Below are 102,870 nucleotides of genomic sequence, written 5' to 3'. Positions count from 1 at the left end.
GGCGTGAAGGTGGTGCGGGGGGAGATCCTGAAGGCCTACCGGGCTGCCGGGGGTCCCGGGTCGCTGGGCTATCCGACGGTGGACGAGGGGCCGACGGCCGACGGCCGGGGAGTGGTCACCAGCTTCCAGGTCGGGGACATCTTCTGGACCCCGCGGACCGGGGCGCACGTGGTGCGCGGAGAGATCCGGGCCGCCTACCGGCGGGCGGGTGCCTCGGGTGGCTACCTGGGCTTCCCGATCACCAGTGACCAGGTGACGCCTGACGGCCAGGGGCGCACGACCTCCTTCGCGGGGGGCACGATCTACTGGTCGGCCGCGACCGGTGCCCACGTGCTGAGGACGGAGCTGAACACCGCCTACCTGGCCACCGGCGGGACGACCGGGACGCTGGGCTACCCCGTGTCCGACACCTCCGTCGTCGCGGGCCAGCAGCGGGCCGACTTCCAGCACGGGACGCTCAGCGCGCCCTGACGAGGGGCTCGCGGGACCGACGGGACGGGCGTGGCCAGCGATCCCCGTCGGTCCCGCGAGCCGTGTCGGGTCTCCGGCGCACGCAGGTAGCGTGGCTCGCCGTGGCACGTGCCCGGCCGGCCGGACCGAGCACGTGCGCGGCCCCGGCGGCCCTGTCCCGTGGGTGGGAGCACGCGGACCCCGCCCACGAGCGGGAGGGCACCCGACCTGGTTCCGCGAGGCGGCCCCTCGAGGGACCTCCCCTCCAGCTCGAACACACGGACGGTAGACACCTGTGATCAGGACCAAGACGGCTGAACCGGACGGGTCCTCCCCGACCACAGCGGTGGAGGCGGCGGGGCCGCGGACGCTCGACGTCCGGACCCACGCGCTCGTGACCGTCGCGCTCGTGTACCTCGGCCTGCCCGTCCTCCTCCTCGCGGTGTACCTGCACACCCCGGTGGTGTGGGCCGCCGCGGTGCTCCTCGTGGTCGCACTGGTCTTCGCCGCCTCGAGCCGGCACTCCCCGGACCGCTCCGAGACGCCTCGCGGTTCGATCAGCCTCCGCTGGAGCCAGGTGGCCGCCATCGTCGTGCTGGCCCTCGCCCTGGCGACCGTCGGAGGAGCTGCGGGGATCGTCGACCCGCCCTGGGACTGGAACAAGCACAACGCCCTGCTCCACGACCTGACGACGATGCCGTGGCCGGTCGCCTACGAGGGCCTGGCGAACGCGTCCCTGGTCTACAGCTTCGGCCTCCACCTGCCCGCTGCGGCGGTGGGCAAGGTGGCCGGCGGGTCCGTCGTCGTCGCCCATGCCGCCCTCCTCCTGTGGATCGCCCTCGGTTTCGCGGTGCTGCTGACGCTCCTCAGCGGCTTCTTCGACAGGGGACGACGAGCGCTGTGGGCGGCCGTCGTGCTGGTGGCGTTCGGTGGGGCCGACCTGCTGGGTGCCGTGGCCGTCTCCGGCGATGCCGTCCCCAGCGAGTGGTGGATGATGTCGGACGACGTCGTCCTGCAGTACAGCGGCAACGTCACGGCGCTGTGCTGGGTGCCCCAGCACGCCATCCCGTCGTGGCTCATCGGCGTGCTGTTCGTCCGCGCCTGGCCCCAGGGGCAGTGGCGGGAGGGCCGCGCCCTGCTGTTCGCCGTCGGCCTGTCGGCGCTGTGGTCGCCGTTCGCCGCGATGGGGGGCGCGGTGCTCCTGGGGGCGTTGCTCCTCAGGTTCGCCGTACAGCGCGTGCCGCTGCGCTGGCGGTCCCTCTGGGTGGAGGTGTGTCTCGGGTCCGCCGTGCTCCCGGTCGCGCTCTTCCTGAGCCTCACCGGCGGTGGGCAGGAGCTGTCGACGACGGGGATCGGCGTGCAGGGATACGTCCTCTTCCTCGCCGTGGAGATCGGTCTCTGGGTGGTCATGGCCCTCTTCGCGGGCCGCTACAGGGCGGCGCTCGTGCCCGTGCTCCTCGTCCTGCTCGTGCTGCCGTTCCTCAGGCTCGGCGAGTACAACGACCTCGCGATGCGGGCGTCGTTGCCTGCCCTCATGGCGCTCAACGTGCTGGCCTGGGTCGGTGCGGTCCGAGGGACGGCACCGCCGAACAGGCCGGTCGGCCGGATCGCGCTGACCGTGGTCAGCATCGCGGCCGTGGCCCTGTCGGTGCCGACCTGGTCCTCGGAGTTCGACCGTGTGGTGGGGCAGCCGCCTGCCTACGAGCAGCCCTGGGACGAGACGGTCCCCGCGTTCCTCGAACGCCTGAACAGCAGCCCGTCCATCTGGGCCCAGTACCTGGTGTGCCCCCAGGGTCCCGCTGCGCGGCTGCTGGCCCTGGAGGCGTGCCGGGGAACCGTGGACGCCCCTGCCCCGGGTGAGCCGCAGCCGTGACCGCTGTCGATGCTGCACGCGGCGACGTGCCCGCTCGGGTGGGCGAGCGGCCGGGGCCGGACTCCGGGCGCGGGACGCTCACCGTTCCCTGACCGCGGTGCCGGCGAGGTCGACGGGACCCGTGTGACGAATCGGTCCCGTCGGCCTCGCGAGCCGGAACCAGGGCCCCCTGGCGCGCAGGTAGCGTGACTCCACGTGGCAGTGGCACATCCGGTAGGGCGGACGTTCACCGCGGCCCTCGCCGACCTCAGGCGCGGCTGGGAGCAGCGCCAGCTGTGGGGGCACCTCGGCTGGCAGGACATCCGGCAGCGCTACCGCCGCTCGGTCCTCGGGCCGGTGTGGATCTCGATCAGCATGGCGGTGACCGCCGTCGCGCTCGGTGTCCTCTACTCGGGCCTGTTCGACGTCGAGCTGTCCCGCCTGCTGCCGCACGTCCTCGTGGGCTTCATCGTCTGGAACTTCGTCAGCGGCTGCATCAACGAGGGCTCCGAGGTCTTCATCGCCAACGAGGGCCTCATCAAGCACCTGCCCTCGCCGCTGTCGGTGCACGTCTACCGCCTGGTGTGGCGGCAGGTGCTGTTCTTCGTGCACAACCTGCTCGTCTACGTGGTCATGCTGCTGGTCTTCCCGCAGCCGCTGACGTGGACGGTCGTCTACGCGGTCCCGGCCTTCGCCCTGCTGGCGCTCAACGGCGCGTGGGTGGCGCTGGCGGTCGGCACCATCACGGCGCGGTTCCGCGACATCCTGCCGATCACGCAGAGCGTCGTGCAGCTCGCCTTCTTCCTGACGCCGATCGTCTGGATCTACGACGAGCTCGTGAACAGCCCCAACCCCGCCATCGCCGAGCGGGCGCGGCTGGCCGAGTTCAACCCCTTCCTGCACTTCATCGAGATCATCCGCAGGCCGCTCCTGGGCCAGGACCAGGTGTGGCGGCACTGGGTGGTCGTCCTCGCCATCACGGTGGTCGGCTGGGCGCTCACGATGGTCGTGCTGCGCCGCTACCGGTCCCGCGTCTCCTACTGGGTGTGAGCGTGAGCAACGACAGCACGGCGAGCCCGAGCAGCCCCATCGGCATCGTCACCAAGGACGCGTGCGTCGACTTCCCGATCTTCGACGCCAAGAGCCGGTCGCTGAAGAAGACCGTCGTCAACCTGGTGGGCGGCAACGTCGACAGCAGCCGCAAGGTCCCGGTCATCGAGGCGCTGCGGGACATCACCGTGTCCCTCGAGCACGGCGCCCGGGTCGGCCTGGTCGGCCACAACGGCGCCGGCAAGTCCACCCTCCTGCGCCTGCTGTCGGGCATCTACGAGCCCACCCGCGGCATCGCCGAGGTGCGCGGCCGGGTGGCCCCGGTGTTCGACCTCGGCGTCGGCATGGACCCCGAGATCTCCGGGCTCGAGAACATCATGATCCGCGGCCTGTTCCTCGGGATGACCCGGAAGCAGATGCAGGAGCGGGTCGACGACATCGCCGACTTCACCGAGCTCGGCGACTTCCTGCACATGCCGCTGCGCACCTACTCCACCGGCATGCGGGTGCGCCTGGCCCTGGGCGTCGTGACCAGCATCGACCCGGAGATCCTGCTGCTCGACGAGGGCATCGGCGCCGTCGACGCCGCCTTCCTCGAGAAGTCCAAGCAGCGGCTGGTGGCGCTGGTCGAGCGCTCGGGGCTGCTGGTGTTCGCCTCGCACTCCGACGAGTTCCTCCGCGAGCTGTGCGACACCGCCATCTGGATGGAGCACGGCCGGATCAAGCAGCAGGGCGTGCTCGACGACGTGCTGCGGGCCTACAAGGGCCTCCCGGCGTGACGGCGACCGCTCCCGCGGCCGGGGAGCGCATCGTCGCCGTCGTCGTCACCCGGCACCGGCAGGAGCTGCTGGCGCACAGCCTGGCCGCGCTCGCCGCGCAGACCCGACCGGTCGACCACGTCGTCGTCGTCGACAACGGCCCGGACCGGTCGGCCGCCGACGTCGTCACGGCCAGCGGGCTGCCGGCCACCCACCTGCCCAGCGCGCGCAACCTCGGCGGGGCCGGCGGCTTCGCCTACGGCATGCTGCACGCCCTGGCGATCGGCGCGGACTGGGTCTGGTGCGCCGACGACGACGGCCGCCCGGCCGACGAGACCGTGCTCGCCACCCTCCTCGACGCCGCGCAGCGGCACGGGCTGGCCGAGGTCAGCCCCCTCGTCACCGACATGGCCGACCCCGACCGGCTGGCCTTCCCGCTGCGGCGGGGCCTGCGCTGGCGGCGCCGGCGCAGCGACTTCGCCGGCCTGGACCTGCTGCCGCGCTACGCCTCGCTGTTCAACGGCGCGCTCTTCCGGGCCGAGGCGCTCGACGTCGTCGGCGTCCCGGACTACCGGCTGTTCTTCCGCGGCGACGAGACCGAGGTGCACCGCCGGCTGCTGCGCGCCGGGCTGCCCTTCGGGACCTGCCCGCAGGCGGCCTACCTGCACCCGGAGGGGACGACGGAGTTCGCGCCCATCCTCGGCGGGCGGCTCTCCGCGCAGTACCCGGCCGACGAGGTCAAGCGGTACTTCACCTACCGCAACCGCGGCTACCTGATGGCCCAGCCGGGCATGCGCTGGCTGCGGCCGCTGGAGACGGTCCGCTTCGGCTGGTTCTTCCTCGTCTCCCGCCGCGACCCCGCCGGCTGGCGGCAGTGGCGGCAGCTGACCCGCGCCGGCCGCCGGGAGCGCCTGGCCCGTCCCTGAGCGACGACCCCGTCCTCCCCACCCCTCGCACCCTCGGGACGGGGTCGACCGGACGACGGGAGGGCCCCGACCGGAGATCCGGCCGGGGCCCTCGTCGTACCGGGCGTCCTCAGACGCGCTGGTAGCCCCACTCCTCGAAGGCCTCGCCCCAGCGGTCCATCGACGTCAGCTCGCCGGCCGCGGCCTGGTAGCGCCGCTGCAGGTCCGGGAACTCCTGCGACATCCGGCGCAGCAGCTGCGCCGACGTCGTCACCAGCCGGCGGAAGGTCGCCGGGTCACGGCGCCGGAAGGTGACCCCGCGGCCGTCGGCGGTGCCCACGGTGGCGCTGTCGAGCCGGGAGAGCAGGAACCAGCGCGCGTCCTGGAAGGCCAGGTTCAGCTGCGGGGTGTCCAGGTTCTCCGGCGCGACCGGGCGGGCGTTGTGCACCAGCGCGCTGACCAGCGTCTTGCCGATCGACAGCGGGTTGACCGGGATGCGGCGGAAGCGCACCGCCTTGGCCGTCGGCATCGAGGGCAGCGGCAGGTCGGACGAGGAGGGCAGCACCTGGCCGTCGGCGTGCGTGGCGCGCACCTCGCGGGCGCGCACCACCGACTGCGGCATGTCGCGGAACAGCGACTCCGGGCCGGCGAGGAAGTCGCGGTAGGCCAGGTGGTGCAGCTCGACGGTCGAGTACTGCAGGTTGATGAGGAACCGCAGGTCGGCCTTGAGCATCTCGCGGAACAGCTTGCCGCCGTGCCGGTGCGGCGAGTGCAGCGCCGCGGCGACCAGCCGGTTGCGGATGTGGTAGTAGGCCTGCCAGTCGCTGGCGTCGTCCTTGTCGCCCCAGGAGAGGTGCCAGATGGCGGTGCCCGGCAGCGACGCGGTCGGGAAGCCGGCGGCGAAGGCGCGCAGGCCGTACTCGGCGTCGTCCCACTTGATGAACACCGGCAGCGGCATGCCGATCGCGTCGACGACGGTGCGGGGGATCAGGCACATCCACCAGCCGTTGTAGTCGACGTCGATGCGGCGGTGCAGGTCCGGCGACTCGCGCAGCGACTCCTTGCCGAAGTCGTGGTGGTACTCGGTGTTGGGCGCGTTGGTCCAGAAGAACGTCTCGCGGTCGACGATCTCGCCCATGCTGTGCAGCACCGAGCGGTTCTGCAGCGCCAGCATCTGCCCGCCCACCAGGATCGGGTTCTTGGCGTACGCGGCGAAGGCGCGCGCCCGCAGCAGGCTGTCGGGCTCGATCATGATGTCGTCGTCGAGCAGCACCACGTGGGTGGCGTCGCTGCGGGTGAACGCCTCGTGGATGGTGCGCGCGAAGCCGCCGCTGCCGCCGAGGTTGGGCTGCTCGACCACCCGCAGCCGGTCGCCCAGCGCGGCCTTGACCTCGGTGTAGCCGGCGGCGTCGCGGACGTGGTTGTTGCCCTGGTCGGCGATGGTGACCAGCGCCAGCCGCTCGAGCACCGCGGGGTCGTCGGCCAGCGCGCGGGCGGCGGCCAGCGCGTCGACGGGACGGTTGTACGTGCAGATGCCGACGGCCAGCCGGGGCTCCTCGGCGGGCGCCTGGGGGGCGTACCAGCCGGCCTCGCGGACCACCGTGTCGCTCTCGGCGGTGACGTCGAACCAGTACCAGCCGCCGTCGATGAACGGCGCCAGGTCCAGCTCGAGCTCGATGGTCTGCTCGTCGCCCTGGTGCGAGACGCCGGTGACGTGCATCGACTCGCCGTCGGCCTTGGAGCGGTGGACGTCGACCCGGCAGGTCCCGGAGACGGTCACCCGCAGGACGACCGAGCCCAGCACGCTCCACCGGCGCCAGTAGCTGGCGGGGAAGGCGTTGAAGTACGTGGCGAAGGAGACCTCGGACCCGGCCGCGATGAGGCCGGAGTGCCGCCCGTCCTGCCGGACGCGGATCGGGGCGTTCTCCTCGTCGAGGTAGAGGCTGCGGACCTTGAGGGGGTCGGCGGGCCGCGGCATGAGGACCCGCTGGACGAGCGTGACGGCCTTGTCGGGGACCAGGTCGGTCTCGGCCGGTTCGCTGACGGTGTCCGGGTTGACCGGTGCGTCGGCCACCTGCTGTGTGGTCATGGGAGGTCAGTCCTCGCTGTCAATCCTCGAGGCGGCCGTCGAGCGAGCCACCCTCGTCGAAGAACGGCCGGATGCGGTTGTCGAACATGGAGAGCGCGGAACCGATGGCCATGTGCATGTCCAGGTACTTGTAGGTACCCAGCCGGCCGCCGAACAGCACCCGCTTCTCCGCGGCCTCCTGCTTGGCCAGCTCGCGGTAGCGCTCGAGCTTCGCCCGGTCCTCGGGCGTGTTGATCGGGTAGTACGGCTCGTCGCCGGTCTCGGCGAAGCGCGAGTACTCCCGGACGACGACGGTCCTGTCGGCCGGGTAGTCCCGCTCCGGGTGGAAGTGCCGGAACTCGTGGATCCGGGTGAAGGGCACGTCCTCGTCGGCGTAGTTCATCACCGAGGTGCCCTGGAAGTCGCCGATCGGCAGCACCTCGGTCTCGAAGTCCAGGGTGCGCCAGCCCAGCGCGCCGGCCTCGTAGCCGAAGTACTTGTCGATCGGGCCGGTGAACACCGTCGGCACGTCGGCGGGCAGCTGGTCGCGGACGTCGAACCAGTCGGTCGACAGCCGCACCTCGATGTTCGGGTGGTCGGCCATCTCCTGCAGCCACGCGGTGTACCCGCCGACCGGCAGGCCCTCGTAGGTGTCGTTGAAGTACCGGTTGTCGAAGGTGTAGCGCACCGGCAGGCGGGCGATGACCGCGGCGGGCAGCTCGGTGGGGTCGGTCTGCCACTGCTTCTTGGTGTAGCCGCGGATGAACGCCTCGTAGAGGGGGCGGCCGATCAGCGAGATCGCCTTCTCCTCGAGGTTCTGCGCCTCGGCGGTGTCGATCTCGCCGGCCTGCTCGGCCACCAGGGCCCGGGCCTCGGAGGGGGAGAAGCTCTTGTCGAAGTACTGGCAGATGGTGGCCAGGTTGATCGGCAGCGAGTACGTCTTGCCCGCGTAGATCGAGTAGACCTTGTGCTGGTACTTCGTGAACTCGGTGAACTGGTTGACGTACTGCCAGACCCGCTCGTTGGACGTGTGGAACAGGTGGGCGCCGTACCGGTGGATCTCGATCCCGGTCTCGGGCTCCGGCTCGGAGTAGGCGTTGCCCCCGATGTGGTCGCGGCGGTCGAGGACGAGCACGCGCTTGTCCAGCTGGCTGGCCACCCGTTCGGCGACGGTCAGGCCGAAGAAGCCGGAGCCGACGACGACGAGGTCAGGACGGGCTGAGGTCACGCCTGGCGACTGTACCGGCGCGGCTGGTGCGGCTCGGGCTCCCGCGGGACTCCTGGGGCGCATCGTGACGGGACCGTCCCCCTCGTCCCAGCGGCCCCACCCGCCCCGCCCTCCCGCCGTCCGCGCCCGCCTCCCGGGCCTGCCTCCTAGAGTCGGCCCGTGCCCTGCCCCCCTCCCGACCGGCCGTTGCGCGTGGTGGCGGTGACCTACTCGCCCGGCGAGGCCCTCGAGGGGTTCGTGACCTCCCTCGCCGAGGCCACCACCCGCCCGGTCGAGGTCGTGCTCGCCGACAACGGCTCCACCGACGGCGTCCCCGAGGACGTCGCCGCCCGCCACGGCCACGTGCGGCTGCTGCGCACCGGCGGCAACGTCGGCTACGGCGCGGCGGTCAACGCCGGCCTGGCCGGGGTGACGGAGGGGTACGCCCTCGTGGCCAACCCCGACGTCCGCTTCGAGCCCGGCTCGCTCGACGAGCTGCTCGCCGTCGCCGGCCGCTGGCCGCGCGCGGCCACCGTCGGGCCGGCCATCCGCACGCCGGAGGGCGAGCTCTACCCGTCGGCGCGCGACCTGCCGCGGCTGTCGACCGGCGCCGGGCACGCGCTGCTGGGCTGGGCGTGGCCGGCCAACCCCTGGACGGCGCGCTACCGCCGCGAGCGCGAGGCGCCGCGCGAGCGCACCGCCGGCTGGCTGTCGGGCTCCTGCTTCCTCGTCGACCTCGAGGCGTTCTGGTCGGTCGGCGGCTTCGACCCGGGCTACTTCATGTACTTCGAGGACGTCGACCTCGCCGAGCGGCTCGGCCGGGCCGGCTGGCTGCACGTGTACGCACCCACGGCGGTCGTGGTGCACGAGGGCGGGCACGCCACCCGGCGCGAGCCGCACCGCATGGCGCGGGTGCACCACACCAGCGCGCTGCGCTACCTGTCCGGCCAGCACCCCGGCCGGCGCAACGCCCCGCTGCGGGGTGCCCTGCGGGCCGGTCTCGGCGCCCGGATGCTGGTCTCCTACGTCAGCGGCCGGGTGGCCGCCGGTGCCCGGTTCCAGCGCCGCGCCGACGACGTCGGCCGGTCGGCCCGCGGCCGGGCCCGGACCCGACAGGAGGCGTCGGCATGAGGCACGCGGTCGTCATGGCCGGCGGCTCGGGCACGCGGCTGTGGCCGCTGTCGCGCGCCGCCCGGCCCAAGCAGCTGCTCGACGTGGTCAGCAGCGGGGACGGCGGCGCGCACAGCCTGCTCGCCGAGGCGTTCGCGCGGCTGGAGGCCGTGCTGCCCGCCGAGCGGATCTGGGTGTGCACCGCCGCGCGCTACGGCGACCAGGTGCAGGCGGCCCTGCCGCGGCTGCGGCCCGACCGGCTGGTGCTCGAGCCGGTCGCCCGCGACACCGCCAACGCCGTCGGGCTGGCCGCCGCGCTGGTGGCCGAGGCCGACCCCGACGCCGAGCTGGCCGTCGTCAGCGCCGACCACGTGATCCGGCCGGTGGAGCGGTTCGCGGCGGCACTGGGCACCGCCTACGACGCGCTGGCCACCCGCCCGCGGGCGCTGGTCACCCTCGGCATCCGGCCCACCGCGCCGGCCACCGGCTTCGGCTACGTGCGCCGCGGCGCGCCCACGGGGGTGCCCGGGGTGGCCGAGGCGGCGGCGTTCAAGGAGAAGCCCGACCGCGCCACCGCCGAGGGCTACCTGGCCTCCGGCGAGTACCTGTGGAACTCCGGGATGTTCGTCTGGCGGGCGCGCACCGTGCTCGACGCGCTGGCCGAGCACCTGCCGGCCAGCGCCGAGGGGCTCGACCGGGTGGTCGCCGCACCGGCCGGGCCGCAGCGCGACGCCGTCCTCGCCGAGGTCTTCCCGACCCTGCCGAAGACCAGCGTCGACTACGCCGTGCTGGAGCCCGCCGCCACCGAGCCGGGTCGGGTGCTGGTCGCCGACCTCGACGTCGACTGGCTCGACGTGGGCTCGTGGCCGGCCCTCGCGCAGACCCTCGCCACCGAGGGCGGCAACGCCGTCGCCGGCCTCGCGGTGACCCTCGACAGCGCGGGCAACATCGTCTTCAGCGACGACCCGGAGCACGTGGTGGCCCTCGTCGGCGTCCGCGACAGCGTCGTCGTCGCCACCGCCGACGTCACGATGGTGTGCCCGGTGGCCGACGCCGAGCGGGTCAAGGCCCTGCTCGCGGCCGTCGAGGAGAGGTTCGGTGGCCGGTACAGCTAGGGGAGGACCTCCCTGCCCCCCGCCACTCGCAGGCTCGCGGCGGGACCCTGCAGGGAGGCCGCACCCCCGGGATACCTTGCCGGGCATGCAGAGCTTCGACGTCGCAGCTGTCGTGTCCGGCGGGGCCTCCGGCCTCGGGGAGGCCACCACCCGCGCGCTGGCCGCGCGCGGGGCGGCGGTCACGATCGTGGACCTCAACGAGGAGCGCGGGAACGCGCTGGCCGCCGAGCTGGGCGGGCACGCGACCTTCGTGCGGACCGACGTGACCGACGAGTCGCAGGTGGCCGCCGCGGTCGCCGACGCCACCGGCAAGGACCGGCCGCTGCGCATCGCGGTCAACTGCGCGGGCATCGGCTGGGCGCAGCGCACCGTGGGCAAGGGCAACACCGCGCACGACCTCGACCCGTTCCTGCGCACCGTCATGGTCAACCTGGTCGGCACCTTCAACGTGCTGCGCCTGGCCGCCGCCGCGATGGCCGCCACGGAGCCCGAGGAGGACGGCGAGCGCGGCGTCGTCGTCAACACCGCCTCGATCGCGGCGTTCGACGGGCAGATCGGTCAGGTGGCCTACGCCGCCTCCAAGGGCGGCATCGTCGGCCTGACGCTGCCCGCCGCCCGCGACCTGTCCAGCGTCGGCGTGCGGGTGTGCACGATCGCCCCCGGCCTGGTCGACACCCCGCTGCTGGGCAGCCTGCCGGAGGAGGCCCGCGCCGCGCTGGCGGGCGGCATCCCGTTCCCCAAGCGGCTGGGCCGCCCCGACGACTTCGCCCGGCTGGCGCTGGCCATCGTCGAGCACGGCTACCTCAACGGCGAGACCATCCGCATGGACGGCGCCCTGCGCATGGCCCCGCGCTGACGCGCGGGCTGCTCCTCTCTCTCCCTCTTCCCCGGAGACCCGCGTGACCACCTCCCTGCCGGCCCGGACCCCGCCGGCACCCGCACCGCCACCCGCACCCCCGCCCGTCCTCGACGGGGCCGACTTCACCGACTGCTGGCGGCCGGGCTGGCGCGTCGACCTGCCGGCGGTGCTGCGTCCGCACCAGCGCAGCGCCGGCGACCCGGCGATGCAGTGGGACGGCGACGCCGTGTGGCGCACCACCACCACGCCGTGCGGGCCGGCGACGGTGCGCATCGCCTGCCGCGGCGGCGAGGTGCACGTGCAGGCGTGGGGGCCGGGCGCGGAGTGGGCCGGGACGGCCGTGCCCGGCTGGCTCGGCGCCGACGACTGCCCGGACGGGTTCGACCCGGACTGCCACCGGCTGGTCGGCGCGATCGCCCGGCGCACCCTCGACCTGCGGCTGGGCCGCACCGGCCGCACCTGGGACGCCCTGGTGCCGGCGGTGCTCGAGCAGAAGGTGACCGTCGTCGAGGCGCACCGGGTGTGGCGGGCGCTGCTGCGGCTGGCCGGCGACCCCGCGCCCGGACCGGCACCCGCGGGCATGCGGGTGCTGCCCTCGCCGCGCCGGCTGCGCGAGATCACCGACTGGGAGTGGCACCGCTGCGGCCTCGACGGCGCGCGGCGGCGGGCGCTGCTGCACGTCGCGTCGGTGGCGCACGCACTGGAGCCCGACGAGGGCTGCGACTCGCCGACGCTGCAGCGCAGGCTGCGCACGGTGCCCGGCATCGGTGTGTGGACGGCGGCAGAGGTCGTCCAGCGCACCCACGGCTGCCCGGACACCGTCAGCTACGGCGACTACCACCTGAAGAACCTCGTCGGCTGGTCGCTGGCCGGCCGCAGGACCGACGACGACGGGATGATGGAGCTGCTCGAGCCCTGGCGGGGGCACCGGCAGCGGGTGGTGCGGCTGCTGCGCGTCGGCGGGAGCATGCCGCCGCGCCGCGGTCCGCGGACCGCGCCGACGGACCACCGCCGCATCTGAGCACTCACCCGAGCCGCAGGTCGATCGCCTGCACGACGAGGGGGTGCTGGTCGGGGCAGTAGACGGTGGTCGCCAGGTCGAGGAACTCCCAGGAGGGCGCCTCGTCGAGCGCGAACTCGCCCTCCTGCAGCGACGTCGCCGCCGCCTCGAGCGTCGCGTCGGTCGGATCGGCACGGACGGTGGCGCACACCTGCTCGGCGGCCGCCGGGAGCGCGTCGACCGGCACCACCCGGTCGTGCCCGCGGTCGCGGGCGGCCAGCGCCAGGAACGCGGCGCGCAGGTCGGCGTCGGACATCGCCGGCGGGGTCGGTGGCGACGTGGTCGGTGCGGGTGGCGGGGGCGTCGTGCCGGCTGCCGGCGACGGGGTGGTGGTCGCTGCGGGCTCGCCACCGGCGCCGTCGGGGCGCAGCAGCTCGACCACCGCCCAGGCCAGGAGGCCGAGGACCAGCAGGAGTGCGACCGCCACGGCGCGGCGGCCCGCCGTCCAGGCGGCGCGGGGCACCTCGTGGGCTCCGGGCATCGTGCTCCGCCCCCCTCGGGACCTCGGGTCGGGTGCGGGGCAGCGTAGGGGCGGTGGGCGCTCCCGGCGAGGGGGCCGCTCGACGGCGTCCTCCCCGGGAGCGCGTCCTACCGACGGTGGGCGGTGGGGGAGGACGCGCGACGATCAGGTCACCTGATCCCCGCGGGCCCCTCAGCGGCCGTCGAGGAGGCCGAGCAGGTAGTCGCCGTAGCCGCTCCTGCCCAGGGGCTCGGCGGCCCGGCGCAGCCCGTCGTCGTCGAGCCAGCCCTGCCGCCAGGCGACCTCCTCGATGCAGCCGATCTTGAGCCCCTGCCGCTCCTCGACCACCGAGACGAACTCCGTGGCCTGGCGCAGCGAGGAGAACGTCCCGGTGTCCAGCCACGCCGTGCCCCGGTCCAGGACGGTCACGGTCAGCCGGCCCTGCCGCAGGTAGTGCTCGTTGACGGCGGTGATCTCCAGCTCGCCCCGGGCGCTGGGCCCGATCCCGCGGGCCACCTCGACCACCGACGACTCGTAGAAGTACAGCCCGGGCACGGCGTAGGAGCTCTTCGGTACCGCCGGCTTCTCCTCGATCGACAGGACCCGCCCCGCGCCGTCGAACTCCACGACGCCGTAGTCCTGCGGGTTGGCGACGTGGTAGGCGAACACGTGCCCGCCGTCGGGGTCGGGCAGCCGGCCCAGGGCGGTCCCGAGGCCGGCGCCGTAGAAGATGTTGTCGCCCAGCACCAGGGCCACCGACTCGTCGCCGACGAAACCCGCCCCGATGAGGAAGGCCTGCGCCAGGCCCTCGGGCCGCTCCTGGACGGCGTACTCGATGCGCATCCCGAGCCGCTCACCGTCGCCGAGCAGCGCGCGGAAGGCCGCCTGGTCGCCGGGGGTGGTGATCACCAGCACCTCGCGGACGCCGGCCATCATCAGGGTCGAGAGCGGGTAGTAGACCATCGGCTTGTCGTAGACGGGCATCAGCTGCTTGCTGACCGCCTGCGTGATGGGGAACAGGCGGCTGCCCGTGCCCCCGGCCAGGATGATCCCCCGCATGTCCGGCGACGCTAGCGACTGCGCGGCCGTCAGACCCGCGGCGAGCCCAGCCACAGCCTCCCGACGAGTGACGACCCGCCCGGCGTGCCGACCGGCTCCCAGCGGGTGGCCCAGCCCTCCGCGTGCAGCTGCACCAGCACCGCGCCGACCAGCGCGCCGAGGTTGAGCGCCGTCGTCGTGGTGACCCGCTCGTACAGGTGGACGTCGACGACGCCGTCGCCCTCCCCGCCGTGCCGCAGCACCACCGGGAACTCCGGCAGCGCCGCGCTGGCCACGCGGAAGGCCTCGGCCACCGCCTCGCGGTCGCCCGGCCGCGGCACCAGGTCGGCCACCGGCACCCGGCTGGCCACCAGGTCGCGGCTGCCGTAGGGGAACAGGTCGCCGGGGCCCAGCCGCACCAGCGGCCGCGTGCCGTCGTCGGCCCTCGGCGCGGTGAAGGACAGCCCCCGGACGACGGCGACCGGCACGCCGTCGAGCTTGCCCTTGACCAGGTCGGCGGCCGAGGCGAGCTCGTCGACGACGGCGACCTGGGTGGTCTCCAGCCGGTTGCCGTGGGCGTCGACGGCGCCGCGGTGGTCGGTCAGCGCGGCGATGCCCGCGGAGCCGACCGCGACGTCGGTGAGCCCCTCGCGCCAGGTGCGGCCGAAGGTGTCGCTGACGACCACCGCCACCTCGACGCCGAGCAGCTCGTGCAGCCGGGCGCGCAGCCCCCGCGCCGAGGCGTCGGCGTCCTCGGGCAGCAGCACGAGGGAGTCGCCGGGCACGTTGGAGGCGTCGATGCCGGCGGCGGCCACCACCCAGCCCTGGCGGGTCTCCACGATCCTCAGCGGGCCGCGGCGGGCCACGACCCGCACGGTCTCCGCGTCGATGGCCCGCTGGCGCACGGCCTCGTGGTCGGCGCCGGGCGGCACGGGGACCACCCGGCCCTCCACCTTCGAGACCACCTTGGAGGTGACGACGACGACGTCGCCGTCGGCCAGCCAGGGCGCGGCCCCGGCGACCGCGCCGGCCAGGTCGTCGCCGGGGGCGAACTCCGGCAGTCCCGCGACCGGGAGGACCCGGATGCCCGCCGGCTCAGACACCGGCGGCGTCCAGTGCGGCGCGGGCCATCGCGGCGGTGGCCCCGGGCGAGCTCATCAGCAGCGGCACGGCGCGGACGTCGACTCCGGGGACCTGCGCGGGGTCGTCCTCGTGCACCAGCCACGCGTCGAGCAGGCCGCCGGCGGAGCGGGCGCCGTAGTGCCGGCCGACGCCCTCGGCGCTGACCTCGACGCCGAGCACCGGCAGGCAGCGGTCGGCCATGCCGCGCACCACCGCGCCACCGATGATCGGGGAGATCCCCACCACGCGGCCCGGGGTTGCGCGCAGCGCGTCGCGCAGACCCGGCACGCCGAGGATCGTGCCGATCGACACGACCGGGTTCGACGGCGCCAGGACGACGGCGTCGGCGCGGGCCAGCGCCTCGGCCACGCCGGGCGCCGGGCGGGCGCGCTCGGCGCCGACCTGCACGAAGGCGTGCGGCGCGGGCTCGGCGCGGTGGCGCACCCACCACTCCTGGAAGTGGATCGCCCCGCGGCGGCCGGTGTCGGGGTCGTCGACGACGACGTGGGTCTCCACCCGCTGGTCGCTCATCGGCAGCACGGTCACGCCCGGCTGCCAGCGGTCGGCCAGCGCGGCGGTGACGTCGGAGAGGGGGTAGCCGGCGTCGAGCATGCGGGTGCGCACCAGGTGGGTGGCGAGGTCGCGGTCGCCGAGGCCGAACCAGGTGGGCTCCGCGCCGTAGGCGGCCAGCTCCTCCTTGACCGTCCACGTCTCGCCGGCCCGGCCCCAGCCGCGCCCGGGGTCGATGGCGCCGCCGAGGGTGTAGACGACGGTGTCGAGGTCGGGGCAGACGCGCAGCCCGTGCAGGGTCACGTCGTCGCCGGTGTTCACCACCGCGGTGACCGACGACGGCGGCGCGACGTCCCGGAGACCGGTGAGGAACCGGGCCCCTCCGACACCTCCGGCGAGGACGACGATCTCCACGAAACTCATCGTGCCCGATGGGCAGTTGTCCACTGTTCGCCGGGCGTGTCGAGTACCTGCACGAGATGTGACGAACGAGGTGGGACGCCTGGGGCGCGTGTGGTCAACCGCTTACACCGGGCGAAGTTGACGCTCAGGCAACGACACGCGTGTAATTCCGACCGGTGCGAGGCGCGGGGGGACGCCCGGGGGAGACCCGGGGACCTGGCCTCCGACGACGACAGCGAAGGGGACGCATCGTCATGGCAGAGGTCTCGTGGCTGAGTGACTACATCGGCTCGACGGAGCGGGGCGGACGCAGCGCCGACCGGCCCGACCAGGGTCTGATGGGGGTGCTCGGCATGGCCCTGCAGGACGAGGCCCAGTCGTGGCAGGAGCGCGCGCTGTGCGCCGAGACCGACCCCGAGGCGTTCTTCCCCGAGAAGGGCGGCTCCACCCGCGAGGCGAAGAAGATCTGCACCGGCTGCGAGGTCAAGGCCGAGTGCCTGGAGTACGCCCTCGCCAACGACGAGCGCTTCGGCATCTGGGGCGGGCTCTCCGAGCGGGAGCGCCGCCGCCTGCGCCGCCGCGCGATGTGAGCCAGGCTCCCTCCTCCGGCCCCTCTCGGGGAGCCCGGGAGGGAGCCGGATCGGGCACCGGCACACCGACGTGCGACGTCCCCCCGTCCACTCCCCGCAGCCCCCGACGGCACCGCCGTCGGGGGCTGCGGCGTCCCCAGGGCCGGTTCCCCGGCGCTGTGGTCGGATGGCGTGGTGGCGGGCGGGGACAGGCACACGCGCACGGCACGGGGCCGGGCCGACGTCGCCCGTGAGGTCCGCGCCGCCGTGCCGCTGGCCCGGGCGCTCGCCGCACCGGTCACCGCCGAGGCGCCGTGGCTGACGACCGTGCTGTCCGTGCAGTCGGTGCACCGGCGACCGCGGCTGGTGCCCGTGGCCGTCGTCGTCGGGCCCCGCGGGTCGGGCCGCCCCGACGCGCTGGCGCTGCTGGCGCTGGCGACGACCGGCCCGGTCGTGACCGCCACCGTGCTCGGCGACGGCCTGCCCGCGCCCGGCGGCCGCCCGCCCGCACGGCTGCCGGCCCGGGACGAGGACGCCGCGGACCGGCTCGCGGCCGGCGTCCTCGACCTGCTCGCCTCGCTGCGGCGGCCCTGGCGGCTGCGGCTGGCCGGGCTGCCGCTGGGCGACCCCACCGTGCGGGCGCTGGCCCGGCTGCGGCCCGACGCCCGGGTGGCGAGCGCGCGCACCACCCGCCTGGTCGACGACCTCGACGCCGTGGCCCCCGGCCGGGTCGTGCGCAGCCGGGACGCCCGCGACCTCGACCGCGCGCTACCCGCGCTGCTGGCCGGGGAGCGCGACCGGCGCGCCCGCGACCTGGTGCGCGCCGCCGCCCGGCTGCACGCCGCGCTGGGCCGCGTCGAGGTGGCCACGGTGACCGACGGCGGCCGGCTGCGCGCCGGCCTGCTGACGCTCGTGGACGGTGCGGACCGGCTGCCCTGGTGGGGGCGCTCGGAGCTGGGCGGGCTGACCACCGCCCGTGGCGCACCCGCCGTCGGCGTGACCCTCTCCGGCCGCGGCCGGGCGCTGCGGGCGGTCCTCGACCGGGGCGCGGCCCACCTGCCGGTGGCGCCGCTCAGCCGGCGACGCGGATCCGGCTGAGCGCCGGGTCGGGCAGCGACTCCGCGCGGTCGGTGCCCAGGAACAGTGCCCCCTCGGCGCGCGCCTGCCCGTCGCGCAGCGGCCCGGCCGGCACCACCGTGACGCTCAGCGGGTAGACCCGGCCGGTGTAGGTCGGCGGCGTCCCCGACGGGCGGGTGTAGGTGGGGAAGCGCCCGGTCAGCCGCAGCGCGTCGCCGTCGCGGGTGACCTCCAGCGCCGGCGTCGGGAGGTCGGCGTACTCGACGCCGGCGGGCGTGCAGCCGGCCGCGGCCGGGTCGGCCGGCGCCGTGCCGCCCAGGCAGTTCCAGGTGGGCAGCAGCACGTGCGCCAGCGCCTCGCCCTCACCCACGGTCACGCTCACCGACGGGTAGGCGACGGTCACGCCGACCGCCCGCCGCTCCAGCACCAGCCCGCCGAGCGCCAGCCGCGCGGTCACGCCGTCGTCGCCGAGGGGCACCGACCGCGTGGCCAGCGCGCCCGCGCCCCGCTCGCCGGGCAGCGGGTCGGCGGGGACGGGCGGCAGCTCCGTCGGGGCGGTGGTCGGCGGGGTCGCCGTGGGGGCCGGCGCCCGCGGCTCGGGCGCCGTCGCGTGCGCGCCGGGGAGGGCGTCCCCGCCCCGCGCGACGCCCGCGACCGCGGCGAGCACGGCGACCAGCGCCAGCGCCGCGACGGCCAGCCCGGCCACCGTCCGGCCCGCCGGGTCGGGCCCGGCCGGGCCGGGAGCCGGCACCGGCGGCGGGGGAGGCCCCGGGCCGACGGTCGCCGGCGTGCCGGGGGGCGACTCGAGGAACCCGGGCAGGTCGTCCTGCGCCCAGCGCCGGCCGGCCGGACGGGCCGGGGTCTCGGGCCCGGCGGGCTCGGCCTCGGGCTGGGCCTCGGGCTGGGCCTCGGGCTCGGCGGCGGCCCGCCCGCGCCGGCCCAGCAGCAGGCCGGCGGCCACCGCGCCCAGCGCCAGCAGCGCCACGGCCAGCACGACCCAGGCGGCGACCGGAGCGGGGGAGTCCATCCCCGAGAGCATCGCAGTCCCGCCCGTGCCGGCCCTCCGTGCGACCCGCCGGGGTCCCTGTCACGATCCCCGGGTGGCGGGGAGCGCGTCGGGTGCGGCGGGGACGGCGGTGCGGGAGCGGGTCGCCGCACTGCTCGCCGAGCTCGGGGCCGGCGGCCCGCTGCTCGCGGTCACCGACCTCAGCACCCGCCTCGGCGTCGTCCAGGGGGTGCTCGCCGACGCCGTGCTCGACCTCGCCGTCACCGAGAGCGGGCTGCGCCGGCTGCGCGCCGAGCTGCGGGGCCGGCGCTGGGCCGCCGACCGGCAGGTCGGCGTCCCGGAGGTCCTCGCCACGGCCGAGGACGGCCGCTGGCTGCTGTCCCGGCGGGTGCACCCCGGCCCCTCCGGCGGGCCGCGGTGGACGGCGGTGGCGGTCGAGTCCGCCCTGCGCATCGCGCCCCTGCCGGTCCCCGCGGGGGAGCCGTGGTCCCCGCCCGTCGCACCGGTGCTGCGCCGGGCGCGCGGCACCGTGGGCGACGCGGCCCGCCTGCTGCGCGGCGGGTTGCGGGTCGGCGAGCTGCGGGCGGTGCGGGCGGCCGCGGCACAGCTGCCGCTGTCGGAGGCCGGCCACGGCGACCTGCGCGCCGCCAACGCCGTCGTCGACACCACCGCGGAGGCCACCGGGCCCGACGCGGAGGGGCGGCTGGTGGTCCTCGAGTGGTCGGGCGTGCGGCCCGTGCCCCGTCACCGCGACCTGCTGACGCTGTGGGCCACCACGCCCGACGCCGACGACCGCGGGCGCGTCGCCGACGTCGTCCGGACGCGCACCGCCGGGTGGGAGGAGCCCGACGTCGGCCTGCTGTGGCACGCCGTCGCGCTGGAGCAGCTCGTCGCCCGGCTGACCCGGGCCGACCGCGGCGACGGCCTCGACGCCGCCTTCGCCCGCGCCCGCCTGGAGGAGGCCCGCCGCCTCGCCGCCGCCCTCGGCAGCCCGGTCCGGACAGGCACCTGAACGGCCCCCTCGCAGGGGCCCGCCGCGAGCGTGCGAGCGGTGGGGGCGAGGGGGTCCTTCGACTAACCCGTCGGGTCGATCTCCTCCGGGTCGCGGCCCAGCAGCACGGCCACCTGGTCGACGACGACGTCGCGGACGAGGTCGGCGAGGTCGTCGCGGTCGTGCGCCCGGATCTCCAGCGGCCGCCGGTAGACGACGATCCGCGCCGGCACCTCGCGACCGTCCTCGCGGTGGGCGGGCAGCACCCGCGCCAGCGGCACCGTGCCGTCGTCGAGGACGTCGGGGTCGAGCACCACCTCGTCGGGGTCGGTGTGGTCGACCCACGGCACGTCCTCGACGGCGAACTCGACCCCGGCCAGCTCCCGCTCCCAGCGGCGCTCGAGGTCCTCCACCGCGTCGAGGACCAGGTCGTCGAACTGCTCGGCGCGGCTGCGCGCGAGCGGCACGTCGCCGGGCACCAGGCGGCCCCGCAGACCCCGGCCGTGCCGGTCGCGGCGGGTGCGGGGAGAGCGGCGGTCGGGTCGGCTCATGGCGGGGCGAGCGTACGGCGCACCGGGGGCGCGGGCAGCGCACCGGCCGCCCGGCCGCACCGGCCACCCGGTGCGCGAGTGCCCGGAGGCGTCGGGTTGGATGCGTGGGGACGGTGGGGGAACAGAGGTGCGCGCACCGGTGTGCCTGTCGCCGACACCCCGCGGACGCGGCTACTGTGCCTCGCGTGAGGAACCGGTGGTGAGGCAGTCACGTCGCTGCTCGCGCAGCGGCTGCGCACAACCGGCGGCGGCGACCCTGACCTACGTGTACGCCGAGTCGACCGCTGTCGTCGGGCCGTTGGCCACGTTCTCGGAGCCGCACAGCTACGACCTCTGCGAGTTCCACGCCGAGCGGCTCACCGTGCCGCGCGGCTGGGAGGTCGTCCGGCACGAGATCGACGTCGAGGACTCCGGTCCGACCGGGGACGACCTGCTCGCGCTGGCCGACGCCGTCCGCGAGGCCGCCCGCCCCGAGCCGCCGCGGCCGCCGGCCGACGACGGCCGCGGCACCCGCCGCGGGCACCTGCGGGTCCTCCCCGACATCCCGTGAAGGACCTCGCTGCCCCCCACCGCTCGCAGGCTCGCGGCGGGACCCTGCAGCGAGGCCGACCGCAGCCCGCGCGCGCCCGCCGTTAGGGTCGACGGGCACCGGACGCAGCCGAGCGGCCGGGCAGTCCAGGCGAGGGTGGCAGTGACGGACCTGTCGGCGATCATCAAGGCATACGACGTCCGGGGCGTCGTCCCCGACCAGTGGGACGAGGACGTCGCGCGGCGCATCGGCGCCGCCTTCGCCGAGCTCGTGACCACCGAGAGCGGCGCCACCGCGGTCGTCACCGCCCACGACATGCGCCCCTCGTCGGTGCCGCTCTCCCGCGCCTTCGCCGAGGGCGTGCTCTCCCGCGGCGTCGACGTCGTCGAGGCGGGCCTGGGCTCCACCGACCTGCTCTACTTCGCCGCCGGCTCGCTCGACGTCCCCGGCGCGATGTTCACCGCCAGCCACAACCCCGCGCAGTACAACGGCATCAAGCTCTGCCGGGCCGGCGCCGCGCCCGTCGGGCAGGAGTCCGGCCTGGCGACCGTCCGCCAGTGGGCCGAGCGCGACAGCTACGACCGGCAGCCCGCGCGCACCGCCGAGGTCGCCCAGCGCGACCTGCTCGGCGACTACGCCGAGCACCTGCGCCGGCTGGTCGACCTGTCGGGCATCCGGCCGCTGCGCGTGGTCGTCGACGCCGGCAACGGCATGGGCGGGCACACCGTCCCCGTCGTGCTGGCCGGCCTCCCGCTCGACGTCGTCCCGCTGTACTTCGAGCTCGACGGCACCTTCCCCAACCACGAGGCCAACCCGCTGGACCCGGCCAACCTGGTCGACCTGCAGGAGGCCGTCCGCCGGGAGGGTGCCGACATCGGCCTGGCCTTCGACGGGGACGCCGACCGGGTGTTCGTCGTCGACGAGCGCGGCGAGCCGGTGAGCCCCTCGGCGATCACCGCGCTGGTCGCCGTCCGGGAGCTGGCCAAGGGCCGGGGGACGACGGTGATCCACAACCTGATCACCTCGCGGGCGGTGCCCGAGATCGTCCGCGAGCACGGTGGCCAGCCCGTGCGCACGCGGGTCGGGCACTCGTTCATCAAGGCCGAGATGGCGCGCACCGACGCCGTCTTCGGCGGCGAGCACTCGGCGCACTACTACTTCCGCGACTTCTGGCGGGCCGACACCGGGATGCTCGCGGCGATGCACGTGCTCGCCGCGCTGGGGGAGCAGAGCCGGCCGCTGTCGGAGCTGACCGCCGCCTACAGCCGCTACGCCGCCTCCGGGGAGATCAACTCCACCGTCGCCGACGCCGCCGGGCGGGCCGCGGCGGTCCGCGAGGCGTTCGAGGCCGAGGGCGCGACGTTCGACGAGCTCGACGGGCTGACCGTCGACCTGCCCGACGGGTCGTGGTTCAACCTCCGGGCCAGCAACACCGAGCCGCTGCTGCGGCTCAACGTCGAGGCGCCCGACGAGCCGCGCATGGCGCAGCTGCGCGACCGCGTGCTGGGGATGGTGCGCGCGTGAGCGGGACCGGACCCCTGGGGCTCGACCCGGTGCTGCTGCAGGTCCTGGCCTGTCCCGACACCCACCACAGCCCGCTGACGGTGGACGAGGCGGCGGGCGAGCTGGTGTGCCCGACCTGCGACCGGGGCTTCCCGGTGCGCGACGGCATCCCGGTGCTGCTGCTGGACGAGGCACGGACCCGGTCGGCATGACCTCGCCCGAGCTGGCCGAGGAGGTCCTCGACGACCTCGACGTGCTGCGGGCCCGTGACCCCCGCGGGCTGCTGCCGGCCGTCGCCGGTGCCGGCGCCCAGGTCCGCGAGACCGCCCGGCTGACCGACGAGGCCGGCCTGGACCGGATCACCACCGGCGGGCGCCCGCGCGGGATGGTCATCGTCGCCCGGCGCGAGGGGGCGGTGGCCGCCTCGGTGCTGCGGGCGCTGCTGGGCCCCGCCAGCCCGGTCACCGTCGACGTCGTCCCGGGCCCGGACCTCCCGGTGTGGACCGGCCCGACCGACGTCGCCGTCGTCGCCACCCGGACCGGCGCCGGCGCCTACGCGGTGGCGCCGGCCTACGAGGCCGCCCGCCGCGGCGTCTCGCTGCTGGGCATCGGCGCCGAGGACGCGCCGCTGCGCGCGGCCTGCTCCACCGCGCGGATGCCGTACGTGCCGCTGCCGCGCTCGCGCGTCCGGCACACCACGCTGTGGTCGCTGCTGACCCCGCTGCTGCGCCTGGCCACCGGGCTGGGCCTGGTCGGGCAGGGCGCCGCCGACTGCGAGGCCGTCGCCGCGACCCTCGACGAGGTCGCCGCCGAGTGCGGCCCGGCCCGCGAGTCGTTCGTCAACCCGGCCAAGACCCTGGCCCTGGAGCTGCTGGACGCGCTGCCGGTGATCGTCGCCGAGGGCTCGCTGGCCGGCACCGCGGCCACCCGCTTCGCCGACCAGCTGGCCACCCTGGCGGGCCTGCCCGCCAGCGGCTACCGGCTGCCCGACCAGCGCGTGGCCGCCCGCGCCGTCCTCGGCGGCCCCCTGGCCCCGCGGGACGCCGACGACTTCTTCCGCGACCGCACCGACGACGAGGGCCGCCGGCTGCGGCTGCTCACCATCCGCGACACCGACGCCGCCCACCACGACGGCGGTGGCGAGCGGGAGCCTCGGTCGGCCGCGGAGGCGATGGCCGAGGTGCTGCGCACCGCGGCGGCCAACAACGTGCCGGTCAGCGGGCTGGCCGAGCACGGCGAGCCCGACCGCCAGGCCCGGCTGCCGCGCCTGGCCCGGCAGCTGGCGGTGGCCGACTTCACGGCGGTCTACCTGGCGCTGGCCCTCGACCAGGAGCGGTCGCAGGGCCGCTGAGCGCCGGCGACCCACTCCGCGGGCACGCCCGACCGGGGGAAGTCGCCCGTCTCACCCCTCCAGGGGTTCCGCCCGGCGCGCCTGGAGGCGAAGGTGGGGTCGTGGTCCACCCGCCCCTAGCCTCAGCGACGATGTGGCAGCTCACCAGCGCGGTCCGGTTCTACCCGTGGGGCAGCCGGACGGTCATCCCGGAGCTGCTCGGCCAGCCGACCCCCGCCGACCGCCCGCACGCGGAGCTGTGGATGGGTGCGCACCCGGACGAGCCGAGCGTGCTCGCCGACGGCCGGCCCCTGGACGCAGCGATCGCCGTCGACCCGGAGCGGCTGCTCGGCCCGGCCGTCGTCGGGCGCTTCGGCAACCGGCTGCCCTTCCTCATGAAGGTGCTGGCCGCCGACACGCCGCTCTCGCTGCAGGCGCACCCGACGATGGAGCAGGCCCAGGCCGGCTTCCTCGCCGAGGAGCGTGCCGGGGTGCCGCGGGACGACCCGGCGCGCACCTTCAAGGACCCGTGGCACAAGCCCGAGCTGCTGCTGGCGCTGACCACGTTCGAGGCGCTGTGCGGCTTCCGGCCGGTGGAGGAGTCGCTGCACTGCCTGGCCAAGCTGCAGCTGCCCGAGCTCAAGCCGACCATCGCGGCGCTGGCCCGCGGCGGCCTGCAGGCGGCCATCCCGCAGCTGCTCGCGATGTCGGGCAAGCGGCGCACCCACCTGGTCGACGTCGTCGCGCACAAGGCGGCGTCCTTCGTGGCCGCGCACGACCCGGAGTTCATCAACACCTACCGGTGGGCCGCCACGCTGGCCGAGACCTACCCCGGCGACCCCGGCGTGGTCATCTCGCTGATGTGCAACCACCTCAAGCTGGCGCCCGGTGAGGCGGTGTTCCTCCCGGCCGGCAACCTGCACGCCTACCTGTCCGGGGCCGGCGTCGAGGTGATGGCGAGCTCGGACAACGTCCTGCGCGGCGGGCTGACCACCAAGCACGTCGACCTGGCCGCCCTCATCGAGGTGCTGGACTTCTCCGACGGCCGCGTCCCGGTCATCCACCCGGTGCTCGGTCCCGGCGGGCTGCGCTACCCGGTGCCGGTCGAGGACTTCGACCTGACCCGTGCCCAGCTCGACGAGCAGGCCGGCCCGTTCACCACCCGCGGCCCGCAGGTGGTGCTGTGCGCCGAGGGGCGGGCAGTGCTGACCGGTGCCGACGGCGAGCTCGTGCTCGAGCGCGGGCAGTCGGCGTTCGTCCCGGCGGGGGTCCCGGTGACCGCGCGCGGCCCGGCCGTGCTCTACCGGGCCACCACGAACCTGAGGTGACCACGAGGGCGGACCTGAGGTGACCACGAGGGCGGACCTGAGGTGACCACGGGGGCGGACCTGAGGTGACCCGCGGCCGCGTGTCGTGGCCCGGGGGAGCGGACGGCCGGACGTAGCGTCGGCCGTGTCCCTCCGCACGGCCCTCGCGCGCCTCTGCGCGCTCGGCGTGACCGCCGCACTGGCCACCGGCTGCGCCGAGCTCACCGGGTCCTCCGCCGGCGCCGCCGGGGACGCCGTGCCGACCGCCGCGGTCGCCGGCAGCGCACTCGAGGCGCTGGCGTCGGTGCCGGTGCGCGGCCGCGCGCCGCAGACCGGCTACTCCCGCGACGAGTTCGGGGAGGCCTGGGCCGACACCGACCGCAACGGCTGCGACACCCGCAACGACGTCCTCGCCCGCGACCTCACCGGCGAGACCTTCCGGCCGGGCAGCGACTGCGTCGTCCTCACCGGCACCCTCGACGACCCCTACTCCGGGGCCACCATCGAGTTCCGCCGCGGCGAGGGCACGAGCGAGGCGGTGCAGATCGACCACGTCGTGGCGCTGTCGGACGCCTGGCAGAAGGGTGCCCAGCGGTGGGACACCGCCCGGCGGACCGCCTTCGCCAACGACCCGCTCAACCTGCTGGCCGTCGACGGCCCGCTCAACCAGGCGAAGGGCGACGGCGACGCCGCGACCTGGCTGCCGCCGGACCGCTCCTACCGCTGCGCCTACGTCGCGCGGCAGGTCGCGGTGAAGCTGACCTACGGCCTGTGGATGACCGCCGCCGAGCACGACGCGGCGTCCGCCGTGCTCGGCGGGTGCCCGGGCGAGCCGCTGCCCAGCCGCGAGGTCACCGCCGCGCAGCAGGAGCCCCCGTCCGCCCCGGCCGGTCCCTTCGCCGACTGCGCCGCGGCACGCGCGGCCGGCGCCGCACCCGTGCGCGAGGGCGACCCGGGGTGGGATCCGGCGCTCGACGGCGACGGCGACGGCGTCGGCTGCGAGTCCTGAGCACCCGGTACCCTGGACTGCGGCACGAGCCCCGCCGAAGCCTCGGCATGCTCGCTCAGATCAGCGACCCGAGCGCCCGCCCTCGTGGGCGCCTCGACCCTGGAGCGACATGACCGCCTCTACCGGCACCCCTGTCCTGACCACCCCGAGCGGCGAGGCCGACTTCAAGGTGGCCGACCTCTCCCTCGCCGGCTTCGGCCGCAAGGAGATCCGCCTCGCCGAGCACGAGATGCCCGGCCTGATGGCGCTGCGCGAGGAGTACGGCGACGCGCAGCCGCTGGCCGGCGCCCGCATCGCCGGCTCGCTGCACATGACCGTGCAGACCGCTGTCCTCATCGAGACCCTCGTCGCCCTCGGCGCCGACGTCCGCTGGGTCTCCTGCAACATCTTCTCCACCCAGGACCACGCCGCCGCGGCGATCGTCGTGGGGCAGGGCACGCCCGAGGAGCCCGCCGGCGTCCCGGTGTACGCCTGGAAGGGCGAGTCCCTCGAGGACTACTGGTGGTGCACCCAGCGCCTGTTCGAGTTCCGCGACGGGTCCGGCGCGGTCGTCGGCCCGAACATGCTGCTCGACGACGGCGGCGACGCCACCCTGCTGGTGCACCTGGGCACCCGCTTCGAGGCCGACGGCGTCGTCCCCGACACCACCGAGGCCGACGCCGAGGAGTACGGCGTCATCCTCGACGTGCTGCGCGGCACGCTGACCGCCGACGCCGGCTACTGGACGCGCATCGGCCAGGGCATCGCAGGCGTCACCGAGGAGACCACCACCGGCGTCATGCGCCTGTACGAGCTCGCCCGCGAGGGCCGGCTGCTGTTCCCGGCGATCAACGTCAACGACTCGGTCACCAAGAGCAAGTTCGACAACCTCTACGGCTGCCGGCACTCGCTCATCGACGGCATCAACCGCGCCACCGACGTGATGATCGGCGGCAAGGTGGCCGTGGTCTGCGGCTACGGTGACGTCGGCAAGGGCTGCGCCGAGTCGCTGCGCGGCCAGGGCGCCCGGGTGATCGTCACCGAGATCGACCCGATCAACGCCCTGCAGGCGGCGATGCACGGCTACGAGGTGACCACGCTCGAGGAGGTCATCGGCAAGGCCGACATCATCATCACGGCCACCGGCAACCGCGACATCATCACCGCCGAGCAGCTCGGGCAGACCAAGCACCAGGCGATCGTGGGCAACATCGGCCACTTCGACAACGAGATCGACGTCGCCGGCCTCGCCCGCACCCCGGGCATCGAGCGGACCCAGATCAAGCCGCAGGTCGACGAGTGGCGCTTCGCCGACGGCCACACGATCATCCTGCTGTCGGAGGGCCGGCTGCTGAACCTGGGCAACGCCACCGGGCACCCGAGCTTCGTGATGAGCGCGTCGTTCTCCAACCAGGTGCTCGCCCAGATCGAGCTGTGGACCAACCGGGCCGCCTACGAGGGCCAGGAGCCCACGGTGACCGTGCTGCCGAAGAAGCTCGACGAGCACGTGGCGCGGCTGCACCTCGACGCGCTCGGCGTCAAGCTCACCGAGCTGTCCAAGGTGCAGGCCGACTACATCGGTGTGCCGGTCGAGGGTCCGTACAAGAGCGAGCACTACCGCTACTGACGGAGGACCCCGCTGCCCCCCACGCCTCGCTCCGCTCGGCGCGGGGGGCAGCGGGGCCGTTCCCGTCGGTCGCCACGAGGAGAGGCGCTGGATCCGGCACGCCGGGTCCAGCGCCTCCGTGATCTGGTCGTGACGTCGCAGAATGGGTCCGTGCCCCCCACCGCTCAGCACAACGGACCCAGCCGCGGCCGTGTCCTCGTCGTCGACGACGACGCCGCTCTCGCCGAGATGCTCGGCATCGTGCTGCGTCGGGAGGGCTACGACCCGGCCTTCGTCTCCGACGGCAACCGCGCGCTCGGCGTCTTCCAGCAGACCCGGCCCGACATCGTCCTGCTCGACCTGATGCTGCCCGGCCGCAACGGCCTGCAGATCTGCCAGGACATCCGCACCCAGTCGACGGTCCCCATCGTCATGCTCACCGCCAAGGGCGACACGATCGACGTCGTCCAGGGCCTCGAGGCCGGCGCCGACGACTACGTCACCAAGCCGTTCAAGCCCGTCGAGCTCGTCGCCCGGGTGCGCGCCCAGCTGCGCCGCGGGGAGACCGGGCAGGCCGAGACGCTCGCGATCGGCGACGTGCAGATCGACGTCCCCGCCCACCAGGTCACCCGCGACGGCACGCCCATCGCGCTGACCCCGCTGGAGTTCGACCTCCTCGTGGCGCTGGCCCGCAAGCCGCGCCAGGTGTTCACCCGCGAGCTGCTGCTCGAGCAGGTGTGGGGCTACCGGCACGCCGCCGACACCCGGCTGGTCAACGTCCACGTGCAGCGGCTGCGGGCCAAGATCGAGCGCGACCCGGAGAAGCCCGAGATCGTGCTCACCGTGCGCGGGGTGGGCTACAAGGCCGGTCCACCGTGAGCGGGGCGGGCCGCCGGAGCGGACCAGAGTGCTCCGTGAGCCGGTGAGCACCACCCACCCGGCGCCGGCGGCGGCCCCGGCCGACGACGCGGGCAGCACCCGGGCCCCCGCACCGGCGCGCGCCGCCCGTCGCCGCCCGCGCGACGTGCGTGCGCTGCGGCGCGGGCTGCGCCGACGGTCCGTCCGGGCGCGCATCCGGGCCCGGCGGCTGGCCGGCGCCGCCGTCTCGGCGTGGCGCTCGTCGCTGCACGTGCGCATCGGCGCGATCACGATGGTCGTCGCCGGCACGGTCGTGGTCATCGTCAGCCTGGTGCTGTTCAGCCAGATCCGCACGCAGCTGCTGTCGGTCAAGGAGCAGGCCGCGGTCGACCAGGCGCAGGCCGGGGTGGTCTACGCCCAGACCGAGGTGGTCGGCATCGCCGCCGGGGACGGGGCGAGCGTGCGAGCCACCCTGGAGCGCACCGTGCAGCAGCTGCTCACCCGCGGCGGGTCGGCCGGCAGCTTCGACGTCGTCATGGTCTACCGGACCGGTGACACCGAGCGACCGCCCGCGGTCAGCCGGCCGGGCATCTACCCGGCGCTGCCCGAGGGCCTGCGCGCCGGCGTCGCGGGCGGTGCCCAGTACAGCCAGTACGCGATGGTCCCCAACGCCTCCGGGCAGGCGCGGCCGACGCTCCTGGTCGGGTCGCCGGTGCCCGCCGGCGCGTCGTCGGCCGGGCAGATCGAGCTCTACTACGCCTTCCCGCTGGACCAGGAGGAGGAGACGCTCTCCCTCATCCGCACCACGGTCGCGATCAGCGGCATCGCGCTGACCCTGTTCGTCGCGGGCATCGGCGTGCTGGTCACCCGGTTGGTCGTCGACCCGGTGCGGCGGGCGGCCGGCACCGCGCAGCGGCTGGCCGAGGGGCAGCTCGAGGAGCGGATGACCGTCCGCGGGGAGGACGACCTGGCCCGGCTGGCCACCAGCTTCAACGCGATGGCCGACAGCCTGCAGCGGCAGATCACCCAGCTCGAGGGGCTCTCCCAGCTGCAGCAGCGGTTCACCTCCGACGTGTCCCACGAGCTGCGCACCCCGTTGACGACGGTGCAGATGGCCGCCGACGTCCTGCACGAGTCCCGCGGCGACTTCCCGCCGCACGTCGCCCGCTCCGCCGAGCTGCTGCACGAGGAGCTCGACCGCTTCGAGCGGCTGCTGTCGGACCTGCTGGAGATCAGCCGCTACGACGCCGGCGCCGCCGTCCTCGACTGGGAGCCCACCGACCTCGGCGCGCTCGTCGGCCGGGTGGTCGACGGGATGTCCTCGCTGGCCGGCCGGCACGGCTGCGAGCTGCGGGTCAGCTCCCCGGCGGACCCGGTGATCGCCGAGGTCGACGCCCGGCGGGTGGAGCGGATCCTGCGCAACCTGGTCGGCAACGCCGTCGAGCACGGGTCCGGCAAGCCCATCGACATCACCCTCGCGGCCAACCGGACGGCGGCCGCGGTGACCGTCCGCGACCACGGGGTGGGGCTGTCCTCGGCCGAGGCCCAGCACGTGTTCGACCGGTTCTGGCGGGCCGACCCGTCGCGGGTGCGCACCGTCGGCGGCAGCGGCCTGGGGCTGTCGATCAGCCTCGAGGACGCCCGGCTGCACGGCGGCTGGCTGCAGGTCTGGGGCCAGCCCGGGCTCGGCGCGCAGTTCCGGCTCACCCTGCCGCTCACCGCCGGCGCCGACCTCACCAGCTCACCGCTGCCGCTGCGGCCCACGATCGTCCGCCGTCCCGGGGTCCGGCCGTGAGGCGCCTGCTGCCGGTGCTCGCCGCGCTGGCCCTGCTCACCGGCTGCTCCACGGTGCCCACCTCCTCGGCACCCGTGCAGATCACCGACGCCTCCGCCCGGCCGGCCGGCGAGGTCGGCATCGAGCCGGCGGAACCGCCGGCGGGCGGCACGCCCGAGGAGGTCGTGCGCGGCTTCATCGACGCGGCGGCCAGCACCGTCCGCAACCACCCCGTGGCCCGGCAGTACCTCACCGGCGAGGCGGAGGACGCCTGGTCGGACACCAGCGGCATCACCCTCGTCGGGCCGGACTACGCGACCGTGACCACCGACGCCGGCGGTGTGGTGCTGACCGGCGACCTGGTGGGCACCGTGGACACCCGCGGGGTGTTCACCGGCTCGGCCGGGGAGCCCTACACCCGCGAGTTCACCCTCGTCGAGGTCGAGGGGGAGTGGCGGATCACCAACCCGCCCGACGGCCTGCTCATGCTGGTCCCCGACTTCGAGCGGCTCTACGACGAGCGCGCGGCCTACTTCCTCGACCCGACCGAGCAGCGGGTGGTGCCCGACCCGCGCTACCTGCTCGGCGGCGAGGCGCAGCCGACGGTGCTGGTGGACCGCCTGGTCGAGGGGCCCTCGCCGGCGCTCGCGGCCGGTGTCCTCAACGCGCTCGACGGCGTCACCCTCACCCGCGCGGTGACGATCTCCGGGACCACCGTCAGCGTCGACCTCGCCGGCCTCACCGACCTGACCGCGGCCCGGCTCGCCCAGCTGTGCGCCCAGCTGGTGTGGACCCTCGACCAGCTCGACGGCGTCAGCTCGGTGCAGATCAGCGCCAACGGCGAGCCGCTGACCGCCGAGGGGATCCAGGCCGTGCAGCGCACCGACGACTGGGCCGCCTTCGACCCCGAGGCCGCGCCCGCCGACGCCGACGGCCACTACGTCGACGGCGGCCGGCTGATGACCGACGACGGCCAGCCCGCCCCCGGGCCCGCCGGGGAGGGCGCCTACGGGCTGACCGCCGCGGCGGTGGCGGCCGACCCGCGCACCAGCGCCCTGACCTCCATGGTCGGCACCTCCGTGTCCGGGGGGACGGCGACGCTGCTGGCGGGGACCTACGGCGGCGAGCTCGCCTCGCAGCTCACCGGGAGCCGCTTCTCCACGCCGACCGTCGCCGCGACCCGGCCGGAGTTCTGGGTGGTCCGGGACGAGACGACCGTCGTCCGCCTGCCGGCCGGGGGGTCCCCGCAGCCGGTCAACGCCCCGACGCTGCCCGCCCAGGGGCGGGCCACGGCGCTGCAGCTCTCGCCCGACGGGGTGCGCGCCGCCGTCGTCGTCAGCCGCGGGACGGGGAGCTCGTCGCTGCTCATCGGCACCGTCGTCCGCTCCGACGAGGGCCCGGTGGCCCTGCGCGACCTGCGCCCGGTGGCGCCGCGGCTGACGTCGGTGGTCGACGTCGCCTGGCCGACCGCGGACCGCCTGATGGTGCTGGCCGGGGACGGCGAGGAGGGCGCGGCGCCCTACGTGGTCGGCGTCGACGGCTGGGGGCTGACGGAGGTGCCCACCTCGGGGCTGCCCAGCCCGCCGACATCGGTGGCCGCCGCACCCGGTCAGCTGCCGCTGGTCAGCGCCGGCGGGTGGGTGTGGCAGCTGTCGGGCGGCACGTGGGTGACGCTCATCCGCGGTGCCCAGCCGGTGCCCGGCCTCGAGCCGTTCTACCCCGTGTAGGCGCGGGGGCCGCTCTCCACAGATGCGGTCACGGCCGGCCGCCGGGCCGGCGGGGGCCGCAGGCTGGGGCGGTGGGCGGACTGGGAGCGGCGCTGGCCGACCTGGTCCTGCCGCGCACCTGTGCCGGCTGCGGCGTGCCCGGCCCGGAGCTGTGCCGGCGGTGCGCCCGCCTGCTCGCCCGGCCGCACGTGGCCACCCCGCGCCGGGTGCCGGCCGGCCTGCCGCCGGTGGTCGCGGCCGGGGCCTACGCCGGACCGGTGCGCGCCGCGGTCATCGCGTTCAAGGAGCGCGGCCGGGCCGCGCTCGCCGGGCCGCTCGGGACGGCGCTGGCCCTCGCCGTCGCCGCCGGGGCCGCGGTGCTGCCCGGCCGGCCGGTGCTGCTGGTCCCGGTGCCCCCCAGCCGGGCCTCGCTGCGGTCGCGCGGCCGCGACCACGTGCGGGAGCTGGCCGGGGTCGCCGTCGCCGAGCTGTCGGCCGCCGGGGTGGCCGCCGGGGTGGTGCCGCTCCTGGCCCGCGCCGGGCGGGTGCGCGACTCGGCCGGCCTGTCGGTGGCCGACCGGCGGGCCAACCTGGCCGGCACGTTCGTGCCCCGGCGGCGGCCGGCGGTCCCGCCCGGTGCCGTGCTCGTGCTGGTCGACGACGTCCTCACCAGCGGCGCGACGCTCACCGAGGCGGCCGCGACGCTGGCCATGACACGCCGGGGAGGCGACACGCCGGTCCTGGCCGCCGTCGTGGCCGCGACACCCCGCGCGCCGGTACCCGGAGTGCGCCACCCGGTTGCGGACGGTGCACCGCGCGGGGTCCTCCGGGACCCTCTCGATCGACTGTCGACGCCTCCTGACAGCGACTAGCGTGGTCTCGGTCACACCCGTCTACGACCGGGAGGTCTGATGGAGATCGTGGTACGTGGCCGCAACGTCGAGGTGCCGGAGCACTTCCGGCAGCGCGTCGAGGACAAGGTCGGGCAGCTCGAGCGGTTCGACGGCAAGTTGTCCCGCATCGACGTCGAGCTGTTCCACGAGAAGAACCCCCGGCAGTCCCACAACTGCCAGCGCGTCGAGATCACCCTGCGCGGCAAGGGGCCGGTGGTCCGTGCCGAGGCCTGTGCCCCCGACTTCTACTCCGCGCTCGACCTGAGCTGCGGCAAGCTCGACAACCGGCTGCGCCGGGCGAACGACCGCCGGCGCGTCCACCACGGCCGGCGCACCCCGCCCAGCGTGCGGGTGTCCGGCCCCACCGAGGCCGCACCGCTGGAGACACCGGCGCTCGGCCTCGTCGACGGCGTGGCCGCGGACCTCGCCGCCGAGCCACTGGTCACCGACCTCGACGAGCACCTGCCCGGCCAGGTGGTGCGCGAGAAGCACCACCCCGCCGTGCCGATGACCGTCGACCAGGCCCTGCACGAGATGGAGCTCGTGGGGCACGACTTCTTCCTCTTCCAGTGCGCCGACACGGGACGGCCGACCGTCGTCTACCGGCGGCACGCCTTCGACTACGGCCTCATCCGGCTGGTCGAGCAGCCCCTGGGGGAGCAGCACAGCGTCCACCGCGAGGCGGCCGAGCCCGCGGTCGTCCCGCGCTGACACGGGGCAGGGGCCCGGCCCGACCGGCCGGGCCCCTGCCGCGTCAGTCGCCGGGCAGCCGCCCGAACAGGACGGCGTCGGCCCGGCTCCCGTCCCGCCGCGCCAGGCAGCCGCGCACCACGCCCTCGCGGGTGAAGCCGGCCCGCCGCGCCACCGCCTGGGAGACGGCGTTGTCCACGTCGATCACCAGGTGCACCCGGGGCGCCCCGCGCCCGAACGCCCAGCCGGCCAGGCCGTCGGCGGCCTCCGCGGCATAGCCCCGGCCCCTCGCCCAGGGGGCGATGGTGTAGCCGATCTCCGGTCCCAGGCGGCCCGGCCGCAGCTGCAGCGCCGCCGTCCCGACCAGCTCCCCGTCGGCCTCGACCACCACCGGCAGGCCCAGCCCCTCGGCCCGGTGCGCCGTCCCGACGCCCTCGACGAAGGAGCGCGCGTCCTCGAGGGTGTAGGGCACCGGGATCGCGCTGACCCAGCGCTGGGTCTCCGGGTCCTGCGAGGCGCGGTGGACGGCCGGGACGTCGTCGGGACGGAACGGCCGCAGCACCAGGCGCGCGGTGCGCACCACCTCGGTGGTCAGGTCGACACCGGTCAAAGAGAGGGTCGCGGTCTCCACCTGAGAATCGTCACGCACCGTCCAGCGGTTTGTCCGGCCCCGTCCCGAGGCTCGCGCCGAGCTCGCGAGGCGTGAGGAGGACGGGGTCCTCTCTCACGGGTTGCCCAGCACCCGGTCGACCGATATCTCGATGACCACACGCGCCGGGTTCTCGCGGGGCTGCCGGTAGCGCTGCGCGTAGCGCGCCTCGGCGTCGGCGACCGCGGCCCGGTCGTCGCGCACCACCGCCGCCCCCTCCAGGGTCACCCACCGGCGGCCGTCGACCTGGCAGACGGCCACCCGTGACCGCCCCTCGCGCACGTGCCGGGCCTTGGCCGAGCCGCCGGAGGTGATCACGCGCGCGGTGCGCGTGTCCGGGTCGTAGGTGACGCCGACCGGCACGACGTGCGGGCTGCCGTCGGCGCGCAGCGTGGTCAGCGTGGCCAGGTGCCGCTCGGTGAGGAAGTCGAGCAGTTCCGGACCGAGATCGTGCAGGTCGTGGGCCACGTCAGGAGGTTAGGCGGCCCGCGGCACGGGCACCGGCCGGGCGTGGAGCTGGCGGGGGCGCGGGTGCTGGTGGCCGGGGCGACCGGCGTGCTGGGCGGCGACCTGGCGCGGGCGCTGGCCGGTGCCGGCGCGCGGGTGGCGCTCACCGGGCGGGACGACGGCCGGCTGCAGGCGCTGGCCGGCGAGCTCGGCGGTGCCCCGGCTCGCGCCGCCGACGCGGTCGACGTCCACTCCGTCCGCGCCGCGGTCGACGCCGCCGCCCGGGCACTCGGCGGACTGGACGCCGTCGTCGTCGCCTGGGGCGTGGTGGCCTTCGGCCCGGCCGCCGAGGCCGACGACGCCGTCACCGAGGAGCTGTTCGCGGTCAACACGCTCGCCCCGATGAGCCTCGTGCGCGCCGCGCTGCCGCACCTGGCCGACGGCGGTGCGGTGGTGCTGCTGTCGGCGATCGTGGCCGACGCCCCCACGCTGGGCATGGCCGAGTACTCGGCGAGCAAGGCGGCCCTCTCGGCATGGGCCTCGGTGCTGCGGCGCGAGCTGCGCAGCCGGTCGGTCGCCGTGCTCGACGTGCGGCCCCCGCACGTCGACACCGGCCTGGTCGACCGGGCGCTCGCGGGGACCCCGCCGCGGCTGCCCGCCGGGCACGACCGCGACGAGGTCGTCACCGCCGTCCTCGACGGGTTGCGCGAGGGCGCGCGGGAGGTGGTGCTCGACCCGCGGGAGAAGCGGCTGGTGCGCCGCTGACCGCCCGGGGCCGGGTGCTGCCTCCCCGACTCGCCGCGGCAGCCGCCTACGCTGGTGTCCGTGGTGTTCTCGAGGATCCTCCGGGCCGGTGAGGGCAAGCTCGTCCGTCGACTGGAACGGATCGCCGACGCGATCGAGCTGCTCTCCGACGACGTCGCCGACCTGACCGACGCCGAGCTGCGCGCGAAGACCGACGAGTTCAAGGCGCGCCTGGCGGACGGCGAGACGCTCGACCAGCTGCTGCCGGAGTCCTTCGCCGTCGTCCGCGAGGCCGCCAGCCGCACGCTCGGGCAGCGGCACTTCCGCGTGCAGCTCATGGGCGGTGCCGCGCTGCACCTGGGCAACATCGCGGAGATGCGCACCGGTGAGGGCAAGACGCTGACCGGCGTGCTGCCGGCCTACCTCAACGCCCTGACCGGCGAGGGCGTGCACGTGGTCACCGTCAACGACTACCTGGCCAAGCGCGACGCCGAGTGGATGGGCCGGGTGCACCGCTTCCTCGGCCTGTCGGTGGGCACCATCCTGTCCGGGGAGAAGCCGGCGCACCGCCGTGAGCAGTACGCCTGCGACATCACCTACGGCACGAACAACGAGTTCGGCTTCGACTACCTGCGCGACAACATGGCCTGGAGCAAGGCCGACCTGGTCCAGCGCGGGCACCACTACGCGATCGTCGACGAGGTCGACTCGATCCTCATCGACGAGGCGCGCACCCCGCTGATCATCAGCGGTCCCGCCGAGTCGGCCGGCAAGTGGTACGTCGAGTTCGCGCGGATCGTGCCGCTGATGAAGCGCGACGTGCACTACGAGGTGGAGGAGGCCAAGCGCACGGTCGCCGTCACCGAGGAGGGCGTGGAGTTCGTCGAGGACCAGATCGGCATCGACAACCTCTACGAGGCGGTCAACACCCCGCTGATCGGCTACCTCAACAACGCGCTGAAGGCCAAGGAGCTCTTCCACCGCGACCAGCAGTACATCGTCAGCAACGGCGAGGTGCTCATCGTCGACGAGTTCACCGGCCGCGTGCTGGCCGGGCGCCGCTACAACGAGGGCATGCACCAGGCCATCGAGGCCAAGGAGGGGGTGAAGATCAAGGACGAGAACCAGACGCTCGCCACGATCACCCTCCAGAACTACTTCCGGCTCTACGACAAGCTCTCCGGGATGACCGGCACCGCCCAGACCGAGGCCGCCGAGCTCTCCCAGACCTACAAGCTGGGCGTCGTCCCCATCCCGACGAACCGGCCGATGGTCCGCCAGGACCAGTCCGACGTCATCTACAAGACGGAGAAGGCCAAGTTCGACGCGGTCATCGACGACATCGCCGAGCGGCACGAGGCCGGCCAGCCGGTGCTCGTGGGCACCGCCAGCGTCGAGAAGTCCGAGATCCTGTCGAAGTTCCTGCTGCGCAAGGGCATCCCGCACGAGGTGCTCAACGCCAAGAACCACGCGCGGGAGGCCTCGATCGTCGCCCTGGCCGGGCGGCTCGGCGCGGTCACCGTGGCCACCAACATGGCCGGCCGCGGCACCGACATCCAGCTCGGCGGCAACCCCGAGTTCATCGCCGACGAGGCGCTGCGCGCCCGCGGCCTGTCGCCCTCGGAGACCCCGGAGGAGTACGAGGCCGCCTGGGACGAGGCGCTGCAGACGGCCAAGGACCAGGTGCGGGCCGAGCACGAGGAGGTCGCCGACGCCGGCGGGCTCTACGTGCTGGGCACCGAGCGGCACGAGAGCCGCCGCATCGACAACCAGCTGCGCGGCCGCTCCGGCCGGCAGGGCGACCCCGGCGAGTCGCGCTTCTACCTCTCCCTCGGCGACGACCTCATGCGCCGCTTCAACGGCCCGATGCTCGAGTCGATGATGACCACGCTGCGGGTCCCCGACGACCAGCCGATCGAGTCGAAGATGGTCACCCGCGCCATCCGCTCGGCCCAGACGCAGGTCGAGCAGCAGAACTTCGAGGTCCGCAAGGACGTCCTCAAGTACGACGAGGTGCTCAACCGGCAGCGCACCGTCATCTACGACGAGCGCCGCAAGGTGCTCGACGGCGAGGACCTGCACGAGCAGGTGCAGCACATGCTCGACGACGTCGTCGGCGCCTACGTCGACGGCGCCACCGAGACCGGCTACGCCGAGGACTGGGACCTCGAGCAGCTGTGGACCGGCCTCAAGGCGCTCTACCCGGTGGGCCTGACGGTGCCCGACCTGCTCGACCGCACCGCCGACGGTGAGCAGGCCGCGCTGACCGCCGACGTGCTGCGGTCCGAGCTGCTCGACGACGCGCACCGCGCCTACGGGGAGCGGGAGCAGGCCCTGGGTGCGGAGGTCATGCGGGAGCTCGAGCGGCGGGTGCTGCTCTCGGTGCTCGACCGCAAGTGGCGCGAGCACCTCTACGAGATGGACTACCTGCGGGCCGGCATCCACCTGCGCGCGATGGCCAACCGCGACCCGGTCGTGGAGTACCAGCGCGAGGGCTACGACATGTTCAACGCGATGCTCGACGGCATCAAGGAGGAGTCGGTCGGCTTCCTGTTCAACCTGGAGGTCAAGACCAAGGAGCAGCAGGAGGCCGAGGCCAGGGCGCAGCAGGCCGAGGCGGAGGCCAAGGCGCTCGCCGCCGCGCAGGAGGGCACCGCCCGCGTGCTGGCCCGCCAGGCCGCGGCCGCGAAGGCCGCCGCCGAGGCGGCCGCCGTGTCCGCCGCTCCGGCCGCTGCCCCGGCCGTGGCACCCGCCGACGGGGACGGCGCCGCGCCCGTGGCGCCCGCCGCCGCGCCGGTCTCGGTGACCAAGCCGGCGGCCAAGCCCGCCGCCCGGCGCTCGACCGGCGCGCCGGCCAACCGCCCCGGTGGGCGGCACGCCGCCCGCAACGCCGCCCCGGCCGCGCCCGCCGCTCCCGCCGAGGAGGCGCCGAGCCCCTCGGGCACCGGGCCGCAGCTCGCAGTCAAGGGCCTCGACGAGCCGCGGCACGCCGAGGACCTCAGCTACTCGGCGCCCTCCCTGGACGCCTCGCCCAAGGAGAGCGGCCCGGCCAAGGCGGCCAAGACGGCCACGGTCACCGGCACCAAGGAGCCGGCCCGCAACGCGCCGTGCCCGTGCGGCTCGGGCAAGAAGTACAAGGTCTGCCACGGGGCGGCCGGCCGCTGAGGCCGCGCTCCCTCCGGTGACGGCGGGCGGGGACCGTCGCGGTCCCCGCCCGCCGTCGTCCGCGTTCTCCTCACCGCGCGCAACGCGGCCGGTCAGCCGATCGACAGGGCGGTGCACCGCCAGCGCCCGTCGACGCCCTCCAGCCGCGCGGCCACCGCGTGCGCCCGGCCGCCCCGGCGGGCCACGGCGCTGACCTCGGCCACGCCGTCGACCGGCTCGCACACGTGCACCGGACCCAGCAGCAGCGGCGCGGTGCCGCTCGTGCACCAGGCCGGCCGCCGTCCGCGGACCAGTGCCGCGTGCACGCCGGGCGTGGTCAGCCGCTGCACCTGGGACAGCGGCCGCCGGCCGGCGAGCGCCTCGAGCGCGGTGGTGAACAGCGTGCGCCCGGCGGCGCGCGGGTCGGGCAGGTCGGCGCGCACCGACCAGGCCGGGCCGAAGGGGTCGACCGGTACCCGGCGCACCCCTGGTGGGCCGGGGCGCGGGCCGGGCCGGTGCGGCGGCCGCGGCGGCGGGGTGGCGGGGTCGACCAGCGGCACGGCCGGGCCGTCGAGGGCGGGGTGCAGGGCCGGGACGACGGTGAGGTGCAGCCGGCGCAGCGGCTCCGGCGCGGGGACGACGGGTGCGGACACGGGGGCTCCGGGGGGTCGGACGGCGGGGACGGGCCGGGGGAGCGGCCGTCGTCGGGCGGTGGTGGAGGGGGCTCGGGATGTCGGGGCTCAGGACGGGGGGTGCAGCACCTGCCCGGGCAGCAGCAGGTCGGGGTCGTCGCCGATCACGGTCGCGTTGGCCGCCCACCACCGGCCGACGGCGGCGGCGACCTCGGCGTCCCCGGGCTCGGCGCCGGTGCGGGCCCGCAGGTCGGCCTCGGCGATCGACCAGAGGCACTCGCCGCGCAGGACCACGTGGTCGCCGGGCGCGGGGGCCGGCCAGTCGGGGACGGCGGCCGGTGCCGTCTTCGGGATCGCCGCCATCGGGCCGGCCGTCCAGTCGGGCGGGCCGGTCGGGCTCTCCACGCCGGCGGTCACGACCACCACGGGGGCCGGTGCCGCGGAGTGCCCGGGCAGTGCCACCACGGTGGTCAGCCCCACGCCGAGGGCCAGCGCGGTGGCGCGCCGTGCCGACGCGGGCAGCACCCCCCGCAGCAGCGCCCCGGCCACCGCGCCGGCCCACCCGGGCAGTGCGGACAGCGCGGTGAGCACCAGACCGAGGGCGCCCCACGCCCACACGACCCAGGCCAGCGCTGCGACCCCGCTGAGCAGCAGCGCCTCGGGACCGGCGACGTCGACGGTCCGCTGCAGGTCGCCGCCGGGCGGGAACAGCCGGCCCGGGTCGGGGGTGAGCAACCGCAGCACGACCGCGGCGACGGCCATGGCCGCCGTCGTGGCGGCGAGTCGACGGATCGACACGGGACCTCCTCGGGTGCGGACGACGACGTACTGAAGCAACCAAATGCACCCAAACGCAAGAGTGAGTGTGCATCTAGGCTCGGGTGCATGCGCTGGCAACAGCTGTTCGCCGACCTGCAGGCGGAGTTCGAGGCGGCCGAGGCGGCCGAGGAGTGGGCGCAGCTGCCCTCGCGGGCGCGCGCGGAGACCGGTGCGGTCCGGCTGGCCGACCGGCTCGGGGGCGCGGTCGGGCACCGGGTGTCACTGCGCTGCCGTGGCGCCGGGGAGGTGGCCGGGCGGCTGACCGAGCGGGGGCCGGACTGGCTGCTGCTCGAGGACGACGCCGGGCGCGAGGTGCTGGTGTCCCTGCCTGGCGTGCTGGCGGTCGCCGGGCTGGTGCGCGCGACGGCGGCGCCGGAGGCCGGGTCGAGGGTGACGGTGGACCTGCGGCGGGTGCTGCGCGGGCTGGCGCGCGACCGCAGCGCGGTGGCGGTGGTGCTCGACGACGGCGGCGTGCTGACCGGGACGCTCGACCGGGTGGGCGCCGACTTCGTGGAGCTGGCCGAGCACGCCGCCGACGACTTCCGCCGGGCCGGCGCGGTCCGCGGGGTGCGGGCGGTGGCGCTCGGTGCCGTGGTGGCGGTGCGGACGCTGCTTCCCGGCGCCGCCTGAGCTCAGCCGCGGCGGCGGCCGCGTGCGGGTGCCGGCTCGGGAGCCGCGGTGGAGGTCTCGACGGGCGCCTCGGGCTGCTCGTCCGCGGTCGACGCGGCCGTCAGCTCGTCGGCGGCGGGTACCGCGCCGGCCCGGGCCTCGGCGTACTTCTGCTGGATGAAGCGCTCGAGCTCGTCGACCTCGACCCGCCACTGGCCGCGGCCGCCGATCTGGATGGCGATCAGCTCGCGGCGCCGCACGAGCGCGTAGGCCTGCGACCAGGAGACGTTGAGGATCTCCGCGACGTCGTCGAGGGTCAGGAACCGCGGTGAGGGCATGGGGTCTCCGTCCGTTCGTGGCCAGTCTGTCAGGACCGCGCTCACCCGGGCGCATACCGTCCACACCCGAACGTGTGGACAGCCGGTGCACGCACTCGCGTCCTTGGCGCATCATCTGCGTCCGACCGCGCGGGAACGCCGGCCGTGAGGTGCGCCCGCCGGGACGGCGGGGGAACGGGGGAGCCCCCGCGACGAGGAGGAGACGCCGGGTGAGCGCTGCGACCCGCACGGCCCCGGCCGCGGCCGCCGACGAGCCCGGGAGCGGTCCGGTGCCCAGACGGGTGCGTCCGCCGCGCTGGCTGGACCTGCGCCTCGTGCTCGGCGTGCTGCTCGTGCTCGGCTCGGTGCTGCTCGGCGCCCGGGTGCTCACCGCCGCCGACGCCACCGTGCCCGTGTGGTCGGTGGCCGGCGACCTGGCGGCGGGCACCGTGCTCGAGGCGGGTGACCTGGTCCCGGTCGACGTCCGGCTCGGCGACGCGGCCGGCGCCTACCTCTCCACCGGCACCGACCCCGCCGGCCGCACCCTGGCTCGCGCCCTCCGGGCCGGTGAGCTGCTCCCGCGCACCGCGCTCGAGGAGCCGCGGGAACTCGTCCAGGTGGCCCTCCCGGTGCAGGCCGGCTACGTCCCGCCGGGACTGGGCCGCGGTCAGGTGGTCGACGTCTACGGCGTCACCGACCCCGCAGGCACGGCGACCGGGGAGGGCGTGGTCCTGGTGGTGGGCGCGGTGCCCGTGCAGGCGGTGAGCGGCCGCGCCGAGGGCGTGCTGTCGACGGCGACCACGACCGTCCAGGTGGTCGTCTCGGTCCCGGCGGCCGAGGTGCCCGGCGTGCTCGGTGCGATCGGTGGGCGACCGCTGGTCGTCGTCGTGCACGGTTCGGTGGACGCCGACGCCGACGCCGACGCCGACCCCGACGGCACGCCGTCCCCGGCCCGGCCGTCGGCGGCACCCGTGACGGGCACCGCGACCGCGCCGGCTCCCGCGCCCGCGGCGGAACCGACCCCGGTGCCGTCGGCACCGGCCGGGCCCGTGCCGGTCCCGGACCCGGGTGCCGCGCCGGCGCCCGCCACCCCGGCCGAGCCGACGGCCTGATGGCGCTGCAGATCGTCACCGCCGTCACCGGGGCGGCGTGGGAGTCCGCGCTCGTCGGTGCCCTGGACCGCGCCGACCACGGGGTGACCGTCGTCCGCCGCTGCGTCGACGCCCCCGACCTGCTCGCCACCGCGGCCACCGGCACGGCGCACGCCGCGTTGCTCTCGGCCGACCTCCGGCGGCTCGACGGCGAGGCGGTCGCCCGGCTCGCCGCGGCCGGCGTCGCCGTCGTCGGGCTGGCCGACCCCGGCGACGAGCGTGCGGCCGAGCGCCTCCGCGCGCTCGGCGTCGCCACGGTGCTGCCCGCCGACGCCTCCGCGGAGGAGGTCGTCCGCACGCTGCGCGAGGCCGTGGCCGGCCGGCTGCCCACCGGACGCGACGTCGCCGACCCGCGCGCGGCGCTGCCCGCCGGCGACACCGCCGAGCCGCCGGGCGGTGAGCGGCGCCCTCCGCGCGGGCGGGTGGTGGCCGTGTGGGGCCCGACGGGTGCGCCGGGCCGGACGACGGTCGCCGTCGGCCTGGCCGACGAGGCCGCCCGGCTGGGTGTGCCCACCCTGCTCGTCGACGCCGACGTGTACGGGGGCGTGGTCGCCCAGGTCCTGGGCCTGCTCGACGAGTCGCCGGGGCTCGCGGGCGCCGCGCGGCACGCGGCCGCGGGCACCCTCGACGAGGCGGCGCTCGACCGCCTGGCCTGGTCGGTGCGCCCGCACCTGCGGGTGCTCACCGGGCTGGCGCGCGCCGACCGGTGGCCGGAGCTGCGGCCGCGTGCGGTCGCCGCCGTGCTGGAGGAGGCCCGGCGGGTCGCCGACCTGACCGTGGTCGACTGCGCGTTCAACCTCGAGGAGGACGAGGAGCTCTCCTTCGACACCGCCGCGCCGCGCCGCAACGGGGCCACCGTCACGGTGCTCGAGGAGGCCGACGAGGTGTTGTGCGTCAGCGGCGCCGACCCGGTCGCGCTGCAGCGCACCATCCGTGCGCTCGGGCAGCTCCGCGACGTGCTGCCGGAGGTCGAGCCCGCGGTGGTGGTCAACCAGGTCCGGCGCGGGCCGGTGCCCGGCGACCCGCGCCGGGAGATCGCGGAGGCGCTCGAGCGCTTCGCCGGCCGGCCGGTCCGCGCCTTCCTGCCCGCCGACCGACGCGCCACCGATGCCGCCCTCGCCTCCGGCCGGACCCTCGCCGAGGTGGCGGCCGCCTCACCGCTGCGCGCGGGGCTGCGGTCGCTGGCCGCCGCGCTGGCGCGCGTGCCCGAGCCGGAGGCCGGCCGGCGGCGGGGCCGCCGCGCGGGGTGACCGCGATCGCGGCCGCCCCGTAGCGTGGGGACCCGATCCTGAGGGGGACGATGACCGAGCGGTTGAGCACCCTGGACGCGTCGTTCCTCTACCTGGAGGACGACGGCGCCCCGCTGCACGTCGCCGGCGTGCTGGTCCTCGAGCCCGTCGCGGGGGGCCTGGACGCCCTCGCCGACCTGGTGGAGGCCCGGCTGCCCCTGGTGCCCCGCTACCGGCAGCGGATCGTGCAGGTGCCCGGGCGCCTGGCCAACCCGGTGTGGGCCGACGACCCGGACTTCGACGTCGCCTACCACGTGCGGCGCTCGGCGGTGCCGCGCCCGGGCACCCAGCAGCAGCTGCTGGACCTGGTGTCGCGGGTGACCTCGCGTCCCCTCGACCGCAACCGCCCCCTGTGGGAGGTCTACCTGGTCGAGGGCCTGGCCGAGAAGCGGGTCGCGGTGGTCACCAAGACCCACCCGGCCCTGGTCGACGGCCTCGGCGCGGTGGACATCGCCCAGGTGCTGCTCGAGCCGGGGCCTGACGTCGCCGTCCCTCCCGCCGACGACTGGGTGCCGCGCCGCCTGCCCGGGCGCGTGGAGCTGGTGCTCGACGCCTTCGGTGAGTACGTGCAGCGGCCGACGTCGGCCGTGGAGGTGGCCTGGTCGGCGGTCGGTGACCTGCGCTCGACCGCCGCCCGGGTGCGCAGCGTCGCCGGCGGGCTGGTCCGCGCCACCCGGTCGGCGGTCGTGCCCCCGCGGCACGGCCCGCTCAACCGGACCGCCGGCCGGCAGCGTCGGGTGGCGGTCGCGCGTGCCTCCCTCGAGGACCTGCGCAGCATCCGCAAGGCCCACGGCGGGACGGTCACCGACGTGCTGCTCACCGTCCTCACCGGGGCGATGCGCGACTGGCTGCTCTCCCGCGGGGAGCCGGTGCTCGCCTCGACGGCGGTGCGGGCGCTGGTGCCCGTGTCGGTGCAGGGCGAGGACCAGGAGCTCCCGGGCAGCAGCGTGTCGGCCCACCTCGTCGACCTCCCGGTGGGTGAGCCCAACCCGTGGGTGCGGCTGGCGCGGCTGAGCTACGCCATGCGCGGGGTCACCCGGTCCGGCCGCTCGGTGCGCGCGGACACGCTCATCGCGCTCACCGGCTTCGCCCCGCCGACGCTGCACGCGGTGGGGGCCCGCGCGGCCCGCGGCCTGTCGCGGCGGCTGTTCAGCCTCGTCGTCACCAACGTGCCGGGCCCACAGCAGCCGCTGTACGCGGCCGGGGCGCGGATGCTCGAGGTCTTCCCGGTCGTACCGCTGCTGGGCGGCCAGGGCCTCGCCGTGGGGATGACCAGCTACGACGGGCACGTCTACGTGGGCCTCAACGCCGACCGCGACGGCGTCGGCGACGTCGACGTGCTGGCCGACATGGTCGAGCAGGAGGTCACCGCGCTCACCGAGTCGGTGCGCTGACGCGCCGCCGGCGGCGTCCCGGGCGCTCCCCGGCGGCGGGTGGCCGCGGGTTACCGTCGGCGTCCCACCGACGAAGGGAGCCGCCGGGTGCGGATCTACCTGCCGGCGACGACGAGCGTCCTGCGCACCCTCGTGGACGAGGGCCGGCTGACCGGGCCGCACACCGCCTTCGCCGTCACGCCCCGGCTGCGGGAGTTCTACGCCATCAGTGACGCCGGGGCCGATCTCGAGGAGCTCGAGTACGCCGCGCTCCTGGCCGCCGCCCGTGCCAGCCTCCGGTTGATCGACGTCGACCCCACCGCGGCGCGCCGCCGCGTCGTCCTCGCCGCGGACGTCCCCGACGCCGCGGTCAGCCCGTTCGACGACCCGCACACCGAGCCCGGCGCGGTCCGGGTCACCGCCGACGTCGCGCTCGCCGACGTGGCCAGCGCGCACGTCGACGGTGCCGAGGCCGAGGAGGACGTCCGCGCGGCCGTCGCCGTGGTGCTGGAGGCCGACCTCGGCAGCGACGACGCCCAGTTCGTGGTGGACCAGGCCGAGGGCCACGACCTCGCCTGGTACGCGACGCAGGAGATCGGCGCGGCGCTCGAGCTGCTCTGAACCGCGCCTCACGCCGCCGCCCGCTCCCCGGCCGGTCCGTCCCCGACGCCGGCGGCCGGTGCCGGGTCCCGGTGGCGGGCCACCTGCACCCGCTGCGCCGTTCCCGCGGTGACCAGCCAGCCCGAGCCCGGCCGGACCGGGACCGGCGTCCGCGGGAGCCGGGTGCCCAGCAGGTCGGCGTCCCCGGGACCCGGGCACAGCAGCAGGCCGCTGCGCGACCGGCGCAGGTCGGCGACCGGCCCGCGGAAGACGGCCGAGAGCTCACCGGCCGTCCCGGCGGCGAGCACCACGACGTCGGCGTCGGCCAGACCGGCAGCGGTCATCGACGCGACCACGGGGTGGTCGGCGAGCGCGCCGGCGTCGTCGAGCAGCACCGCGCCCGGACCGTCCAGCGCCGCCAGCCACGCGCGCCAGCCCGCCGGGTCGTCGGCGGCCAGAGCGGTGGCGTCGGCGGGTCCGCGGCCGGCCGCCCGCCGGCCGGCGACCAGCCGGGCGACCGCGGTGCCCGACCGCAGCAGCGTCGCGGCGAGGGCGTCCAGGGTGGTCGTCCGGCCGCTGCGCGGCGGCCCCACGACCAGCAGCCCGCCTCCGCGGCGCAGGTCGACCGTGAGCGGGGTGCCCTCGTCGCCGCCGGGGCCCAGGGGCAGCGCGTCGGGTCCGCCCTCCGCCTCGGCTGCCGACAGCCGGGGATCCGGCGGCAACGGGAGGATGCGCACCGGCGCCGGCCCGAGGGAGGCGCCTGAGGCCGGGCGCAGCGGCCGGGGGAGCGCCAGCTGGCACTCGAGCGCCTGCTCCCCGAGCAGGGCGCGGCCGGGCGGCCGCTCGGCGGGCACCGCCCGCACCGGGATCCCGGCGACGGCGTAGTCGGCACGGTCGGGCAGCGGCAGGACCAGCCGGGTCCCTGCCGCCGCGGCCAGCCGGCCACCGGGCACCGCGCGGTCCCCGGTCAGCACGCAGGTCAGGCCGGCGGCCGCGCCGTCGCGGACCAGGCGCAGCAGGTCCGCCGACCCCGAGCCCGGCACCGCCTCGTCCAGCTGTGCCAGCAGCGACTCGACGCCGTCGACGAGCAGGAGCACCGCCGGGCCGGGGGCCATCCCGCCGGCCCGGCGGGCGGCCGTGTGCTCGGTGAGCCGGGCGAGCAGGCGGACGGTGCGCAGCGCGTCGGCCGCACCCACCACCGTCCCGGTGTGCGGCAACCGCGCCGCCTCGGCGGCCAGCGCGCCGCCACCGTGGTCGAGGACGTGGACGTGCAGCCGGCTCGGCGGCAGGCGGCCGACCGCCTCGGCGAGGACGGTCCGGAGCAGCGTCGTCCGGCCGCTGCGGGGCCCCCCGACGGCCAGCCAGCCTCCGCCGCGGGTCAGGTCGAGCACCAGGGGGGCGCGGCGCTGCCGGTCCGGGTGGTCGACGAGGCCGACCAGGAGCTCCGTCGGCGGGCGACCGGCGCCGCCGAGCTCCTCGGCGCCGATCCGCCCGGGCAGCGGCGGTTGCCACGGCCGGTGCGGTGCGGGGATCCCCGCCGCCTCCGCGTGGGCGGTGACGGCCGCGGTGACGCGGGCGAGGTCGGACGGGCCGGTCACGGTCTCCCCGCGATCGGCTACCGGCTCCACCACCGGCTCCACCACCGGCTCCACCACCGGCCACGCCCACCGCCGGACCACGGGTCCGGTGGTGACCTCCGCCGGGGCGGCGAGGGCCACGCGGGCGGACTGGAAGGGCACCGGGCGCTCGCTGCCGACCCGGAGGAACCCGCGACCCGGGCGGTCCACCGGGACCGCCGCCGCCTCGGGACCGCCGAGCACGTCCCGGGAGTCGGCCTCGCCCGTGGTGCGCAGGCACAGGCGCAGCGAGCAGTTGGCGCGGATCTCCGGTGAGACGACGCCACCGGGCCGCTGGGTCGCCAGCACCAGGTGCACCCCCAGCGAACGCCCCCGCTGGGCGATCCCCACGAGGCCCGACACGAACTCCGGCAGCGTCTCGACCAGCCCGGCGAACTCGTCGACCACGATCACCAGCCGGGCCAGCTCCACGTCCGCGGGGAGCGCCGCGACGTCGGCCACACCAGCGGCGGCGAGGACGGCCTCGCGGCGGGCGAGCTCGGCGGTGAGCGAGCGCAGCGCCCGGACCGTCGCGGCGCCGTCGAGGTCGGTCACCAGGCCGACGGTGTGCGGCAGCGCCACGGCCTCGGCGAAGGCGGCCCCGCCCTTGTAGTCGACGAGCAGGAAGGAGCACCGGTCGGGCGGGTGGGCCAGCGCCAGGGCCGCGACCAGCGTCCGCAGCAGCTCGGACTTCCCCGAGCCGGTCGTCCCGGCGACGAGGGCGTGCGGTCCGTCACGGCAGAGGTCGACCTCGACCACGCCGTCCGCGCCGACCCCCAGCCGGGCTCGCAGCGACCCCCGGTCCCGGGACCACTCCGGTGCGACGGGCGCGCCGGGGCCGCCCCCGACCAGGTCGAGCAGCCGGACCACCGCGGGCAGGCCCGCCGCCGGGCGGACCGGGGCCAGGGGAGCCAGGTCCCGGGCGAGCCGTGCGGCGACCGCGCGGGGCAGTCGGTCCACGGCCAGCTCGGTGCGGTCCGCGCCGCCACCGTCGAGCAGCCCGGTGTCCCCGGTCTCGCCGGCGACCTGCAGGACGGCGTCGGCACCCGGGAGCTCGTCGGCCCGGCCGGCGGGGCCGAGCACGACGACGCCGGCCCCCCGGCAGTCGCGCAGCGCCGTCCGCAGCGCCGGGTCGACCGGCCGGTCGACGAGCAGGACCAGCCACCGGGCGGGTCGGGGACGCGCCGGTTCGCTCGGGCCGCCGGTGCGCGGCCGCTGCCCGCCCGTGGTCAGGCCGCGGAGCCAGGACAGCAGCGCGGCGTCGGCCGCGGCGGCCGCCCCGCTGGCGTCCGGGCGGACGTGCACGCCGCCGGGGGACAGGTGCGGCAACCAGCGGGTCCACGCCCAGTCGGCCAGCCGGCAGGCCGTCGTCAGCACGGCGACGTCGACGTCCCCGGGTGGGGACAGCGTCACCAGCTGGGCCAGGACCCCGGCCACGACGTCGAGCGCGGGGCCGCGCGGGCCGGTCACGGCCAGCCCGCCGGTCCGGCGCAGGTCGACGGTCACCGGCAGGTCGGCTGCCGTCTCGGGCTCCCGCCGGCCCTCCTCGACCCGCCGGACCCGGGTGGCGCCGGCACCGGTGCCCAGCCGGACGACCAGCGTCTCGGCGTCGGCGGCGCCGCGGTTCCACAGCAGGCCGGTCCGCCGCCGCGCCGCCGTCGCGAGGGCGGCGAGGTCGGGCCAGGTGGCGCGGGCCGACCGCACGTCGGCGCGCACGGCCTCGGCCAGGCGAACGCGCGCCACCCGCGTCTCCTCCGCGTGGACCGCGGCCGCGCGCCGCCCGCCGCGGGACCCGCTCCACCGGTCGGAGAGCCAGGTGGCCACCGCGACCACCGGACCGAGCAGCGCGAAGAACAGGAACGTCGGCGCCGACAGCAGCCAGGCCATCGTCCCGCCCGCGGCCGCGGGGAGGACGACGGCCACCCAGGCCAGCCGCCGGCGGGAGGCGGCCACGGGGGCGTCGGGCAGCCGGACCTCGACCTCCGGCCGCACCGGGACGGGGTGCGGCGCGGGCTGCACGAGCACCCGGCCTGCCGGCGCGGGGCGGAGTCCGGCCGGGCCGTCGCGGGGGCCGGAGACCGCCAGGGAGCTGCCGCCCAGCCGGAGCACCGTCCCCGAGGGCCAGTCCCGGGGGCCGGAGCCGAGGTCGGCGCCGTCGAGCCGGCTCCCGTTGGTGGACCCGAGGTCGGTCACGGCGATGCCCCCGGCACCCACGTCGAGCAGCACGTGCCGGCGGGAGACACCGGCGTCCGGCAGGGGCAGCGTGGCGGCGGTCCCGCGGCCGAGGACGTGCCGTCCGGCGACCAGCGGCACGGTGGTGCCGGCCGCCGGGCCACCGACGACGTGCAGCTCCAGCGGGCTCTGCGGGGGCGTGCGCGCGCGCGCGGCCGGCCGGCCGAGGCCGAGGACGGCACCGTGGGCGAGGGCGGCGTCGCCCAGCGGGAGGTCGCCGGCCAGCCGGCCGGTGCCGGACCACAGGCCCGCCGCCGGAGCGCCGAGGGCGGCGGCGAGCGCGGGCAGGACGCTGTCGAGCCGGGCGTCGTCCGCGGCCCGGACCACGACGTCGACGGGCCCAGCGGGCCCCACGACGGTCCAGCAGCGGGGTTCGGCGGCGAGGGGGACGTCGGGCACGCACCGACCCTGCGGGGGTCCCGGCCGTCGCAGGTGCCGGGCCGGTGAGCTGTGGACGGGGGGCCGCCTGTGGACGGGCCGGCCGGCCGCCCGGCCGGACCGGCCTACCGTCCGCTGCCACCGGGAGGGACCCGGACCGGACGGGAGGGACCATGAAGGTCGACATCGCCACGCTGCAGTCGATGGCCGGGCAGTGCCAGGCCGAGGCGGCCGAGACCGCGTCGCGCCACGCGACCCTGTCGAGCAGCGTCAACACCTCGGTGCTCGACGGCTGGACCGACAGCCAGGCCGCCGTGCAGTTCAGCGCGCTCTACGAGCAGTGGCGGCTCTCCGCCCAGGGGGTCAGCGACGCGCTGACCGGCATGGGCGGCCTGCTCGACCAGGTGGCCGGCTCCTACCAGCAACACGAGGCGGACATGGCGGCCCGCATCGGTGCGCTGCTCTGAGCGGGCGGCCGGTCAGACGGGTGGGGCCGCGGCCGGGACCACGCCGGTCCGCCCGGCCGACCGCCCCCGCCGGGAGCGCACCGCGGCGAGGGCCTCCGGCGCGCGCTCCCACGGCAGGATCGACAGGATCGCCACGCAGTGCGGCAGGAAGATGATCCGCAGCCCGCCGAACACCATGAGGTGGAAGCCGAGCAGGAAGACCACCAGCGCCATCCGGGCCCGGTCGGAGCGGACCAGCAGCATCAGCGGCGCGGCGAACTCGACGACGAGCATTCCCCACTGCGCGGCCGTGAGCAGGCCGGGCACGTCGAGCGTCCAGTCCGAGAGCGCCGTGCCCCGGCGGATGACCGCGCGGGTGATCGTCGAGCCCGTCGCCCAGTCCCAGCCGCCGAAGCGCACCTTCGCCCAGGCGGCGAGGAAGTAGGTGAGCATCACGGTGACGAACACCGCGGCCATCGCCCAGCCGGCGGCCTCCGACGAGCGGCGGTCGCGCCAGCGGGCCACGCCGATGGTCGGCAGCACGGCGAGGGCGACGAGGTAGGCGATGCGGTCGTGGTCGACCTTGCCGTAGCTCATCGCGATGACCATCCACTCGAAGTAGAGGAGGAACACCGCGGTACCGAGCAGGCGGGGGGCGCGACCGGTGGCCGCTGCCAGCGCGCAGGCCACCAGGGCCCACTGGACGACGAACACGACCGTCGGGGTCGGCGTGGGCAGCGGCAGCAGCTGGCCGACGACCAGCGGCTGGTAGTAGGCGGTCGGCACGTCGGCGTGGGCGCTCACCCACGCGGTGGTGAGGAAGACGTCGACCGGGACGAACAGGTAGGCGATGGTACGGAACACCGCGATCCGCGCGAGCGGCACGGGCCGCGTCCAGAAGCCGCGCAGGGCGGCCAGGGGGCGGCGGCCGGCCGGCCGGGTGGCGGCCTCGGCGGTGGGCAGGGTGGCGCTCACGGGCCGACCTCCAGTTCCTGCTCGACGAGCACCTCGTCGGCCCACGCGCCGGTGCGCTGGCCGTCGACGAGCTCGAAGCGGCGCAGCACCACCTGCACCTCGACCAGCTGCGGCCCGCCGGGGTGGTGCTCGGCGTAGGTGTCGGCCAGCAGGACCAGCAGCGAGGGGTCCTCGACCAGGCGCGGCAGCTGGCCCTCGAACTCGGCGCGCCGCAGCCCCACCTCGCCGCCGGACAGGCGCACCTCCCGGCCGTCGCCGGTCAGTCCGACGACGCGGGTGGACACGACCGGGGCGTCGTTGGCCGCGCGGGTCGAGTACATCTTGAACGGGCCGAACGGGAAGTGGGCGTCCGTGCCCCAGACCGTGCCGGCCAGCAGGAGCGCCAGGACGACCGCGGTCGCGACCAGGCGGGCGCGTCGCCCGGCAGGGGAGAGCCGCACCACCTCCGCCTCCGCGGGGTCGACGGCGCGGGAGAGCTGGACCACCGGGGCATCGTAGGATCGGCGGCCGTCCAGACGGGTCACCGGCGCGCGCCGTGGCACACGGGCCGCCCGTGCCGGGACGCCCCGCGCGCAGACCCCGCCCACCCCACGACGACGTCGGGAGCGCGCAGATGCAGTTCGGCCGGTACTACGAGGAGTTCGAGGTCGGGGCGGTGTACAAGCACTGGCCCGGGAAGACCGTCACCGAGTACGACGACCACCTGTTCTGCCTGATCACGATGAACCACCACCCGCTGCACCTGGACGCCCACTACGCGGCGGAGACCACCGACTTCGGGAAGAACGTCGTCGTCGGCAACTACGTCTACTCGCTGCTGCTGGGGATGAGCGTCCCGGACGTCTCGGGCAAGGCCATCGCCAACCTGGAGGTGGAGTCGCTGCGGCACGTCGCGCCGACCTTCCACGGCGACACGGTCTACGGGGAGACCACCGTCCTGGACAAGACCGAGTCGAGGTCGAAGGACGACCGCGGCGTCGTGCACGTCGAGACCATCGGCTACAAGCAGGACGGCACCGTCGTCTGCACGTTCCGGCGCAAGGTCATGGTGCCCAAGCGCTCCTACGGCGAGGCCCGCGGCGGGGAGCAGCCCGGCCGACCGGAGCCACGGCCCCGCGGCTGACGCCCGCGGGCCGAGGGCCGGAGCGCGCCGCCGTCAGACCGGTAGCGCGCCCCAGCCGCGCAGCGTCTCCAGCAGCCGCGGCGTGCAGGTCAGCCGCTCGAGGTCGGCGGCGTCGGCGAACAGCACGGCGTCGGCGTCGTCACCGGGGACCGGCCGGGCGGGGCCGGTCAGCGTGCACGCGAAGTCGACGACGTCGTAGACGACGCCGTCGCCGGGGATCCGCACCCGCCCGACCTCCGCCCCGACGCGGACGTCGAGCCCGGTCTCCTCCCGGACCTCCCGCGCGGCGGCACCGGCCGGCGTCTCCCCGGGCTCGACCCGGCCACCGGGCACCGACCACAGCCCGCGGCCCGGCTCGTTGCGGCGGCGCACCAGCAACAGCCGCCCGGCGTCGTCGAGGACCACGGCCCCCACACAGGGCTGCACCGGCGGTGCGGGGACGCCGGGATCCCCGCCGGCGGAGGGCGCGGGCACGCGCGCGAGCCTACGGCGGCACGCCGCGGCGCGTCGGACTCCGCTTGACGAACCGATCGAGTGACAGGACGGTGTCATGCGATGAGCGCCTCCCCGGTCTGCCCCCGCTGCGGCGAGCCGCTCGTCGTGCGCCCGGGGGACTCCGCGCTGGCCTGGTGCCACCTGCACGGCGTCGTGACGCCGCTGCACCACACCACGCTCATCGGCCATGACGCGATCGCCGCGGTGACCGCCGACGCCCGGGTGCCCGCCTGGGTGCCCGACCCGATGCCGTCGGGCTGGTCGGTCACCGGCCTGGCCTGGGGCGGCGAGCCGGGCGCGCGGGCGATCGTCGTCGGCTGCGCCGGGCCCGCGCCGCTGGGCGGGTCCGCCGAGCTGGTCCTGGTCGCCGAGGAGCCGGGCACCGGCGTCGGCTGCGGCTACGCCGGCCTGCCCGGGCTGGACCCGGGTGACGTGATCACCGGCCCGTCCTCGGCGGCGGTCGAGGCGGCCGGGCAGCGCGCGCCGCTGTGGGCGGTCCCCACCTCCGACGACCGCGCCGCCTTCGTGGGGGAGGCCTACGGCGTCTGGCTGTGGCTGGTCATGTGGCCGATGTCGGCCGGCTGGCTGCTCGCCGAGGAGCTGACGCTGCTCGACCTGCGCGACCGGCTCTACCCCGACCTGCCGCTGGGCCCGCCCAGCGAGCACTTCCTGCCCGGCGAGTGAGCCCGGCCGGGGCCCGCCCGGCGTGTCCACCCGGTGGCCCGCGGGGCCTGTGTTACGCATGGGGCAGGCCTCCGGGCCGACCCGCGCGGGCACCGTGCCCGCCGGTCCGAGCGGATCCCCGGAGGTGGCGGTGAGCCTGAAGAAGGTCCTCGTCTGGCTGGCCGTCGCCTTCGTCGTCTTCTACGTGATCCAGCAGCCGGAGGCCTCGGCGACGATGGTGCGCAACGCGGGGGAGGCGCTGGGCGGCGCCGCCTCGTCGCTGGCAGCCTTCGTCGGCTCGCTCGTCTAGGCGGGGCGTGACCGGCCCGGCGCGCGGGACCGACGGCCGCCCGCCGCGGTGGGCCAAGGACGCCGCCAAGTACCTCCTGCCCGGTGAGGAGGCCGTCGTCGCCACCCGCCGGCACTGGGCCGTGCTGCTCGCGCCGGCCGCCAGGGCGCTGCCGGTGCTGCTCCTCGGCCTGTGGGTGCTCGGTCTCGACCCCGACCACCGGGTCGGTGCGACCGTCGGGCTGGTCCTCGTGCTGGGCGCACTGGGGTCGTTCGCGCTGCGCGCCGGCGAGTGGTGGATGCGGCACTTCATCGTCACCCGCCGCCGGGTGCTGCTGACCTCCGGCATCGTCGCCCGCACCGTCACCCTCCTGCCGCTGCGCCGGATCACCGACCTGACCTGGAAGGAGACGCTGCTGGGCCAGGTGCTCGGCTACGGCACCTTCCGCTTCGAGTCCGCCGGCCAGCAGCAGGCGCTCTCCCAGATCACCTTCCTGCCGCGCGCCGACCTGCTCTACCACCAGGTCAGCGGGCTGCTGTTCGGCAGCGACTGGGGTGGCGCCGCCGGTGGCGACGACGAGGGCAACCCCGAGCCCGCCGAGGGGCGCGGCGGCCGGCGCGACACCCAGCCGATCCCCGGCGTCGGCACCGCGGGCGAGGACGGGCCCGGGCACGCCTGAGCGCCCTGGGGGAGGCTGGACGCCGATGCGCATCGACCTGCACACCCACTCGGCCGTCTCCGACGGGACCGAGTCCCCGGCCGCGCTGGTGGCCACCGCGGCCGCGGCCGGTCTCGACGTGGTCGCGCTGACCGACCACGACACCACCGACGGGTGGGCGGCGGCGCGGGCGGCCCGGCCGGCCGGGCTGACCGTCCTCCCGGGCCTGGAGCTGTCCTGCCGCTGGTTCCCGGCCGACGAGCCGCCGGTCAGCGTGCACCTGCTCGCCTACCTGTTCGACCCCGCGCACCCGGCGCTGTCCGCCGAGCTCGCCCGGCTGCGCGCCGAGCGGCTCGGCCGGGGCGAGCGCATCGTCACCGCGCTGGCCGCGGCCGGTTACCCGGTGGTGTGGGAGCGCATCGTCGAGGCCTCCGCCGGCGGGGTGGTCGGCCGGCCGCACGTGGCCCGGGCACTGGTCGAGGCCGGCGTCGTCGGGTCGGTCGACCAGGCGTTCGCCGGCCTGCTGTCGCACCGCAGCCCCCACTACGTGGCCAAGGCCGACACCGACGTCCTGGAGGGCATCCGCCTGGTCCGGGACGCCGGCGGGGTCCCCGTGTTCGCCCACGGCCTGGCGACCAAGCGCGGCCGGGTGGTCGACGACGCGGCGATCGAGGCCATGGCCGGGGCCGGGCTGCTCGGCCTGGAGGTCGACCACCCCGACCACAGCCCCGCCGAGCGCGAGCACCTGCGCGGCCTGGCCGGCGAGCTCGGGCTGCTGACGACCGGCTCCAGCGACCACCACGGCGCCAACAAGACGACGCCGATCGGCGCCTGCCTCACCGACCCCGGGCAGTACGAGGCGATCCTCGCCGCGGGGACGGGCACCGCGCCGTTCACCGGACCCGTGGGTGTCCCGGGTTAGCGTGGCCGGTGTGGGAGGCGCGCAGCTGGAGATGCCGGGCATGCCCCAGCGGCTGTTCCCCGCGACGCCGAGCAAGCTCGCCACCTTCGCCGACTGCCCGCGCCGCTACCGCTTCGCCTACGTCGACCGCCCGAGCCCGCCCAAGGGGCCGCCGTGGGCGCACAACTCCGTCGGGTCGGCGGTGCACGCGGCGCTGCGCTCCTGGTGGGAGCTGCCACGCGACCGGCGCACCGCCGGCGCGGCCAGGCAGCTGCTCTACGGCGCCTGGTCGCCCACCGGCTTCCGCGACGCCGACCAGTCCGAGCGGTGGCGGACGCGCGCGGCCGGCTGGCTGACCGACTACGTCGCCGACCTCGACCCCGGCGACGAGCCGGTCGGTACCGAGCGGCAGGTCGCGGCCACCACGGCGCGGCTGGCGCTGTCGGGCCGGGTCGACCGCATCGACCAGCGCGGCGACGAGCTGGTCGTCGTGGACTACAAGACCGGCCGGGTGCCGAGCACCGACGACGAGGCGCGCGGGTCACCGGCGCTGGCGGTGTACGTCCTCGGCGTCCAGCGCACCCTGCGCCGGCCCTGCCGCCGGGTGGAGCTGCACCACCTGCCCAGCGGGACGGTGGCCTCCTTCGAGCACACCGAGCGCTCGCTGGCCAACCACGTGCGCCGGGCCGAGGACGTCGCCACCGACATCGCCGCCGCCACGCAGGCCCTGGAGGACGGCGCCTCCCGGGACGAGGCGTTCCCCGCGGTCACCGGCAGGCAGTGCGGCTGGTGCGACTTCCGACCCAGCTGCCCCGCCGGGCAGGCGGCCACCCCGGCGCGCGAGACCTGGAGCTTCCTCGCCGAGGACGACGCGGCCGGGAGCCCGGCAGCCGGCGGTTAGGCCGCCGTCCGCTCCAGGCCGGCGCGCACGATCGGCGAGAGCCGGGCGCGGTCGGGCAGGGCCAGCAGGCCGGTCCGGAAGGCCCGCAGCGCCGCGGTGGCCGCGGCGTCGGTGACCGCGAGCCCCGGCAGCGACGCCAGCCGCCGCGCCCACGGGGGCAGCGTCGCCACCGCCAGCGAGGCCAGCGACCCCCACGCCGGCCGGGCCGGCGTGAGCACCTGCACCCACCGCGGCATCGGCGGGACGACGACGAAGCGCCAGGCGTCGCGCGCGGCCGGCGTCACGGCCAGCTGGGGGCGCACCCGCGCGAAGTAGTCGGCCAGTGCGGCGACGGAGTCGGGCACGTCGGCGGCGTCGACGCCGATCAGCTCCGCGGCGGTCACCTGCTCGGCGACGTAGCGGTCGGCCTCCTCGTCGTCGACCACGCCGGCGCGGCGGGCGACGTCGAGCAGCGAGTCGACCTGCGCGCAGTGCACCCACAGCAGCAGGTCGGGGTCGTCGACCCGGTAGGAGCGGCCGGTGGTCTCCTCGGTGCCGCCCAGCCGGCGGTGCACCCCGCGGACCCGGCGCACGACGCGCAGCGCCTCCCGGCGGGTGCCGAAGGTCAGCGTGTCGACGAAGGCGGCCGTGTTCGTCAGCCGCTGCCAGGGCTCCTCGCGGAAGACCGAGTTGCGGGCGACGCCGTCCATCGCCACCGGGTGCAGCGCCTGCAGCAGCAGCGCACGCAGCCCGCCGATGCTGTAGACGGGGTCGGCGTGCACCCGCCAGGTCACGCTGCCCGGGCCGAAGAAGCCCAGCCGGTCCTCCTCCTCGGTCCAGTCGAGGGCCGAGAACCCCGAGCCGCTCACCGGGCGGCCGCCGGGAGGGCGGACCAGAACGACTCGAGCACCTTGAGCGTGTGCGGCGCGTTCTCGACGGCGGGGGAGTGGACCGCCCCCGGGACCACCTCGTGGCGCGCACCCAGCCGGGCGGCCATGTCGGCCTGCACGGCGGGGGGCCACGCGTCGTCGCCCTCGCCGTGGGCGACCAGCACCGGGACGCCGGTGGCGGCCAGCTCGGCCACCCGGTCGGGTTCGGTGGTCATCGCGTCGGCCATCCCGCGCAGCCCCGCGGCGGTGTTGCGGAGGAACCGGCGGGTGTAGAAGGCGCGGGTCGGCGCCGGGACGGCCCGGGCCCGCGGGTCGGTCATGGCCAGCTGCTCGAGCGTGGCCGACACCAGCTCGACCCCGCCGGCGTCCAGCAGGGGGCCGAGGTGGTCGAGCAGCTCCACCCGCGGGCCGGTGAGCGCGGCCGGCCCGGAGCCCAGCAGGGTGAGCGACCGGAACGCGGCGGGGTCGGCGAGGACGGCGGCCCGGGCGACCAGGCCGCCGAAGCTGTGCCCGAGCAGGTGCGGCGGCCCGGTCTCCCCGGCCAGCAGGTGCGCGACGGCGAGGACGTCGGCGGCGAGCTCCGGCACCGAGTAGGCGGCCGGGTCGTCGGGACCGGGCGACTCGAACTGCCCGCGCTGGTCGACCGCCACGACGCGGAAGCCGTCGGCGGCCAGCGGGGCCAGCAGCGGGGCGAAGTCCTCCTTGCTGCCGGTGTAGCCGGCGACCATCAGCACGGTGCCGCTGGGACCGGGGCCGCCGGTGTCGAGCGCGGCCAGCGGCCCGGCCCGGCCCGGCAGCGTGCGCAGGGTCGCGTCGTGGTCGGCGAGCTGGCGCAGGTCGTCGGGGGCGACGGCGAGGACGGGCGCGGGACGGTCGGGGGTCTCGGGGCTCCCGGGCAGCACCATGGCTCCCAGTCAACCTCGCGGGAGCCGTCCGCGCCGCCGCGGCCGGGACCTAGGAGTACCCGGTCACCCTGTCGGGCAGGCGGTAGACGAGCGCCGGACCGACGACGGCGGTGCGCCCGCCGGGGACGAGCCCGCCGACCGCCGAGCGGCCCACCTCGGCGCCGGTGGCGAGGTCGCGCTGCACGAAGCCGCCCTCCTCGGGCACCCACACCGTCGCCGGGCCGGTCTCGTCGGGGACCGAGGGCAGGCCGAGGGCGGGCAGCTGCCACCGCGGGGCGCCGGTGCCGCGGTCGAGCGCCCACACGGTGCCGCGGGCCCAGACCAGCGCGAGGTCGCCGGCGCCGGCCTGGTGCAGCAGCTCCGTGCCGGGGTCGCCGGTGGCGGCGGGCAGGGGCAGCTCCGGCAGCGCCGCGCCGTCGTCGGCGCGGGACAGCAGCAGGCGGTCACCGGCGACGACGCCGACGAGCCGGTCGGCGCCGGTCAGCCGCACCGTGCCCTCCGCGGGGACGGCGACGTCGCGGGTCCACCGCGCCTGCCCGGAGAAGCCGTCGAACAGGCGCAGCTGGAGGGCGGCCGTGGCCGGGCAGCGCTGCAGCACCACCACGCCGGCACTGCCGACGTCGGAGCCGAGCAGCCGGCAGCCCTCGGGCGGGTTGTAGCGCCAGCGGACGTTGTCGCCCACCGGGTCGAGCACGATGACCCCGGTGGGGCCGGCCGCCAGCACGACCCGGTCGGTGCCGGCCAGGGTGGCGTCGCCGCGCAGGCTCAGGTTGCGGGTCCAGGCGCGCACCCCGGTGGCCGCGGTGAGCGCGAGCGCCTCGTCGCAGCGGTCGGCGGTGCGGAACACCGCGACGACGAGCCCGTTGACCGCGGTCGCGTCGCACAGCCGGGCGTCACCGCGCCGGTAGTGCCACGCCTCCTCGCCGGTGACCGGGTCGAGGGCGGCGAACCCGTGCTCGTCGGTCACCAGCACCCGGCCGCCCTCCACGACCCGCCGGGGGAGCGGGGCGCCGGCCTCCGCCGTCCACGCCTCGGTCAGGTCAGCGGCGGGGGCGGCGTCGGGGGCGGCCGGCGCGGGCGCGGTGGTGCTGTCGGTCGCGGCGACGCTCGACCCCCGCCACAGCAGGGTGGCGACGACGACCAGCGCGAGCGTGGCCGCCGTCCACACCCACACCCGCAGCGGCGGAGGGCGCACCGGGCGGCGTCAGGCGGCGGACTCGGAGCCGTCCGAGTCGCTGCCGGTGTCGCTGCCGGTGTCGCTGCCGGTGTCGCTGCCGGAGTCCCCGCCGGCCTCGGCGCCACCGCTGCGCCTGGCTCCACCGCGACGGCGGCGACGGCGGCGCGGCTTGCCCGGGGCGTCCTCGCCGGCGGCGGGGGCGTCGGCGGCCGGGGCCTCGGGAGCGTCCTCGGCTCCCATGGCGGCAGCGGCGCCCTCCGCGGCCGCGCCACCCCCACGGGTGCGGCGGCGGTTGCGCGAGCGGGCGGGGCGCTCGCCGTCCTCGCGGGCCTCCTCGCGGGCCTCCTCGCGGGCGGGGCCGCGGCCGGCGCCCCGGGACTTCTTGCCGGTCTCGCCGAGGTCCTCGATCGTCTCGGCGTCCAGGCCCTCGCGGGTGCGCTGGGCGCGGGGCAGCCGGCCCGTGGCGCCCTCGGGGACGTCGAGGTCGGCGTAGACCCACGGCGAGGTCGAGTAGGTCTCCGGCGGGTCGGCGAAGTCGAGGTCGAGCGCCTTGTTGATCAGCTGCCAGCGGGGGATGTCGTCCCAGTCGACCAGCGTCACGGCGACACCGGTGCTGCCGGCCCGGCCGGTGCGGCCGATCCGGTGCACGTAGGTCTTCTCGTCCTCGGGGCACTGGTAGTTGACGACGTGGCTGACGCCGGTGACGTCGATGCCGCGGGCGGCGACGTCGGTGGCGACCAGGACGTCGACCTTGCCGCTGCGGAAGGCCCGCAGGGCCTGCTCGCGGGCGCCCTGGCCGAGGTCGCCGTGCACGGCGGCCGCGGCGAACCCGCGGTCGACGAGCTCGTCGGCGACCTTCTGCGCGGTGCGCTTGGTGCGGCAGAACACCATGACCAGGCCGCGGTCGCGCGACTGCAGCACGCGGGCGAGCAGCTCGGGCTTGTCGAGGTTGTGCGCCCGGTAGACGAACTGCGTCGTCTGCGGGACGGTCGAGCCCTCGTCGTTGCCGTGCGCGCGGATGTGCGTCGGCTGGGTCATGAACGACCGCGACAGGGTGACGATCGGGCCGGGCATCGTGGCCGAGAACAGCATCGTCTGCCGCTGCGCCGGGACCATGCCGAGGATCCGCTCGATGTCGGGCAGGAACCCCAGGTCGAGCATCTCGTCGGCCTCGTCGAGGACGAGCACCTTCACCTTGCCCAGGATCAGGTGGCCCTGCTCGGCGAGGTCGAGCAGCCGCCCGGGCGTGCCGACGACGATCTCGACGCCGCCCTGCAGCGCCTGGACCTGCGGCTCGTAGGCGCGACCGCCGTAGATGGCCTGCACGCGGGTGCCGCGCTTCTTCCCGGCGGTGGACAGGTCGCGGGCGACCTGCACGCACAGCTCGCGGGTGGGCACGACGACCAGCGCCTGCGGGACGCCGTCCCCGCCCTCGGCCGGCGGCACGACGCGCTGCAGCATCGGGACGCCGAAGCCGAGGGTCTTGCCGGTGCCGGTGCGGGCCTGCCCGATGAGGTCGTGGCCGGCCAGCGCCAGGGGGAGGGTGAGCTCCTGGATGGCGAAGGTGCGGGTGATCCCGGCCTCGGCCAGCGCCGCGACGACGTCGGGGTGGACGTCGAAGTCGCCGAACAGCGGCGCGGTCTCCTCGACGGGGGCGCCGCCGAGCTGCTCGACGGTCTGCTCGAGCTGCTCGGGGGCCGGCGCGCCGGTCTCGGCGTGCTCGAGCTCGGGGGTGGTGGGGGTGTTCCCGGTGGAGGTCAGTGGTCTCGCCTCTGGTCTGCTGGGGGAGCGGCAGGCGGACGGCCTCGCCGTCCGGGCGCTCCGCGGTCGGGTGTCGCGGGAGTGCGTTCCAGCGCCGACGCGGCCAGCGGACCGGGGGACCCCCGGGGACGCACCCGGTGTGCCGGAGAGGGCTCCACGGTGCGTCGTGCGACGTTCGTCAGCGCACAGATACCAGCGTGCCTGGCGGCCCGCCTGTTCCCATGGTAGCGCGACCGGTGGCCGGACCCGGTCGCCGCGCGCCGGGACGCCGCACGGGCTCATCCTCCCGGGGCGGACGTGCGATCCTGCGCGGCAGGCGTGCGCAGCGCCGGTCCTGCGCCCCTGGCGCCACACCCCGCCCCGGAGGCACCTCGTGACCACGGTCGAGACCCGCGCCGTCGTCGACCTGCTCGGCGTGCTGGCCTACGCCGAGCTGACCGCGTTCGACCGGCTGGCCGAGGACGCCCGGCTGGCGCCCACCCTCGCCGGCCGGGCCGCGCTGGCCCGGATGGCCGCCGCCGAGATCGGCCACCACGACCGGCTGGTCCGCCGGCTGGTCGAGCTGGGCGCCGAGCCGTCGGCGGTCATGGCGCCCTTCACCCGCGCGCTGGACGGCTTCCACGAGGGCACCCACCCGCGCACGTGGCTGGAGGGCCTGGTCAAGGCCTACGTCGGCGACGGGCTGGCGGCCGACTTCTACCGCGAGATCGCCGGCTTCCTGCCCGAGCCGGACCGGTCGCTGATCCTCGAGGTGCTCGCCGACACCGGCCACGCCGACTTCGCCGTCCGGGAGGTGCGCGCGGCCATCGCCGCCCAGCCGACGCTGGCCGGACGCCTGGCGCTGTGGGGACGGCGCCTGGTGGGGGAGGCGATCTCGCAGTCGCAGGCCGTCATCGCCGAGCGCGACGAGCTGGCCCGGCTGATCCTCGCCGGCACCGGCGACCTCACCGGCATCGGCCGCCTGGTCGACCGCATCACCGCCGCGCACACCGAGCGGATGCGCACCCTCGGCCTCAACCCCTGAGGGACCCCGGTGCCCGCCCCACGCCTCGCACGTGCAGGCGGAGGGCGGGCACCGGGGCCGGTCGACGCGCTGAGCCCGATCCGCGCAGGGCGGCTCCCGGGAGGAACGCCCCGGAACGACGACGGGGCGCCCTCGCGGTCGCGAGGACGCCCCGTCGGGACGGCGTTGCTCAGGCTCCGGCGACGAAGCCCACGCGGCGCTGGTCGGCCTGGGCGATCTCCACGTAGGCGATGCGGTCGACCGGGATCATCACGCGGCGCCCGCGCTCGTCCTCCAGGGTCAACAGCCCGTCCTTCGTGGCGCCGGACACGGCCTTGGCCACGTCGGCAGCGATCTCGTCAGGGGTCTTCGGGCTGTCGACGACCAGCTCCCGGGGGGAGTGCTGGACACCGATCTTGACTTCCACTCTGGGATGCCTCCTCGGGTTGCACGGCTGCCGACCACGCTAGTCCAGCGCCGGGCGGGCGGCCCCGCCGTGGCGGTGCGCCGACAGCGAACGCGCCGCTCAGCCCCCGACCGGCTCGCCCTCGACCCGCGGGAAGCGGGAGATGCCCCGCCAGGCCAGCGACGACATCAGCGACACCGCCTCGTCGCGCGACACGGTGCCCTTCTGCGCCAGCCACCAGCGGGCGCTGGTCTCGGCCAGCCCGGTCATCCCGGAGGCCAGCAGGTGCGCCTGCTCCGGGGAGCTGCCGGTGTCGCCGGCGATGACCTCGGCGATGGCCTCGACGCAGGCGCGGTTGCCGCGGTCGACCAGCGCCCGCACGTCGTCGTCGTTGCGCAGGTCGGACTCGAAGACCAGCCGGAAGGCCCCGCCCTCGGCGTCGATGAAGTCGAAGTAGGCGCCCACCGCGCCGTGCACCCGCGTCCGGTTGTCCTCGGTGCCGGCCATCGCGTCGCGCACCCGGTCGGTCAGCTCGGTGACCTGCTGCTCGAGCAGCGCCAGGTACAGCTCCCGCTTGCCGGGGAAGTGCTGGTAGAGCACGGGCTTGCTGACGCCGGCGCGGTCGGCGATGTCGTCCATCGCGGCGGCGTGGAACCCCTGCGCGACGAAGACCTCCTGCGCGGCCTGCAGCAGCTGGAGGCGCCGGGCGCCCCGGGGCAGCCGCGAGGTGCGGCGGACGGGGACGGGGCGGGAGGACTGCATGGCGCGGGGGATGTTACCGGCGGGTTCCCCCCGCGCACGCGGGGCTCCGCGCTGGCATACCGTCGCCGTCGTGCCCGAGGCCGCCCGCGCGCGCACGCGCCGAGTCCCGGCGCCCCCGACCGTCGCGCCGTCGTCCACCGCCCGCCTCTCGTCGGTGCCCCTGCCGGCGACCGACCCCCCGCCGCCGCCCTGGCCGGGTGAGCAGGTCCCGGTCAGCGGCGGCACGGTGCTCGTGCGCAGCACCCCGTGGGCCGGCCGGCCCGGTGCGCCGCGGGAGCGGGCGCTGTACGTGCACGGCCTCGGCGGTGCCTCGACCAACTGGACCGACCTCGCCGCGCTGCTGGCGGTGCGCTGCGAGGGCTGGGCGGTGGACCTGCCCGGCTTCGGGCGCTCCTCGCCGCCGCCGAGCGGCTCCTACTCCGTCCGCGGGCACGTGCGCGCGGTCGTCGACGTGCTCGAGCACGTGCGCGCGCAGCCCGGGGAGGCCGAGGGGCGCCCAGTGCACCTGCTGGGCAACAGCCTGGGCGGGCTGGTCACGCTGCTGGTCGCCGCACGGCGGCCCGACCTCGTGGCCTCGCTGACGCTGGTCTCGCCGGCCATGCCGGTCTACCGCGTGCCCCAGGCCTTCGGCCGCGCGCTGCTGCTGGTCCTGCTGCCGGGCGTCCCGTCGCTGGCCGAGCGGCGGCTGGCCGGGGTCGGTCCGGAGCAGTCGGTGCGCGGGATGCTGCAGATGTGCTTCGGCGACCCCGCGCGGGTCCCGCCCGAGCGCATCGACGCCGCGGTCGAGGAGACCCGCGAGCGGGCCGCGCAGGCCTGGGCCAACCGGGCGGTGGTGCGCAGCATGCGCGGCCTGATCACCTCCTACCTGCGGGTGGGCCGGGCCAACGCCTGGCGGCTGGCCCGGCTGCTGCGGGTGCCGACGCTGGTGGTGTGGGGCGACCGCGACCGCCTGGTCGACCCCCGGCTGGCCCCGCGCCTGGCGACGACGGTCCCCGGCGCCCGGCTCCTGGTCCTCGGGGGCGTCGGCCACGTGGCGATGCTCGAGGCCCCGGAGCCGGTTGCGCGCGCGGTGCTCGGCCTGCTGGAGGACGCGGGGACCGACGGCGCCGGGACCGACGTCGGGACGGGCGCCGGCACCGGGCGCGCAGCGGGCTGACGCGACGCGCGCGGCGGGTCGGTGAGTCGCCGCGGCGACCGTGAGAACCTGACCCCGGACGCGCAGTGAGGGCCCGGGGCTGCGCGACGCGGCCGGACCCGAGCCCGGCCACCCCACCCGGCGAGGAGGCGCACCCGTGGCAGCTCTCCCGCCCAGGGGCGACCGGGGTCCGGAGCCGGTGCGCGGCCTGCCCCGCGTGCCGCCGCCCCTGCCGCCACCCCCGCTGCCACCGCACCCGTCACGGCGCGCCCCGCGGGCCGCGCCCGGTCCCGCCACCGGTCCGGGCCGGCCGTCGCCGGCGACCGGGCGGCACCGGCCGGCCGGGCCGCTGGTGGCCCGCAGGGACCCCCTCGCCGACGCCCCGCGCCGTCCGGCGACCGGCCCGCACCCGCTGCCACGGCACCGTCCCGTCGGGCGGGTGCGCCGGTTCGTCGCCCGCCACGGCTGGCGGGCCTACGCCATCCCGCTGCTCGCCGTGGCCACCGTGCTGGCGCTCGTCGACGTGCTGGCCACCGGCCGGGGCGGGCAGCCGGCGTCGGCCTCGGGCGTGGCCGCGAGCGAGGCGGCGGACACCCCGTCGGCCGCCGTCGAGCCGCCGGCGAGCAGCCCGGCCGCGTCCCCGACCGCGCCGGCCGAGGGCGACGCCGGCCCCACCGACCTGCCCCCGGCCACGGCCGCCGCGACCTACGCCGAGCAGGGCGCCGGGACCGTGTCGGTGGTCCCCGGCAGCTCGGCCGTGCACGGCACCGGCCCGCTGCAGCGCTTCGTCGTGGAGGTGGAGGACGGCATCGGCGTCGACGGCGCCGAGTTCGCCGCCGCGGTCGAGGCGACCCTCGGCGACCCGCGCTCGTGGGGCAACGGCGGGCGGATGTCCTTCCAGCGGGTGGACACCACCGAGGCCGGCGGGTACGAGTTCCGGGTCAGCCTGGTCAGCCCCGGCAGCATGGAGCGCTACTGCCCGGGCGTGGGCACCGGCGGCTACACCTCCTGCCGGTACGGCGAGCGCGCCGTCATCAACCTGGCCCGCTGGGCCACCGCCGTCCCGCACTACGACGGCGACGTCGCCACCTACCGCCAGTACGTCGTCAACCACGAGGTCGGGCACGCGCTCGGCAACGGCCACGAGGGCTGCCCGGGACCGGGGCAGCTCGCCCCGGTCATGCAGCAGCAGACGCTGGGCCTCGACGGCTGCACGAGGAACGCCTGGCCCTTCCCCTGACACGGTCCGCCCGGTGACCCCGCAGGGACCTCGGCCGCCGGGGAACAGTGCGGCCTGGGACGCTGTTACCCGCACGAACGTCGGCCCCCGCGCGGGCCGCTGGTCGCGAACCGAGGAGTCAAGCGTGTCCCTGCCACCCCTGGTGGAGCCCGCCGCCGACCTGTCCATCGACGAGGTCCGCCGCTACAGCCGCCACCTGATCATCCCGGACGTCGGGATGGACGGGCAGAAGCGGCTGAAGAACGCCAAGGTGCTCGCCGTCGGCGCCGGTGGCCTCGGCTCGCCGGTGCTGATGTACCTGGCCGCCGCAGGCGTCGGCACGCTGGGCATCGTCGAGTTCGACACCGTCGACGAGTCGAACCTGCAGCGGCAGATCATCCACGGGCAGTCCGACGTCGGCCGGTCCAAGGCCGAGAGCGCGCGGGACTCCGTCAAGGAGATCAACCCGCTGATCGACGTCCGGCTGCACGAGACGCGGCTGGACAGCGACAACGTGCTCGACGTCTTCCGCGAGTACGACCTGATCGTCGACGGCACCGACAACTTCGCCACGCGCTACCTGGTCAACGACGCGTGCGTGCTGCTCGGCAAGCCCTACGTGTGGGGCTCGATCTACCGCTTCGACGGCCAGGTGTCGGTCTTCTGGAACGAGCACGGGCCCAACTACCGCGACCTCTACCCGGTGCCCCCGCCGCCGGGGATGGTGCCCTCCTGCGCCGAGGGCGGCGTCCTGGGCGTGCTGTGCGCGACCATCGGCGCCATCCAGGCCACCGAGGCGGTCAAGCTGATCACCGGCATCGGCGAGACGCTGCTCGGCCGGCTGATGGTCTACGACGCCCTGGAGATGACCTTCCGCACGATCAAGGTGCGCAAGGACCCCGAGGGCGAGCCGATCACCGGGCTCATCGACTACGAGGCCTTCTGCGGCGTCGTGTCGGCCGAGGCCCAGGAGGCGGCCGCGGGCTCGACGATCACCGTCGACGAGCTCAAGGACATGATCGACGCCGGCAAGGACTTCGAGCTCATCGACGTCCGCGAGCCCAACGAGTACGAGATCGTGTCCATCCCCGGCGCGAAGCTGGTCCCCAAGGACGAGATCCTCTCCGGCCGCGCGCTGGCCTCGCTGCCGCAGGACAAGCCGATCGTGCTGCACTGCAAGACCGGCGTCCGCTCGGCCGAGGCGCTGGCCGCGGTCAAGAACGCCGGCTTCAAGGACGCCGTGCACGTCCAGGGCGGCGTGACGGCGTGGGCGACCCGCATCGACAAGACCCTGCCCACCTACTGAGAGGACCTCGTCCCTCCCCACGACACGCTCCGCGCGCCGCGGGGCCCTGGGACGAGGCCGTTCGAGTCCCTCGCCAGGGCCCGGCACCCGACCACGGGTGCCGGGCCCTCGGCGTCCCCTCGGCCGGTCCTGTTGTCTCACCGGTGATACGGTGAGGGCGTGTCCGAGGCGACGGTGCGGGAGCTGCGCAACAGCGGCGGCAAGGTGCTGGACCGGGTGGTGGCCGGTGAGCACGTGACCATCACGCGGGACGGGACGCCGGTGGCGCGCCTGACACCGCTGCCCGGTGCCCGGCTGAGCGCCTCGACCCTGGTCGAGCGCTTCCGCCGGTTGCCGCCGGTCGATCCCGAACGGCTGCGCCGGGACGTCGACGCCGTGGTGGACCAGTCGCTGTGACCGCACACCCGACGGGTGTCCTGGACACGAACCTGGTCGTCCTGCTGGAGCGGCTGCGGCCCGACGACCTGCCCGCGGAGCCGGTGATCACCGCGGTCACCCTCGCCGAGCTGTCCGTCGGCCCGCTCGTGACCGACGACCCCGCGGAGCGGGCCGCCCGGCAGGTCCGGCTGCAGGAGGTGGAGGCGGCCTTCGACCCGCTGCCGTTCGACGCGGCGTCCGCACGGGCCTTCGGTCGTGTCGCCGCGGAGCTGCGCCGTTCCGGCCGCCAGGTGCGGGCCCGGGCGTTCGACGCCGTGATCGCCGCGATCGCGGTCGCCAACGACCTGCCGGTGTACACCTCGAACCCCCGGGACTTCGCGGGCATCGAGGCGCTCACGGTGGTGTCCGTCCCGCATCCCGGGGCGGGGTGAGCGAGCGCCTCCTGTCGTTCCGGGGGCCCGGCACCCGACTGCGGGTGCCGGGCTCTCGGCGGCTGTGTTGACTGGACCCGTGCCGACCCCCGCCACCGAGCTGCTCGAGCTCTACCAGCGTGCCCAGGCCGCCTTCACCGACCGCGTCGACGCCGTCGAGCCCGGTCAGTGGGACCTCGAGGCGCTGCCCGGGTGGACCGTCGCCGACCTGGTCGCCCACCTCGTCGGCGAGGCGCACTGGGTGCCCGGCCTGATGGCCGGCGACCCGGTCGACGACGTCGCCGCGCAGGTGCCCGCCGGTACGGACGCGCTGCTCGCCCCGGACCCGCTGACCGCGTGGGAGGCCGTGGCCGACGAGGCGCTGGCCGCCGTCGCCGGCGCCGACCTCGACGGCGGCACGGTGCACCTGACCCGCGGCCCGACGCCGGCGCGCGAGTACGTCGAGGAGCTCACCGCCGACCTGACCGTGCACTCCTGGGACCTCGCCCGCGCCACCGGCGGCGACGAGCAGCTCGACCCGGCGCTGGTCCGCGCCGCCGGGGCGCTCGCCGACCGGCTCCCCGGCGACGGCGTCCCGGGTCTGTTCGACCCGCCGCTCGAGGTGCCCGACGGCGCCTCCCCGCAGGACCGCCTGCTGGCCCGCTTCGGCCGCCGTGCGTGAACCCGTCGACCGGGCCCCGGCGGACCCGGCCGACGTCGACGAGGCGGTGTTCGACGTCGTCGAGTCGATCCCGCCGGGGCGGGTGAGCACCTACGGCGCGGTCGGCCGGCTGGTCGGCGTCGGGCCGCGGCGGGTGGCGCGGGCGCTGTCCTCCGGAGGGGCGGCCGTGCCCTGGCACCGGGTGCTGCGCGCCGACGGCACCTGCGCCGAGCCGGTGCGGGTGCGGCAGCTGGCGCTGCTGGCCGCCGAGGGCGTGCCGGTGCGCGGCGGCCGGGTCGACCTCGCCGCCGTCGGCTGGCCCTGAGCCGATGAGTCCGGCGTGCCGCGGCGGTCCGCCCCTCCGACGACCGGACCGGGAGGAACCGTGGCCACCCTGCTCTACTCCGCGACCGCGTCGCTGGACGGCTTCATCGCCGGCCCGGGCGGCGACATGTCCTGGCTCACCCCGCACCTGGGGACGCCGAACCCCACGGCCGACCGGCTGGTGAGCCGGGTGACGGCGGTGCTGGTCGGCGCCCGGACCTTCGGCGGCGACGACCCCAACCGGGGCACCGACCGCGAGGGCGCCTTCGGCGGGCAGTGGTCGGGACCGGTCGTCGTCCTCACCCACCGGCCGGCGGCGGAGGCCCCCGAGGGCGTCACCTTCGCCGGCGACCTGCACCGGGCGGTGGACCTGGCGCGGGAGGCCGCCGGGGACGGCGTGGTCGACGTGCTGGGTGCCGACGTGGCCCGGCAGCTGGTCGAGGCCCGGCTGCTGGACGAGGTGCTGCTCTTCTTCGCGCCGGTCCTGCTCGGCGACGGCGTCCGGGTGCTCGACGTCCCCGGGGGGACGCAGGTGCTGCTCGACCGGCTCCCCGGTGAGACCGAGCACTGGTACCGCGTGCGGTACTGAGCCGGCCCGACGGCGCTGCGCCGCGATGTCGGTGCGCCGTGGTGTCATCGAGGGGTGGCACTGCGGGGGGACGAGGCGGCGCCGGTCTACCGGCTCGTGCAGCCGGCGCCGGCGCCGGCGCGGTCACCGCTGCTGGACCCCACGCAGCAGGCCGTCGTCGACCACCCCGGCGGCCCGCTGCTGGTCCTGGCCGGCCCCGGCACCGGCAAGACGACGACGATCGTCGAGGCCGTCGCCGCGCGCATCGACCGCGGTGCCGACCCCGAGCAGCTGCTCGTCCTGACCTTCAGCCGCCGGGCGGCCGCGGAGCTGCGCACCCGCATCACCGCGCGGGTGGCCCGCACCATCCGCGAGCCCCTGGCCCGCACCTTCCACTCCTACGCCTACGGCGTGCTGCGGCGGGCGGCGCTGCTGCGCGGCGAGGCCCCGCCCCGCCTGCTGACCGCCGCCGAGCAGGACGCCCTGGTCGCCGAGCTGCTGCGCGGTGACCTCGCCGGGGAGGGTGCGGTGCGCTGGCCGGCGTCGCTGCTGCCCGCACTGGGCACCGCCGGGTTCCGCGGCGAGCTGCGCGACCTGCTGCTGCGCGCCACCGAGCGCGGCGTCGACCCCGAGCTGCTGGCCGCCTGGGGCCGCGAGACCGGCACCGAGGCCTGGGCGCACGTGGCGGCGTTCCTGGAGCAGTACGAGGCGGTCACCGCCTTCAGCACGGCCGGCGGTGGCGACGCCTCGGGCTACGACCCCGCCGAGCTGGTCCGCGCCGCGATCGCCGAGCTGGCGGACGACCCGGAGCTGCTGCGCCACGAGCGCGAGCGGGCCCGCTGGCTGTTCGTCGACGAGTACCAGGACACCGACCCCGCGCAGGTGGAGCTGCTGGAGCTGCTCGCCGGCGGCGGCGGCGACCTGGTCGTCGTCGGCGACCCCGACCAGGCGGTCTACGCCTTCCGCGGGGCCGAGCCGCGCGGGATCGTCGAGTTCCCCGAGCGGTTCCGCACCGTCGACGGCCGGCCCGCGCGGCGGCTGTCGCTCGGGGTGTGCCGCCGGTCGGGGCCCGGGCTGCTCGCGGTCAGCCGCCGGGTGGCCGAGGCGCTGCCCGGGCCCTGGGAGCACCGGCGGCTGCAGGCCGTGGCCGGTGCCGAGGAGGGCGGTGCGGAGGTGCACGTCCTCGGCTCGGCCAGCGTCGAGGCCGCCTACGTCGCCGACGTGCTGCGCCGCGCCCACCTGGTCGACGGCGTCCCGTGGTCGCGGATGGCCGTGGTGGTGCGAGCCGCGCTGGCGATCGCCCCGCTGCGCCGCGCGCTGACCTCGGCCGGGGTCCCCGTCGAGGTGTCCGCCGACGACGTCCCGCTGGCCGCCCAGCCGGCGGTCGCGCCGTTGCTCGCCGCGCTCACCGCGCTGCTGCCGCACCCGGGCACCGAGCCCGGGGCACTGACCCTCGACGAGCCCGGCGCGGAGGCGCTGCTCGCCTCGCCGCTGGGCGGGGCCACCGTCCTCGACCTGCGCCGGCTCCGCCGTGCGGTGCGCATCGCCCAGGCCGAGCGCGGCGTCGACGCCGACGAGCGGGGCGCACCCCTGGCCACGGCGCTGGCCGACGAGCCGCTGCTCGAGGCGCTGCCCGAGCCGGTGGCCCGGCCGGCCCGGCGGGTGGCCGCCGTGCTTGCCGCCGGACGGGTCGCCCTCGCCCGCGACGGGTCGGCCGAGGACGTGCTGTGGGCGATGTGGCAGCGCAGCGGCCTGGCCGCCCGCTGGGCCCGCGCCAGTGCCGTGGGCGGGGCCGCCGGGGCCGTGGCCGACCGCGACCTCGACGCCGTCGTCGCGCTGTTCGACGCCGCCGCCGGGTTCGTCGACCGGCTGCCGTCGGCCACCGTCGGTGCCTTCGTCGGGCACCTGTCGGCGCAGGAGCTGCCCGGGCTCTCCGGTGCGGTCCGCGACGGCGCCCCCGAGGCGGTGCGGCTGCTCACCGCGCACGCGTCCAAGGGCCTGGAGTGGGACGTGGTGTGCGTGGCCGGCGTGCAGGAGGGGATCTGGCCCGACCTGCGCGACCGCGGCACCCTGCTGGGCACCGAGCTGCTGGTCGAGCGGGTCGCCGGCATCGACGGCACCGTGGTCGACCGGCGCGCGCAGCTGCTGGCCGAGGAGCGGCGGCTGTTCTACGTCGCCTGCACCCGGGCCCGCCGGTGGCTGGTGGTCACCGCGGTCGAGGGCGCGCTCGACGGTCCCGACGCCGGGGCCACCGCCTCGCGCTTCCTCGACCTCGTCGTCCCGCCGCCCGACGACGGCCGGCCGCTGACCCCGCTGCCGCGCTCGCTGCGGCTGCCCGCGCTCGTCGCCGACCTGCGCCGGGCGGTCAGCGACCCGCAGACCGAGCCGGCCCGCCGCTCGGCCGCCGCCGCCGTGCTGCGCCGGCTGGCCGACGAGGGCGTCCCCGGCGCCGCGCCCACGGACTGGTGGGGGCTGGCCCCGCTGTCCGACGACGCCCCGCTCGTGCCGGAGACCGACCCGGTGCGGGTGCGTCCCTCGGCGATCGAGACCTTCCAGCGCTGCCCGCTGCGCTGGGTGCTCGGCGCGGTCGGCGCGGAGGCCGCGCCCGACGCCACCCGCACGGTCGGCACCGCGGTGCACGCCGTGGCCCAGCAGGTGGCCGAGGGGCTGCCGCCGGCGCAGGCCCCCGCCGCGCTCGCCGCCGAGCTCGACGCGCTCGACCTGGGGCCGGGCTGGGCCGACCAGCGGCAGCGGGTGGCCGCCCGCGACATGCTCGACCGGTTCCTGGGCTGGCACGCGGCCAACCGCCGCGAGCTGGTGGCCGCCGAGGCCGACTTCGACGTCACCGTGGGCCGCGCCCGCATCCGCGGCCAGGTCGACCGGCTCGAGCGCGACGGTCAGGGCCGGCTGGTCGTCGTCGACCTCAAGACCGGGCGCACGCACGCCAAGGACGTCGAGACCCACGGGCAGCTGGCCGCCTACCAGGTGGCCGTGGCCGCCGGCGCCTTCGGCGAGCACGGCAGCGAGCCCGGCGGCGCGGCGCTGCTGCAGGTCGGCACCGGGTCGAAGGCCAAGGAGCAGGCGCAGGAGCCGCTGCCCGAGGGGCTGCCGGCGGGGGAGACCTGGGCCGGCGAGCTGGTCGCCGACGTCGGCGAGGGCATGGGCGCGGCCACCTTCGAGGTGCGCAGCGGCAGCCACTGCCAGCGCTGCCCGGCCCGGCGCAGCTGCCCGCTCAGCGAGCGCGGCCGGCAGGTCACCGCGTGAGCAGACGGACACCGGCGCCGCCGGAGGAGCAGCTGTCCTTCGACGACGACGCGCTGTTCGGGTCGGCGCCCGTGCCGGAGCGGCCGCGCCGGCTGCTCACCCCGGCCGAGGTCGCCGAGCGCTGCGGGCTCACCTACGCGCCCTCCGGCGAGCAGGCCGGGGTGGTGTCCGCGCCCGCCGACCGGCCGCTCGTCGTCGTCGCCGGCGCCGGCTCGGGGAAGACCGAGACGATGGCGGCCCGCGTCTGCTGGCTGGTCGCCAACGAGCTGGTGGCCCCCGACGCGATCCTCGGGCTGACCTTCACCCGCAAGGCCGCCAGCGAGCTCAACGAGCGCATCCGGATCCGGCTCGCCGCGCTGGCCCGCCACCCGGAGACCGACGCGCAGCTGCGCGAGCGGCTGGCCGTGGCGGTGCCCACGGTGTCGACCTACCACGGGTACGCCGCGTCCTTGGTCAGCGAGCACGGCCTGCGCATCGGCGTCGAGCCCGGTGCCGGGGTGCTCGGCCCCGCGATGTGCTGGGGGCAGGCGGCGGCGGTCGTGTCGGGCTGGACCGGCGACATGGACGACGTCCCGCTCACCCCGCTGACCACCGTCGAGGACGTCCTCGCGCTGGCCGGCGAGCTCGGCGAGCACGACATCGCCCCGGAGCGGCTGCGCGAGTGGACCGCGCAGCTGCAGGCGCGGATCGCCGGATACCCCGACGCCCCGCGCAAGCGCGGCCCGTACGCGCCCGTGCTGGAGATGCTGGCCCGGCAGCGCGCCCGGGTGGCGCTGCTGCCGCTGGTGGCGGCGTTCGAGGCGCGCAAGCGGGCCGCCGGGGCCATCGACCACTCCGACCAGGTGGCGCTGGCCGCGCGGGTCGCCGTCACCGCGCCCGAGGTCGGCCGCCGCGAGCGCGCCCGCTGGCAGGTTGTGCTGCTCGACGAGTACCAGGACACCAGCGTCGGGCAGCTGCGCATGCTCGAGGCGCTGTTCGGCCGCACCAGCGGGCACGCGGTGCTCGCCGTCGGCGACCCGCGCCAGTCGATCTACGGCTGGCGCGGCGCGTCGGCGGGCACCATCGAGCGCTTCGCCCGCACCTTCCCCGGCGTCCGCGGCCGCGAGTCCCGGCGGCTGACGCTCGCCACGAGCTGGCGCAACGACGCGGCGGTGCTCCAGGTGGCCAACGCCGTCGCCGGGCTGCTGCCGGCACCCGACGTGCCGCTGCCCGACCTGACGCCCGCGCCGACCGCCGGGGGCGGGCTGGTCACCGCCGGCCTGTACACCACGGTGGCCGAGGAGACCGAGGCGCTGGCCGACCGGCTGGCCGCCTGCTGGCGCGGCGAGGACCCCGCGCTGCCGCCGCGGCCCGACGGGCGCCCGCCCACGACCGCGGTGCTGGTGCGCACCCGCCGCCAGCTGCCCGGCATCGCCGCGGCCCTGCGCGCCCGGGGGCTGCCGGTCACCGTCGTCGGGCTGGGCGGGCTGCTGGAGGTGCCCGAGGTCTCCGACGTCGTCGCCACGCTCACCGTGCTGGTCGACCCCTCGGCCGGCGACGCGATGGGCCGGCTGCTCACCGGGGCGCGGTGGCGGATCGGCCCCCGCGACCTCGCCGCCCTGGAATCGCGCGCCCGGACGCTGGTGCGCTCGCGCAGGCCCGCCCGCGAGGACGACGACGACCCGGCGGCCCGCCCGTCCGAGCGCGGCAGTCTCGTCGAGGCGCTCGACGACCTCGGCGACCCGTCGGCCTACTCCGCCGTGGCGTACCGCAGGCTGCGGCGGCTGGCCGGGGAGCTGGCGCAGCTGCGCGGCCGGCTGGGCGACGCGCTGCCCGACCTGGTCGACGAGGTGGCCCGCACCCTGGGGCTGGAGACCGAGCTGGCCAGCGCACCGGGGGTCAGCCCGGGTGCGGCGCGGGCGCACCTCGACGCGCTGCACGCCGTCGCCGCGGAGTTCACCGAGCTGGCCGAGCTGCCCTCGCTGCCGGCGTTCCTCGGCTACCTGCGCGACGCCGAGGAGCGCGAGCGCGGCCTGGAGCCCGGGGAGGTCGCGGTCGACCCGGAGTCGATCCAGCTGCTCACCGGTCACTCGGCCAAGGGCCTGGAGTGGGACGTCGTCGCCGTGCCCGGCATGACCGCCGACCAGTTCCCGGCCCGCACCGACACCGCCGACTCGTGGGTGAGGGACCCGGGCGCGGTGCCGGTCGACCTGCGCACCACCGACCGCGACGAGCTGCCGCAGCTGCGCCTGCCGGTGCCCGGCTCGGGCGACCAGGCGGCGGTGCGGGCGGCGCTGGAGGACTACGTCGAGGAGTGGAAGGGCTTCGGCGAGAGCGAGGAGATCCGGCTGGGCTATGTCGCGGTCACCCGCGCCAAGCACCTGCTGGTCTGCTCGGGCAGCTGGTGGCGGGAGGGCGTGCGGCCCAACGGGCCGTCGGTGCTGCTCGACACGGTCCGCCGGGCGTGCGGCGCCGGTGCCGGCGTCGTCGTCGCCTGGGCCGAACGGCCGGAGGAGGGCGCCACCAACCCGGCGCTGGAGGAGTGGCCGGTGGGGGTGTGGCCGGCCGACCCGCTGTCCGCGCCGCGCCGCCGCGCGCTCACCGCCGCCGCGGAGCTGGTGGCCGGGTCCGCAGCGCACCCGCTCGACCCCGACGCCGCGCTCGGCACCGCGGACCCGGTGGTCGAGCAGTGGGTCCGCGACGCCGACCTGCTGCTGCGCGAGCGCCGGCGCGCCGCCCGGCCGTCCGTGGAGGTGCCGCTGCCCAGCCACCTGTCCGTCTCGGAGCTGGTGGCGCTGCGCCGCGACCCGGCCGGGCTGGCCCGCCGGCTGCGGCGGCCGATGCCGTCGGCGCCCGCGCCGCTGGCCCGCCGCGGCACCGCGTTCCACGCCTGGATCGAGGAGCGCTTCGGCGCCGCCCGCCTGCTCGACCTCGACGAGCTGCCCGGCTCCGGCGACGCGGGCGCGGCGCCCGACGGCGCGCTGGCGGCCCTGCAGGAGGCGTTCCTGGCCAGCGGCTGGGCCGACCGGCAGCCGGTCGAGGTCGAGGTGCCCTTCGAGACGCCGCTGGGCCCGCTGACGCTGCGCGGCCGCATCGACGCCGTCTTCGGCGACGGCGAGGGCGGCTTCGAGGTGGTCGACTGGAAGACCGGCCCGCCGCCGTCGGGTGCCGAGCTGGCCTCCGCCGCGGTGCAGCTGGCCGCCTACCGGCTGGGCTGGTCGCGGCTGGCCGGTGTCCCGGTCGAGCGGGTGAGCGCGGGTTTCCACCACGTCGCCGCCGGCGTCACCGTCCGCCCGGTCGACCTGCTCGACGAGGCCGGCCTGCTGGCGCTGGTGACGGGGGAGGACCTGCCGGCGGAACCCCCGGACGACGACCTGCCCCCGCCACCCGAGGACGACGGACTCGGTTGACGCGCCGGTCAGCCTGACGGCGTGAGCATGGCGATCCGGGACCTGCACGACGCCGACCTGGGCGAGGTGGTCGCCCTGTCGCTCCGGGCCTGGGCGCCGGTGTTCGCCTCCTTCGAGACGGTCCTCGGCCCGGCGGTGTACCGGCACCTGTACCCCGACTGGTCGAGGTCGCAGGCCGAGGCGGTCGAGCGGGTCTGCCGCGACCCGGGGACGCGGGTGCGGGTCGCGGTCGAGGACGGCCGGCCGGTCGGGTTCGTGGCCGTCGTCGTCCACGACGAGGCGCACGACGAGCCCGGCAGCGGCGAGGTCGAGATGCTCGCCGTCGACCCGGGGTCGCAGCGGCGCGGGATCGGGCGGGCACTGCTCGACGACGGGGTGGAGCAGCTGCGACGGGCGGGTGTGCGCATCGTGGCCATCGGCACCGGCGGCGACCCGGGACACGCGCCGGCCCGCCGCACCTACGAGGCGGCCGGGTTCACCGCGCTGCCGCTGGTCCGCTACCACCGGCTGACCTGACGGCAGCAGCGACCGGTCAGCGGGTGGCGGACGTCGTGAGCACGACCTTGCCGGTGGCCGGGCCGGCCGCGTGCCGGTAGGCGTCCTGCGCCCGGTCGAGCGGGACGGTGCGGTCGACGGCCGGTCGCAGGCGCCCGCTGTCGACCAGCGCGGCGAGGTGGGACAGGTCGGCCGACCGGGCCGTGGTCCGGACCGCGGCGAACGCCGGCCCGTGGCGCCGCCACCGGCCGGGCACCAGCTCCCGGGGCGTGTCGCGGCCCACGGCCCGGGTGGTGACGAAGACGCCGTCGTCCGCCAGCAGGGTGCGGGCGGCGGAGAAGGGCAGCCGGCCGGGGGTGTCGAGGACGACGTCCCAGCGGCGGCCGAGGGTGGTGACGTCCTGCTCGTGCCGGTCGACCAGGTCGTCGGCGCCCAGCCGGCCGACGAAGTCCAGCTTCGGGCCACCGGCCACACCGGTGACGTGGGCGCCGGCCAGGCGGGCCAGCTGGACGCCGAACGAGCCGATGCCCCCGGAGGCGCCGAGGACCAGCACGCGACGCGACCGCCGGGCGCGCAGCGCCGCCCGGCCGTACAGGGCCTGCAGCGCGGTGAGCCCGGCCAGGGGCAGGGCGGCGGCCTCGGCCGACGAGCAGGACGCCGGGACGCGGGCGGCGTGCTCCTGCCCGACCAGCACGCGCTCGGCCTGGCCGCCGCCGGAGTGCGGCAGCAGTGCCATGACCCGGTCACCCGGCGAGAAGGCCGTCACCCCGGGACCGCAGTCGAGCACCTTCCCGGCCACGTCGAAGCCCGGCCGGCCGACCCGGCGGATGACGGCGGCGGTGACACCTGCGCCGAGCATCCCGAGGTCGGTGCCGTTGACGCTGCACGCCTCGACCCGCACCAGGAGCTGGTCGCCGGTCGGCGCCGCGGGCTCGGCGACGTCCTCCACCGCCGGCACGACCCGGTCCCCGGAGCCACGCAGCCGGACCGCGCGCACGGGCGCTCAGCTCCCGCTCGTCGGCTGGACGGACACGGGAGGCCACTACCCCGGGTACCAGCCCTGACCCGTGCTCTCGGCGGGTCCTGGACGCCGGTGTCCGGCTCGGTCGCGCGGCACCGAGGTCGGTCAGGATAGCCGTCAAGGTGCCTGCCGGTTCTGTGGACACCGGCTCCGACCTGCGGATACAGGTCGCCCGACGACTCCGATGGCGATAGGATGCGTACATGTGTTCGAGTAGTGCGGCGATCGAGACGGACGGGTTGTCCGACGGCGAGCTGCTCGACGCGATCGCCGCCACGGTGGCCGCGCGTAACCGGGAGGACGCCCGGCTGGCCCGGCTGGTCCGGGCAGCGGAGCACCGGCAGGCCGCCGAGCGCGACGGACTCAAGAGCATGCGCTCCTGGCTGGGCGGGCACTGCCGGCTCTCGGCCACCGCGGCGGCGCGGATGGTGGGCAACGCCCGGGTGCTGGAGCACCTGCCCGCGCTGGCCGAGGCGCACGACGCCGGGCTGGTGTCGGCCGAGCAGGTGTCGATCGCCGCGACGGTGCTCACCCCGGAGCGGCTGGCGGCCGCCGCTGGGCAGGGCGTGGACCTGACCGAGATCGATGCGGTGCTCACCGGGCTGGCGATCGAGCACCCGTACGCGGACTTCGTGCGTGCCGTGCGGCACTACCTGGCCGGCCTCGACCCGGACGGGCCGGAGCCCGACCCGACCGAGGGGCGTCGGTTGACGCTGGCGAAGCACGCCGACGGGACGCTGTCCCTGCGCGGGGAGCTCGACGCGGTCGGTGGGGAGAAGCTGCAGGCCGCACTGGAGTCCTTCGTGCAGGCCGACCGGTCCTCAGGTGATGAGCGCAGCCGCGCCCAGCGCCTCGGGGATGCGCTGGTGCAACTGTGCGACACCGCCCTGGCCTCCGGCGGATTGCCGATCCTGCGGACCGTGAAGCCGCACGTCGCCGTCGTGGTCGACCTGGAGGACCTGGTCGACCCGGCCACCGGCCCCGAGGTTGGGCGGATGGGGTTCGGCGCGGCCATCTCTGCCGCCCGGGCCCGCTGGCTGGCCTGCGACGGCAGCATCAGCCGGGTCGTGTTCGGCCCCGACGGGGCACCGCTCGATCTCGGCCGGGAGCAGCGGCTGGCTGATCGGCACCTGCGCCGCGCCGTGGAGCTGCGCGACGGCGGGTGCGTGTTCACCGGCTGCGACGCCCCCACCTGGTGGGCCGAGGTGCACCACCTGGTGCACTGGCTCGACGGCGGCGAGACCAACCTTGCGAACTCCGCATCGCTGTGCGAGCGCCACCACACCAAGGTCCACTACGGCTTCCGCGTGGAGCGACAAGCCGACGACACCTGGCGCACCTGGCGCCCCGACGGCACCGAGATCCTCATCGCGCCGCCACTGCTGCAACCGGCCGCCTGAGGGCGGGCTCCGCCCAGGCCTGTACACGCCGGCGTGACCACCTGCCGAGTCGGCGGGGTGGTCACGCCGGCGTGTCCTCAACCAGCCTCCGGTCGGTCGGCCGGCGGCGTCAGGACGCTGCGGTCAGCCGGACGCCGTACTGGAGCACGGGCACGCCCGACGGGGCGCGGAGGGCCGCCTCCTCGATCAGGCCCAGCTTGCGCGCGACGGCCAGCGACGCCGCGTTGTCCGCGTGCACCATCGCGACCACCCGCGGCACCTCCAGGGTCCGGGCGCGGTCGAGCACGGTGCGCCCGGCCTCGGTCGCGATCCCGCGCCCCCAGAACCGGCGGCCCAGCCGCCAGCCGATCTCGAGCACCCCGGTGGGTCCCCACGGCTGGGTCCACGGCTGGATCCCGGTGAACCCGGCGACCTCCTCGGCGACCAGCACCGAGAACAGGCACAGGCCCGTGCGCTCGGCCAGCTCCTGCTGCCGCTGCACGAACGCCGCGTACCAGGCCCGGTCGCGCACCTCACCCGTGCCGACGTACCGCATCACCTCCGCGTCGTCGAACAGGTCGGCCCAGGCGCCGGCGTCCTCCGTGGTGGGGACGCGGAGCCGCACGCTCACGTTGACGCGATCCGGTCCAGGATTGCGGTCGCGAGCCGGTCGGGTGCCTGCTCGGGGATCCAGTGGCTCACGCCGGCCAGCTCGACGAACCGGTAGTCACCGGCCACGTGCTCGGCGCAGCCCTCGGCGGCGGTCCGGCCGATCGCCACGTCGGCGTCGCTCCACACGTACGTGGTCGGCACGGTGACGTCGTCGACCGGCGTCGCCGCGCTCATCGCCCGGTACCAGTTCAGCGCCGCGGTGAGGGCGCCGGGCGCCGACAGGACCGCCACGTACTCCTCCACCGCCTCGGGGTCGACGGCGTCCCCGTACATCCGCCGCAGCCGCCGGGCGTCGTCGGCCAGCAGGACCTCCTCGGCCTTGCCCTCCTGCCAGAACAGCCGGATGTAGGCCGAGCGCTCCTTCTGCTCCGGGTCGCTGCGGAAGGCGGCGGTGAACGCGCCGGGGTGCGGCACCGAGACCGCGGTCAGCGAGCGCACCCGGTCCTCGTGCCACGCGGCCAGGGCCCAGGCGACGTTGGCGCCCCAGTCGTGCCCCACGACGTCGGCCACCGGCACGTCCATCGCGGTCATCAGGTCGGCCGTGACCTGCGCGAGGTTGGTCAGCGCGTAGGAGTCGACGTCCAGCGGGCGGGCGCCGGGGGAGTACCCGAGCTGGTCGACGGCGTACGTGCGCAGCCCCGCCTCGGTCAGCCTCGGCGTCACCGCCGCCCAGGACGCCGACGTCTCGGGGAAGCCGTGCAGCAGCACCACCGGCCGCCCGTCCTCCGGGCCGTCGGCCCGCACGTCGAAGGTGAGGTCGCCGACGTCCACCCGCAACAGTTCTCCCGCCATGTGGCCGAACCTAACGGCCGGGGCGCGACGTGGCCCGTGCCGGCCGCCGCTACCGTCGGCGCTCGTGACGAGCCCGGAACGCGCCTTCGTGCAGGACCACCTCGACGACCTGCACGCCGACCTCGACGCGTGGCTGCGCATCCCGTCGATCTCCGCCGACCCCGCGCACGCCCCCGACGTCGCGGCGAGCGCCGAGTGGCTGGCCGGGGCGCTGCGCCGCGTCGGGTTCCCCGTCGTCGAGGTCTGGGAGACCCCCGGCGCCCCCGCCGTCTACGCCGAGTGGCCGTCGGCGGACGACGGCGCCCCGGTCGCGCTGGTCTACGGCCACCACGACGTCCAGCCGGTCGACCCGCTCGAGCTGTGGGAGCACCCGCCCTTCGAGCCCACCCGCGTCGAGGGCGCGGACGGGCCCGAGCTGCACGCCCGCGGCGCCATCGACGACAAGGGCAACGTGGCGATGCACCTGGTCGGCATCCGCGCCCACCTCGCCGCCACCGGCCGCGACACCCCCGCCGTCACCGTCAAGGTGCTGGTCGAGGGTGAGGAGGAGTCCGGCTCGCCGCACTTCGCCGACCTGCTGCGCGAGCGGGCCGACCGGCTGGCCTGCGACGTCGTCGTCGTCAGCGACACCGGCATGGCCGCGCCCGACGTGCCCAGCGCCGTCGTGGCCATGCGCGGGCTGGCCGACGCCGAGATCACCCTGCGCGGCCCCGCCGTCGACCTGCACTCGGGCTCCTTCGGCGGCGGCGTGCCCAACCCGCTGCACGCGATGGCGGCCCTGCTCGCCGCCCTGCACGACGAGCAGGGCCGCGTCACGCTGCCCGGCTTCTACGACAGGGTGCGGCCGCTGACCGACCGCGAGCGCGAGCTCATGGCCCGCGTGCCCTTCGACGAGGCCGCCTGGCTGGCCGGTCCCGCGGCCTCGCGCGCGACCGCCGGGGAGGCGGGCTTCAGCACGCTGGAGCGCATCGGCGCCCGGCCGACCGCCGAGGTCAACGGCGTGTGGGGCGGCTACACCGGCCCCGGGCACAAGACGATCGTCCCGGCCGAGGCGCACGCCAAGCTGACCTTCCGGCTGGTCGCCGACCAGACGCCCGCGGACGTCGGCCCGGCGCTGCGCGAGTGGGTGCAGCAGCACCTGCCCGACGGCATCGAGGCCGAGGTGCACACCCCGCCCGGCGGCGTCGCCCCGTGCGCCAGCGACCTCGACTCGCCGCACGTCGACGCCCTGCTGCGCGCGATCGGCCAGGCCTTCGACACCGCCCCCGACGACGTGCTGTTCACCCGCGAGGGCGGCAGCGGCCCCGAGGCCGACCTGGTCGAGGTGCTCGGCGCACCGCTGGTGTTCCTCGGCGCCGGCCTGCCCACCGACCGCATCCACTCGCCCAACGAGCGGGTGCTGCTGTCCATGCTGCACCGCGGCGCGGAGGCCGTGGCCCACCTGTGGCGGGAGCTGGCCGCACGGTGACCGGCCCGGCGGACGGCGGGCGCTTCGGCCCCTCCCGGGTGCGCGGCGTGCCCGGGTGCGGCCGGCACGGGCCGGGTGCTCGCGTGCGCACGACGACGCCGTCCTCACGGTCGTCGTCCGCCGGGCGCGGCCCGACCCCCGCGACCCTGGCCCCGCCCGGCTTCGGCTGGACCGGTCCCGGCTCGGACCTGCGGACGGCGGTGACCGCCGCCGCGGTGTCCTCCCGGCGCACCTGCGTCCCGGCGCCCGACCAGCAGGCGGTCCGCCGCGACGAGGCCCGCGGCGTCGACGGCCACCTGGCCCCGGCCCTGCTCGTCGTCCCCGTCCTCGACACGCACGCCGAGCTCCACGGGACGATCGACCGCGTCCTCGACGACGTGGTGGTCCTGTGACGGGCCCGCGGCGACCTACCCTGACCGCGTGACCGGACCAGGACTGTCGAGCGCCCCGGCGGGCTGGTACCCGGACCCCGACGGCACCCACGGCACGGTGCGCTGGTGGAACGGGGAGACCTGGTCGGACGTCACGACGCCCGCCGGTCCCGGCGTCGCCGTGCAGGCCCTCCCGGTGGCCGCCCCGCCGCACCCGCCGGTGCAGCCGGCCGGGTCGCTCCCGTGGCAGACCCCGCCCCCGCCCCGGTCGCGTGCCCGCACCGCCTGGTGGGTCGCCGGCTCGGTCCTGGCGGTGGTGGCCGTGGTCGTCGTCGCCCTGGTCGTGGGCCTGTCCGGCCGCACCGGTACGAGGCCGGCCGACGCACCGGTGGCGACCACCTCGCCGGCCGGGCCGACCTTCCCGCCGGGCACGGTGCGGATCGTCGACGAGGACGCGGGCATCTCCTACCCGTTCCTCGGCAACGGCTGGTACGAGTACGCCCTCGGGTCCATGCCCGAGACCCGCACCATCGCCGGGCAGTACTTCGTCACCCAGGAGCTGACGCCCGACGGCGGCAACTTCATCGCGCAGTGCACCTCCGGGCCCGTCGCCGACGGCTACGGCTGGACCGGCCCGGGGAGCGAGCAGGCGACGGTCACCACGCTGGCCGACAGCGTGCGCACGGCCTACTACCCGGGGCCCAACGAGCGGGAGGTGCTGCGCGACGAGGCGCTCACCGTCGACGGCGCGAACGCCCACCTCATCGAGTTCCAGCTGACCTGGGACGTCGAGGGCTACGACTCCACCGGTGAGCGCGCCGCGCTGCTCGTCATCGACGTCGGCCGCCCCGACCCCGCGCTGCTCTACCTCTCGATCCCCAACACCCACGCCGAGCTCTACGGCGTCATCGACCGGGTCGTGGCGGACGTCGACGTGCTCTGACATGGCGGTCCTCCGGACCGCACCGCGGCCACGTGCCGTCCCCGGCCCGCGCCGAGCCGCTGCGGCCGCTGCGCTCCCTCGGGGACCCTCCGGGCCCCGCTCGTCGCCCGCACCGCACCGCGGCCACGTGCCGTCCCCGGCCCGCGCCGAGCCGCTGCGGCCGCTGCCCTCCTCGGGGACCCTCCGGGCCCCGCTCGTCGGCCGTTCGTCGGCCGCGCGGCGGGTGGTGGCGGTGCGTGGTTAGGGTCGGTCCGTGACACCAGTCGGGTCCGACCTCGTCCTACGGCACCCGGTGGAGCGCTTCACGCTGGACAACGGGCTGCGGGTCGTCCTCGCACCCGACCGCAGCGTGCCGGTCGTCGCCGTGACCGTCTTCTACGACGTGGGCATGCGCAACGAGCCGGAGGGCCGCACCGGCTTCGCCCACCTCTTCGAGCACGTGATGTTCCAGGGCTCGGCGCACGTGCCGAAGATGGAGCACGCCCGGCTGGTGCAGGCCGCCGGCGGCACGTTCAACGGCTCGACCCACCAGGACTACACGAACTACTACGAGGCGCTGCCGGCCGAGGCGCTCGAGCGCGCGCTCTTCCTCGAGGCCGACCGGATGGCCGCACCGGCCATCACCGAGGAGAACCTCCGCAACCAGATCGACGTGGTCAAGGAGGAGATCCGGGTCAACGTGCTCAACCGGCCCTACGGCGCCTTCCCGTGGCTGCAGCTGCCGCAGGTCGCCTTCGAGAGCTTCGCCAACACCCACGACGGCTACGGCTCCTTCGTCGACCTGGAGAGCTCCACCGTCGACGACGCCACCGACTTCTTCTCCCGCTACTACGCACCGGGCAACGCCGTGCTGGCCGTCGGCGGCGACCTCGACGTCGGCGAGACCGAGCGGCTGGTCCGCCGCTGGTTCGGCCCGGTCGAGGCCCGCGAGGTCCCGCCGACGCCGGACACCGGCGAGCCCTCGCCGACGACGGTCCGCCGCGAGGTCGTCGAGGACCGCCTCGCCCCCGCGCCCGCCGTCGCGCTGGGCTGGCGGGTGCCCGACCCGGTCGGCGACCTCGACACCTACCTCGGCACGGTGCTGCTCGCCGAGCTGCTCAGCGAGGGCGACGCCTCCCGGCTGGAGCGCCGGCTCGTGCACGACGACCGGCTGGCCGTGGCGCAGAGCAGCTACGTGGGGCTCTTCGGCGACCCGTTCGACGTCCGCGACGCCACGCTGCTCACCACCCAGGTGCACCACCCGGCCGCCGTCGGCGTCGAGGACGTGCTCGGCGCGGTCCACGAGGAGATCGCCCGGGTAGCCGGCGAGGGCGTCCCCGCCGAGGAGCTGGCCCGGGTGCAGGCCCGCACCAGCGCCCAGCTGCTGCGCCAGGCCGACTCGGTGCTGGGCCGCACGCTGGCCTTCGCCGGCGCCGAGCTCGTCCACGGCCGGGCCGAGCTGGCCGGCGAGCTGGCCGCCCGCCTCGCCGCGGTCACGCCCGACCAGGTGCAGGTGGCGGCGAAGGGGCTCGACCCGGGCACCGCCGCCGTCCTCGAGCTGCACGCCACCGGGGGTGCCCGGTGAGCGCCCCGGTGCTCGACCTCGGCCTGGTCCCGCCGCTCGGCGAGCCGCGGCCCCAGCCGGTCCCCGAGGTGACGACCACGGCGCTGCCCAGCGGCCTGAGCGTCGTGGTGGTCCCGCGACCGGGCGTGCCGCTGGTGGAGCTGCGGCTGCGGGTGCCCTTCGCCGCCGCCTCGCCGCGCGGCGCCGCCCAGCACACCGCCCGCGCCTCGGTCCTCTCCGGTGCGGTCCTGCTCGGGACGGCGCGGCGCGACGCCACCGGGGTCGCCGAGGCGCTGCAGGGCCACGGCGCCGAGCTGTCGGTGTCGGCCGACCCCGACCGGCTGCTGTTCTCCACCACGCTGCTGGCCGAGGGGCTCGTCCCCGTGCTCGGCGTGCTCGCCGAGGTGCTCACGTCGGCGTCCTACCCGGGCGACCGGGTCGAGGCCGAGCGCGACCGGGTGGCCGAGCGGATCGCCATCGCCAACTCCCAGCCCGGGGTCATCGCGCGCACCGCGCTGGCCGCCCGCCGCTACGGCACCCACCCCTACGCCGTCCAGCTCCCGTCAGCGGAGCTGGTGGCCAGGGTCGGCGCCCCGGCCCTGCGCAAGCTGCACCGCGAGCGAGTGCTGCCCGCCGGCAGCACGCTGGTGCTCGTCGGCGACCTCGACGCCGCCGCGGCCACGGACGCCGTCGCCGCGGCACTGGAGGAGTGGACCGGCGAGGGCACCGCTGCGGTCGCCCCGCCCGCGCCGACGCTGGCGCCCGGGCACCTCGAGGTGGTCGACCGGCCCGGGGCGGTGCAGTCCAACATCCGGCTGGGCGGCCCGGCGCCCGGCCGCACCGACCCCGACCTGCCCGCCGTCCGGCTGGCGAGCATGGTCTTCGGCGGCTACTTCTCCTCGCGGCTGGTGGGCAACATCCGCGAGCAGCGCGGCTACTCCTACAGCCCGCGCAGCGGCGTCGACCACCTCACCGCGGCGTCGTCGTTCACCGTCGAGGCCGACGTCGCCACCGAGGTCACCGGGCCGGCGTTCCTCGAGACCTGGGCCGAGCTCGGCCGGATGGCGCTGGCGCCGGTCACCGAGGCCGAGCTGGACGCCGCCCGCCGCTACGTGCTCGGCTCGATGGCGCTGTCCACCGCCACGCACGCCGGGCTGGCCGGCACCATCTCCGCGCTGATCGGGTCGGGGCTGCCGGTGGAGTGGCTGGCCGAGCACCAGGCGGCGCTGGCCGCGGTCACCGTCGAGCAGGTGCAGGACGCCGCCCGCCGGTACCTGGCGCCGGCGTCGCTGACCGCCGTCGTCGTGGGCGACGCCGAGCGGGTCACCGACTCCCTCCGCGCCCTCGGCCCGGTCGACGTCACCGCCAGCGCGGCCGCGGCGCCGGCGTGAGCGTCCCCCCGGGCGGCAGCACGCCGGCCGACGTCCCCGTCACGCGCGACACCTGGCCGGCCGGCACGCGGGCCACCACCGGGCGGGTGCCCGTGCTGTCCCGCTCGGCGCACGACCGCGACCACCTCGGCCGGCTGCTCGACGACCCCACCCGCGGGCGGCCGGTGCGGGTGCTGACGGTCGACCAGCGACGCGCCGTGCCCGTGACCGAGGGCGCCGACGGCCCGGCACTGGTCTGGGACGAGCAGCCCGTCCTGCCGGTGGGCGCGGTGTACCTCGGCGAGGCCGACGGCGTCCCGTACGCCGCGGTGCGCGGCGAGCGGGCGCTCACGGTCAACGGCCGGCCGGTGGACCTGTGGACCGGGCTGCGCGAGGTGGGCGCCGACCTCGGCGACCTCGACGCCGGCCTGCTCGCCGAGGCCATCGGCATCCTCGAGTGGCACGAGCGCGCCCGGTTCAGCCCGGTCTCGGGCGCCGCGACGACCATCGAGCGCGCGGGCTGGGTGCAGCGCGACCCGGAGACCGGCACCGAGCTGTTCCCGCGCACCGACCCCGCGGTGATCATGCTCGTGCACGACGGCGGCGACCGCTGCGTGCTCGGCCGCCAGGCGGTGTGGCCGCCGGGGCGGTTCTCCATCCTCGCCGGGTTCGTCGAGCCGGGGGAGTCGGCCGAGGCCGCGGTCGCCCGGGAGGTGGCCGAGGAGGTCGGGCTCGCCGTCACCGACGTCCGCTACGTCAGCAGCCAGCCGTGGCCGTTCCCGCAGTCGCTGATGCTCGGCTTCACCGCGCGGGCCCAGGGCGACCTGGAGCTGCGGCTGGACCCGACCGAGATCGAGGAGGCCCGCTGGTGGACCCGCGAGGAGCTCGCCTCCGGTCGCGGTCCCGACGCGCTGCCGCCCCCGGTGTCCATCGCCCGCAACATCATCGACCGCTGGGTGGCCGGCGAGCTCTGAACGGCCCCGACCAGGGGCCCGCCCCGAGCCTGCGAGGGGTGGGGAGGTCGGGGTCCGTCAGCAGCCCAGGCGGCCCTGCAGCACCAGGGCGGGGTGCTCGGGGCGGTCGGCCAGCACCACGGCGTCGGCCAGGGCCACGGGGTCGACCTCGTCGTCGTAGCGGTCGAAGGCGGGCAGCTCCCAGGCCTGCTCGGCGGGGAAGCGCCGGCGCCGGGCGGCCGGCGCCACCCGCAGGTGCACGACGACGTCGAAGGCCAGCCCCACGCCCTGCAGCAGCGGACCGGGGACCAGCAGGACCCCGCCGGGTGGCACCTGCTGGTAGCCGGCCCGGGCGGCGCGGTCGCGCGCCACGTCCCACAGCACCGGCAGGTACTCGCCGGGCCCGCCGGGACCCACCCGGTCGAGGACCTCGCGCGCCAGCGCCCCGGCGTCGAGCCAGTCGGTGTAGCGGGCGTCGGGGTCGGTGCGGCCGTGCTCGAACCGCAGGGACGCCGGCCGGAGGAACCCGGCGGCCGAGACGACGACGGCGGGCCGCCCGAGCACCGGCAGCCGGTCGGCCAGCGCGGTGGCGAGCTCGCCCGGCGCGGCGACGTCGGGCCCGTCGACGGCGACCCGCAGCGCGGCGGCCCCGGGTTCGGGCGCGACGTCGGCGAGGAGGGCGGCCAGCCGGTCGGCCAGCGCGCCCGGCGTCAGCGGCTGCGGACCGCTCAGCGGCGGCCGTCCGCGGGGGCAGCGGGGCCCGGGCGGCTGGCGCTGCGCTCGACCCGCCGTCCGGGGCCGCGCCGGGGCGGGGGCGCCAGGGTCGTGGTCCCCTCGGGGAGCGGGGCGGCCGCCGACGACAGCGGCCGGTCGGGGCGCGGCTCGCCCGGGAGGCGCTCGAGCGTGCCCAGCACCTCGCGGGCGAGCTCGTGCACCGGGCGGCCGAACGAGCGGGCCTGTGCGCGCAGCCCCTCGAAGGCGGCGCGCGGCGCGACGGCGTGCCGCTCGGCGAGCACGCCGATGGCCCGCTCGACGACGACGCGGGAGGCCAGGGCGTGCTCGAGCTGGGCGACGGTGCGCTCCAGCGCGGCGATGCGCGCGGCGCGCGGGTCGCCCGACGGCTCCTCCTCGCCGGTGCCGCGGGCGGCCCGGCGGGCGGTGCGGTCGGGCTCGGCGGGCACCCCGAGGTCCTCGGCCACCAGGTCGGCCAGCGCCATGCCCTCGAGCAGGTCCCCGACGTCCTCGGCGCGGCCGGGGGAGAAGACACCCCAGCCGCGGCCGGTGCGGGCCACCACCACGGCGGGCCGCTCGCCGCCCTCCTCCGCGGTGCCGGACGGGGGGACGGCAGGGAGGTGCACGGCGTCCGAGGTCACGTCAGCGGCTCCCGCGGGTGCTCCGGCCGCTCGGCCGGGGGACGGACGGGGGTCACGGTCGCGACCCGCCGGGGGTCGATGATGCACCGCCGGGGGCCGGCGACCGGACAGCACCCGCCGGTCAGCCGCCGTTCTGCTGCGCCAGATGGGCCTTGACCTGGTCGATGCTGGGGTTGGTCAGGGCGCTGCCGTCGGCGAAGACGAGGGTCGGGACGGTGCGGTTGCCCCCGTTGGCCTGCATGACGACGTCGGCGGCGGTCGCGTCGCGCTCGATGTCGACCTCGGCGTACTCGATGCCCTCGCGCTGCATCATCTTCTTCAGCCGCACGCAGTACCCGCACCAGGTGGTGGTGTACATCGTCACGGCGGCGGGGGCGGCAGTCACTCGGGCCTCCAGGGGGTCGGGAGAGCGGTCGCTCGGCCCGGTGCAACGCCGCGGGCGGTGCGGTGCTTCCCCAGCCGGGTCCGCCGTCCCCGGCCCGGGGTGTCCCCGCCGTCTGTCGTCCCCGGCTGGGAGACTCGGGGGCGGTCTCCCGACCGACCACCCCACCCCCGTGGACGACGCCCTTGGAGGACCTGCGCATGCCGCGGACAGCCGACGCCCCCGGACGTGCCGGGAGCGCCCCGGCGCCCTCGAGCGCCGGTGCCGAGGCGGTGCTGGCCGGGCTCGACGAGGAGCAGCGGACGGCGGCGCAGGCGGTCACCGGGCCGGTCTGCATCCTCGCCGGCGCCGGCACGGGCAAGACCCGCACGATCACCCACCGCATCGCCTACGGCGTCCACACCGGCGCCTTCGTTCCCGAGCAGGTGCTGGCGGTGACCTTCACCGCCCGGGCGGCGGGGGAGCTGCGCACCCGGCTCGCCGGCCTCGGCGTGGGCGGCGTGCAGGCCCGCACCTTCCACGCCGCGGCCATGCGCCAGCTGCGCTACTTCGCCCCCCGCGTGCTGGGGGGACCGATGCCGCCGCTGGTCGAGAACAAGCTGCGGGTGGTCGCCTCCGCGGCGACCCGCAACCGGCTGACCACCGACCGCACCAGCCTGCGCGACCTCGCCAGCGAGATCGAGTGGGCCAAGACCACGCTGGCCACGCCCGAGGACTACGCCAAGCGCGCGCAGGCGGCGGGCCGGGAGCCGCCGTTCGAGGCGGACGCCGTGGCGCGGGTGTACGCGTCCTACGAGTCGGCCAAGCAGCGCGACGGGGCCCTGGACTTCGAGGACCTGCTGCTGGTCACCGCGTACGCGCTCGAGGAGCACCCCGACGTCGCCCGGCAGGTGCGCGGGCAGTACCGGTACTTCGTCGTCGACGAGTACCAGGACGTCAACCCGCTGCAGCAGCGGTTGCTCGACGCGTGGCTGGGCGGCCGGGCCGACGTGTGCGTGGTCGGCGACCCCAACCAGACCATCTACTCCTTCACCGGCGCCGACCCCGACCACCTGCTGGGCTTCGCCGACCGCTATCCCGACGCCGAGGTGGTCAAGCTCGAGCGGGACTACCGGTCCACGCCGCAGGTCGTCGCGCTGGCCAACAAGCTCATCGGGCAGGCGCCGCCGCGCAAGGGGCTGCCCGGCCTCCGGCTGCTCGGCCAGCGCGCCGAGGGCCCGGCGCCGCGCTTCCTCGAGCACGCCGACGAGCCCACCGAGGCCGCCGCGGTCGCGCAGGCCTGCCGCGCCCTGGTCGAGGCCGGGACGCCCGCGTCGGAGATCGCGGTGCTGTTCCGGATCAACGCCCAGTCGCAGGTGTACGAGTCGGCGCTCGCCGACGCCGGTGTGCCCTACGTGCTCAAGGGCGGGGAGCGGTTCTTCGAGCGGCCGGAGGTCCGCGAGGCCGTCGTCCTCCTCCGGGGCGCGGCGGCCGGGGGGAGCGAGCCCGGGGCGCTGGTCCCCACCGTGCGCGACGTGCTGGCCTCCACCGGCTGGGTGGAGCACCGTCCGCCGGCCGGCGGCGCGGCGCGCGACCGGTGGCAGTCGCTGGCCGCGCTGGTCGACCTCGCCGTCGACCTGGTCGCCGAGGACCCGGCCACGGACCTGCCGCGGTTCGTCGCGCACCTGGCCGAGCGGGCCGACGCGCAGCACGCGCCGACGGTGCAGGGCGTCACCCTCGCCTCGATGCACGCGGCCAAGGGCCTGGAGTGGGACGCCGTGTTCGTCGTCGGCCTGGTCGACGGCGTGCTGCCGATCGCGCAGTCGCTGTCCCGGCCGGAGGCGGTGGAGGAGGAGCGGCGGCTGCTCTACGTCGCCGTGACCCGTGCCCGCGAGCAGCTCACGCTGTCCTGGTCGCTGGTGCGCAACCCCGGCGCGCGGCGGCCCCGCTCCCGCAGCCGGTTCCTCGAGGGCCTGGTGCCCGGCTCCACGCCGTCGGCGGCGCCCGTGCCCCGTAAGGTCAAGAAGGCCAAGGTGGTGCTCGAGGGCGAGGCGGGGGAGCTGTTCGAGCGGCTGCGCGCCTGGCGCAGCAGCACCGCCCAGGCCGCGTCGGTGCCGGCCTACGTGGTCTTCAGCGACGCCACGCTGCAGGCGATCGCCGAGGCCCGGCCCACCAGCACCCGCGAGCTGGCGGGGCTGCCCGGCGTCGGGGCGCGCAAGCTCGAGCTCTACGGCGACGAGGTCCTCGCCACCGTCAGCGGCTGAACCGTCACGCAGCGTCCCGACGGGACGATCGCCGGAGCCTGCGTCCCGCGGCGGGAGGATGCCGCCGCTAATTCGATTGCGGCCCGGACGTGACGGCCCCTACTGTCCGGACTGCGCCTGCGGGACCCCTCGGGCGCGCCAGACCGAGCCCGGCCCGACCGCCGGCTCCGACCCCGGGAGGAGGGGTACCCGTGACCAGCACTCCGTGGACGTGCACCCCCGCCGGGGTCCCCGGCCCGGGTGTCCTCGCCGTGCGTCCGGCCGCGGCCGTCGTCGTGCCCGCCGCTCGCCCGCGGTACGCCGCCGTGCGGGCGATGACGCCGTTCGACCTCACCGGCACCGCCGTCGCCGCGCCCGCCGCCCCGGTCCGGGGGACCGGTCTGCCCGTCGCCGGCCCGCTCGGCACCGGCGTCCGCGGCACCGACGTGTTCGCCACCGGCGTCTTCGGCACCGGCGTCTTCGGCACCGGCGTCGTGATCACCGCCGACCAGCGCACCGACATCGAGAACACGCACCACACCCTCGGGAACCACTCCCCGGGGGGACCGCAGAGCTAGCCGCTCGACGGTCCTCCTCGAGGCCGCGGAACCCGAACCCCGGGATCCGCGGCCTCTGTCATCTCCGCGGCACCCGGCCCCGACCACCCGGTCGGCGGGCCCCCGCCGGCCGCGCAGACGACGAGTACGAGGAGGAGCGGCAGTGCAGCAGACGATCGACCGCCCGACGTCCCACCGCCGACCCGGGCTCCCCCGGACCGGCGGTGCCACCCCGAGGACGCCGCACACGCCCCTGGCCCCGGCACCGGTGCGGCGCCCCCTGCCCTGCCGCGGGACCGAGGACCCCGACCTGTGGTTCGCCGAGAGCCCGGCGCAGCTGGAGCAGGCCAAGGTCCTCTGCGGCGACTGCCCGGTCCGCGACGCCTGCCTGGCCGGTGCGCTCGACCGCGGCGAGCCGTGGGGCGTCTGGGGCGGCGAGATCTTCGAGCGGGGTGCCGTCATCCCGCGCAAGCGCCCGCGGGGCCGTCCCCGCAAGGTCGTCGCCGCGTGAGCGGCGGTCGGCACCGACACCGACACCTGCACCCCGAGCGGGCCCCGACGCCCGACGAGCACCGAGGAACCGACATGACCACGTACGAGTACGACCTGGCCACCGCCCGGCTCAGCGAGCTGCGTGCCGAGGCCGACGCCGCCGGACGGGCGCGCCGGCTCCTGGCCGCCCGCCGGTGGGCCCGGCGCGCGGAGTACGCCACCCGGCGTGCCGCGCGCGCCAGCGCCGCCGTCCGCTGACCGACGACCCCCCGCAGGGGTCACACCGGCCGAGGCCGGGCCCCCGACGCTCCCGGTGCGTCGGGGGCCCGGCCTCCTCGCGTCACGGCGCCCGGTCGGCCACGAAGCCGGGCAGCCACTCCTCGCACACGCTGCGGTAGTCGGCGGCGGCGTCGAGCTGGCAGAGCACGCCGATCGACCCGATGGTCACCCGGTGGATCAGCAGGTAGGCCGGGGGCAGGTTGAGCTGGCGACCCAGCCGGTTGGCCTCGCTGCGCGGGTCGGCGAGCCGGGCGGCCTGCTCCTGCATCCACTTCCGCGTGAAGCGGAAGCCGTGGCGCTCGATCGGCTCGAGCATCGGCCGCAGGTAGTCCAGGACGCCCTGCGCGTGCACCTCCACCCCGGGGAGCACGAAGCCCTCGGCGCGCAGGTCGGTCAGCACGTCCTCGGCGCGGCCCTCCAGCGCCCAGCGCACCAGGCGGCCGATGGGCTCGGGCAACCCGTCGGGCAGTCGCGCGGTGGCACCGAAGTCGATGACGCCGAGCCGGTCGCCCTCGACGAGCCGGAAGTTCCCCGGGTGCGGGTCGGCGTGCAGCAGGCCGGCCCGGGTGGGCGCCGAGAAGTGCAGCACCGCCATGAGGTGGCCGGCCCGGTCGCGCTGCTCGCGGGTGCCCTCGGCGATCACGCGGGACAGCGGCAGGCCCTCGAGCCACTCCGACACGATGACCTTCGGCGCACTGGCCACCACCCGCGGCACCACGATCTCGGGGTCGCCGACGTAGGCGGCGGAGAACTGGCGCTGCGTGTCGGCCTCCAGCCCGTAGTCGAGCTCCTCGACCACCCGCGCCTTGAGCTCGGCGATCAGCGGCTTGACGTCCAGCCCGGGGAAGAGCACGGCGAACAGCCGGGCGAAGCGGGCGAGCTGGTTGAGGTCCGCCATCAGCGCGGTGGCCGCGCCCGGGTACTGGATCTTGACGGCGACCTCGCGGCCGTCGCGCCAGGTGGCGCGGTGCACCTGGCCGATGCTGGCCGCGGCCGCCGGCTGGTCGTCGAAGTCGCGGAAGCGGGTGCGCCAGGTGCCGCCGAGCTGCTGGGCGAGCACCGCGTGCACGGTGCGCACCGGCATCGGCGGCGCCTCCTCCTGCAGCTTGACCAGCGCCTCGCGGTAGGGGGCGGCCACCTCGTCGGGGACGGCGGCCTCGAACACCGACAGCGTCTGGCCGAGCTTCATGGCCCCGCCCTTGAGCTGGCCCAGCACGGCGAACAGCTGCTCGGCGGTGCGCTGCTGCAGCTCGGCGGTCACCGCCTCCTGGGGCTGGCCCGACAGCCGCTTGCCGATGCCGAGCGTGGCCCGGCCGGCGGCGCCCAGGGGCAGCGAGGCCAGTCGCGCGGTGCGCGAGATCGAGCCCCTGGGGATCCCCTGTGCGTCGTCGCTCACCGTGCCATTGTCCCCTGCGGAGCGCCCGGGCCGCTGACGGAGCCGGGGGCGTCCTCGCCCGGCGCGGTGGGCGGCCGGGCTGCCGCGGTGCACCCGCAGGCCGGGTGCGGCGGCCACCGGCGCAGCCGCGGGGCCAGGTCCGGCGGGCGCAGCTCGACCACGGCCGAGAGCGCCGCCGGGCTGCCGCTGCCGTCGAGGTAGGCCAGGGCCTGCTGCGCGGCGGCCAGCGCCGTGGCCCAGCAGGTGAGCGCGGCGCCGCTCGGCGGCCCGTCGGCGGCGGTGAGCTGGGCGGCCAGCACGGGCCAGGCCGGGTCGGCGTCGCGCCGGTGCAGGTCGGCGCAGCGCAGGCAGCTGGTCACGCCCGGCACGACCAGCGGGCCGGCCACGCCGGTCTCCCCGCGCACGGCGGCCACGAGGTGCGCCACGCCGGCGTCGCGCAGCCCGGCCACCAGCGGGTCGGAGGCGGCCCAGGGCCGGGCGAGGACGACGAGGTCGGGCAGCGCGCCGGGCGCCGGCGGTCGCAGGTCGGTGAGCGGCGCGGCGCGGCGGACCGCGTCGGCCGCGGCCGTGGCGCGCGGCCGCCCCTCGTCGCCGGCGGCCAGCCCTCCGGGGACGGCGTCGCCCGCGGTGACGACCCCGGTGTCGCGCACGCTCACCCGCCCCACTCCGCTGGCGGCCAGCAGCGCCGCCACCGGGACGCCGACGCGGGTGGCGCCCTCCACCACCACGGAGGCGCCGCGGCGGGCGTGCCAGCGCGACGAGCCGGTGCCGTCCCGGGCGGCGGCCAGCTCGGCGGCGGCGCGCACCGTCGCGGCGGGGCCGGCGTCGGAGGCCAGCAGGTCGGCGGCCTCCAGGTCGACCAGCGCGCCCGCGCCGCGCAGGGCCGCCAGCAGGTCGGTGACCGACCCGGGGTCGAGGCCGGCCGCGCCGGCGTCGGCGAGGACCGCCCGCTGCGCCCGGCGGCCGTCCAGGCCGCGCAGCAGGGTGGTGACCGCGTCGGGGGCGGTGCCGACCAGCAGGCCGTCGGCGCCGTCGATGCCGCCGACCTGCAGGGCGTCGGCCGAGCGCCGCAGCAGCGGCGTCCCCGGCGGGAGGAGGGGGTGGGTGGCGTCGGACACCGGCGCAGGGGGACAGCGCGGCGGCCCCGCCCGCTGCCGTCGTCCACAGGCCGGGACGACGACGGCGGCGCCCCGCCGTGCAGGGCACCGCCGTCGGGGACGTGCTGGAACGGCCGCCCTGCAGGGCCCCGCCACGAGCGGAGCGGGTGGTGGGCGGCGGGAGGGTCCTTCCTCAGGCCTTGCCGAGGATCCGGTTCATCTTGGTGCCGCAGACCGGGCAGGTGCCCTGGGCCATGCGACGGCCGGACTCGCTGACCTTGACCTCGCCGTCGAAGTCCCGCTTCTCCTTGCACTTCACGCAGTAGCCGTTGTAGCTCTCCGCCACGGTGCCTCCTCCTGGTCGGGCCGCTCGGCGCCCGCCCCGGGCGCCGTCGCCGGGGAACGCTACCCGGGCGGTCCCGTCCGCCCGGCGCCACCGGCGGACCACCCCCGGCGCGGCACCCACAGCCTGTGGACGGTCCTGTGGAGCACGTGGGGACCGGTCGGCGTGTCGCTGTGCGTGGCCGGGGGACGGGCGGCGGCCACCGGCCGGTCACCCGCCGGCCGCACGGCCGTCACCAGCACGAACGTGACGGCGGTGCTGTGGACACCGCCTGCGCCGGGTCGGGCCGCGGCTGTCCACCGTCCGTGCGACTCGTACCCGAGCGGGTGCCTCCCCCCGGCGCGTCGGCCGCGGTCGGGAACTACGGTCCAGTCGTGCCCGGATCGACCCCCGACCCCTCGCGCGGCCCCGTCTCCGCACACGGGCCGGTCGAGGTGCGCCGCAGCGCGCGCCGCCGCCGCACGGTGACCGCCTACCGCGAGTCGGGGCGCACGATCGTGCTCATCCCGGCCGCGTTCACCCCCGCCGAGGAGCGCCGCTGGGTGGCGCAGATGGTGGCCAAGCTGCAGACCCGCGAGGAGCGGCGCCGCCGGTCGCTGGGTGGGGACGCCGAGCTCATGGCGCGGGCCGAGGCGCTGTCGGCGGCGCACCTCGACGGCGTCCCGCGACCGGCCAGCGTGCGGTGGGTGGACAACCAGCAGCGGCGGTGGGGCTCCTGCACGCCGTCCGACGGCAGCATCCGGCTCTCCAGCCGGCTGCGCTCGATGCCCGAGTACGTCGTCGACTACGTGCTGGTGCACGAGCTGGCGCACCTGGTCGAGGCCGGCCACGACGCCCGCTTCTGGGCGCTGGTGGCGCGCTACCCGCGTGCGGAGCGGGCCCGCGGCTTCCTCGAGGGCGTCGAGGCCGCGCGCGCCGAGGCCGCCGAGGGCGGCTCCGGCGACGGGGGCGCCGACGACCTGGTGGACTGAGCCGGCCTCAGCGGGGGGTGTCGTCCCCGTCCGCGGGGCCGTCCGCGCCGCCGGTGCCGGTGCCGGTGCCCGTGCCCGTGCCACTGCCGGTGTCGGTCTGCGCGGCGTCGTCCGCGGTGAGCCGGCGCAGCTCGTCGTCGACGCCCTGGCGGGCCACGAAGTCCAGCGGCTCGTCGAGGTCCTCGGAGGTGGGCAGCAGGTCCGGGTGCGACCAGAGCCGGTCGCGCTCGGCGGTGCCGTACCGCTGAGCCATCGCGCCCCACACCGTCGCGGCGTCGCGCAGCCGGCGCGGGCGCAGCTGGAGGCCGACCAGGGTGGCGAAGGTCTGCTCGGCGGGGCCGCCGGAGGCCCGCCGGCGACGCATCGTCTCGGCCAGCGCGCCGTGCCCGGGCAGCCGCTCGCCCGCCGCGTCCGCGACGACGGCGTCCACCCAGCCCTCGACGAGGGCGAGCAGGGTCTCCAGCCGGCGCAGCGCCATCTGCTGCTCGGGCGTCTCCTCCGGCTCGAGCAGCCCGCTGCCGAGCAGCTCCTGGACGGCCTCGGGGTTGGACGGGTCGAAGCCACCGCCCATCGAGCCCATCGCGTCCTGCAGGCCGCGCTCGATGGCCTCACGGTCGATGGTGATGCCGCGCGCGTAGGCGTGCACGGCGTCGTGCAGCTGCTGGCGCAGCCACGGCACGTGCGCGAACAGCCGCAGCGAGGCCGCTTCGCGCAGCGCCAGGAACAGCCGGACCTCGTCGGCAGGACGGTCGAGGCCGCCGGCGAACTCGGCGACGTTCTGCGGCACGAGCACGCCGGCGCCGGCCGGGGCCAGCGGGAGGCCGACCTCGGTGCCGGTGAGCACCTCGCCGGCCAGCCGGCCGAAGGCCTGGCCGACCTGGGCGCCGAACATCAACCCGCCGACGCGGCCCATGATCCCGGCCAGCGGCCCGGCCATGGCCATGGCCTCCTGGGGCAGCGCGCCGGTCATCGCGGCGACGACCTTCTCGGCCAGCGGGTCGATCAGCGCGCTCCACGCCGGCAGGGTCTGCTCGACCCACTCCACGCGCGACCAGGCCAGCGTGCGCTCGACCCCGGAGGGGAGGTCGGTGGCCTGGTCCAGCCACAGGTCGGCCAGCCGCAGGGCCTCGGCGACGGCGGCCCGCTCGGCCTCCGACGTCGGCTGTGTGCCGGTGGCCAGCGAGCTGATCGCACCCTGGCGGGCCAGGTCCCAGTTCACCGGGCCGCCCGACCAGTTCATCAGCTTCTGCAGCTCGGCGAACAGCGGCATCTTGCCCAGCAGCTCCTCCGGCGTGCCGGCGCCGGCGCCGCCGGGGCCGCCGAACCCGAACAGCGCGCCGAAGCCGAACGGGTCCTGCCCGGGCTGGTCGCGGCGCTCGGGGTCGCGGTCGGGGAGGCCGAAGCCGAACGGCACGTCGCTCATGCCCCCACGGTAGACGCGTGATCACCCCTCGGCGGGTGGTCCGGTGCCCTCGGCGTCCGCCCTGAGCGGACGGCGCCGGGACGGGGGCTGCCAGGCGCAGCACATAGGCTGGCCGGTCGTGACCCGTCGGATCGCCGTCCTCGCCGTCGGTGTGGTGCTGCTGCTGGTCGCCGGCGTCCTCGGCGCCGCGCTGCCCGTGCCCTACGTGGCCCAGGTGCCCGGACCGACCTTCAACACCCTGGGCGAGATCGACGGCGACCCGGTCATCAGCGTGCGCGGCCGGGAGCGCAACGACGTCAGCGGCAACCTGAACCTGACGACGGTCGGCGTGGGCCGGGCCGGGCTGAGCCTGGTGGAGGCCGTCCGCGGCTGGTTCGACGACGAGGTCAGCGTCGTCCCCGAGGAGTCGGTGTACCCGCCCGACCAGACCGAGGACGAGATCGAGCGGGCCAACCGGCAGGCCTTCCTCACCTCGGAGGAGTCGGCCGAGGCGGCGGCGCTGGGGGAGCTGGGCTACCCGGTCAAGGTCGTCGTCCGCGGGGTGTCGGGGGAGCAGTCCCCGTCGGACGGGCTGCTGGAGGAGGGCGACGCGATCGAGTCGGTCGACGGCCGCCCGACGCCGGACTCCGCCGCGCTGGCCGCCGTCCTGACCGGGGTGCCGGCCGGCACCCCGGTCGAGGTCGCCTTCACGCGGCTGGGCGAGCCGGGCACGGCCACCGTCACCACTGCCGAGGCCCCCGACCGCGACGGCTCGGTGCTCGGCGTGCTGGTGCGCGAGCAGCCCTCGGCGCCCTTCGACGTCGACATCGACGTCGCCGACGTGGGCGGGCCCTCGGCGGGCCTGATGCTCACCCTCGGCATCCTCGACCTGGTCGGGGACACCGACCTGACCGAGGGCGCGGTCGTCGCCGGCAGCGGCACCATCGACGCCGACGGCACGGTCGGCCCGATCGGCGGCATCCAGCTCAAGATGGTGGCGGCCACCGAGATCGGGGCCGAGCTGTTCCTGGTGCCAGCCGGCAACTGCGCCGACGCCCTCGCCGCGCCCCAGCCGGGGCTGACGCTGGCCCGCGTCGCCGACCTCGACGACGCCCTCGACGCCCTGGCCGACCTCCGGGAGGGCCGCACCCCCGAGGGCTGCTGAGGCCCCCGGACCGGCCGCCCGCCGCACACCCGGCGGATTGGGGGAAGCTGTCGGCCAGCAGGGGGCCCCGGGGAACCCGGTGCCGCGCCGGACGTTGGTCTGGGACGACAGCGGCCGGAACCGGACCGGGCCCCGTGCCGACCGACCACTCACGCACAGTCGAGACCGCACCGCAGCTCCACCCGCGGTCGCCCCACCGCGGTGGCGCCGCCCGTGCGCCGCCGCACCGCAACTGAAGGAGACCGCTCGTGGCCATGCGGCCCCCCGTGTCCGTGCCGACGCTGTCGCGGCGCGCGAAGGTGGTCATCGGGGCCATCGCCGTGCTGCTGGTGCTGTTCACGGCCATCGGCACGCTGACCAACGTCTACGTCGACTACCTCTGGTTCGACGAGACCGGCTTCACCGAGGTCTTCTGGACCGAGCTCCAGACCCGCGCGCTGCTGTTCGCCGTCGCCGGTGTCGCCACCGGCGGACTCACCGCGCTGGCGATCCACCTCGCCTACCGGTTCCGCCCCGCATTCCGGCCGATGTCGCTGGAGCAGCAGAACCTGGAGCGCTACCGGCAGTCGCTCGAGCCGCGGCGCGCGCTGGTGCTCACCGGCGTCGCCGTCGTCGTCGGCCTGTTCGCCGGGTTCACCGCGCAGGGCAGCTGGGAGACCTGGCTGACCTTCCGCAACGCGGTGCCCTTCGGTGAGGTCGACCCGCAGTTCGGCCTGGACCTGTCGTTCTTCGTCTTCGAGTACCCCTTCTACCGGCTGCTGATCAGCTTCGGCTTCGCCATCGTGCTGCTGGCGCTCATCGGCTCGCTGCTCACCCACTACGTCTTCGGCGGGCTGCGGCTGCAGACGCCGGGGCAGAAGCTCACCGGCGCGGCGATGATCCAGCTCTCCGTGCTGCTCGGCCTGTTCGTGGCGCTCAAGGCGGTGGCCTACTGGTTCGACCGCTACGCCCTGGTGTACTCCGACCGCGGCGGGCTGTTCAGCGGCGCCAGCTACACCGACGTCAACGCGCTGCTGCCGGCCAAGACGATCCTCGTGTTCGCGGCCGCGTTCTGCGCCGTGGCGTTCTTCGCCAACGTCGTCGTCCGCAACTTCCGGCTGCCGGCCGCCGCGCTGGTCCTGCTGCTGCTGTCCAGCCTGGTCATCGGCGTGGCCTACCCGGCGATCGTGCAGCAGTTCGTCGTCCGCCCGAGCGCCAACGAGCGGGAGGCGGCCTACATCGAGCGGGCCATCGCCTCGACCCGGGCGGCCTACGGCCTGACCGACGACGACGTCGAGTACGTGGACTTCGCGGAGGAGGCCACGGGCGACGACGTCGACACCGACGCCGCCCTCGCGCAGCTCCGCGCCGACGACGCCACGATCCCCAACGCGCGGCTGCTCGACCCCAACGTGCTCGCCGACACGTTCACCGCGCGCCAGCAGATCCGCAACGTCTACGGCTTCCCCGAGCGGCTCGACATCGACCGCTACACGATCGACGGCGAGACGCAGGACTACGTCGTCGCCGTCCGCGAGCTCAACAGCGAGGGGCTCAGCGAGAACCAGAGCACCTGGATCAACCGGCACACCGTCTACACCCACGGCAACGGCTTCGTGGCCGCGCCGGCCAACCAGGTCATCGCCAGCCAGGAGGGCGGTGAGCCGAACTTCACCAGCCGCGACCTGCCCACCACCGGCGACATCGACGTCGAGCAGGCCCGCGTCTACTACGGCGAGCTCATCCAGGACGCCGGCGAGGACGTGTACTCCGTCGTCGGCGCCCCCGAGGGCGCCCAGGCGCGGGAGTTCGACCGGCCCGAGGACGGCTCCGACGGCGAGGTGAACAACACCTACGACGGCGAGGGCGGCGTCGCGATCGGCAGCTTCTTCCGGCAGCTGACGTTCGCCATCCACTACCGGGAGCGCAACTTCCTGCTCTCCGGCGCGGTCAACGACGCCTCGAAGGTGCTCTACGTCCGCGACCCGCGCGAGCGGGTGGAGAAGGCCGCGCCCTTCCTCCAGGTCGACGGCGACCCCTACCCGGCGGTGATCGGCGGCCGGGTCACCTGGATCCTCGACGGCTACACGACGTCGGACGCCTACCCCTACTCCGAGCGGATGGAGCTGGGCGAGGCCGCGCAGGACGCGCTGACCGGGCAGGGGACGACGGCGCTGCCCAACGAGCAGTTCAACTACATCCGCAACTCGGTCAAGGCCACCGTCGACGCCTACGACGGCACCGTGACGCTGTACGAGTGGGACGAGCAGGACCCCGTGCTGCAGGCCTACCGGGCCGCCTTCCCGGACGTGATCGAGGACCGCGACGCGATGAGCGAGGAGCTCATCGGCCACGTCCGCTACCCGGAGGACCTGTTCAAGCTGCAGCGGGACGTCCTCACGCGCTACCACGTGAGCAACCCGAGCGACTTCTACAGCCAGAACGACCGCTGGGCGGTGCCGGCCGACCCCACGGTCGACACCGAGGAGGCCCAGCCGCCGTACTACATCCTCGCCGCCCGGCCGGGTGAGGACGGCGCGATCTTCCAGCTGACCAGCGCGCTGAACGCCTTCCGCCGGCAGAACCTCTCGGCGTTCATCTCGGCGTCGAGCGACCCGGAGACCTACGGCGAGATCCAGGTGCTCCGGCTGCCGGGCAACACGCCGTTCCGCGGGCCGCAGCAGGTGCAGCAGTCGTTCAACACCGACGACGAGGTCGCCCAGGACCTCACGCTGTTCAACAGCCAGAACTCCCAGGCGGTGTTCGGCAACCTGCTGACCCTGCCCATCGGCGGCAACGGCCTGCTCTACGTGCAGCCGCTCTACGTCGAGGGGACGGGGGAGAACTCGTTCCCGCTGCTGCGCAAGGTGCTGGTCAACTACGGCGGCCGGGTCGGGTACGCCGACACGCTCTCCGACGCGCTGGACCAGGTGTTCGGTGCCGGGGCCGGCGACACGGCCACCGACAGCGACGACCCCGGGACGACACCGGACACCGAGGAGCCGACGACGGAGCCGACGACGCCGGCCGAGCCGACGACGCCCCCGGCCGACGGCGGCACGCCCGAGGTGGGCCTGGACGCCGCGGTGACCGAGCTCGACGCGGCGCTGCAGGCGCTGGCCGACGCCCAGCGGGCGGGGGACTTCGCCGCCCAGGGCGAGGCGCTGGCCCGGCTGCAGCGGGCCGTCGAGGCCTACCAGGCGGCGCAGTCGGCCGCGGCGACGCCGACCGGCTGAGCCGGCCGGGCGGGGGTGGGCCGCGTGCCCGCTCCCGCCCGGTGTATGGTGGTCCCACCGACGCGGGGTGGAGCAGCTCGGTAGCTCGCTGGGCTCATAACCCAGAGGTCGCAGGTTCGAATCCTGCCCCCGCTACTCACCACCGGACCCCGGTCCTCCTGCTGGAGGGCCGGGGTCCGGTGCATCGGTCCCGGAGTCTCCCGATCGGGCGGGGTGCGGCTCGGTGCGCGGCCGGTCACCGGAACGCGGCGTCGGTGATCTCGGCGCGGAAGAACTCCCCGGCGTCCTGCCGCTCGGTGCCCCACCACCAGCCGGCGCGCAGGGCCGACGGGAGGGTCACGCCGCCGACGGTGCGCTCGGCCTCGACGGCGACGCCGAACGGGTAGCGGCCGTGGGGCTGCCCGTCCGGGTCGCCCCAGCGCTGCATGAGCACCTCGTGGAGGCCGCCGTCGGCGCCGACGCGCAACTGCACGGTCTCTTCCTCCCCGCCGATCCGCCAGGTGGCCACGGCGGTGTCCGGATCGGACCCGGGCGTCCAGGTGATCCGGTCGTAGGCGGTGGGCAACAGCGTGGTCGCCTCGGCGGCGAGCCGCCCGGCGGCGCTGCGGGTGAGGTCCGGTCCGCTGCCGGTCACCACCGGCAGCAGGCCGAGCAGCCGCCAGCGCATCTGCCCGGTGCCGGCGGAGTACCGGTCGAAGCCGGTCACCGGCAGGCCGGCGACCCGTGCGGTCGCCGCCCAGATGAACCCGTCGGGGGTGAGGATCTGGTGGGCGGTGAACGGTCGCCAGGCGCCGAGCCGGATCTGCCCGCGCATGGTCAGCTCGACCGAGCCCGCCAGCGCGGCGCCCGGGGCGATCGCACGGAGGAGTCGGCGGCGCGCCGGTTCGGGCAGCCGCGCGACCTGCCGGGGGTCGAACCGGTCCGGCTGTCCGTGGACCCCGGCGGCGAGCCGGCTCCACTCGGCCCGCACCTCACGCGGTACGGCCGGCACCGCGGACCACCCCCGTCAGGTGGACCACGCCGTGCGCGGCCCTGGCGGTCCCCGCCACGCCCTGCACCGGGCGCGCCCGGCCGTCGGCCTGCGGAGGCCGGATCCGCGGCCTCGACGACCGTGACACGGCGGCTCCTCCCTCACCCGGCCGGGCCGCCGGGTCCGGCCGGCGGTACCGCGCTGCCCGAGCGGCCGTCGGCGCGTGCTGCGGTCAGCTGACGGCTGCGCCCGGCTCCTCGAGTTCTCTGTCGCCGGTCCGTGGGGGAGGGACGTGACCGTCGGCGTGCGGCCGGGTCAGCAGCGGTGAGGAGGGCCTGAAGCCCCTGACGGTCAGGTAGACGCCGAGCGAGAACTCCCACACCGCGATCGGCAGCGCGGCGAGCACGGCCAGGGGGGCGGCCCGGTCGTAGACGCCGAAGAGGATCGCGATGTCGGAGGCCAGCAGCAGCGGCGCGCCGCCGAGTCCGAGGGCGGGGAGGACCCGCGGCACCAGGCCCGACCGGTACAGCACGTAGCCCAGGCACAGCCCGTTGAAGACCGGCGCGAGGCTCTGCGAGAGCAGGAACGTCCAGTCGTAGACCGCGCTCAGGGCGTGGCCGGTCGTGACCAGCGAGGCCGCGTCGGCGTCGGCGGTGCCGGCCACGTC

The 102,870-nt window shown here is 76.5% G+C and carries 99 protein-coding genes and 1 tRNA gene (1 of these 100 cut by a window edge); 65 read left to right on the top strand and 35 right to left on the bottom strand.

Going from position 1 to position 102,870, the window contains the following annotated elements; genetic code table 11:
• The 5 genes from BMZ33_RS05405 to glfT1 all read left to right on the top strand — a co-directional run.
• Positions 1-471 (top strand): LGFP repeat-containing protein (locus BMZ33_RS05405; protein ID WP_425283682.1); only part of this gene is annotated, 471 nt, incomplete at its 5' end.
• Positions 472-844: 373 nt separating this feature from the next.
• A complete protein-coding gene (locus tag BMZ33_RS05400) occupies positions 845-2,323 on the top strand; it encodes a hypothetical protein (RefSeq protein WP_136697198.1) in 1,479 nt (492 codons plus the stop codon).
• Between the two features lie 195 nt (positions 2,324-2,518).
• Positions 2,519-3,352 (top strand): galactan export ABC transporter permease subunit Wzm/RfbD, encoded by an 834-nt coding sequence (gene wzm / locus BMZ33_RS05395; protein WP_091108532.1) that lies wholly within the window; start codon positions 2,519-2,521, stop codon positions 3,350-3,352.
• A gap of 2 nt (positions 3,353-3,354) precedes the next feature.
• Positions 3,355-4,131: a galactan export ABC transporter ATP-binding subunit Wzt/RfbE gene (gene wzt, locus BMZ33_RS05390; protein WP_169063927.1), complete on the top strand. Its 777-nt coding sequence runs from the start codon at positions 3,355-3,357 to the stop codon at positions 4,129-4,131.
• Positions 4,128-5,036 carry a galactofuranosyltransferase GlfT1 gene (gene glfT1, locus BMZ33_RS05385; protein WP_091108531.1) on the top strand — a complete coding sequence of 303 codons (909 nt, stop codon included), beginning with the start codon at positions 4,128-4,130 and terminating at the stop codon, positions 5,034-5,036. Before wzt ends, glfT1 begins: the two co-directional genes overlap by 4 nt.
• 109 nt (positions 5,037-5,145) lie before the next feature.
• Here the strand turns inward: glfT1 and BMZ33_RS05380 are convergent, their stop codons facing one another.
• Positions 5,146-7,104, bottom strand: a complete 1,959-nt coding sequence (locus BMZ33_RS05380) for a glycosyltransferase (RefSeq protein ID WP_091108530.1) — start codon at positions 7,102-7,104, stop codon at positions 5,146-5,148.
• Between the two features lie 19 nt (positions 7,105-7,123).
• Positions 7,124-8,311, bottom strand: a complete 1,188-nt coding sequence (gene glf / locus BMZ33_RS05375) for a UDP-galactopyranose mutase (protein ID WP_091108529.1) — start codon at positions 8,309-8,311, stop codon at positions 7,124-7,126.
• A 159-nt stretch (positions 8,312-8,470) separates the two neighbouring features.
• Between glf and BMZ33_RS05370 the strand changes: the two genes are divergently transcribed.
• The 4 genes from BMZ33_RS05370 (at position 8,471) to BMZ33_RS05355 (ending at position 12,395) form a co-directional block, all read left to right on the top strand.
• Positions 8,471-9,421 (top strand): glycosyltransferase family 2 protein, encoded by a 951-nt coding sequence (locus BMZ33_RS05370; RefSeq protein ID WP_091108528.1) that lies wholly within the window; start codon positions 8,471-8,473, stop codon positions 9,419-9,421.
• A complete protein-coding gene (locus BMZ33_RS05365; protein WP_091108527.1) occupies positions 9,418-10,515 on the top strand; it encodes a mannose-1-phosphate guanylyltransferase in 1,098 nt (365 codons plus the stop codon). Before BMZ33_RS05370 ends, BMZ33_RS05365 begins: the two co-directional genes overlap by 4 nt.
• Before the next feature lie 85 nt (positions 10,516-10,600).
• Complete coding sequence (locus BMZ33_RS05360; protein WP_091108526.1) at positions 10,601-11,371, top strand: SDR family NAD(P)-dependent oxidoreductase; 771 nt, start codon at positions 10,601-10,603, stop codon at positions 11,369-11,371.
• A 43-nt stretch (positions 11,372-11,414) separates the two neighbouring features.
• Positions 11,415-12,395, top strand: a complete 981-nt coding sequence (locus tag BMZ33_RS05355) for a DNA-3-methyladenine glycosylase family protein (protein WP_169063926.1) — start codon at positions 11,415-11,417, stop codon at positions 12,393-12,395.
• A gap of 4 nt (positions 12,396-12,399) precedes the next feature.
• Here BMZ33_RS05355 and BMZ33_RS05350 read toward each other — a convergent pair whose 3' ends face one another.
• From BMZ33_RS05350 to cofD, 4 genes are all read right to left on the bottom strand, one after another.
• Positions 12,400-12,915, bottom strand: a complete 516-nt coding sequence (locus BMZ33_RS05350; protein WP_091108525.1) for a DUF732 domain-containing protein — start codon at positions 12,913-12,915, stop codon at positions 12,400-12,402.
• A gap of 171 nt (positions 12,916-13,086) precedes the next feature.
• On the bottom strand, positions 13,087-13,953 hold the full coding sequence (rfbA, locus tag BMZ33_RS05345; protein ID WP_091108524.1) for a glucose-1-phosphate thymidylyltransferase RfbA: 867 nt from the start codon (positions 13,951-13,953) through the stop codon (positions 13,087-13,089).
• A gap of 29 nt (positions 13,954-13,982) precedes the next feature.
• Complete coding sequence (locus BMZ33_RS05340) at positions 13,983-15,035, bottom strand: coenzyme F420-0:L-glutamate ligase (RefSeq protein ID WP_091108523.1); 1,053 nt, start codon at positions 15,033-15,035, stop codon at positions 13,983-13,985.
• A complete protein-coding gene (gene cofD / locus BMZ33_RS05335; protein ID WP_244524238.1) occupies positions 15,028-15,987 on the bottom strand; it encodes a 2-phospho-L-lactate transferase in 960 nt (319 codons plus the stop codon). Before cofD ends, BMZ33_RS05340 begins: the two co-directional genes overlap by 8 nt.
• A 317-nt stretch (positions 15,988-16,304) precedes the next feature.
• On the opposite strand from cofD, the gene BMZ33_RS05330 reads away from it, so the two are divergent.
• Both BMZ33_RS05330 and BMZ33_RS05325 read left to right on the top strand, forming a co-directional pair.
• A complete protein-coding gene (locus tag BMZ33_RS05330; protein ID WP_211202820.1) occupies positions 16,305-16,556 on the top strand; it encodes a WhiB family transcriptional regulator in 252 nt (83 codons plus the stop codon).
• A 174-nt stretch (positions 16,557-16,730) separates the two neighbouring features.
• The gene (locus tag BMZ33_RS05325; RefSeq protein WP_169063925.1) at positions 16,731-17,633 is read left to right on the top strand and encodes a hypothetical protein; all 903 of its coding nucleotides are present in this window, start codon (positions 16,731-16,733) and stop codon (positions 17,631-17,633) included.
• Here the strand turns inward: BMZ33_RS05325 and BMZ33_RS05320 are convergent.
• The gene (locus BMZ33_RS05320) at positions 17,608-18,639 is read right to left on the bottom strand and encodes a hypothetical protein (RefSeq protein WP_136697197.1); all 1,032 of its coding nucleotides are present in this window, start codon (positions 18,637-18,639) and stop codon (positions 17,608-17,610) included. The two genes, BMZ33_RS05325 and BMZ33_RS05320, sit on opposite strands and share 26 nt — an antisense overlap.
• Before the next feature lie 73 nt (positions 18,640-18,712).
• On the opposite strand from BMZ33_RS05320, the gene BMZ33_RS05315 reads away from it, so the two are divergent.
• Positions 18,713-19,630, top strand: coding sequence for a hypothetical protein (locus BMZ33_RS05315; RefSeq protein WP_136697196.1), 918 nt, complete (start codon positions 18,713-18,715; stop codon positions 19,628-19,630).
• Between the two features lie 62 nt (positions 19,631-19,692).
• Here BMZ33_RS05315 and BMZ33_RS05310 read toward each other — a convergent pair whose 3' ends face one another.
• The gene (locus BMZ33_RS05310) at positions 19,693-20,160 is read right to left on the bottom strand and encodes a metallopeptidase family protein (protein WP_091108518.1); all 468 of its coding nucleotides are present in this window, start codon (positions 20,158-20,160) and stop codon (positions 19,693-19,695) included.
• Positions 20,161-20,299: 139 nt separating this feature from the next.
• On the opposite strand from BMZ33_RS05310, the gene BMZ33_RS05305 reads away from it, so the two are divergent.
• The 12 genes from BMZ33_RS05305 (at position 20,300) to hpf (ending at position 33,365) form a co-directional block, all read left to right on the top strand.
• Entirely contained in the window at positions 20,300-20,710 is a 411-nt protein-coding gene (locus BMZ33_RS05305; protein WP_342027955.1) for a DUF3499 domain-containing protein, read from the top strand.
• Between the two features lie 141 nt (positions 20,711-20,851).
• Entirely contained in the window at positions 20,852-22,213 is a 1,362-nt protein-coding gene (locus tag BMZ33_RS05300; RefSeq protein WP_091108516.1) for a phosphomannomutase/phosphoglucomutase, read from the top strand.
• On the top strand, positions 22,210-22,404 hold the full coding sequence (locus tag BMZ33_RS05295) for a Trm112 family protein (protein ID WP_169063924.1): 195 nt from the start codon (positions 22,210-22,212) through the stop codon (positions 22,402-22,404). The genes BMZ33_RS05300 and BMZ33_RS05295 overlap by 4 nt, the downstream gene beginning before the upstream one ends.
• A complete protein-coding gene (locus BMZ33_RS05290) occupies positions 22,401-23,543 on the top strand; it encodes an SIS domain-containing protein (RefSeq protein WP_091108515.1) in 1,143 nt (380 codons plus the stop codon). Before BMZ33_RS05295 ends, BMZ33_RS05290 begins: the two co-directional genes overlap by 4 nt.
• Positions 23,544-23,674: 131 nt before the next feature.
• Complete coding sequence (gene manA / locus BMZ33_RS05285; RefSeq protein ID WP_091108514.1) at positions 23,675-24,850, top strand: mannose-6-phosphate isomerase, class I; 1,176 nt, start codon at positions 23,675-23,677, stop codon at positions 24,848-24,850.
• 124 nt (positions 24,851-24,974) lie between these two features.
• Positions 24,975-25,838, top strand: coding sequence for a GmrSD restriction endonuclease domain-containing protein (locus BMZ33_RS05280; RefSeq protein ID WP_169063923.1), 864 nt, complete (start codon positions 24,975-24,977; stop codon positions 25,836-25,838).
• A 109-nt stretch (positions 25,839-25,947) separates the two neighbouring features.
• Entirely contained in the window at positions 25,948-27,444 is a 1,497-nt protein-coding gene (ahcY, locus tag BMZ33_RS05275; protein WP_091108512.1) for an adenosylhomocysteinase, read from the top strand.
• A gap of 150 nt (positions 27,445-27,594) precedes the next feature.
• The gene (gene mtrA, locus BMZ33_RS05270) at positions 27,595-28,302 is read left to right on the top strand and encodes an MtrAB system response regulator MtrA (RefSeq protein ID WP_091108511.1); all 708 of its coding nucleotides are present in this window, start codon (positions 27,595-27,597) and stop codon (positions 28,300-28,302) included.
• Between the two features lie 43 nt (positions 28,303-28,345).
• Positions 28,346-30,076, top strand: a complete 1,731-nt coding sequence (gene mtrB / locus BMZ33_RS05265) for an MtrAB system histidine kinase MtrB (RefSeq protein WP_091108885.1) — start codon at positions 28,346-28,348, stop codon at positions 30,074-30,076.
• Complete coding sequence (locus BMZ33_RS05260) at positions 30,073-31,782, top strand: LpqB family beta-propeller domain-containing protein (RefSeq protein WP_091108510.1); 1,710 nt, start codon at positions 30,073-30,075, stop codon at positions 31,780-31,782. Before mtrB ends, BMZ33_RS05260 begins: the two co-directional genes overlap by 4 nt.
• A 71-nt stretch (positions 31,783-31,853) precedes the next feature.
• Positions 31,854-32,633 (top strand): ComF family protein, encoded by a 780-nt coding sequence (locus BMZ33_RS05255; RefSeq protein WP_169063922.1) that lies wholly within the window; start codon positions 31,854-31,856, stop codon positions 32,631-32,633.
• A gap of 39 nt (positions 32,634-32,672) precedes the next feature.
• Positions 32,673-33,365 (top strand): ribosome hibernation-promoting factor, HPF/YfiA family, encoded by a 693-nt coding sequence (hpf, locus tag BMZ33_RS05250; protein ID WP_091108509.1) that lies wholly within the window; start codon positions 32,673-32,675, stop codon positions 33,363-33,365.
• A 43-nt stretch (positions 33,366-33,408) separates the two neighbouring features.
• On the opposite strand, the gene BMZ33_RS05245 is transcribed toward hpf, so the two are convergent.
• On the bottom strand, positions 33,409-33,975 hold the full coding sequence (locus tag BMZ33_RS05245) for a GNAT family N-acetyltransferase (protein WP_169063921.1): 567 nt from the start codon (positions 33,973-33,975) through the stop codon (positions 33,409-33,411).
• 93 nt (positions 33,976-34,068) lie between these two features.
• Positions 34,069-34,461, bottom strand: a complete 393-nt coding sequence (locus BMZ33_RS05240) for a pyridoxamine 5'-phosphate oxidase family protein (protein WP_091108507.1) — start codon at positions 34,459-34,461, stop codon at positions 34,069-34,071.
• A 42-nt stretch (positions 34,462-34,503) separates the two neighbouring features.
• Between BMZ33_RS05240 and BMZ33_RS05235 the strand changes: the two genes are divergently transcribed.
• Together BMZ33_RS05235 and secA are read left to right on the top strand one after the other, a co-directional pair.
• Positions 34,504-35,205: an SDR family NAD(P)-dependent oxidoreductase gene (locus BMZ33_RS05235; RefSeq protein ID WP_091108506.1), complete on the top strand. Its 702-nt coding sequence runs from the start codon at positions 34,504-34,506 to the stop codon at positions 35,203-35,205.
• A 60-nt stretch (positions 35,206-35,265) separates the two neighbouring features.
• A complete protein-coding gene (gene secA, locus BMZ33_RS05230) occupies positions 35,266-38,349 on the top strand; it encodes a preprotein translocase subunit SecA (RefSeq protein ID WP_091108884.1) in 3,084 nt (1,027 codons plus the stop codon).
• Positions 38,350-38,441: 92 nt separating this feature from the next.
• On the opposite strand, the gene BMZ33_RS05225 is transcribed toward secA, so the two are convergent.
• Entirely contained in the window at positions 38,442-38,981 is a 540-nt protein-coding gene (locus tag BMZ33_RS05225; protein ID WP_091108505.1) for an Rv3235 family protein, read from the bottom strand.
• 87 nt (positions 38,982-39,068) lie between these two features.
• Positions 39,069-39,758, bottom strand: a complete 690-nt coding sequence (locus tag BMZ33_RS05220) for a LysM peptidoglycan-binding domain-containing protein (RefSeq protein ID WP_091108504.1) — start codon at positions 39,756-39,758, stop codon at positions 39,069-39,071.
• An 87-nt stretch (positions 39,759-39,845) separates the two neighbouring features.
• Here BMZ33_RS05220 and BMZ33_RS05215 point away from each other — a divergent pair, with 87 nt between their 5' ends.
• Positions 39,846-40,409, top strand: a complete 564-nt coding sequence (locus BMZ33_RS05215; protein ID WP_091108503.1) for a hypothetical protein — start codon at positions 39,846-39,848, stop codon at positions 40,407-40,409.
• Between the two features lie 2 nt (positions 40,410-40,411).
• Here BMZ33_RS05215 and BMZ33_RS23950 read toward each other — a convergent pair whose 3' ends face one another.
• Positions 40,412-40,726 (bottom strand): helix-turn-helix domain-containing protein, encoded by a 315-nt coding sequence (locus BMZ33_RS23950; RefSeq protein WP_169063920.1) that lies wholly within the window; start codon positions 40,724-40,726, stop codon positions 40,412-40,414.
• A gap of 209 nt (positions 40,727-40,935) precedes the next feature.
• Here BMZ33_RS23950 and BMZ33_RS24400 point away from each other — a divergent pair, with 209 nt between their 5' ends.
• The 4 genes from BMZ33_RS24400 (at position 40,936) to BMZ33_RS05190 (ending at position 45,139) form a co-directional block, all read left to right on the top strand.
• Positions 40,936-41,817 (top strand): SAF domain-containing protein, encoded by an 882-nt coding sequence (locus tag BMZ33_RS24400; RefSeq protein WP_136697195.1) that lies wholly within the window; start codon positions 40,936-40,938, stop codon positions 41,815-41,817.
• Positions 41,817-43,106, top strand: a complete 1,290-nt coding sequence (locus BMZ33_RS05200) for a CpaE/TadZ family protein (RefSeq protein WP_091108502.1) — start codon at positions 41,817-41,819, stop codon at positions 43,104-43,106. The genes BMZ33_RS24400 and BMZ33_RS05200 overlap by 1 nt, the downstream gene beginning before the upstream one ends.
• A gap of 50 nt (positions 43,107-43,156) precedes the next feature.
• A complete protein-coding gene (locus BMZ33_RS05195) occupies positions 43,157-44,539 on the top strand; it encodes a WS/DGAT/MGAT family O-acyltransferase (RefSeq protein WP_091108501.1) in 1,383 nt (460 codons plus the stop codon).
• Positions 44,540-44,626: 87 nt separating this feature from the next.
• A complete protein-coding gene (locus BMZ33_RS05190) occupies positions 44,627-45,139 on the top strand; it encodes a DUF6912 family protein (RefSeq protein WP_091108500.1) in 513 nt (170 codons plus the stop codon).
• 8 nt (positions 45,140-45,147) lie between these two features.
• Here BMZ33_RS05190 and BMZ33_RS05185 read toward each other — a convergent pair whose 3' ends face one another.
• Complete coding sequence (locus BMZ33_RS05185) at positions 45,148-49,365, bottom strand: FtsK/SpoIIIE domain-containing protein (RefSeq protein ID WP_091108499.1); 4,218 nt, start codon at positions 49,363-49,365, stop codon at positions 45,148-45,150.
• Between the two features lie 152 nt (positions 49,366-49,517).
• On the opposite strand from BMZ33_RS05185, the gene BMZ33_RS05180 reads away from it, so the two are divergent.
• Positions 49,518-49,811: a WXG100 family type VII secretion target gene (locus BMZ33_RS05180; RefSeq protein ID WP_091108498.1), complete on the top strand. Its 294-nt coding sequence runs from the start codon at positions 49,518-49,520 to the stop codon at positions 49,809-49,811.
• A gap of 12 nt (positions 49,812-49,823) precedes the next feature.
• Here BMZ33_RS05180 and BMZ33_RS05175 read toward each other — a convergent pair whose 3' ends face one another.
• Entirely contained in the window at positions 49,824-50,765 is a 942-nt protein-coding gene (locus tag BMZ33_RS05175) for an HTTM domain-containing protein (protein ID WP_169063919.1), read from the bottom strand.
• Entirely contained in the window at positions 50,762-51,250 is a 489-nt protein-coding gene (locus BMZ33_RS05170; RefSeq protein WP_091108497.1) for a hypothetical protein, read from the bottom strand. Before BMZ33_RS05170 ends, BMZ33_RS05175 begins: the two co-directional genes overlap by 4 nt.
• A 128-nt stretch (positions 51,251-51,378) precedes the next feature.
• On the opposite strand from BMZ33_RS05170, the gene BMZ33_RS05165 reads away from it, so the two are divergent.
• Positions 51,379-51,888, top strand: a complete 510-nt coding sequence (locus BMZ33_RS05165; RefSeq protein ID WP_091108496.1) for a MaoC family dehydratase — start codon at positions 51,379-51,381, stop codon at positions 51,886-51,888.
• Between the two features lie 33 nt (positions 51,889-51,921).
• Here BMZ33_RS05165 and BMZ33_RS05160 read toward each other — a convergent pair whose 3' ends face one another.
• Positions 51,922-52,362: an NUDIX hydrolase gene (locus tag BMZ33_RS05160; RefSeq protein WP_169063918.1), complete on the bottom strand. Its 441-nt coding sequence runs from the start codon at positions 52,360-52,362 to the stop codon at positions 51,922-51,924.
• Positions 52,363-52,443: 81 nt separating this feature from the next.
• On the opposite strand from BMZ33_RS05160, the gene BMZ33_RS05155 reads away from it, so the two are divergent.
• From BMZ33_RS05155 to BMZ33_RS05135, 5 genes are all read left to right on the top strand, one after another.
• On the top strand, positions 52,444-53,067 hold the full coding sequence (locus BMZ33_RS05155; RefSeq protein WP_091108494.1) for a DUF6758 family protein: 624 nt from the start codon (positions 52,444-52,446) through the stop codon (positions 53,065-53,067).
• 130 nt (positions 53,068-53,197) lie between these two features.
• Positions 53,198-53,356 carry a hypothetical protein gene (locus BMZ33_RS23080; protein WP_169063917.1) on the top strand — a complete coding sequence of 53 codons (159 nt, stop codon included), beginning with the start codon at positions 53,198-53,200 and terminating at the stop codon, positions 53,354-53,356.
• 7 nt (positions 53,357-53,363) lie between these two features.
• Positions 53,364-54,014: a PH domain-containing protein gene (locus tag BMZ33_RS05145; protein WP_091108492.1), complete on the top strand. Its 651-nt coding sequence runs from the start codon at positions 53,364-53,366 to the stop codon at positions 54,012-54,014.
• Positions 54,015-54,039: 25 nt separating this feature from the next.
• The gene (locus tag BMZ33_RS05140) at positions 54,040-54,915 is read left to right on the top strand and encodes a PHP domain-containing protein (protein ID WP_091108491.1); all 876 of its coding nucleotides are present in this window, start codon (positions 54,040-54,042) and stop codon (positions 54,913-54,915) included.
• A 10-nt stretch (positions 54,916-54,925) separates the two neighbouring features.
• Positions 54,926-55,795 carry a RecB family exonuclease gene (locus tag BMZ33_RS05135; protein WP_169063916.1) on the top strand — a complete coding sequence of 290 codons (870 nt, stop codon included), beginning with the start codon at positions 54,926-54,928 and terminating at the stop codon, positions 55,793-55,795.
• Here the strand turns inward: BMZ33_RS05135 and BMZ33_RS05130 are convergent.
• The 4 genes from BMZ33_RS05130 to BMZ33_RS05115 are packed head-to-tail and all read right to left on the bottom strand — an operon-like array spanning position 55,792 to position 60,789.
• Positions 55,792-56,643 carry an oxygenase MpaB family protein gene (locus BMZ33_RS05130; protein WP_091108490.1) on the bottom strand — a complete coding sequence of 284 codons (852 nt, stop codon included), beginning with the start codon at positions 56,641-56,643 and terminating at the stop codon, positions 55,792-55,794. The genes BMZ33_RS05135 and BMZ33_RS05130 overlap by 4 nt on opposite strands.
• Positions 56,640-57,569, bottom strand: a complete 930-nt coding sequence (locus BMZ33_RS05125; RefSeq protein ID WP_091108489.1) for an alpha/beta fold hydrolase — start codon at positions 57,567-57,569, stop codon at positions 56,640-56,642. Before BMZ33_RS05125 ends, BMZ33_RS05130 begins: the two co-directional genes overlap by 4 nt.
• A 49-nt stretch (positions 57,570-57,618) precedes the next feature.
• On the bottom strand, positions 57,619-58,764 hold the full coding sequence (locus BMZ33_RS05120) for an outer membrane protein assembly factor BamB family protein (RefSeq protein ID WP_091108488.1): 1,146 nt from the start codon (positions 58,762-58,764) through the stop codon (positions 57,619-57,621).
• Between the two features lie 9 nt (positions 58,765-58,773).
• Positions 58,774-60,789 carry a DEAD/DEAH box helicase gene (locus BMZ33_RS05115; RefSeq protein WP_169063915.1) on the bottom strand — a complete coding sequence of 672 codons (2,016 nt, stop codon included), beginning with the start codon at positions 60,787-60,789 and terminating at the stop codon, positions 58,774-58,776.
• Positions 60,790-60,880: 91 nt separating this feature from the next.
• Here BMZ33_RS05115 and BMZ33_RS05110 point away from each other — a divergent pair, with 91 nt between their 5' ends.
• Positions 60,881-61,531, top strand: a complete 651-nt coding sequence (locus BMZ33_RS05110; protein WP_169063914.1) for a ferritin-like fold-containing protein — start codon at positions 60,881-60,883, stop codon at positions 61,529-61,531.
• Between the two features lie 169 nt (positions 61,532-61,700).
• Here the strand turns inward: BMZ33_RS05110 and BMZ33_RS05105 are convergent, their stop codons facing one another.
• Positions 61,701-61,937, bottom strand: coding sequence for a DUF3107 domain-containing protein (locus BMZ33_RS05105; RefSeq protein ID WP_091108487.1), 237 nt, complete (start codon positions 61,935-61,937; stop codon positions 61,701-61,703).
• A gap of 99 nt (positions 61,938-62,036) precedes the next feature.
• Complete coding sequence (locus tag BMZ33_RS05100; protein WP_091108486.1) at positions 62,037-62,678, bottom strand: TetR/AcrR family transcriptional regulator; 642 nt, start codon at positions 62,676-62,678, stop codon at positions 62,037-62,039.
• Between the two features lie 70 nt (positions 62,679-62,748).
• Here BMZ33_RS05100 and BMZ33_RS05095 point away from each other — a divergent pair, with 70 nt between their 5' ends.
• The 11 genes from BMZ33_RS05095 to BMZ33_RS05045 all read left to right on the top strand — a co-directional run bounded on the left by BMZ33_RS05095 (position 62,749) and on the right by BMZ33_RS05045 (position 75,848).
• Positions 62,749-63,834, top strand: coding sequence for an alpha/beta fold hydrolase (locus BMZ33_RS05095; protein WP_169063913.1), 1,086 nt, complete (start codon positions 62,749-62,751; stop codon positions 63,832-63,834).
• A gap of 418 nt (positions 63,835-64,252) precedes the next feature.
• Entirely contained in the window at positions 64,253-65,053 is an 801-nt protein-coding gene (locus BMZ33_RS05090) for a DUF3152 domain-containing protein (RefSeq protein WP_169063912.1), read from the top strand.
• Between the two features lie 124 nt (positions 65,054-65,177).
• Positions 65,178-66,338: an adenylyltransferase/sulfurtransferase MoeZ gene (gene moeZ, locus BMZ33_RS05085; protein WP_091108485.1), complete on the top strand. Its 1,161-nt coding sequence runs from the start codon at positions 65,178-65,180 to the stop codon at positions 66,336-66,338.
• A gap of 159 nt (positions 66,339-66,497) precedes the next feature.
• Positions 66,498-66,734 (top strand): type II toxin-antitoxin system Phd/YefM family antitoxin, encoded by a 237-nt coding sequence (locus tag BMZ33_RS05080; protein WP_169063911.1) that lies wholly within the window; start codon positions 66,498-66,500, stop codon positions 66,732-66,734.
• The gene (locus tag BMZ33_RS05075) at positions 66,731-67,147 is read left to right on the top strand and encodes a type II toxin-antitoxin system VapC family toxin (RefSeq protein ID WP_091108484.1); all 417 of its coding nucleotides are present in this window, start codon (positions 66,731-66,733) and stop codon (positions 67,145-67,147) included. The genes BMZ33_RS05080 and BMZ33_RS05075 overlap by 4 nt, the downstream gene beginning before the upstream one ends.
• A gap of 79 nt (positions 67,148-67,226) precedes the next feature.
• The gene (locus BMZ33_RS05070; protein WP_091108483.1) at positions 67,227-67,808 is read left to right on the top strand and encodes a TIGR03086 family metal-binding protein; all 582 of its coding nucleotides are present in this window, start codon (positions 67,227-67,229) and stop codon (positions 67,806-67,808) included.
• On the top strand, positions 67,801-68,112 hold the full coding sequence (locus BMZ33_RS05065) for an MGMT family protein (RefSeq protein ID WP_169063910.1): 312 nt from the start codon (positions 67,801-67,803) through the stop codon (positions 68,110-68,112). Before BMZ33_RS05070 ends, BMZ33_RS05065 begins: the two co-directional genes overlap by 8 nt.
• A 60-nt stretch (positions 68,113-68,172) precedes the next feature.
• A complete protein-coding gene (locus tag BMZ33_RS05060; RefSeq protein ID WP_091108482.1) occupies positions 68,173-68,700 on the top strand; it encodes a dihydrofolate reductase family protein in 528 nt (175 codons plus the stop codon).
• Positions 68,701-68,754: 54 nt separating this feature from the next.
• A complete protein-coding gene (locus BMZ33_RS05055) occupies positions 68,755-71,943 on the top strand; it encodes an ATP-dependent helicase (protein ID WP_091108481.1) in 3,189 nt (1,062 codons plus the stop codon).
• Complete coding sequence (locus tag BMZ33_RS05050; RefSeq protein WP_091108479.1) at positions 71,940-75,332, top strand: ATP-dependent helicase; 3,393 nt, start codon at positions 71,940-71,942, stop codon at positions 75,330-75,332. The genes BMZ33_RS05055 and BMZ33_RS05050 overlap by 4 nt, the downstream gene beginning before the upstream one ends.
• Before the next feature lie 27 nt (positions 75,333-75,359).
• Entirely contained in the window at positions 75,360-75,848 is a 489-nt protein-coding gene (locus BMZ33_RS05045) for a GNAT family N-acetyltransferase (RefSeq protein ID WP_091108876.1), read from the top strand.
• A 16-nt stretch (positions 75,849-75,864) separates the two neighbouring features.
• Here BMZ33_RS05045 and BMZ33_RS05040 read toward each other — a convergent pair whose 3' ends face one another.
• Positions 75,865-76,824 carry an NAD(P)-dependent alcohol dehydrogenase gene (locus tag BMZ33_RS05040; RefSeq protein WP_091108478.1) on the bottom strand — a complete coding sequence of 320 codons (960 nt, stop codon included), beginning with the start codon at positions 76,822-76,824 and terminating at the stop codon, positions 75,865-75,867.
• A 227-nt stretch (positions 76,825-77,051) separates the two neighbouring features.
• On the opposite strand from BMZ33_RS05040, the gene BMZ33_RS05035 reads away from it, so the two are divergent.
• A complete protein-coding gene (locus BMZ33_RS05035; protein ID WP_091108476.1) occupies positions 77,052-78,248 on the top strand; it encodes an HNH endonuclease signature motif containing protein in 1,197 nt (398 codons plus the stop codon).
• A gap of 109 nt (positions 78,249-78,357) precedes the next feature.
• Here the strand turns inward: BMZ33_RS05035 and BMZ33_RS05030 are convergent, their stop codons facing one another.
• Both BMZ33_RS05030 and BMZ33_RS05025 read right to left on the bottom strand, forming a co-directional pair.
• Positions 78,358-78,858 (bottom strand): GNAT family N-acetyltransferase, encoded by a 501-nt coding sequence (locus BMZ33_RS05030; protein ID WP_169063908.1) that lies wholly within the window; start codon positions 78,856-78,858, stop codon positions 78,358-78,360.
• The gene (locus tag BMZ33_RS05025) at positions 78,855-79,691 is read right to left on the bottom strand and encodes an alpha/beta fold hydrolase (protein WP_091108472.1); all 837 of its coding nucleotides are present in this window, start codon (positions 79,689-79,691) and stop codon (positions 78,855-78,857) included. The genes BMZ33_RS05030 and BMZ33_RS05025 overlap by 4 nt, the downstream gene beginning before the upstream one ends.
• A gap of 64 nt (positions 79,692-79,755) precedes the next feature.
• Between BMZ33_RS05025 and BMZ33_RS05020 the strand changes: the two genes are divergently transcribed.
• From BMZ33_RS05020 to nudC, 6 genes are all read left to right on the top strand, one after another.
• The gene (locus BMZ33_RS05020) at positions 79,756-81,159 is read left to right on the top strand and encodes a dipeptidase (RefSeq protein ID WP_169063907.1); all 1,404 of its coding nucleotides are present in this window, start codon (positions 79,756-79,758) and stop codon (positions 81,157-81,159) included.
• Positions 81,156-81,551: a hypothetical protein gene (locus BMZ33_RS05015; RefSeq protein ID WP_091108468.1), complete on the top strand. Its 396-nt coding sequence runs from the start codon at positions 81,156-81,158 to the stop codon at positions 81,549-81,551. The genes BMZ33_RS05020 and BMZ33_RS05015 overlap by 4 nt, the downstream gene beginning before the upstream one ends.
• Before the next feature lie 28 nt (positions 81,552-81,579).
• Positions 81,580-82,473 (top strand): DUF2510 domain-containing protein, encoded by an 894-nt coding sequence (locus tag BMZ33_RS05010; protein WP_091108466.1) that lies wholly within the window; start codon positions 81,580-81,582, stop codon positions 82,471-82,473.
• 253 nt (positions 82,474-82,726) lie between these two features.
• A complete protein-coding gene (locus tag BMZ33_RS05005; protein ID WP_091108464.1) occupies positions 82,727-84,037 on the top strand; it encodes a M16 family metallopeptidase in 1,311 nt (436 codons plus the stop codon).
• Positions 84,034-85,407 (top strand): M16 family metallopeptidase, encoded by a 1,374-nt coding sequence (locus BMZ33_RS05000; protein WP_091108462.1) that lies wholly within the window; start codon positions 84,034-84,036, stop codon positions 85,405-85,407. Before BMZ33_RS05005 ends, BMZ33_RS05000 begins: the two co-directional genes overlap by 4 nt.
• Positions 85,404-86,360, top strand: a complete 957-nt coding sequence (nudC, locus tag BMZ33_RS04995) for an NAD(+) diphosphatase (RefSeq protein WP_091108460.1) — start codon at positions 85,404-85,406, stop codon at positions 86,358-86,360. The genes BMZ33_RS05000 and nudC overlap by 4 nt, the downstream gene beginning before the upstream one ends.
• A 57-nt stretch (positions 86,361-86,417) precedes the next feature.
• On the opposite strand, the gene BMZ33_RS04990 is transcribed toward nudC, so the two are convergent.
• The 3 genes from BMZ33_RS04990 to BMZ33_RS04980 all read right to left on the bottom strand — a co-directional run bounded on the left by BMZ33_RS04990 (position 86,418) and on the right by BMZ33_RS04980 (position 88,097).
• Positions 86,418-86,903, bottom strand: coding sequence for a nucleoside/nucleotide kinase family protein (locus BMZ33_RS04990; RefSeq protein WP_169063906.1), 486 nt, complete (start codon positions 86,901-86,903; stop codon positions 86,418-86,420).
• A gap of 164 nt (positions 86,904-87,067) precedes the next feature.
• A complete protein-coding gene (locus BMZ33_RS04985; RefSeq protein WP_169063905.1) occupies positions 87,068-87,712 on the bottom strand; it encodes an ANTAR domain-containing protein in 645 nt (214 codons plus the stop codon).
• Between the two features lie 121 nt (positions 87,713-87,833).
• Positions 87,834-88,097, bottom strand: coding sequence for a mycoredoxin (locus tag BMZ33_RS04980; protein ID WP_169063904.1), 264 nt, complete (start codon positions 88,095-88,097; stop codon positions 87,834-87,836).
• Between the two features lie 197 nt (positions 88,098-88,294).
• Between BMZ33_RS04980 and BMZ33_RS04975 the strand changes: the two genes are divergently transcribed.
• The 4 genes from BMZ33_RS04975 (at position 88,295) to BMZ33_RS23070 (ending at position 91,623) form a co-directional block, all read left to right on the top strand.
• The gene (locus BMZ33_RS04975) at positions 88,295-90,337 is read left to right on the top strand and encodes an ATP-dependent helicase (RefSeq protein ID WP_091108455.1); all 2,043 of its coding nucleotides are present in this window, start codon (positions 88,295-88,297) and stop codon (positions 90,335-90,337) included.
• 191 nt (positions 90,338-90,528) lie between these two features.
• Positions 90,529-90,894 (top strand): hypothetical protein, encoded by a 366-nt coding sequence (locus BMZ33_RS23075; RefSeq protein WP_091108453.1) that lies wholly within the window; start codon positions 90,529-90,531, stop codon positions 90,892-90,894.
• 142 nt (positions 90,895-91,036) lie between these two features.
• Positions 91,037-91,384 carry a WhiB family transcriptional regulator gene (locus BMZ33_RS04965; RefSeq protein ID WP_091108451.1) on the top strand — a complete coding sequence of 116 codons (348 nt, stop codon included), beginning with the start codon at positions 91,037-91,039 and terminating at the stop codon, positions 91,382-91,384.
• 74 nt (positions 91,385-91,458) lie between these two features.
• On the top strand, positions 91,459-91,623 hold the full coding sequence (locus BMZ33_RS23070; RefSeq protein WP_169063903.1) for a hypothetical protein: 165 nt from the start codon (positions 91,459-91,461) through the stop codon (positions 91,621-91,623).
• Positions 91,624-91,705: 82 nt separating this feature from the next.
• Here BMZ33_RS23070 and BMZ33_RS04960 read toward each other — a convergent pair whose 3' ends face one another.
• From BMZ33_RS04960 to BMZ33_RS23065, 3 genes are all read right to left on the bottom strand, one after another.
• Positions 91,706-93,040, bottom strand: coding sequence for an ABC1 kinase family protein (locus tag BMZ33_RS04960; protein ID WP_091108449.1), 1,335 nt, complete (start codon positions 93,038-93,040; stop codon positions 91,706-91,708).
• Positions 93,037-94,158 (bottom strand): ThiF family adenylyltransferase, encoded by a 1,122-nt coding sequence (locus BMZ33_RS04955; protein WP_091108447.1) that lies wholly within the window; start codon positions 94,156-94,158, stop codon positions 93,037-93,039. Before BMZ33_RS04955 ends, BMZ33_RS04960 begins: the two co-directional genes overlap by 4 nt.
• Positions 94,159-94,330: 172 nt before the next feature.
• Positions 94,331-94,483, bottom strand: coding sequence for a DUF5679 domain-containing protein (locus tag BMZ33_RS23065; protein WP_012950213.1), 153 nt, complete (start codon positions 94,481-94,483; stop codon positions 94,331-94,333).
• Between the two features lie 371 nt (positions 94,484-94,854).
• Between BMZ33_RS23065 and BMZ33_RS04950 the strand changes: the two genes are divergently transcribed.
• Positions 94,855-95,451, top strand: coding sequence for a M48 metallopeptidase family protein (locus BMZ33_RS04950; RefSeq protein WP_091108445.1), 597 nt, complete (start codon positions 94,855-94,857; stop codon positions 95,449-95,451).
• A 7-nt stretch (positions 95,452-95,458) separates the two neighbouring features.
• On the opposite strand, the gene BMZ33_RS04945 is transcribed toward BMZ33_RS04950, so the two are convergent.
• A complete protein-coding gene (locus tag BMZ33_RS04945) occupies positions 95,459-96,874 on the bottom strand; it encodes a zinc-dependent metalloprotease (RefSeq protein ID WP_091108443.1) in 1,416 nt (471 codons plus the stop codon).
• Positions 96,875-96,992: 118 nt separating this feature from the next.
• On the opposite strand from BMZ33_RS04945, the gene BMZ33_RS04940 reads away from it, so the two are divergent.
• From BMZ33_RS04940 to BMZ33_RS04930, 3 genes are all read left to right on the top strand, one after another.
• The gene (locus BMZ33_RS04940) at positions 96,993-98,018 is read left to right on the top strand and encodes a YlbL family protein (protein ID WP_091108441.1); all 1,026 of its coding nucleotides are present in this window, start codon (positions 96,993-96,995) and stop codon (positions 98,016-98,018) included.
• A gap of 254 nt (positions 98,019-98,272) precedes the next feature.
• Positions 98,273-101,233, top strand: coding sequence for a UPF0182 family membrane protein (locus BMZ33_RS04935; RefSeq protein WP_244524245.1), 2,961 nt, complete (start codon positions 98,273-98,275; stop codon positions 101,231-101,233).
• Positions 101,234-101,294: 61 nt separating this feature from the next.
• Positions 101,295-101,368, top strand: a tRNA-Met gene (locus BMZ33_RS04930).
• Between the two features lie 100 nt (positions 101,369-101,468).
• Here the strand turns inward: BMZ33_RS04930 and BMZ33_RS04925 are convergent.
• Both BMZ33_RS04925 and BMZ33_RS04920 read right to left on the bottom strand, forming a co-directional pair.
• Positions 101,469-102,224 carry a DUF6544 family protein gene (locus tag BMZ33_RS04925; protein ID WP_169063902.1) on the bottom strand — a complete coding sequence of 252 codons (756 nt, stop codon included), beginning with the start codon at positions 102,222-102,224 and terminating at the stop codon, positions 101,469-101,471.
• 211 nt (positions 102,225-102,435) lie between these two features.
• Positions 102,436-102,870 carry the 3' portion of a DUF4386 domain-containing protein gene (locus tag BMZ33_RS04920; RefSeq protein WP_091108437.1) on the bottom strand. 369 nt of this gene lie beyond the right edge of the window, so only the last 435 of its 804 coding nucleotides appear in the window; its start codon lies off the right edge, out of view; it ends in the stop codon at positions 102,436-102,438.

Origin of the sequence: Geodermatophilus dictyosporus, assembly GCF_900115505.1 — a bacterium.
GTDB lineage: Bacteria > Actinomycetota > Actinomycetes > Mycobacteriales > Geodermatophilaceae > Geodermatophilus > Geodermatophilus dictyosporus.
Note: the sequence above shows the minus strand (reverse complement) of the source record. Positions and strands in the feature narration are given on the sequence as shown.

Coding starts and splice junctions, on each gene's coding strand:
- BMZ33_RS05360 (WP_091108526.1), top strand. CDS start 10,601: ATGCAGAGCTTCGACGTCGCAGCTGTCGTGTCCGGCGGGGCCTCCGGC.
- BMZ33_RS05155 (WP_091108494.1), top strand. CDS start 52,444: ATGAGCGCCTCCCCGGTCTGCCCCCGCTGCGGCGAGCCGCTCGTCGTG.
- BMZ33_RS05045 (WP_091108876.1), top strand. CDS start 75,360: ATGGCGATCCGGGACCTGCACGACGCCGACCTGGGCGAGGTGGTCGCC.
- BMZ33_RS05140 (WP_091108491.1), top strand. CDS start 54,040: ATGCGCATCGACCTGCACACCCACTCGGCCGTCTCCGACGGGACCGAG.
- BMZ33_RS05320 (WP_136697197.1), bottom strand. CDS start 18,639: ATGGACTCCCCCGCTCCGGTCGCCGCCTGGGTCGTGCTGGCCGTGGCG.
- BMZ33_RS04945 (WP_091108443.1), bottom strand. CDS start 96,874: ATGAGCGACGTGCCGTTCGGCTTCGGCCTCCCCGACCGCGACCCCGAG.
- BMZ33_RS05310 (WP_091108518.1), bottom strand. CDS start 20,160: ATGAGCCGACCCGACCGCCGCTCTCCCCGCACCCGCCGCGACCGGCAC.
- BMZ33_RS05350 (WP_091108525.1), bottom strand. CDS start 12,915: ATGCCCGGAGCCCACGAGGTGCCCCGCGCCGCCTGGACGGCGGGCCGC.
- BMZ33_RS23070 (WP_169063903.1), top strand. CDS start 91,459: ATGACCACGTACGAGTACGACCTGGCCACCGCCCGGCTCAGCGAGCTG.
- BMZ33_RS05180 (WP_091108498.1), top strand. CDS start 49,518: ATGAAGGTCGACATCGCCACGCTGCAGTCGATGGCCGGGCAGTGCCAG.
- BMZ33_RS05365 (WP_091108527.1), top strand. CDS start 9,418: ATGAGGCACGCGGTCGTCATGGCCGGCGGCTCGGGCACGCGGCTGTGG.
- BMZ33_RS05165 (WP_091108496.1), top strand. CDS start 51,379: ATGCAGTTCGGCCGGTACTACGAGGAGTTCGAGGTCGGGGCGGTGTAC.
- BMZ33_RS05195 (WP_091108501.1), top strand. CDS start 43,157: ATGACCGAGCGGTTGAGCACCCTGGACGCGTCGTTCCTCTACCTGGAG.
- BMZ33_RS05125 (WP_091108489.1), bottom strand. CDS start 57,569: ATGGTGCTGCCCGGGAGCCCCGAGACCCCCGACCGTCCCGCGCCCGTC.
- manA (WP_091108514.1), top strand. CDS start 23,675: ATGTGGCAGCTCACCAGCGCGGTCCGGTTCTACCCGTGGGGCAGCCGG.
- BMZ33_RS05215 (WP_091108503.1), top strand. CDS start 39,846: ATGCGCTGGCAACAGCTGTTCGCCGACCTGCAGGCGGAGTTCGAGGCG.
- BMZ33_RS05025 (WP_091108472.1), bottom strand. CDS start 79,691: ATGGCGGGAGAACTGTTGCGGGTGGACGTCGGCGACCTCACCTTCGAC.
- BMZ33_RS04975 (WP_091108455.1), top strand. CDS start 88,295: ATGCCGCGGACAGCCGACGCCCCCGGACGTGCCGGGAGCGCCCCGGCG.
- BMZ33_RS05290 (WP_091108515.1), top strand. CDS start 22,401: ATGACCTCGCCCGAGCTGGCCGAGGAGGTCCTCGACGACCTCGACGTG.
- hpf (WP_091108509.1), top strand. CDS start 32,673: ATGGAGATCGTGGTACGTGGCCGCAACGTCGAGGTGCCGGAGCACTTC.
- BMZ33_RS04935 (WP_244524245.1), top strand. CDS start 98,273: ATGCGGCCCCCCGTGTCCGTGCCGACGCTGTCGCGGCGCGCGAAGGTG.
- BMZ33_RS05380 (WP_091108530.1), bottom strand. CDS start 7,104: ATGACCACACAGCAGGTGGCCGACGCACCGGTCAACCCGGACACCGTC.
- BMZ33_RS05100 (WP_091108486.1), bottom strand. CDS start 62,678: ATGCAGTCCTCCCGCCCCGTCCCCGTCCGCCGCACCTCGCGGCTGCCC.
- BMZ33_RS05200 (WP_091108502.1), top strand. CDS start 41,817: ATGGCGCTGCAGATCGTCACCGCCGTCACCGGGGCGGCGTGGGAGTCC.
- BMZ33_RS05115 (WP_169063915.1), bottom strand. CDS start 60,789: ATGAGCCCGTGCGGCGTCCCGGCGCGCGGCGACCGGGTCCGGCCACCG.
- BMZ33_RS05330 (WP_211202820.1), top strand. CDS start 16,305: ATGGGGGTGCTCGGCATGGCCCTGCAGGACGAGGCCCAGTCGTGGCAG.
- cofD (WP_244524238.1), bottom strand. CDS start 15,987: ATGAGTTTCGTGGAGATCGTCGTCCTCGCCGGAGGTGTCGGAGGGGCC.
- ahcY (WP_091108512.1), top strand. CDS start 25,948: ATGACCGCCTCTACCGGCACCCCTGTCCTGACCACCCCGAGCGGCGAG.
- BMZ33_RS23950 (WP_169063920.1), bottom strand. CDS start 40,726: ATGCCCTCACCGCGGTTCCTGACCCTCGACGACGTCGCGGAGATCCTC.
- rfbA (WP_091108524.1), bottom strand. CDS start 13,953: ATGCGGGGGATCATCCTGGCCGGGGGCACGGGCAGCCGCCTGTTCCCC.
- BMZ33_RS05035 (WP_091108476.1), top strand. CDS start 77,052: ATGTGTTCGAGTAGTGCGGCGATCGAGACGGACGGGTTGTCCGACGGC.